The 114,572-nt window shown below is 70.6% G+C and carries 99 protein-coding genes, 3 tRNA genes and 2 pseudogenes (2 of these 104 running past the window's edge); 59 read left to right on the top strand and 45 right to left on the bottom strand.

Annotated elements, in window-relative coordinates; all coding sequences use genetic code 11:
• Positions 1-3,723, top strand: partial view of a CHAT domain-containing protein gene (locus AB0K35_RS11445; protein ID WP_363885009.1) — the 3' portion only. It extends 18 nt beyond the left edge of the window; 3,723 of the gene's 3,741 nt are visible here — the last part of the coding sequence; its start codon lies off the left edge, out of view; the stop codon is at positions 3,721-3,723.
• On the opposite strand, the gene AB0K35_RS11440 is transcribed toward AB0K35_RS11445, so the two are convergent.
• The 3 genes from AB0K35_RS11440 to AB0K35_RS11430 form a co-directional block, all read right to left on the bottom strand.
• Positions 3,720-6,380, bottom strand: coding sequence for a CHAT domain-containing protein (locus AB0K35_RS11440; protein ID WP_363885007.1), 2,661 nt, complete (start codon positions 6,378-6,380; stop codon positions 3,720-3,722). The genes AB0K35_RS11445 and AB0K35_RS11440 overlap by 4 nt on opposite strands.
• 70 nt (positions 6,381-6,450) lie before the next feature.
• Positions 6,451-7,131: a Crp/Fnr family transcriptional regulator gene (locus AB0K35_RS11435; RefSeq protein WP_238672825.1), complete on the bottom strand. Its 681-nt coding sequence runs from the start codon at positions 7,129-7,131 to the stop codon at positions 6,451-6,453.
• 163 nt (positions 7,132-7,294) lie between these two features.
• Positions 7,295-8,182, bottom strand: a complete 888-nt coding sequence (locus AB0K35_RS11430; protein ID WP_363885005.1) for a helix-turn-helix transcriptional regulator — start codon at positions 8,180-8,182, stop codon at positions 7,295-7,297.
• Positions 8,183-8,408: 226 nt separating this feature from the next.
• Between AB0K35_RS11430 and AB0K35_RS11425 the strand changes: the two genes are divergently transcribed.
• The 5 genes from AB0K35_RS11425 to AB0K35_RS11405 all read left to right on the top strand — a co-directional run bounded on the left by AB0K35_RS11425 (position 8,409) and on the right by AB0K35_RS11405 (position 14,307).
• Positions 8,409-9,146 (top strand): SDR family oxidoreductase, encoded by a 738-nt coding sequence (locus tag AB0K35_RS11425; protein WP_363885003.1) that lies wholly within the window; start codon positions 8,409-8,411, stop codon positions 9,144-9,146.
• Between the two features lie 24 nt (positions 9,147-9,170).
• Positions 9,171-9,473, top strand: a complete 303-nt coding sequence (locus tag AB0K35_RS11420) for a hypothetical protein (RefSeq protein WP_363885001.1) — start codon at positions 9,171-9,173, stop codon at positions 9,471-9,473.
• Between the two features lie 137 nt (positions 9,474-9,610).
• A complete protein-coding gene (locus tag AB0K35_RS11415; RefSeq protein ID WP_357364733.1) occupies positions 9,611-10,381 on the top strand; it encodes an IclR family transcriptional regulator in 771 nt (256 codons plus the stop codon).
• A gap of 462 nt (positions 10,382-10,843) precedes the next feature.
• Complete coding sequence (locus AB0K35_RS11410) at positions 10,844-12,274, top strand: extracellular solute-binding protein (protein WP_357364731.1); 1,431 nt, start codon at positions 10,844-10,846, stop codon at positions 12,272-12,274.
• A gap of 125 nt (positions 12,275-12,399) precedes the next feature.
• On the top strand, positions 12,400-14,307 hold the full coding sequence (locus tag AB0K35_RS11405; protein WP_363884998.1) for an ABC transporter permease subunit: 1,908 nt from the start codon (positions 12,400-12,402) through the stop codon (positions 14,305-14,307).
• A 23-nt stretch (positions 14,308-14,330) separates the two neighbouring features.
• Here AB0K35_RS11405 and AB0K35_RS11400 read toward each other — a convergent pair whose 3' ends face one another.
• Together AB0K35_RS11400 and AB0K35_RS11395 are read right to left on the bottom strand one after the other, a co-directional pair.
• A complete protein-coding gene (locus tag AB0K35_RS11400) occupies positions 14,331-15,275 on the bottom strand; it encodes a GNAT family N-acetyltransferase (RefSeq protein ID WP_363884996.1) in 945 nt (314 codons plus the stop codon).
• On the bottom strand, positions 15,272-15,883 hold the full coding sequence (locus AB0K35_RS11395; protein ID WP_238672817.1) for a dihydrofolate reductase family protein: 612 nt from the start codon (positions 15,881-15,883) through the stop codon (positions 15,272-15,274). The genes AB0K35_RS11400 and AB0K35_RS11395 overlap by 4 nt, the downstream gene beginning before the upstream one ends.
• Positions 15,884-16,020: 137 nt before the next feature.
• Between AB0K35_RS11395 and AB0K35_RS11390 the strand changes: the two genes are divergently transcribed.
• Positions 16,021-16,902 (top strand): LysR family transcriptional regulator, encoded by an 882-nt coding sequence (locus AB0K35_RS11390; protein WP_363884994.1) that lies wholly within the window; start codon positions 16,021-16,023, stop codon positions 16,900-16,902.
• A gap of 64 nt (positions 16,903-16,966) precedes the next feature.
• On the opposite strand, the gene AB0K35_RS11385 is transcribed toward AB0K35_RS11390, so the two are convergent.
• Entirely contained in the window at positions 16,967-17,611 is a 645-nt protein-coding gene (locus tag AB0K35_RS11385) for a TetR/AcrR family transcriptional regulator (RefSeq protein WP_363884992.1), read from the bottom strand.
• Positions 17,612-17,667: 56 nt separating this feature from the next.
• Between AB0K35_RS11385 and AB0K35_RS11380 the strand changes: the two genes are divergently transcribed.
• Genes AB0K35_RS11380 through AB0K35_RS11370 form a run of 3 tightly spaced genes read left to right on the top strand, consistent with a single transcriptional unit; the run spans position 17,668 to position 19,243 of the window.
• Positions 17,668-17,961 carry a hypothetical protein gene (locus AB0K35_RS11380; RefSeq protein WP_210784198.1) on the top strand — a complete coding sequence of 98 codons (294 nt, stop codon included), beginning with the start codon at positions 17,668-17,670 and terminating at the stop codon, positions 17,959-17,961.
• The gene (locus AB0K35_RS11375; RefSeq protein ID WP_363884989.1) at positions 17,961-18,863 is read left to right on the top strand and encodes a methyltransferase domain-containing protein; all 903 of its coding nucleotides are present in this window, start codon (positions 17,961-17,963) and stop codon (positions 18,861-18,863) included. Before AB0K35_RS11380 ends, AB0K35_RS11375 begins: the two co-directional genes overlap by 1 nt.
• Positions 18,860-19,243, top strand: coding sequence for a hypothetical protein (locus AB0K35_RS11370; RefSeq protein WP_238672813.1), 384 nt, complete (start codon positions 18,860-18,862; stop codon positions 19,241-19,243). The genes AB0K35_RS11375 and AB0K35_RS11370 overlap by 4 nt, the downstream gene beginning before the upstream one ends.
• A 24-nt stretch (positions 19,244-19,267) precedes the next feature.
• Here the strand turns inward: AB0K35_RS11370 and AB0K35_RS11365 are convergent, their stop codons facing one another.
• Genes AB0K35_RS11365 through AB0K35_RS11355 form a run of 3 tightly spaced genes read right to left on the bottom strand, consistent with a single transcriptional unit; the run spans position 19,268 to position 21,979 of the window.
• Positions 19,268-19,861, bottom strand: a complete 594-nt coding sequence (locus AB0K35_RS11365) for a hypothetical protein (RefSeq protein ID WP_363884987.1) — start codon at positions 19,859-19,861, stop codon at positions 19,268-19,270.
• A 33-nt stretch (positions 19,862-19,894) separates the two neighbouring features.
• Positions 19,895-20,791 (bottom strand): helix-turn-helix domain-containing GNAT family N-acetyltransferase, encoded by an 897-nt coding sequence (locus AB0K35_RS11360; protein WP_363884985.1) that lies wholly within the window; start codon positions 20,789-20,791, stop codon positions 19,895-19,897.
• A gap of 27 nt (positions 20,792-20,818) precedes the next feature.
• Complete coding sequence (locus AB0K35_RS11355) at positions 20,819-21,979, bottom strand: low temperature requirement protein A (RefSeq protein WP_238672811.1); 1,161 nt, start codon at positions 21,977-21,979, stop codon at positions 20,819-20,821.
• A 187-nt stretch (positions 21,980-22,166) separates the two neighbouring features.
• On the opposite strand from AB0K35_RS11355, the gene AB0K35_RS11350 reads away from it, so the two are divergent.
• Positions 22,167-22,631 (top strand): hypothetical protein, encoded by a 465-nt coding sequence (locus AB0K35_RS11350; protein ID WP_238672810.1) that lies wholly within the window; start codon positions 22,167-22,169, stop codon positions 22,629-22,631.
• A gap of 70 nt (positions 22,632-22,701) precedes the next feature.
• Here the strand turns inward: AB0K35_RS11350 and AB0K35_RS11345 are convergent, their stop codons facing one another.
• Positions 22,702-25,101, bottom strand: a complete 2,400-nt coding sequence (locus tag AB0K35_RS11345; RefSeq protein WP_363884982.1) for a glycosyl hydrolase family 65 protein — start codon at positions 25,099-25,101, stop codon at positions 22,702-22,704.
• A gap of 170 nt (positions 25,102-25,271) precedes the next feature.
• On the opposite strand from AB0K35_RS11345, the gene AB0K35_RS11340 reads away from it, so the two are divergent.
• On the top strand, positions 25,272-25,901 hold the full coding sequence (locus tag AB0K35_RS11340) for a phosphatase PAP2 family protein (protein WP_238672808.1): 630 nt from the start codon (positions 25,272-25,274) through the stop codon (positions 25,899-25,901).
• A gap of 16 nt (positions 25,902-25,917) precedes the next feature.
• On the opposite strand, the gene AB0K35_RS11335 is transcribed toward AB0K35_RS11340, so the two are convergent.
• Complete coding sequence (locus AB0K35_RS11335) at positions 25,918-26,595, bottom strand: A24 family peptidase (protein WP_238672886.1); 678 nt, start codon at positions 26,593-26,595, stop codon at positions 25,918-25,920.
• A 708-nt stretch (positions 26,596-27,303) separates the two neighbouring features.
• Between AB0K35_RS11335 and AB0K35_RS11330 the strand changes: the two genes are divergently transcribed.
• The 12 genes and pseudogenes from AB0K35_RS11330 to AB0K35_RS11275 all read left to right on the top strand — a co-directional run.
• Entirely contained in the window at positions 27,304-27,870 is a 567-nt protein-coding gene (locus AB0K35_RS11330) for a hypothetical protein (protein ID WP_238672807.1), read from the top strand.
• A gap of 53 nt (positions 27,871-27,923) precedes the next feature.
• A complete protein-coding gene (locus AB0K35_RS11325) occupies positions 27,924-28,799 on the top strand; it encodes a hypothetical protein (protein WP_238672885.1) in 876 nt (291 codons plus the stop codon).
• A complete protein-coding gene (locus tag AB0K35_RS11320) occupies positions 28,796-29,455 on the top strand; it encodes an SAF domain-containing protein (RefSeq protein ID WP_238672806.1) in 660 nt (219 codons plus the stop codon). The genes AB0K35_RS11325 and AB0K35_RS11320 overlap by 4 nt, the downstream gene beginning before the upstream one ends.
• A gap of 2 nt (positions 29,456-29,457) precedes the next feature.
• On the top strand, positions 29,458-30,258 hold the full coding sequence (locus AB0K35_RS11315; protein ID WP_363884979.1) for a ParA family protein: 801 nt from the start codon (positions 29,458-29,460) through the stop codon (positions 30,256-30,258).
• Complete coding sequence (locus AB0K35_RS11310) at positions 30,248-31,789, top strand: ATPase, T2SS/T4P/T4SS family (protein WP_238672804.1); 1,542 nt, start codon at positions 30,248-30,250, stop codon at positions 31,787-31,789. The genes AB0K35_RS11315 and AB0K35_RS11310 overlap by 11 nt, the downstream gene beginning before the upstream one ends.
• 4 nt (positions 31,790-31,793) lie before the next feature.
• The gene (locus AB0K35_RS11305; RefSeq protein ID WP_238672803.1) at positions 31,794-32,696 is read left to right on the top strand and encodes a type II secretion system F family protein; all 903 of its coding nucleotides are present in this window, start codon (positions 31,794-31,796) and stop codon (positions 32,694-32,696) included.
• Between the two features lie 55 nt (positions 32,697-32,751).
• The gene (locus tag AB0K35_RS11300) at positions 32,752-33,624 is read left to right on the top strand and encodes a type II secretion system F family protein (protein WP_238672802.1); all 873 of its coding nucleotides are present in this window, start codon (positions 32,752-32,754) and stop codon (positions 33,622-33,624) included.
• Positions 33,625-33,648: 24 nt separating this feature from the next.
• Positions 33,649-33,852: a hypothetical protein gene (locus AB0K35_RS11295; protein WP_238672801.1), complete on the top strand. Its 204-nt coding sequence runs from the start codon at positions 33,649-33,651 to the stop codon at positions 33,850-33,852.
• A 5-nt stretch (positions 33,853-33,857) separates the two neighbouring features.
• Positions 33,858-34,301 (top strand): TadE family protein, encoded by a 444-nt coding sequence (locus tag AB0K35_RS11290; protein WP_238672800.1) that lies wholly within the window; start codon positions 33,858-33,860, stop codon positions 34,299-34,301.
• A complete protein-coding gene (locus tag AB0K35_RS11285; protein WP_238672799.1) occupies positions 34,298-34,765 on the top strand; it encodes a TadE/TadG family type IV pilus assembly protein in 468 nt (155 codons plus the stop codon). Before AB0K35_RS11290 ends, AB0K35_RS11285 begins: the two co-directional genes overlap by 4 nt.
• Positions 34,762-35,211, top strand: coding sequence for a pilus assembly protein TadG-related protein (locus AB0K35_RS11280; RefSeq protein WP_238672798.1), 450 nt, complete (start codon positions 34,762-34,764; stop codon positions 35,209-35,211). The genes AB0K35_RS11285 and AB0K35_RS11280 overlap by 4 nt, the downstream gene beginning before the upstream one ends.
• A gap of 14 nt (positions 35,212-35,225) precedes the next feature.
• Positions 35,226-36,176, top strand: a pseudogene (locus AB0K35_RS11275) (LysM domain-containing protein); the annotation flags it as partial.
• Positions 36,177-36,791: 615 nt separating this feature from the next.
• On the opposite strand, the gene AB0K35_RS11270 reads toward AB0K35_RS11275, so the two are convergent.
• Complete coding sequence (locus AB0K35_RS11270) at positions 36,792-37,646, bottom strand: Rieske 2Fe-2S domain-containing protein (RefSeq protein WP_328651462.1); 855 nt, start codon at positions 37,644-37,646, stop codon at positions 36,792-36,794.
• A 185-nt stretch (positions 37,647-37,831) separates the two neighbouring features.
• Here AB0K35_RS11270 and AB0K35_RS11265 point away from each other — a divergent pair, with 185 nt between their 5' ends.
• The gene (locus tag AB0K35_RS11265) at positions 37,832-38,647 is read left to right on the top strand and encodes a crotonase/enoyl-CoA hydratase family protein (RefSeq protein WP_238672796.1); all 816 of its coding nucleotides are present in this window, start codon (positions 37,832-37,834) and stop codon (positions 38,645-38,647) included.
• Here AB0K35_RS11265 and AB0K35_RS11260 read toward each other — a convergent pair.
• From AB0K35_RS11260 to AB0K35_RS11220, 9 genes are all read right to left on the bottom strand, one after another.
• Complete coding sequence (locus AB0K35_RS11260; protein ID WP_363884974.1) at positions 38,634-42,329, bottom strand: discoidin domain-containing protein; 3,696 nt, start codon at positions 42,327-42,329, stop codon at positions 38,634-38,636. The genes AB0K35_RS11265 and AB0K35_RS11260 overlap by 14 nt on opposite strands.
• A 177-nt stretch (positions 42,330-42,506) precedes the next feature.
• Positions 42,507-45,359 (bottom strand): discoidin domain-containing protein, encoded by a 2,853-nt coding sequence (locus AB0K35_RS11255; protein WP_363884972.1) that lies wholly within the window; start codon positions 45,357-45,359, stop codon positions 42,507-42,509.
• 143 nt (positions 45,360-45,502) lie between these two features.
• Positions 45,503-47,164, bottom strand: a complete 1,662-nt coding sequence (locus tag AB0K35_RS11250; protein WP_363884970.1) for a glycoside hydrolase family 13 protein — start codon at positions 47,162-47,164, stop codon at positions 45,503-45,505.
• 101 nt (positions 47,165-47,265) lie between these two features.
• A complete protein-coding gene (locus AB0K35_RS11245) occupies positions 47,266-48,153 on the bottom strand; it encodes a carbohydrate ABC transporter permease (RefSeq protein WP_363884968.1) in 888 nt (295 codons plus the stop codon).
• A gap of 11 nt (positions 48,154-48,164) precedes the next feature.
• Complete coding sequence (locus AB0K35_RS11240) at positions 48,165-49,121, bottom strand: sugar ABC transporter permease (protein ID WP_124821582.1); 957 nt, start codon at positions 49,119-49,121, stop codon at positions 48,165-48,167.
• Between the two features lie 86 nt (positions 49,122-49,207).
• Positions 49,208-50,587: an extracellular solute-binding protein gene (locus tag AB0K35_RS11235; RefSeq protein WP_238672790.1), complete on the bottom strand. Its 1,380-nt coding sequence runs from the start codon at positions 50,585-50,587 to the stop codon at positions 49,208-49,210.
• A 333-nt stretch (positions 50,588-50,920) separates the two neighbouring features.
• Positions 50,921-51,925, bottom strand: coding sequence for a LacI family DNA-binding transcriptional regulator (locus tag AB0K35_RS11230; RefSeq protein WP_112677526.1), 1,005 nt, complete (start codon positions 51,923-51,925; stop codon positions 50,921-50,923).
• Positions 51,906-52,109, bottom strand: coding sequence for a hypothetical protein (locus tag AB0K35_RS11225; protein WP_363884965.1), 204 nt, complete (start codon positions 52,107-52,109; stop codon positions 51,906-51,908). Before AB0K35_RS11225 ends, AB0K35_RS11230 begins: the two co-directional genes overlap by 20 nt.
• A 100-nt stretch (positions 52,110-52,209) precedes the next feature.
• Positions 52,210-53,697 carry an NAD(P)/FAD-dependent oxidoreductase gene (locus AB0K35_RS11220; RefSeq protein ID WP_363884963.1) on the bottom strand — a complete coding sequence of 496 codons (1,488 nt, stop codon included), beginning with the start codon at positions 53,695-53,697 and terminating at the stop codon, positions 52,210-52,212.
• An 80-nt stretch (positions 53,698-53,777) separates the two neighbouring features.
• Here AB0K35_RS11220 and AB0K35_RS11215 point away from each other — a divergent pair, with 80 nt between their 5' ends.
• Entirely contained in the window at positions 53,778-54,854 is a 1,077-nt protein-coding gene (locus tag AB0K35_RS11215; protein WP_363884961.1) for a serine hydrolase domain-containing protein, read from the top strand.
• Here AB0K35_RS11215 and AB0K35_RS11210 read toward each other — a convergent pair whose 3' ends face one another.
• Positions 54,855-56,180, bottom strand: coding sequence for a deoxyribodipyrimidine photo-lyase (locus tag AB0K35_RS11210; protein WP_363884959.1), 1,326 nt, complete (start codon positions 56,178-56,180; stop codon positions 54,855-54,857).
• Positions 56,177-57,100, bottom strand: coding sequence for a phytoene/squalene synthase family protein (locus tag AB0K35_RS11205; RefSeq protein ID WP_238672784.1), 924 nt, complete (start codon positions 57,098-57,100; stop codon positions 56,177-56,179). Before AB0K35_RS11205 ends, AB0K35_RS11210 begins: the two co-directional genes overlap by 4 nt.
• Before the next feature lie 65 nt (positions 57,101-57,165).
• On the opposite strand from AB0K35_RS11205, the gene AB0K35_RS11200 reads away from it, so the two are divergent.
• The 8 genes from AB0K35_RS11200 to AB0K35_RS11165 all read left to right on the top strand — a co-directional run bounded on the left by AB0K35_RS11200 (position 57,166) and on the right by AB0K35_RS11165 (position 62,758).
• Positions 57,166-58,308 (top strand): polyprenyl synthetase family protein, encoded by a 1,143-nt coding sequence (locus tag AB0K35_RS11200; protein WP_238672783.1) that lies wholly within the window; start codon positions 57,166-57,168, stop codon positions 58,306-58,308.
• Positions 58,309-58,336: 28 nt separating this feature from the next.
• Positions 58,337-59,818 (top strand): phytoene desaturase family protein, encoded by a 1,482-nt coding sequence (gene crtI / locus AB0K35_RS11195; protein ID WP_238672782.1) that lies wholly within the window; start codon positions 58,337-58,339, stop codon positions 59,816-59,818.
• On the top strand, positions 59,815-60,435 hold the full coding sequence (gene idi / locus AB0K35_RS11190; protein WP_238672781.1) for an isopentenyl-diphosphate Delta-isomerase: 621 nt from the start codon (positions 59,815-59,817) through the stop codon (positions 60,433-60,435). The genes crtI and idi overlap by 4 nt, the downstream gene beginning before the upstream one ends.
• Positions 60,425-61,369 carry a MerR family transcriptional regulator gene (locus tag AB0K35_RS11185; RefSeq protein ID WP_357361144.1) on the top strand — a complete coding sequence of 315 codons (945 nt, stop codon included), beginning with the start codon at positions 60,425-60,427 and terminating at the stop codon, positions 61,367-61,369. Before idi ends, AB0K35_RS11185 begins: the two co-directional genes overlap by 11 nt.
• A 76-nt stretch (positions 61,370-61,445) precedes the next feature.
• Positions 61,446-62,228 (top strand): polysaccharide deacetylase family protein, encoded by a 783-nt coding sequence (locus tag AB0K35_RS11180; protein ID WP_363884956.1) that lies wholly within the window; start codon positions 61,446-61,448, stop codon positions 62,226-62,228.
• A 154-nt stretch (positions 62,229-62,382) separates the two neighbouring features.
• Positions 62,383-62,455 (top strand) — tRNA-Glu (locus AB0K35_RS11175).
• Positions 62,456-62,511: 56 nt separating this feature from the next.
• Positions 62,512-62,585 (top strand) — tRNA-Asp (locus AB0K35_RS11170).
• 99 nt (positions 62,586-62,684) lie between these two features.
• Positions 62,685-62,758: transfer RNA gene (locus tag AB0K35_RS11165), tRNA-Phe, on the top strand.
• A 428-nt stretch (positions 62,759-63,186) separates the two neighbouring features.
• Here AB0K35_RS11165 and AB0K35_RS11160 read toward each other — a convergent pair.
• A complete protein-coding gene (locus AB0K35_RS11160) occupies positions 63,187-64,506 on the bottom strand; it encodes a hypothetical protein (RefSeq protein WP_363884954.1) in 1,320 nt (439 codons plus the stop codon).
• Between the two features lie 46 nt (positions 64,507-64,552).
• Between AB0K35_RS11160 and AB0K35_RS11155 the strand changes: the two genes are divergently transcribed.
• Complete coding sequence (locus AB0K35_RS11155) at positions 64,553-65,080, top strand: SRPBCC family protein (RefSeq protein ID WP_238672778.1); 528 nt, start codon at positions 64,553-64,555, stop codon at positions 65,078-65,080.
• A 12-nt stretch (positions 65,081-65,092) separates the two neighbouring features.
• On the opposite strand, the gene AB0K35_RS11150 is transcribed toward AB0K35_RS11155, so the two are convergent.
• Positions 65,093-65,797, bottom strand: a complete 705-nt coding sequence (locus AB0K35_RS11150; protein WP_238672777.1) for a DUF2786 domain-containing protein — start codon at positions 65,795-65,797, stop codon at positions 65,093-65,095.
• Positions 65,798-65,926: 129 nt separating this feature from the next.
• Here AB0K35_RS11150 and AB0K35_RS11145 point away from each other — a divergent pair, with 129 nt between their 5' ends.
• Positions 65,927-66,367 carry a hypothetical protein gene (locus AB0K35_RS11145; RefSeq protein WP_238672776.1) on the top strand — a complete coding sequence of 147 codons (441 nt, stop codon included), beginning with the start codon at positions 65,927-65,929 and terminating at the stop codon, positions 66,365-66,367.
• Between the two features lie 58 nt (positions 66,368-66,425).
• Here AB0K35_RS11145 and AB0K35_RS11140 read toward each other — a convergent pair whose 3' ends face one another.
• Positions 66,426-66,815, bottom strand: coding sequence for a hypothetical protein (locus AB0K35_RS11140; protein ID WP_238672775.1), 390 nt, complete (start codon positions 66,813-66,815; stop codon positions 66,426-66,428).
• A 156-nt stretch (positions 66,816-66,971) separates the two neighbouring features.
• Here AB0K35_RS11140 and AB0K35_RS11135 point away from each other — a divergent pair, with 156 nt between their 5' ends.
• Positions 66,972-68,318 carry an ABC transporter substrate-binding protein gene (locus AB0K35_RS11135; protein ID WP_238672774.1) on the top strand — a complete coding sequence of 449 codons (1,347 nt, stop codon included), beginning with the start codon at positions 66,972-66,974 and terminating at the stop codon, positions 68,316-68,318.
• Between the two features lie 67 nt (positions 68,319-68,385).
• On the opposite strand, the gene AB0K35_RS11130 is transcribed toward AB0K35_RS11135, so the two are convergent.
• Positions 68,386-69,129 (bottom strand): enoyl-CoA hydratase/isomerase family protein, encoded by a 744-nt coding sequence (locus AB0K35_RS11130; protein WP_091396017.1) that lies wholly within the window; start codon positions 69,127-69,129, stop codon positions 68,386-68,388.
• Between the two features lie 52 nt (positions 69,130-69,181).
• Positions 69,182-70,039 carry a 3-hydroxyacyl-CoA dehydrogenase family protein gene (locus tag AB0K35_RS11125; RefSeq protein WP_363884950.1) on the bottom strand — a complete coding sequence of 286 codons (858 nt, stop codon included), beginning with the start codon at positions 70,037-70,039 and terminating at the stop codon, positions 69,182-69,184.
• Between the two features lie 177 nt (positions 70,040-70,216).
• Here AB0K35_RS11125 and AB0K35_RS11120 point away from each other — a divergent pair, with 177 nt between their 5' ends.
• Positions 70,217-70,504 (top strand): hypothetical protein, encoded by a 288-nt coding sequence (locus tag AB0K35_RS11120; protein WP_091396025.1) that lies wholly within the window; start codon positions 70,217-70,219, stop codon positions 70,502-70,504.
• 51 nt (positions 70,505-70,555) lie between these two features.
• On the opposite strand, the gene AB0K35_RS11115 is transcribed toward AB0K35_RS11120, so the two are convergent.
• The gene (locus tag AB0K35_RS11115; RefSeq protein ID WP_238672772.1) at positions 70,556-71,335 is read right to left on the bottom strand and encodes a class I SAM-dependent methyltransferase; all 780 of its coding nucleotides are present in this window, start codon (positions 71,333-71,335) and stop codon (positions 70,556-70,558) included.
• 54 nt (positions 71,336-71,389) lie between these two features.
• Here AB0K35_RS11115 and AB0K35_RS11110 point away from each other — a divergent pair, with 54 nt between their 5' ends.
• Positions 71,390-71,779 carry a PPOX class F420-dependent oxidoreductase gene (locus tag AB0K35_RS11110; RefSeq protein ID WP_357361083.1) on the top strand — a complete coding sequence of 130 codons (390 nt, stop codon included), beginning with the start codon at positions 71,390-71,392 and terminating at the stop codon, positions 71,777-71,779.
• An 89-nt stretch (positions 71,780-71,868) separates the two neighbouring features.
• Here AB0K35_RS11110 and AB0K35_RS11105 read toward each other — a convergent pair whose 3' ends face one another.
• The gene (locus tag AB0K35_RS11105; protein ID WP_007073996.1) at positions 71,869-72,078 is read right to left on the bottom strand and encodes a BldC family transcriptional regulator; all 210 of its coding nucleotides are present in this window, start codon (positions 72,076-72,078) and stop codon (positions 71,869-71,871) included.
• Between the two features lie 250 nt (positions 72,079-72,328).
• Positions 72,329-73,168 carry a hypothetical protein gene (locus tag AB0K35_RS11100; RefSeq protein ID WP_124853509.1) on the bottom strand — a complete coding sequence of 280 codons (840 nt, stop codon included), beginning with the start codon at positions 73,166-73,168 and terminating at the stop codon, positions 72,329-72,331.
• 193 nt (positions 73,169-73,361) lie between these two features.
• Here AB0K35_RS11100 and AB0K35_RS11095 point away from each other — a divergent pair, with 193 nt between their 5' ends.
• Together AB0K35_RS11095 and AB0K35_RS11090 are read left to right on the top strand one after the other, a co-directional pair.
• Positions 73,362-74,444, top strand: coding sequence for a Glu/Leu/Phe/Val dehydrogenase dimerization domain-containing protein (locus AB0K35_RS11095; RefSeq protein WP_112677510.1), 1,083 nt, complete (start codon positions 73,362-73,364; stop codon positions 74,442-74,444).
• Positions 74,445-74,746: 302 nt separating this feature from the next.
• Entirely contained in the window at positions 74,747-74,962 is a 216-nt protein-coding gene (locus tag AB0K35_RS11090) for a DUF3073 domain-containing protein (protein WP_030332207.1), read from the top strand.
• Between the two features lie 135 nt (positions 74,963-75,097).
• Here AB0K35_RS11090 and amcA read toward each other — a convergent pair whose 3' ends face one another.
• From amcA to AB0K35_RS11065, 5 genes and pseudogenes are all read right to left on the bottom strand, one after another.
• On the bottom strand, positions 75,098-75,325 hold the full coding sequence (amcA, locus tag AB0K35_RS11085) for a multiple cyclophane-containing RiPP AmcA (RefSeq protein ID WP_238672770.1): 228 nt from the start codon (positions 75,323-75,325) through the stop codon (positions 75,098-75,100).
• Positions 75,294-76,399 (bottom strand): annotated as a pseudogene (gene amcB, locus AB0K35_RS11080) (cyclophane-forming radical SAM peptide maturase AmcB). The gene amcA and the pseudogene amcB overlap by 32 nt, the downstream one beginning before the upstream one ends.
• Positions 76,400-76,529: 130 nt before the next feature.
• Positions 76,530-77,684 (bottom strand): phosphoribosylformylglycinamidine cyclo-ligase, encoded by a 1,155-nt coding sequence (gene purM / locus AB0K35_RS11075; protein WP_238672768.1) that lies wholly within the window; start codon positions 77,682-77,684, stop codon positions 76,530-76,532.
• Between the two features lie 57 nt (positions 77,685-77,741).
• Complete coding sequence (purF, locus tag AB0K35_RS11070; protein WP_091396045.1) at positions 77,742-79,280, bottom strand: amidophosphoribosyltransferase; 1,539 nt, start codon at positions 79,278-79,280, stop codon at positions 77,742-77,744.
• A gap of 168 nt (positions 79,281-79,448) precedes the next feature.
• The gene (locus AB0K35_RS11065) at positions 79,449-79,802 is read right to left on the bottom strand and encodes a sterol carrier family protein (protein ID WP_238672767.1); all 354 of its coding nucleotides are present in this window, start codon (positions 79,800-79,802) and stop codon (positions 79,449-79,451) included.
• Positions 79,803-80,125: 323 nt separating this feature from the next.
• On the opposite strand from AB0K35_RS11065, the gene AB0K35_RS11060 reads away from it, so the two are divergent.
• Positions 80,126-81,988, top strand: coding sequence for a hypothetical protein (locus AB0K35_RS11060; RefSeq protein WP_363884946.1), 1,863 nt, complete (start codon positions 80,126-80,128; stop codon positions 81,986-81,988).
• A 252-nt stretch (positions 81,989-82,240) separates the two neighbouring features.
• Here the strand turns inward: AB0K35_RS11060 and AB0K35_RS11055 are convergent, their stop codons facing one another.
• The 4 genes from AB0K35_RS11055 to purS form a co-directional block, all read right to left on the bottom strand.
• Positions 82,241-82,996, bottom strand: coding sequence for a 2-phosphosulfolactate phosphatase (locus tag AB0K35_RS11055; protein WP_363885271.1), 756 nt, complete (start codon positions 82,994-82,996; stop codon positions 82,241-82,243).
• Between the two features lie 4 nt (positions 82,997-83,000).
• Positions 83,001-85,670, bottom strand: coding sequence for a phosphoribosylformylglycinamidine synthase subunit PurL (purL, locus tag AB0K35_RS11050; protein WP_363884944.1), 2,670 nt, complete (start codon positions 85,668-85,670; stop codon positions 83,001-83,003).
• A 67-nt stretch (positions 85,671-85,737) separates the two neighbouring features.
• Positions 85,738-86,421 (bottom strand): phosphoribosylformylglycinamidine synthase subunit PurQ, encoded by a 684-nt coding sequence (gene purQ, locus AB0K35_RS11045; RefSeq protein WP_091396055.1) that lies wholly within the window; start codon positions 86,419-86,421, stop codon positions 85,738-85,740.
• Positions 86,418-86,681: a phosphoribosylformylglycinamidine synthase subunit PurS gene (gene purS / locus AB0K35_RS11040; RefSeq protein ID WP_030491392.1), complete on the bottom strand. Its 264-nt coding sequence runs from the start codon at positions 86,679-86,681 to the stop codon at positions 86,418-86,420. Before purS ends, purQ begins: the two co-directional genes overlap by 4 nt.
• Positions 86,682-87,039: 358 nt before the next feature.
• Between purS and AB0K35_RS11035 the strand changes: the two genes are divergently transcribed.
• Together AB0K35_RS11035 and AB0K35_RS11030 are read left to right on the top strand one after the other, a co-directional pair.
• Entirely contained in the window at positions 87,040-87,732 is a 693-nt protein-coding gene (locus AB0K35_RS11035; protein WP_363884942.1) for a trypsin-like serine protease, read from the top strand.
• 24 nt (positions 87,733-87,756) lie between these two features.
• On the top strand, positions 87,757-88,320 hold the full coding sequence (locus AB0K35_RS11030; RefSeq protein WP_363884940.1) for a YbjQ family protein: 564 nt from the start codon (positions 87,757-87,759) through the stop codon (positions 88,318-88,320).
• A 127-nt stretch (positions 88,321-88,447) separates the two neighbouring features.
• Here the strand turns inward: AB0K35_RS11030 and purB are convergent, their stop codons facing one another.
• Positions 88,448-89,872 (bottom strand): adenylosuccinate lyase, encoded by a 1,425-nt coding sequence (gene purB / locus AB0K35_RS11025; RefSeq protein ID WP_238672762.1) that lies wholly within the window; start codon positions 89,870-89,872, stop codon positions 88,448-88,450.
• Positions 89,873-90,044: 172 nt separating this feature from the next.
• Here purB and AB0K35_RS11020 point away from each other — a divergent pair, with 172 nt between their 5' ends.
• From AB0K35_RS11020 to AB0K35_RS11005, 4 genes are all read left to right on the top strand, one after another.
• Positions 90,045-92,363 (top strand): right-handed parallel beta-helix repeat-containing protein, encoded by a 2,319-nt coding sequence (locus AB0K35_RS11020; RefSeq protein ID WP_238672761.1) that lies wholly within the window; start codon positions 90,045-90,047, stop codon positions 92,361-92,363.
• A 268-nt stretch (positions 92,364-92,631) separates the two neighbouring features.
• Complete coding sequence (locus AB0K35_RS11015) at positions 92,632-94,959, top strand: PKD domain-containing protein (RefSeq protein ID WP_363884938.1); 2,328 nt, start codon at positions 92,632-92,634, stop codon at positions 94,957-94,959.
• Between the two features lie 204 nt (positions 94,960-95,163).
• A complete protein-coding gene (locus AB0K35_RS11010) occupies positions 95,164-97,488 on the top strand; it encodes a PKD domain-containing protein (protein ID WP_363884936.1) in 2,325 nt (774 codons plus the stop codon).
• Positions 97,489-97,667: 179 nt separating this feature from the next.
• Positions 97,668-99,995, top strand: coding sequence for a PKD domain-containing protein (locus AB0K35_RS11005; protein WP_238672757.1), 2,328 nt, complete (start codon positions 97,668-97,670; stop codon positions 99,993-99,995).
• A gap of 67 nt (positions 99,996-100,062) precedes the next feature.
• Here AB0K35_RS11005 and AB0K35_RS11000 read toward each other — a convergent pair whose 3' ends face one another.
• Positions 100,063-101,355, bottom strand: a complete 1,293-nt coding sequence (locus AB0K35_RS11000; protein WP_363884934.1) for an acetyl-CoA C-acetyltransferase — start codon at positions 101,353-101,355, stop codon at positions 100,063-100,065.
• A gap of 55 nt (positions 101,356-101,410) precedes the next feature.
• Here AB0K35_RS11000 and AB0K35_RS10995 point away from each other — a divergent pair, with 55 nt between their 5' ends.
• The 7 genes from AB0K35_RS10995 (at position 101,411) to AB0K35_RS10965 (ending at position 108,582) form a co-directional block, all read left to right on the top strand.
• Positions 101,411-102,781: a 3-oxoacyl-ACP reductase gene (locus AB0K35_RS10995; RefSeq protein ID WP_363884932.1), complete on the top strand. Its 1,371-nt coding sequence runs from the start codon at positions 101,411-101,413 to the stop codon at positions 102,779-102,781.
• Positions 102,781-103,647 carry a MaoC/PaaZ C-terminal domain-containing protein gene (locus tag AB0K35_RS10990; RefSeq protein ID WP_363884930.1) on the top strand — a complete coding sequence of 289 codons (867 nt, stop codon included), beginning with the start codon at positions 102,781-102,783 and terminating at the stop codon, positions 103,645-103,647. Before AB0K35_RS10995 ends, AB0K35_RS10990 begins: the two co-directional genes overlap by 1 nt.
• Before the next feature lie 133 nt (positions 103,648-103,780).
• Positions 103,781-104,533, top strand: coding sequence for an NUDIX domain-containing protein (locus tag AB0K35_RS10985; RefSeq protein WP_363884928.1), 753 nt, complete (start codon positions 103,781-103,783; stop codon positions 104,531-104,533).
• On the top strand, positions 104,530-105,498 hold the full coding sequence (locus AB0K35_RS10980) for a serine/threonine protein kinase (RefSeq protein WP_238672752.1): 969 nt from the start codon (positions 104,530-104,532) through the stop codon (positions 105,496-105,498). The genes AB0K35_RS10985 and AB0K35_RS10980 overlap by 4 nt, the downstream gene beginning before the upstream one ends.
• Positions 105,499-105,507: 9 nt before the next feature.
• Positions 105,508-106,467, top strand: a complete 960-nt coding sequence (locus AB0K35_RS10975) for a hypothetical protein (RefSeq protein WP_363884925.1) — start codon at positions 105,508-105,510, stop codon at positions 106,465-106,467.
• Positions 106,464-107,726, top strand: a complete 1,263-nt coding sequence (locus AB0K35_RS10970) for an adenylosuccinate synthetase (RefSeq protein ID WP_363884923.1) — start codon at positions 106,464-106,466, stop codon at positions 107,724-107,726. Before AB0K35_RS10975 ends, AB0K35_RS10970 begins: the two co-directional genes overlap by 4 nt.
• Before the next feature lie 220 nt (positions 107,727-107,946).
• Entirely contained in the window at positions 107,947-108,582 is a 636-nt protein-coding gene (locus tag AB0K35_RS10965) for a DedA family protein (RefSeq protein WP_238672749.1), read from the top strand.
• A 6-nt stretch (positions 108,583-108,588) separates the two neighbouring features.
• Here the strand turns inward: AB0K35_RS10965 and AB0K35_RS10960 are convergent, their stop codons facing one another.
• Complete coding sequence (locus AB0K35_RS10960; RefSeq protein WP_238672748.1) at positions 108,589-109,230, bottom strand: response regulator transcription factor; 642 nt, start codon at positions 109,228-109,230, stop codon at positions 108,589-108,591.
• Positions 109,227-110,378, bottom strand: coding sequence for a histidine kinase (locus tag AB0K35_RS10955; protein WP_363884920.1), 1,152 nt, complete (start codon positions 110,376-110,378; stop codon positions 109,227-109,229). The genes AB0K35_RS10960 and AB0K35_RS10955 overlap by 4 nt, the downstream gene beginning before the upstream one ends.
• A 167-nt stretch (positions 110,379-110,545) precedes the next feature.
• On the opposite strand from AB0K35_RS10955, the gene AB0K35_RS10950 reads away from it, so the two are divergent.
• Positions 110,546-111,193: a DedA family protein gene (locus AB0K35_RS10950; protein ID WP_363885269.1), complete on the top strand. Its 648-nt coding sequence runs from the start codon at positions 110,546-110,548 to the stop codon at positions 111,191-111,193.
• 40 nt (positions 111,194-111,233) lie between these two features.
• Here AB0K35_RS10950 and AB0K35_RS10945 read toward each other — a convergent pair whose 3' ends face one another.
• Positions 111,234-111,872, bottom strand: coding sequence for a TetR/AcrR family transcriptional regulator (locus tag AB0K35_RS10945; protein WP_238672746.1), 639 nt, complete (start codon positions 111,870-111,872; stop codon positions 111,234-111,236).
• A gap of 67 nt (positions 111,873-111,939) precedes the next feature.
• Here AB0K35_RS10945 and AB0K35_RS10940 point away from each other — a divergent pair, with 67 nt between their 5' ends.
• The 3 genes from AB0K35_RS10940 to AB0K35_RS10930 form a co-directional block, all read left to right on the top strand.
• On the top strand, positions 111,940-112,392 hold the full coding sequence (locus AB0K35_RS10940; protein WP_238672745.1) for an SCP2 sterol-binding domain-containing protein: 453 nt from the start codon (positions 111,940-111,942) through the stop codon (positions 112,390-112,392).
• A gap of 1 nt (position 112,393) precedes the next feature.
• On the top strand, positions 112,394-113,608 hold the full coding sequence (locus tag AB0K35_RS10935) for an acyl-CoA dehydrogenase family protein (RefSeq protein ID WP_210787407.1): 1,215 nt from the start codon (positions 112,394-112,396) through the stop codon (positions 113,606-113,608).
• A 252-nt stretch (positions 113,609-113,860) separates the two neighbouring features.
• Positions 113,861-114,572, top strand: partial view of an AMP-binding protein gene (locus AB0K35_RS10930; protein ID WP_238672744.1) — the 5' portion only. The gene runs 851 nt beyond the window's last position; the window shows 712 of its 1,563 coding nt (coding positions 1-712); it begins with the start codon at positions 113,861-113,863; its stop codon lies beyond the right edge, outside the window.

Genomic DNA, 114,572 nt, shown 5'->3' with positions numbered 1-114,572 from the left:
CTCGGCGAGGAGGCCCTCGACCGCTACGCCGAGAGCGGCGACCCAACCGAGCTCGACGCCGCCATCGGACACCTTCAGGCGGCGCTGGATTCGGATCCCGGCCACGAGTCCGCGCTGTGGTGGGCGCACTGCCTCGGCCTCGCGTATGCGGAACGCGGTGATCGTGCGGACGCGGTCGCCGACCACGACCGGGCCGACGCCCTCGCCGACTACGACCGCGCCGTCGCCCTGCTGACGGAGGTGGTGGCGTCGCTGGACCGGGGTTCGGATCGCGACGTGGACGTCGTGGTCCTGATCGATGCCTGGTGGGAGCGGACGCGGATATCCGGCCACGGCGCGGAACACGCGGCGGCAGTCATCGGAAGCCTCTCGGCTGAGTTGACCGACGAGACGCTCGCGGCGTATGCCCGGGTCGTTCAGGGCCTGGCTCTGCTGGCGGTCTATGACGAGACCGAGCATCGCCCCGACCTGAAGACCGCGGTCGGTGTCCTCTCGGCCGCGCTGGAATCACTCACGCCGGAGGCGCCGCGGTACATCGAGGCCTCGGCCTGGCTGTGCCTGGCCCTGCGGCAGCTCGACGACCTCAACAGGTCGATCGACGTGGGCCGACGAGCTGCGGACAGGGCCGCGCCCGACGATCCGAGTCTGCCGCTCCTGATCGAATTCCTTGCTGAGTCGTATCAGGATCGCTGGGACGACGGCGAGACCGATCCGGAGGACCTGGGTCAAGCGATCGTTTACTGGCAGCGCCTCATCGAGGTGGAGCCGACCGACAACGCCCTGACCGAGTGCGGACGCCTGATGAGGGAACGGGCCGAACGTGGCCAGGACATGGCGGACGCCCGCGAGGCGGTCCGGTTGCTCGAGCTCGCGGTGCGGATGGACGCGGACGACGTTCGCTGGTTTCAGCTTGCCAGGGCGTGCCATGCCGGCTGGAAGATCGGCCGGGATCGCAGCCTGCTGGAACGAGCGGTGCACGCCGCCGACCAGGCGGTGGCCGAGCACGACGCGACCGATGATCTGTCGCTCTGGCTGCACCTGCAGCGAATCACTGTGTGGAACGCCCAGGTCGAGGACGAGGCGGAGCGACTACCGACCCAGGCGCCGCCGAGCGCCGAAGGCATGGGCCGGTGCGTCGCCGAGGCCCGGGCCGCCTGGGAGGCGGCCGGTGACCGGGCCGATCCCGACACGAGCGCGATGCTGGCGACAATGCTCGCTCTCGGCGAGATGCAGGGCGGTCGCACCGACCTGGGATCGGTCGACATCGATCGCGTCGCTTTCCTCGCGGCGCTCGGTCGAACGGTGACCGATCCTCCCGCCGGGTGGACGGGAATTCTCGACAGCCTGGACGCCGGTGTGCAGTTCGTCTTGGATGCGCAGAGGGGCGGGCAGCGCGACGGCGGGTTGACACCGCTGATCGACGCCCTCAATGCCCCGGGCATCGACGCTGAAACACAGGCAATGGTCGACCAGCTGATGCCGGTCGTGCTTTTCGGCAACGCGAGCCGCAGCGGTGACCGGCGCGTGATGCAGGCCGCGCTGAACCGGATGCTCACCGCCGGCCTGGTCGACCCGGACAGCGCCGTGCTCGCTCGCGTGCTGGATCTGATGGACCGGACCCAACACGGCGAGAACGTGGCCGGCGAGGTGCGACGGCTGGCGGCCGAGCTGCGGGAGAGCCCTCCGTCCCACACCGCCCAGCAGGCGGTCGCGATACCGCTTCGGATGTTGCAGGGGGTCTACGACGGCATGTCCGGGCATGGTCGGGCGGTGGACCGCACCCCTCTCCCGCACGTCAGCGGCCTGGAAGCCGGCATGGTCATCGGCGGTGCGTTAGCGGAGGTCTTCGGTCCCTTCTCCGCCGCGGTGACCCGGCATGACCTGGCCGCGTTGCGCGAATGCGCCGCCCGGTTCGCCGAGATCGCCGCGGCCGCATCGGAGGACGACACGATGCAGTTCGTCGTCACGCTGCTGGCCGGTGTGGCCGAACTGGCCGTCGTGCGCAACGACCGTACCGATCAGGACGCCGCCACGCGGGCCACGGAGTGGCTCGCACGCGGCGAGGCGATCGCCGGCGGACCGCAGCACCCGAGTTGGGCGACCGCGGCGATGAGCCACGGCGAGGCGATGCGGAGCACGCCAAAGCCGGATCTGACCCGCTCGCGGGAGCTCGGCATGTCGGCGATGCGAGGTTTCGCCTGGCAGGTGCTGCTGCAGTCCGGCACCGACGACGCGGTCGCCGTGGCCGCGCAGGCCTCGGCTGAGGCGATGAAGGTCGCGGCATGGTGCCGGGCGGACGGCGCGTACGACGATCTGGTGACGGCCCTGGACGCCGGGCGTGGCCTCGTCCTGCACGCCGCCACGGCGTCTCGCACGGTCGCCGACCGCCTCGTCGACGCGGGCCGGGAGGACCTGGCGGAACGGTGGCGTGAGTCGGCCGGGTTCGGCCGGGACGCCCGCACCGGTGCCTCGCTCAACGCGCTGTCGGACGGGCCGGAAGTGCCGGACGATCTGCGGACCCTCGTGTTGCATGCGCTCGGCGCGCACGACCCGGTGCGCGGCGGACCGTTCACGCCGGTACGACCTCCGGAGATCCGACGAGCGCTGACCGAGGTGCGCGCGGACGCGTTGGTGTACCTCGTTCCGGCCGCCCTGGACCAGCCCGGAGCGGCGGTCTTCGTCCCGGTGTCCGGAGATGTCGCCACCGTGATCCTGCCCGACCTGGTGACCGGCCCATCCTCGATGGTGTCCCGGCTCGCTGCGGCCGCCCAACGCGACGCCGGTGAGGTCGGCGCGCAGGTCACGGCCTCGTCCGGCCCGTCCGTCGACGACGTGTGCCGCTGGGCATGGTCGGTGGCGATCGGACCGGTGTTACGGCATGCCGAACGCTGGCAGCTGGGTCGCCCGGTACGCCTGGTCCTGGTGCCGATGGGGCTGCTCGCCACGGTCCCGTGGCACGGCGCCTTCCGGCAGGACGGGCAGGGCCGGCACTGGGCGGTGGAACGCGCCGTTTTCTCCTACGCGGTCTCTGCGCGCTCCCTGTGCACCTCGTCGACGTTCCCGCAACGCCCGATGCGCAGCGTCCTGGTGATTGGTGACCCCGGAGGTGACCTCTCGTACGCAGGACTCGAGGCCCGGGCGATCCGCGACGCCTTCTACCCTGGCTGCACCTACCTTGGCCGTCCGGCCGGAACCGGAACACCGTCCGAGGTCCTGGACTGGATCGCCGCCGCGGCGCCTGGCCCGTCGCTGCTGCACTTCGCCTGTCACGGCCGCGTCGACCCGCGCAGCCCGGCGGACGCGCATCTGGTCCTGGCCGGCGGCATGCTCACCGCCCGGCGTCTGCTGGACGCCTCCAGGACTGCCGAACTGGTCATGGAACGGGTCTTCCTCGCCGCCTGCACGACGGGCGTGACCGGTGCCGATCACGACGAGGCCTTCAGCCTCTCCACGGCCTTCCTGGCGGCCGGCGCCCGTACCGTGTTCGGCTCTCTGTGGTCCGTACCCGACGCCGAGACCTCGATGCTGATGTTCCTGGTGCATCACTTCCTGAATGCGGAAGCCTGCGCACCGGCGGATGCACTGCACCGTGCGCAGCTGTGGATGCTGGACCCTTCGCGTCGGCCGCCACCGGGCATGCCAGCCGATCTAGCGGCACACTGCGAGAGCCCCGCCCTGGCCGACCCGGCGTCCTGGGCGGCGTTCCACCACATGGGTCGCTAACGGCCCTGGTGCGTGAAACCCGCCCAGGCCGCGACGTCGTCGCTGTCCAGTGCGGCGACCCGGGTGGCGAGGTGTGGCGGCATGGTGGGCGGCGGTGTGCGTTCGGGATTGAGCATCCAGAGCTGGGCGCGGTGCAGGGCATCCACCGGACGCAACCGGTCGACACGCAGATAGTGGTGCACGAGGAACATCATCAGCGAGGTGGCGCCGTCCGGCACCGGCCACAGAGAGCCGAACACGGTACGGGCGCCGGCCGCCAGGAAGGCCGTGGAAAGGCTGAACGACTCGTCGTACGCGCCGCTCGGGACGTTCGTGGTGCAGGCAGCCAACGCCACCACGCCGATCGTGCCGCTCCTACGGGTCTCCAGGACCTGCCGGGCCGGCAGCCGCCGGCCGCCGGCGAGCACGAGATAGGAGCCGTCGATCCCCTCGGTCACCTGGCCGTGGCAGGCCAGATGCAGCACGGAACGGGAGCCCTCGGTACGCCGCAGCCACTCCATCACCGCCGCCGGGGTGGCGTCGGTCTCGCCGAGCAGGTCGGCCTCCGGATAGAAGGCCGTGCGGATCGCCTCCGCCTCGGCGCGTGCGTCCGGCAGGTCCAGGGTCGGGTCACCGACCACGAGCCCACCCGCATCCACCGGCACGCTGGAGCGCCAGGCGTTCTGACACAGCAGGCGGGCGGACGGCGCGTACGAGAAGACCGCCTGCTCGACCGCCCGGGAGCCGTGCCGATCACGCGCGGCGTGCCAGGGCACGGCGGCCAGCCGGGCCATCGGGATCAGGACCACCCGCGCGGGCCGCCCCAGCCGCCACCGTCGTAACTCGATGAGCAGCGGACCGACGGCGGCGGTCCACGCCCAGTCGCAGAGGTCGTTGAGGGAGCTGCGCCAATCCTGGTCCTCCTCGGGATCCAGGCCCTCGACGCCGCCCGCGTCCCTGACGCCCAACCGCCTGACGTGTCGTTCGACGGCACCGGACACCTCGGTCAGCCGTGGCAGCGTCAGGTGGTAGGGCCGGTCGCCGGACGGCACCAGCAGCGCCCCGCCCAGGCCGGTCTCGCCGCCGGGTAGGAGGTAGACGAGCACGTCGACGTCGAGGGCGACCAGAGCCCGCCGGATTTCCTCGCCGGGCGGCGGGTCCAGCACCTCGGGCACCGATGCCTCGGACAGCGGTCCGCCGGTCAGCGCGGTCAGCACCTCCCGACGCAGGTCGGCGTCCTCCGGGTCACGTTTCCACCGGTGCAGCAGGTCGTGCCGATCCAGGCCCCGCAGACGGCTGGGAATGTCCATGGCGACCGTCGCCGCGTACAGCATCAAGCAGCGCCCGGAGTCGAGAGCGGCGGCCGCGCCGGCGTGGTCGCCGTCGACGATGCACCAGCGCGCCACCTCGACGGCATCGGTCGAGGCATCCCGGGCGGCGGTGGCGGCGTCGGCCGTGCCGGCCTGGAGCAGCACGCTCCAGGCGTGCCCGCGCAGAGCCCGCTGACCCCAGGCTCGGCCCTCGGCCCGCCGCCCGGCCAGCCGATAGGCGATACCTAACGCGGTCGCGGTCGGGGCCCACAGTGGGTGACCAGGATGCGCCGCGGACCGTTTGGCCTCCTCGAGCCGGAGCAGGGCCTCGTCCAGTGCGGCCCGGCCAGCGCCAAGCTGGAACTGTGCGCACAGCATCCGGCCCAGCGTGCTGAGGATCATCACGCGGTGCGGGTAGTCGGCGGGCGCGACGCTGGCCGCCTCGCGCAGGATCCGCACCCCACGCTCGATGCCGGCCGGATCCTGGTTGTCGAGCGCAGGGCCGAGCACCCGCATGGCCGAGGTGAGCAACCGGAACGCCCGCTCGGAGTCGGACAGTCCGACGGCCGAGGCGTCGGCGCCTGTCAGGTTGGCGATGAGGTTGCGCAGCGAGACGGCGGCCGGGTCATTGGCCGGCAGCCGATCGACGACCTCGGCCATCTGGTCCACCGTCTCGAAAGCCCTGGTCATGTTGCCGCTCTGTGCCTGCTGCATGCCCTCAGCCCCGAGCAGCATCGCCTCGGCCATCAGCTGTTGCTGCGGACCGAGGTCCCCGCGGGCGAGCATCTCGCGGGCGTACTCCGCCGCCTGCCTGGCGTCGTGGAGGTTGCCGTCCTGGCCGCGCTTGACGGCGAGGGCGATCCGCAGAGACGTCAGGAGGCTGCCGTACTGGCTGTCCGGGGGCACCAGGTCCTGCACCCCGTCGAGGCGCCGCAGGGCGTCAGCACGGTCGTACGCCGGGTCGTCGACCAGCGCTGCCACGGCATCCACCATCACCTGCAGCATGTCGGCGGTGTGCGGGAGGGCCGGATCATCGCCGGCCTCGTCGATCATGCGGCGGATCCGCGGCTGATCGAACGGCTGGCCAAGAACCGCCGCCTGCATCTGCCGTACGACAAGCGACCGGGCGACCAGCCCGCGGTAGGGGCCGTCGTAACGGCTCGCTGCCAGGTCGGCCAGCGCCCCCGTCAGGGTCGCCGGGTCGTGGTCCCGTTCGAACCGCAGGCCGCGAGCGTACGCACGGGTCAGCACGTGCGCATCGGTCGGCCGGTTGGCCGGATCGGTGAGCTGTTCGATCACCAGGTCGAGGTCCTCGGCGGTCAGGTTGGCGAGGAGCGGGATCGCGGCGAGAGGATCGGAGACGAGCACAAAGGCTGACGGTAGTGCCTCGATCACCGCAGGTGCACCTGCGGTTGGTTCAGGATGTCCGGACGAAGAGCTACTGCTGATGGTCCTCGTTGTCGTAGGCGCGCAGACCATCGACGTCCGTCACCGTGACCCGTTTGTAGCCGGTTCGAAGCAGCCCGGCGGACCGCAGCGTGCGCAGTGCCCTCTGCACCGTGTCCTCGGCGGCGCCGATCAGGGTGGCGAGCTCCGGCTGTGACATCGGCACGCCGATCAGGATCCCGTCGCCGTTGTCGGTCCCGCACGTCACGGCCAGCTCGGCCAGCACCCGGGCCAGACGCACATCGACGGGGTATGCGGTGAAGTCGGCCCGCCGCGTGTTGGCCCAGCGCAGCCGGCGCCCGACCGCCGCGGTGACCTCGTGGGCGACCGCCGGCCGCCGTTGCAGAAAGGCCAGGAACACCGCACGTGTCACCACCGTCGACACCACCTCACCGCAGGCCGTGACGGTGGCGGACCGGTCCGAGCCGGTTACCGCAGCCAATTCCCCGACCAGGTCACCCGGTAGGCGTACGGCAAGCAGTTGCTCCAGGCCGCTGACGGTGGTGGTGACCTTGACGAAGCCGCGCTGGATCAGCTCGACGTGGTCGTCCTGACCACCCTCGGTGAAGATCCGGCTATTGGCCGGGATGGTCCTGGTGGTGCCCAGACCCAGCAGTTCCTGGCGGGGCGCCGCGTCGAGCCGGTCCAGGAAAGAGCCCGCAGTCCATGCCATGACCCTCATTGGACACACGGCGGTGGCGGTAGGCAAACTGATCCCCCGCCGTGCTCCTCGTCGGTGTGGCGAACCAGATGCCCGGGGTCGCGGATGCGTCCATCGGAGTGTGCTGCGGCATGCGGTACGCGCCTCAGATCAGCTCGACCCCTACCGTGGCCCGTCATGGCTCCCGCCTGCCGGCCGGGTGGTCGGAGGCTCCATCGGATGGCTGACTGCCAGCCGGCGGCTGGGCTGCGATCACCCGATCTGCTGCCGCCAGGGCGGCCAGGGCCTCGGCGCTGCCCGGTTCAGGTGTGCCGACCAGAAGTTGCTGACCGGGAGCGTCGCGGACGTCGAATGTCTGGTAGGTCAGCTGGACCTGTCCCGCCTCGGGGTGGTTGATGACCTTGAACATGCGGGTCAGGCCCCGCACTGTCTGGTCCGCCCAGAGGGTGCGGAACGCTGGCGAGTCGCGTTGCAGGTCGGCCACGAGCGCCCGGATTTGGGGATCTTCCGGAAAGCGACCGGCGTTGAGTCGCAGGGCGTGTACGACGTTCTCGGTCAGGGACGGCCAGTCGGGGAAGACGGCGCGGGCCTGCGGATGCTGGAACAGCACCCGGACCATGTTGGTCGGGCCGGTGAACGGGGACAGCAGGGCAGCCGCCACGCTGTTGGTGGCCAGCACCTCGAATGCGGGACTGAGCACGTAGGCGGCGGCGGTGGGGAAGGCGTCCAGCAGCCGCAGCAGCGCCGGGTGCACGGAGTCCCGGGAGTTGTCCGGGCCGAGGCGAGGGTGGAGCCCGGCGAGCCGGAAGAGATGGCGGCGCGCGTCCGGGTCGAGGTGCAGGGCCCGACCGATCGCGTCGAGCAGCGGTGCGGAGGGGTTGCGCTCCCGGCCCTGTTCGAGGCGGGCGTAGTAGTCGGCGCTCACCCCGGCCAGGATTGCGAGCTCCTCGCGGCGCAGTCCGGGTACCCGGCGGTCGCCGCCGCTGGGCAGTCCGACTTCTTTGGGGTCGACTCGTCCGCGACTGGCCCGGAGGAATTCCCCGAGCCGGTTTGAATCGGGCATGCCGATCAGCCTAAGACGTCGGACCACCGTCGCCGGCCGGTCCGCCGGTTGGCGTGATCGGCACATCGAGGGCTTACGGGACAGAGCTTGCCTGAACCGAGTTAACCGGACACGGTGCCGGGGTGTGGCGCACCCCGGAAACCTCGCCCTTCCAGGGCCCGCGTACCGGCCGGATCGTTGAGCTGCGGCGCTCGGGCAGCGGGCCCGAAGTGCAACAGGAGGATCAATGGGAAACAGTGCCGGCTCGAAGATCATTCTCATCACCGGTTCGAGCAGTGGTATCGGTGCGGCGACCGCCCGCCGGCTGGCCGCCGATGGTCATCACGTCGTGCTCGGCGCCCGACGCGTCGACCGGCTCGCCGCGCTCGTCGACGAACTGCGCGACGCTGGCGGCACCGCCGACCACCATGAGCTGGACGTCACGAGCCGCGACAGCGTGCTCTCCTTCGTCGAGGGCGCCCACGAACGGCACGGTCGCATCGACGTGCTGGTGAACAATGCCGGCGTGATGGCCCTGTCGACCCTCGACACGCTGCGGGTGGACGAGTGGGACCAGATGATCGAGGTGAACCTGCGCGGCACCCTGTACGGCATCGCCGCCGCGTTGCCGTTGATGCGCGCCCGCGGCGCGGGGCACATCATCAACATCGGCTCCACCGCCGCGTACCGCGTCGACCCGACGGCTGCGGTCTACTGCGCCACCAAGTACGCGGTACGGGCACTGACCGAGGGATTGCGCCAGGAGAGCCAGGACATCCGGGTGACCCTGGTGAGCCCCGGCTACACCCACTCGGAACTCACCGAGCGGGGTGGCGACCCTCGGGTGCGGGCTGCCGTCCACGCGGCGGCCGAAGAGCTGGGAATGCCGGCCTCGGCGGTCGCTGACGCGATCGCCCATGCGATCGCCCAGCCGGGCAGCGTCGACGTCAACGAGATCATCATGCGGTCAACCGTGCAGGGCTGACCGCGCATCACGAGGAGTGCACCCATGAGCGAAGCGCTTGAGATGACGACGTTCCGGCTCGTCCCCGGCCTGACCGGCGCCGACTTCGTCAACGCCAACGAAGACATCAACGACTACCTGCGGCGTCAGCCCGGCTTCCGGTGGCGTCGGATCATGCAGGACGACGACGGCACCATCACCGACATCGTCGCGTGGGACTCCGCCGCGGACGGCCGGCGCAGCGCCTCGGGGATCATGACGGAGATGGCCGACTCCCCGGTGCACGCCACCATCGACCAGGCCACTGTCGACTTCCGGATCGTCCCGGTGTTGCAGCACACCAGTTGACCTCGATCTGCCGGGACCGCCCTGATGGACGACGAGTCCGCGACCTGGCGCCGGGAGCCGACGTAGATATCCTCTTCAAGTGCCGGCCCGTGTGGAGATCGTTGACACGGGGCCGGCACTGCGAAGGGACTATCGACATGCCCCGTGTGGTACCGGCACTCAACCGCGCACTCGACGTCCTCGAACTGTTCCTGGACTGCCCCCAACTGTCGGCCCGCCAGGTGATGGAGCGGCTCGACCTGCCCCGCACCACGGTCCACGAACTGCTCGTCACGCTTGAGGCTCGCTCGTACCTGATCTCCGTACCGGGTCAGCCGGTGCAGTATCGGCTCGGCATGCCGCTGTTCCAACTGGGCGCGGCGTTCGCGGGCCGGCTTGATCTGGTACGTGAGGCGCAGGGCGTCGCACGGGACGTGGCCGCCGCGTGCGACGAGGCGGTTCATGTGGCGGTACGCGACGGCGCCGATGTCATCTACCTGGTGAAGTTCGACAGCACCCACCCCGTTCGGATGGTTTCCGGGGTCGGGCTGCGGCTGCCCGCCCACTGCACGGCGGTCGGCAAGGTACTGCTGTCGGCCCTCGATCAGGCGGACCTGGACGCCGTCCTGCAAAAGGAACCCCTGCCGGGCATGACGCCGGACAGCATCACCGACCCGGACCTTCTTCGTGAGCAGCTTGAACGTGTCCGGGTGGAGGGCGTCGCTGTCGACGTTGGCGAGTCGGACAGCGCGATGCGCTGCGTCGCCGCGGCGATCCGGGACCATACCGGTGCCGTCATCGCTGGGATGAGCCTGTCCGCGCCGATCATTCGCTGGACGCCTCAGGTGCAGGTGGAGTGGACCGGGCTGGTTCGCGAGGGCGCGGCCGAGTTGTCGGCTCGGATGGGTCACCGGGCGCAGCCTCGTTAGTCAACCTCCCGCTTTCGGCTCGAAACAACATCGAAACATTGACATCGCTCTCCACGCTGCCTTAGCGTCGCGACCACTCGATCCGGTATATCGAACCTGGTTCGAAATCTCGAACGGCGGTGGTCCCGTGACCCGACCGAACTGGAACGTCAGCGCTGCTTCCTCGGCCCGGTCGTCGATCGCCTCGACCTCGTCGCGCTACCCGGCGAGCGACACGCGGATTCTCTCGCGCGGCCCACACGGACGCCAAGGCAGGACGACGGTGAACGGCGGCACGAACGAGCCCGCCGGCACCGTGGCAACCCGACGCATTTCGACAACGAGCACGCGAACGCGCTGATCGATGGGGGCGACGCGTCTCTGGTCGCCGTCATGGACACGCCTGGAGCACGAGCATCGCGGTGTTCGTCAGACAGGCCTTCGGCGTGCAGAGGTGCGGAGACTTCAAGGAGGCGAATGTTCATGGAGATCAAACCGGCATGGTCCCGGCGCGGCTTTCTGGGGATGGGAGTGGGGGTGCTCGGCGCGGCCGGTCTGGCCGCATGCGGGGGCGAGTCCGAATCGCCCAGCAAGGTGCAGCCGGAGGTTCCGCAGGAGCTGATCGACGCCGCGGCGGCGATGAAGGGCTCCTCGATGGGCATGCTGTCGCAGAAGCTGTACTCGACGGCGGCTAACGAAGCCCTCGACAGCTCGATCAAGAAGTTCGCCGACACCACCGGAACGAAGATCGAGAACAGTCTGGTCCAGGCCGACGCCGGTGACGTGGTGGCCAAGATCGACGCCGAGGTCAAGGGCGGGGTGGCCCGTGACCTGGCGTTCATGACCGACTCGCGGTTCGTCGCGCAGTTCCAGGCGCTGGGCGACCTGGAGGACGTGACGGACGTCGTCAAGGCGCTGACCGCCAAGTACGGCGAGCCCTGCGCCGAGGCCAAGAACTTCTGCGTCTTCGACGGCAAGTGGTTCGCCATCCCGTACCACTTCATCGGGATCGGGTCGTTCCTGCGCAAGGACTGGATGCAGGACAAGGGCATCACCCCGAAGGACATCTACAGCTGGGAGGAGCTGCGGGACCTGTGCCTGGAGATCTCCGATCCGGGCAAGCGCCGGTTCGGCTGGGGCATGACTGTGAACCGGTCCGGTGACGGCAACGGCATGATCGAGGCGCTGATCAACGCCTACGGCGGGTCGATCGCCGCCAACGACGGCCGGAAGGTCACCTTCAACAGCCCGGAGACGGTGCAGGCGGTGACGTTCCTGGGCGACATCTACACCAACCCCAAGTACAAGCCGATGCTGCCGCCGGGGATCGCGAGCTGGACCGACACCAGCAACAACGAGAACTGGCTCGCCGGGATCCTCGGTTACACCCGCAACCAGTTCAGCGTCTACGCGGACTCCAGGACCAAGAAGAACCCGGTGCACGAGAACACCCACGTGTTCTCCGACTGCATCGGGCCGGCGACCGACAACCCGCTGCTGCTCGGCCAGTCGCAGGGCTTCGTCGTCTTCAAGGGTGCCAAGAACCCGGCGCTCGCCAAGCTCCTGGCTCAGTACCTGGTCAGCGCACCAGCGCTGCTCGGTGTGGCGAAGGAGGCACCAGGCCTGGTGATGCCCGCCTGGGAGAAGGTCTGGGATGCCGACCCGTTCTTCACCAGCGGCGACCCGGCGTTCCCCATGCTGCGCAAGATCACTGAATTGAAGCTGCCGCTGAACACGAAGAACGGCCTGGCCTTCCCGCAGAAGGCCAGCGCGGGCCAGCAAGCGGTGGGGTCGGCCTACGTCCTCACCGACATGATGCAGCAGGTAGTGCAGGGAACGGCGCCGGCGCAGGCCGTGACGGCCGCCCACGCGAAGATGGTGCAGATCTTCAACCAGCAGGGGCTGCCGCAGTGAGGTCAGTCCGTCCTGCGCGGGTCCCGGCGGCGAGGAAATCCTCGCCGTCGGGGCCCGGCTCCCTCACCGCGGTTCAGCGGCGGCTGGGTCGCGATTGGCGACTCGCGGCGCTGTTCCTGGCGCCGATGGCAGTGCTGGTCGGCGGGCTCGTTCTCGTGCCGATCGCCCGGTCGATCATCACCAGCACCACGGAACGGCACGGGCAGGACAGCGTCTTCGTCGGCCTGGACAACTACCTCGCGCTCGTCGGCGACGACCAGTTCCACACCGGCGTGGTGAACTCGTTCGTCTTCACCGCGTACGCCGAGGTCTTCAAGGTCGTGCTGGGGTTGGCCGCGGCCCTGCTGCTGCACCATCGCCGTCGTGGCCGGGCCGTGCTGGCCGGGCTGCTCCTGGTGCCGTGGGTGGTGCCGACGGTGGTGACGGCGTTCAGCTGGCGCGCGCTGCTCGACCCGATCTTCGGCAGCGTCAACACGCTGCTCACCGCCACCGGGATCGGGCCGCTGCTGGCCAGCGCGCACCTCGTCGACAGTTGGCCCGCGGGCTGGCTGTCCGACCCGTCACTGGCCATGCCGTCGGTGATCCTCGTCAACGTCTGGAAGGGAGTGCCGTTCTTCACCGTGTGTTTCCTCGCGGGGTTGAAGGCCATCCCAGCGGACCTCTACGAGGCGGCGACAATCGACGGCGCCTCGTCGTGGCAGCGGTTCAAGAGCGTGACGCTGCCCGGACTGCGCCACGTGATCACCGTGACGGTGACCCTGTCGTCGATCTGGACGTTCAACAACTTCGACCTCGTCTGGTTGCTGACCCAGGGCGGCCCTGGCGACGTGACAGCGCCGTACGTGCTCATCGCCTACTCGAAGGCCATCCTGCAACTCCAGTACGGCGCGGGCGCGGCGGTCACGCTCGTCATGCTGCCGATCATCGGCGGGCTGGTGTTCGTCCTGGTCCGGTTGTTGCGCCAGGACACCAACATCAAACTGCCCCGGCGACGCCGGACAGCGCAGTGGATCGGCGCACGGCGGTGGGCCGCGACGGTGCGGAAGGCGCTTCCGTGGGCAGTCGCCGCACTGGTCACCGGTCTGCTGGCCTGGGCGTCACCGCAGATCTTCTGGAAGGCGGCGGTGGTCCTCGGTGTGATTCTGCTGATCGCGGCGGGGGTCGGCCGGGTGGTCTCGACCCTCCAGTCCCGAGGTGGTCGCCGGTCGTCGTCAGTGGTGTCGGGCCTGGGTTCCTGGGCCGCGCTGGCCGGCCTGCTCTTCTTCGTGCTCGGCCCGCTGTACTGGATCGCCGTCACGGCCTTCAAGTCCGAGGGCCAGGTCGTCATGCGTACCGACGACCTGTGGCCGACGCCATGGACGCTTGAGCAGTTTGGCGCCCTGTTCGACAACCAGCCGTTCGGCCGCTGGTATCTCAACACCCTGCTGGTGTCGGCGGCGTCGACCGCTGTGGCACTGGTCTGCGCCGCCCTGGCGGGCTACGCGCTGGCCCGGCTGCGGTTCCGTGGGGCGCAGGGCTTCACCGTCACTGTGCTGCTCACCTACGTGATGCCGGGCGCGCTGCTGTTCATCCCGCTGTACCAGATGCTCATCGGCGCCCGGCTCACCGACTCGTTGTGGTCCCTTGTGGTGACGTACCCGACCTTCACGCTGCCGTTCGCCACCTGGCTGCTGGTGGGGTACTTCTCGTCGATCCCCATCGAGTTGGAGGAGGCCGCGCTTGTCGACGGTTGCAGCCGCATCCAGGCGTTCGGCCGGGTGGTGCTGCCGCTGGCCAAGCCAGGGCTGCTGGCGGTTGCGCTCTTCACCCTGACCAACGCCTGGAACGAGTTCCTCTTCGCATTCGTGTTCATCACGAAGGACGAGTACAAGACGCTCCCGGTGGGGATGCAGTCGATGATCGCCGGGGACGTCGTGCCGCAGGGACAACTCGCCGCGGCGTCGCTGCTCGTCAGCATCCCTGTAGTGATCATGTACGCCCTCGGGCAGCGTTTCCTGACCGAAGGGCTCACCGCAGGCGCGGTGAAGGGCTGATTGGGGGCAGCCTGTCGCTCGCGCTACCAGGCCATGTTGATGGCCCGCTCGAAGTTGACGTAACCGGCGCGGGCGAACGCCCTTGCCATGGGTACGTTGCCCAGGTCGGTGGCCGCGCGGATGCGTGGGACCCCCTCGGCGGCCAGCGTTCGGGTGCCTTCGGCGAGAAGGCAGTCGACGTACCCGTGGCCCCGGTGCTCCGGAACGACGCCGAGGTAGGCGATCACCGGGTGGTAGGCGTTGCGGGCGGGAACGACGAACCCGACGGGCTCGCCGTTCTCGCCCAACGTGCCGACGCGCCACCACTCACGAGGGCTGGAGTACGTGGAGAGTTCCCGCTCGTAGTGCTTGAGCGCGGCCTCGTGGGGCGACATCTGTGCCAGGTCGGTACGGCTGTGCGCGTCCAGGGTCCCGTCCAGGGCACGGGTCATCAGCGCGACCAGTTCGTCGGCGTCAAGGGCCGGGCGGAAGGCCAGTCGCCGGTCGGGCGTGGGCAGGCCGGCCGCGGGGCGCCACTCCAGGCGTAGGCGTTCGACAGTCAGCCGGGCGCCGGTGCTCTCCAGGACGCCCATCCTGGTACGCACCGCCCGGTACGTGTCCGGGTTCTCGCGCCAGTCCGCCGGGATGAACCGGCCGTATTCGGGAGGGACCGCGCCGGGGGCCAGGACCTGCTTCGCGGCGGTCCGGTACAACGCCTGTGCCACCTCGGTCAGGTCCTCGGCGGTGTCGTCGACGTCGAGAATGTCCAGCAGTAGCGGGGTGTCGTCGCCGCTGCGGCCCCACCAGGCGACCCTGGCCAGCAGTCGGTCGCCGCGCACCGCCACCCACATCCACTCCGGTCGGCGGCGCTTGTCGGCAAGGTCGTCGTCGAGCTCGTGATTGATGGTGTACGGCAGGCGGTTGAACAGGGCGATCTCGTCCGGTCCGGTGATCGGACGGATCGTGACGGTGTCAGGGGACGTACTCATGCTGACTCGTTTCCGGTCGGTGTGCGCGTGTAGGTGAGGAAGAGAGCGCCACTGTCCAGGACTGTGTGGTCGGTCAGGCGCCAGGCGCGTGGTGCGAAGACGGCGTCGCGGCCGAAGAGCGGGATGCCGGCGCCAATCGTCAACGGGGCAAGCTTGATGATCAGCTGGTCGATCTCGGGGTAGAGGGCACCGGCCAGCGCGCCGCCGCCGATCACCCAGACGTCCCTGCCGTCGTGCCGCTTCAGCTCTCGTACCGTGGCGATGGGGTCCTGGCCGATGACCTCGACGGCCGGGTCCGGGCTGCTGCCCAGCGTGCGGGAGAACACCAGGTGGCGCAGGTGCGGGTACGCGTCGGTCACGCCGGCCTTCAGGCCCACCTCGTACGAGTGACGCCCTTCCAGCACGGTGTCGAACCGGCTGCCCTGGTCGGTGATGCCGAACGCCTGCCGGGCCGGACCGGGAAGGGTCTCCGGGTACTCGGCGACGAGGTGACGCAGGTAGTCGTCCGGGACGGGCCAGAACCCGCCGGGGCCGGTCGGGTCGGCGCCGTCGGGGCCGGCGATGAAGCCGTCCAGGGTGGCGGCGATGTAATACACGAGCTTGCGCACGACGATCTCCTCGTTCAGGCTGCCGGATGCTGTTCGGCGACGACGTCCGTCAGCCTGCCCGGCGAGGCACCGGGCTACAAGATCACAACTGGTAACGTGCCATAACCCTTCGCTAATGGGTGGATCGGGAACAGCACATGGAACTCCGCGACATCGAGATCTTTCTGGCCCTGGCGGAGGAACTGCACTTCACCCGCACCGCCGAGCGGCTGCACGTGACCCAGGCCCGGGTCAGCCAGGCGATCAAGAAGCAGGAACGCCGGATCGGCGCAGCGCTGTTCGAGCGGAACAACCGGCAGGTGAAACTCACGCCGATCGGCCAACGGCTCTTCGACGACATTCAGCCCATGTACCGAGGTCTGCACGAGGGCATGGACCGGGCCAGGCTCGCCGCCCGGGGCAAGACCGGGGTGCTGCGGGTCGGGTCGATCGCCGTCAACCTCCATGATTTCCGCGAGCTGTTCGACGGGTTCGCCAAGGAGCACAGTGAGTGCGAGGTGCAGATCCGGCATGTCGACTTCGGCGACCCCTTCGGTCGGCTGCGCGCCGGCGACATCGACGTGCAGATCGTGTGGCTGCCCGTCAAGGAACCGGACCTCACCGTCGGTCCGGTGATCTACACCGAACCCATAGTGCTCGCCGTCGGGGCGACCCACCGGCTGGCCGGCCGGAAATCGGTCTCCTACGAGGACCTGGCGGACGAGACGGTGATGGGCGGGGCCCGGCCGGACTACTGGCGGGAGATCCTGGTGCCAGTACGCACACCCAGCGGACGGTTGATCCCGATCGGCCCGTCGGTCTCCAACTTCCAGGAGATGATCCCGATCCTCGTCACTGGCGAAGCCGTCTCGCCCGTGCACGCCCAGGCTGCCCGCTACTACGCGCGGCCGGACATCGCCTACGTGCCCATCCACGACGCCCCGCCGGCCCGGTGGGGGCTGATCTGGCGTACCAGTGGCGAGACGGAACTCATCCGGTCGTTCGCCGGCATCGCGCAGGGTCGCCACTCCGTCGAATAGCCCGCCGCGTCGGCGGACCAAGTGACCAGAGCTTCGGCCTCACGTCCATGACCAGTGCCTTCCGCTACTCGGCGCTGGCCATGATCGCGCCGCTGACGGTGTCCACATACCACCGCTGGTACTGCTCAGTCGCCCATCCACGTTGCCGGACGAGCCAGTCGAAGTTGCGGACGTCCTGGGCCAACCAGAGGATGTCGGCCACCTGATCGGCGCCCAGATCGGGGCGTACGCCTCCCGTGCCGACGAGTTCGGCGGCGAACATGGCCATGCCCCGGCGGCGGTCGTCGACGTTCTTGCGCCAGATCTCGGCGACGTCCGGATCGGCCGTGGCCGCGCCGGCCAGCGCGAGCATCACCTGGGCCTGCCGGGCGTTGACCTCGGCCAGGTGGCGGGCGTAGCGGGCGAGCTTGGCCCGAGGGTCGGTGAGTGCGCGGATCTCGGCGACGAAGGGACGGTCCGGCAGGGCCACCGGTTCGTCGTCGCCGGCCAGGGTGACGTCGACCAGTTGGGAGAGCAGTTGCCGCTTGCTGCCGAACACCGCGTACAGGGTCTGGACCGCGACGCCGGCTTCCACAGCGACGGCGGTCAGCGGTGTGGCCGCGTAGCCCGGGTCGACGAACAGCCGACCAGCCGCTTCGAGGATGGCTCGCCGGGTCTGTCGGGCCTGCTCCTGCCGGCGGGAAGAGTCATAACGTCTCTTGACAACCACCTCTCAAGTGTAGTGCTCTATTGGATAGAGGCTAACTCTATCGAGAGGGGACGGCCATGCCGTTCGGTGTGTTGCAGGAGATGCCCGGCGTCAGCGAGGCGGAATACCGGCAGGTGGAACGACACCTCGGACCGGACCGACCGCCGGGCCTCCTCGCCCATGTCGCCGGGCCGACAGAGGACGGCTGGCGGATCATCAACGTCTGGCAGGACGAAGCGGCATTCCGCCGGTTCCAGTCCGAACGGCTGGTCCGGGCTGCCGGCTTGGCGGCACAGGAGGACGGCTTCGACCCGACGAAGGCGGCTCACTTCCGCTCAATGAGCGTCGACGGCACCGAGATGCCGTTCTGATGACCGACACCGCCAGCCTGCGGGCCCGCGGCGCCGCTTTCTGGGCGGGAGCGGCACCTGGCTGGATTCGCCACGCCGATCGGCAGGACGAGACCGGTCGACCGCTGGGCGCGGCGGCCATGGATCGATTGGCCGCACGACCCGCCGAACGAATCCTCGATGTGGGCTGCGGCTGCGGCGGCACCACGGCCGAGATCGCCGCCGCAGTCGGCGGGACCGGCGCGGCGATCGGTGTCGACATCGACGAGACGATGGTGACCGCCGCTCAACGCCGGTTCCCCACCGACGGATACCCGGGCATCCAGTTCCACGTGGCCGACATCGAGACTCTCGATGTCGTGCCTGGTGCCCCGTTCGACGCGGCGTTCTCACGAATGACCCTGATGTTGTTGGCGGACCCGGTTGCCGGCTGCCGCACGATCCGGCGATCACTGCGCCCGGGAGGGCGCCTCGCCGCGACTGTCTTCCGCGACAGCGGCGTCAACCCGTGGCTGTCCGCGGCGATGCTCGGCGCCGCACCGCATCTCGGACCGTTACCACCGTTGCCGGTCGGTGACGAGGCCGGTCCGTTCGCGTTCGCCGACCCGGCGCGGGTCGCCCGGATCCTCAGCACCGCCGGCTTCACCGCCGTCACGATCACACCGTGCGATGTCGCAGTGGAAACTCCGGACGACGCCGACGCGGTGGCCGAATGGCTTATCGAGGTCGGCCCGGCCGGTGCCGCGTACCGGACGGCTTCGCCGGCTGGTCAGGCTTCGGCCCGGGCGGGGGTCACCCGACTGCTCGGCCGGTTCCGGGAGCCTGGCGTCGGCTACCGGCTGCCCAGCGGTCTCTGGCTCGTCACCGCGAACGCCGCCGGAACCCCTACCCACCACGAACCCCGTGAGGACAAGATCCAATGAGTACGTTCCGACCGCTCGCACCGGCCCTCTGCCTCGTACTCGCCCTGACGGCGTGCACCGAGGCCGAGGCGCCCCAGCCCGCTGCGGCGCCAGACACGACAGGATCGACCAGCGCGGCCGGATCCGCTCCGGCCGGCGGCTCCCCGGTGTCGGCGAAGGAAGTGTGCAACTACCTGGACGGCCAGGTGCCGACGCTCAAGGGGATCGGGTCCGAAACGGGCGCAATGGCGAACCTGACAGTGAACCTCTATTCCTGGTACGAGAAGCAGGGCCCGGTGCCCAACGGCCGTGAGATCGACGACCAGACCCGCAAGGAATGCCCGGCGACCCGGACCGAGGTGCTGAAACTCGCCGGCATGGAGAGCTTCGAGCGGCTGTAGCCGCGAGGTGGGATCAGCCCGGGTCTACCGGTACGCGGCGCACGGCTGGCCGTCGACGTCGGGTGTCGTGACTTTGATGACGTGGCCGATCGGCACCCGTTGCTCGCGCGGCATGCCGAGAGCAGTGAAACGAACTGACTGCGTGTCGAACCAGAACGCCGCGCAGGGACCGCTCACCTGCGCCCCCTCGGGAAACCGCAGTGTCACCCAGAGGAAAACCTGGTCGTCCGGGCGTAGGTCGATCGGCTGGAACGGAACCGCATGGAAACCGGTGATGCCCTGGCGAGTGACATCTGGTTCCATTCGAACCCGATCAACGGAGTACTCAAGACCGCCTTGATCGACAACTCCTTCCAGCGTGACGGTCACCAGTCCTCGGTTGCCAATGCTGAAGCCATATTCGATGGTTCGGCCGGGCTGGGCGAGGTAGCGGTACTCCCTGATGTCCCCGGCGGAAGAATCCGAAAACGACTGCGGGTGTGCCCAGGAGTTCCCCGGCCCTAACTCGTATCGCAGGGTCACCGTGAGGTACGCAGCGGACAGCAGGAGCAGGACAACAACGACGACGACGGAGATCCTGCCCCGACGTCCGATGCGGCGGGCGGCGGGCGGCGGCATGGCTGGCAGCGTAGGGCGTGGCAGCCAAGGCCGTCACTGCCTGAGCTGCTTCTCGAACCAGTGGTGGGCGTAGCGCTCGGTGTTGTACGCCTCGATCTCCCGGTAACCGGTCGCCCGGTACAGGGCGATCGCCTCGGTGAGGTTGCGGTTGGTGTCCAACCGGACCGCTGTCGCGCCGCGCTCGGCGGCGTACCGTTCCAGCTCACCCAGCAGCCGCCGCCCGACGCCGAGCCCGCGTACGGTGTCGGCCACCCACACGCGTTTGATCTCGGCGGGCGCGTCGGGGTGGAGTTTGACAGCGCCGCAGCCGATCGGTTCGCCGTTCAGGGTGGCGAGCAGGAGCACCCCGTTGGGCGGGACGAGCGCGTCGTCGTGGACCGGGTTGCTCAGTGCGGGGTCGAAGCCGTCGTCGAATCGTCGAGCGATGTCGCGGGCGTAGGCCCGCAGGCACGCGCGGGCTCGCCTGTCACTCGGCGGGCACGGCTCGATGACGACCATCGAGCCGACGAGCAGCCGTTCGACATCGGCCATGGCGGTGACGAGTCGTTCGCGACCGTGTTCGGTGAGTGGTTCGAGGATCGAGGCGGCGAGATCGTCCGACCGCTGGTCGAGGTCGGCCCACTGGGTCCGGCCGGCGTCGGTGAGGGTGGCGACGCGGACCCGGCCGTCGCCGCCGGTCTGGTCGGCCGGTCCGACAGCGATGAGGCCGTCGTTCTCCAGGGCGCGCAGGAGCCGGCTGAGGTGTCCGGAGTCCAGGCCGAGCCGGGCCCGCAGCGCGGCGACCTCGGCACCGGCGGGGCCGATCTCCCAGAGCAGCCGCGCCTGCCCCAGGGGGCGTCCCTGGGCCATGTACTCGTCGTCGAGCGCACCCACCCGTTGGGTGACAGTCCTGTTGAACCGCCGCACGGCGGCGATGAGGGCCGAGTCCATATACCTGACTTTAGTCAGGCTTATTGGCTACGCACCAGATCGGTGGCGGTAGGAACCGATGCCGGCGTGATCCAGGACGACCACCGCGAGCGCCACCCCGGTGGCGACCGCGCTGACCGCCAACAGCGGCAACCGCAGCACGGCCGCCGCACCGGCCAGCACGAACAGGGCGGCGACCCGGGGCCAGGAGAGTCGCCGGTGGATCGCCGCCGAGAAGAGGATCCGCCCGACGAGGAACAGCGTCGGGCCGCTCAGAATGACCACGACGGCTGTCGTGTCACCGGTCCGCAGGGGGTGGGCGATGCTCAACTCGGCGCCGACGGCGGTGACCACCAACCCGGCGATCATCACCAGGTGCAGGTAGCCGGTGATCACGCCGAGCCGGGCCGGGTCGGCGCGCTCGATGGCCGGGCCGAGGCGCTGGCCGGCGGGCGTGACATAGAGCAGACCGATCAGCACAGCGATGGTGAAGACCAGCAGAAACGCGACGGTCTGTGGGAAGTGGAGGTCGGTGCCGGCGTACGACAGGCCGGCGACCAGAACGAGTTCGCCGAGCGCAATGATCATGATCTGCTGGTACCGCTCGGCGAAATGCTCACCGGCGAGGTGCAGCTCCTCCCGTCTGGTCCGGCCCATCCCCGGCGTGGGCCAGCCGAGCCGGGGACCGATGAGGTCGAGGGCGAGGGCGAGCAGCCACAGCGGCACCCGCCACTGCGGCAGCAACCCGCCGGCGAGCCACGGTACGGCCGAGACGCTGAACCAGCACAGGATCCGCAGCGTCCGGATCTGCCGCGGATGACCGCGCAGCCCGACGGCGGTGACCACGCCCCGGGCGATGTGCACCGAGACGTACGCGCCGGCGAAGAGCAGCCCCCGCCCGTCCAACGCCTGCGGGATCGCCACCCCGGCCAGCAGGGCGCCCAGCGCGGCGCCCACCAGCAGCCACCGCACCGCCGGGCTCTCCGGGTCGTACCAGTCGGCGAACCAGGTGGTGGGCACCCAGATCCACCAGACCCCCGCCAACAGCAGGGCGGTGTGCAGCGCGCCGACCATGCTGAGGTCGTGCAACAGGTGGGCGGCCAGCTGACTGAGCGCGAGCACGAACGCCAGATCGAAGAACAGCTCCAGGAACGACGCGCTCAGCGGCGAGTCGCCGCCCCGCAGCAGCCGCTCGGGTCTGTTCGCCATCGGCGCTCCTCCCGCTGGCGCACGCCCTGCGTCCGTCGTACCACCCGAGACCGTCCACCGGAGGCGAAAGCGCTGTCAGCGGCGGACCGCGGCGACGACCCGCTGACCCCTCGTGTCGTTGATCCGGCTGCGCCCATGGTCACCACTGGCCACGGTGGGGGCACCGACTCAACGAGGAGGGACGCCGATGACCGCTCAGCGCGAGACAGTGCAGGTCGACCACGACCTGTTCCGCGCCGTGTACGACTCGCCCGCATCACTGCCCGGCCGACACCGCTGGACCACCCCCGAGTCGGACGTCCGGCGGCTGGAGAAACTGCTCGGCATGCCGGCGCGCAGCATCGGCGCCCCGCTCTGGGTCAGCGGCGACGAACCCGACTGCCCGAAGTGCCGTCGGCGGATCACCTGGTACGACATCGTCTCGTCGGCGCTCTCCGGCCTGCACGACAAGGCCATGATCGCCACGGTCATCCTGGGCGAGCGCAAGTACGTCAACACCGAGATCCCGGATGCCATCGCCGGGGTGCGCTGCTCCGACTGTCACACAGCCATCGACGGTCTGCGCAGCTTCAAATGCCACAACTGGGCGTACGCCTTCGAGGCGCTGGAGGCCGTCCGCGAGCGGATGACCGGCGGTCCCGCCCCGACCTGAGCCAACGCCGCGCCGACCTGGGACGAAGCCGTGGCGGGCCGGAGCCGACGCTGCGGCCGGTCGGGGCGGCTCAGTCGGCTGAGCGGCGGGTGGGGCGGCGGCCGGGCGGGGAGGGCGGCTCCGGGCCGGGGTCGGGCACCGGCGGCATCGGCCGGCTGACCGGTTCGGCACCGGTGAGCCGCAGCGACTCGCCGTGGTGCCACAGCTCGACCTCGGCATCCGCGGCGGCGTCGGGCAGCTCGTAGCGGGCCTCGGCTGGAGTCAACGTGACCCGCAACCGGTGACCGCGCCAGCGCAGGCTGAACGCCAGCCGGTCGATCCGGCCCGGCAGCCGGGGGTCGAAGGAGAGCACCTCCCGGTCGTCGCGCAGCCCACCGAAGCCCTGCACCAGCGCCAGCCACGCGCCGGCCAGCGAGGCCAGGTGCAGCCCGTCGGCGGTCTTGTCGCCCAGGTCGGCCAGGTCCTGAAGGACCGACTCGGCGAACAGGTCGTACGCCAGATCCAGGTGCCCGACCTCGGCGGCCAGCACGGCCTGCGGGGCCGCCGACAGCGACGAGTCGCGGACCGTCCGAGCCTGGTAGTAGGCCAGGTTGCGGGCCTTCTCGTCGGCGGTGAACTCACCGGGGCAGAGCTGCATGGCCAGCACCAGATCGGCCTGCTTCACCACCTGCTTGCGGTACAGCTCCAGGTACGGGAAGTGCAGCAGCAGCGGGTAGTCGTCGTCACCGGTGTTCGCGAACTCCCACTCGGGCTGTTCGGTGAAGCCGGCGGCCTGCTGGTGCACCCCGCGCTCACTGTCGTAGGGGACGGCCATCGCGTTGGCGGCAGCCCGCCAGCCCGCCACCTCGTCACGGTCCACGCCGAGCCGGCCGGCCAGCTCGGGATGTCCCTCGGCGGCGTCCGCCGCGCCGCGCAGATTGCGCTTCGCCATCAGGTTGGTGAAAACGTTGTCGTCGACCAGTGCCGCGTACTCGTCCGGGCCGGTCACCCCGTGCAGGTGGAAGTCGCCCTCGTCCGACCAGTGGCCGAAGCCGTGCCAGAGCCGGGCGGTCTCCACCAGCAGTTCCAGACCCGCCTCGGCCAGGAACAGCTGGTCGTCGGTGGCCGCCACGTAGCGCAACACCGCGTCGGCGATGTCGGCGTTGACGTGCAGCGCCGCAGTGCCCGCCGGCCAGTAGCCGGAGCATTCCCGGCCGCCGATGGTGCGCCACGGGAAGGTCGCGCCGCTCAACCGCAGTTCGGCCGCCCGCTCCCGCGCCTCGGGCAGGTGAGCGTGCCGCCACCTCAACGCCGAGCGGGCCACCGCCGGGGCCAGGTAGGTGAGTACCGGAAGGACGTAACTCTCGGTGTCCCAGAGGACGTGCCCGTCGTAGCCGTTGCCGGTCAACCCCTTGGCCGAGATGGTCCGGTCGGAGTCCGGGCGACCGGCCTGGATCAGGTGGAACATCGCGAACCGGACTGCCTGCTGAAGCTCCGGATCGCCGTCGAGCCGCACGTCGGCGACCTGCCACGCCGCGTCCAGTGCGGCGCGCTGGTCGGTGAGCAGGGCGTCGAAGCCGTCCGCGCGCGCCGCGTCCGCCTCGGCGGCGACCAGGGCTGCCAACTCGTCGGCGGGCGTCGCGTCGAGAGTCGCCCACTCGTAGGCGGCGAACTTCGTCAGCCGCAACCGCTCCCCCGGGTGCAGGCGACCCGCCACGGTCAGCCGTACCCGGTCGGGCGTGCAGTCACCGCTGGTCGTCACAGTGCCCGGGCCCTCCAGCAGGTGACTGACCGCGACAGCGACGCGCTGGCCGCTGCGCTCGGTGCGGTGCACCAGCACGCCGTCGAGGCCTGTCGCACGGTACGTCTCGGCGGTCAGCGGGTCGGTGGGCACCGAGGCGGCCCGAGGGTCGTCCGAACGCTGCGGCACCTTCTCGTTGGCCAGCAGGTCCGAGCAGACCCGCAGCTCGACGGCGGTGTCCAACGGCTCGACCTCGTACCGGACGGCGGCCACCGGGCGACGCGGCAGGGACACCAACCGGGTGCTGCGGATGCGGACGCCCCGCCCGGCCGGTGAAATCCACTCGGTCTCCCGGCGCAGCACGCCGGTACGCAGGTCGAGCACCCGTTCATGGCTGCGCAGCGTCCCGGTCCGGAGATCCAGCGGCTCGTCGTCGACCCAGAGCCGGATCAGTGCGGCGTTCGGTGCGCTGATGACTGTGTCGCTGGCCTGCGGAAACGCGTACCCCTCCTCGGGATAGCTCAGCTCACGCCGCTCGTGGAAGCCACTGACGTAGCTGCCTGGCATTCCGCACGGGGCACCCTCGTCGAGCACCCCACGCCAGCCGATCCACCCGTTGCCCAACGCGAAGATCGACTCGGTCTCGCCGAGTCGGTCCACGTCGGCCGCCGTGCGCCGGATCCGCCAGGTCTCGTCATCCGCAGTGGGGGCGCTGGACCGCTGTTGATCGGTGGCCGAACCGGTCTGCACAAGGCCTCCTGTCGATGTCCACGTCCTGGGGCAGCCAATCAGAGCCCGCTGTGCGAATCCTGGACGAAGGTCTGACAGACCACCTGACCTTCGACAGCAGCGATGCCCTCTGGCGCGTTCCTAGGGTGTCCCCAAGGTGAACAGGGTATGAACGTGAAGTGAGGTGATGCATGGTCGACAACGGCAGCATTGACGTTCCGGAGATCAGCGCCGAGTGGTACAGCGACGTCGTCGACGCCGCCGCCGGCAGCCCAGAGCCGGTGCAGTGGTTCGTCGGACACGCCACCGAGGGGGTGATCCTGCTACTCGGCGCGCTGCTGGTGATGGCCGCGCTGAGCCGCCGGTCCGGCGGCCCGCACGACCGGGCACTCGCCCTGATCGCGCCGGTGCCGACCGTTCTGGCGTACGTGGGCAGCGAGTTCCTCAAGACCGTGGTGGACGAGGATCGCCCCTGCCGGACGATCGGTCGGGAGATCATCGCGGGCGTCTGCCCACCGCCGGGCGACTGGTCGTTCCCCAGCAACCACGCCACCATCGCCGGTGCGCTGGCGGTCACCACGTTGCTGCTCTCCCGCCGACTCGGCCTGGTCGCGCTCCCCCTGGCGGCGCTCGCCGCCTTCTCCCGGGTCTTCGTGGGCGTGCACTACCCGCACGACGTGATCGCTGGCGTGCTGCTCGGCGCGCTGGTCGCCGTGGTGCTCACCCCGTTGCTGGCCCGCCCGACCAGCGAGGTGCTCCGCCGCCGGGCCAACCGTCCCGACGGCCCGGTCCCCAAACTGGCCAGCCGCTCCCGCCCCTGATCAGCCGCGCGGCGGGTCAGGTCGTCAGCAGGAGGGCGGCCGTTGTGCCGAGCAGCAGGAACGGGCCGAACGGCAGGTGGGTGCTCCAGTTCGCGCGGCGGGTGGCCAGCAGGCCCAGACTCACCAGGGCGGAGAGCCCGAAGGTGAGCACCAGCCCGAACAGCAGCACCGGCCAGCCGTACCAGCCGAGCAGCGCGCCGACGCTGAGCGCCATCTTGGCGTCGCCCAGCCCGAAGCCGCGGCGGCCGAGCAGCACCGCGGTGCTGGCGAAGAAGAACGCCAGCCCGGCGCCGCCGATGACGGCTCGCAGCCAGTGCCCCGGGTCGGCGTCGAGCGCGGCCACGCCGAGCAGCAGCCAGGTCCCGGCCGCCGCAGGCACTGTGAGCCGGTCCGGCAAGCGGTGCACGGCCAGGTCGACGATGATCGCCGGGATGGTCCAGCCCAGCCACCAGATCAGCGCCGGCAGCGCCCCGCCCGGCGGGCCGGCGAGCGCCAGCAGCACCGCCGCCGCGAGCACCACCAGTTCGACGGTGGCCGGCGGTGGGCCGACCCGGGCGCCGCACTGACCGCACCGGGCTGCCGGGCCGAGCGCCGGCCAGGGGTGGGTCAGGCCGACCGGCGCGCCGCAGGCGTCGCAGCCGCTCCGGCTGGGCAGACCCGGGGGTACGGCGTAGCGCAGCGCGGCCAACCGCATCAGCGGGCTGATCGCGAGGATCGCGAACACTGTCGAGAGCCGGGTGCGTGCTGCCGGACTCCGATCGGGTGGGTCTTCCCGACCGGGGATGGCCTCCGGGGGGCCGGTCAGCGCCATGTCGCCTCCGTTGCGGCCAACTGGCCCCCCGCGATGATGAACACGGATCGTGATTGAACGCTCGCAGCGGTGTAGCGGATGGCGCAGAAAGCGACGTGCCGACCGGAGCCTGCGAGCCTGCTTTCAACCACTTCCGAGTCAGGCGTGCCGCTGGGCGAGGCGGCCCGCCGACACTGTGCCGACGTCGGTCGAATGCCGGGATGAGACCGCGATGTCCCACTCCCGCGACCGGTGGCGCGACTCCGGTTAACCCATTCGGCCCGGCGGTACCCCACAGATAACGACAGTTCGCTCGCCCATTGCCCGGGGCGCAGTGCGGACACCCGCCACCACCACCTGTCATCACGCTGAGTGTTCGCTTGAATTGCCTCTGTTGCATCGGCGAGCGTCAGCCTATGCTCGCCCCTTGGGTGTGACGCAAGCCTCACCTTCACCATCGGACGACAACAGGACCCCGAATTTGTAAAAGATCCGTAACGGTGAATGCAGAAGCGCAATGAACGGCTCCGGATGTGCTGATCCGGGCGCGCTTCCGCATGCCCGACGGCGGTGAACCGTCACCGCCCCGGGCGACCACGAGGAGGCTCGACGGTGCGCGGACGGCAGCTCAGAAGAGCGGCGATCTGCCTGCTGGTGGGCGTGGCGGCGATGCCGGTCACCGCCTGCGCCAGCGGACGGGAGGCTGTCGAACGGCCGACGGAAGTCCGCGACAACGGACCCCGGACCGATTCCGACGTCGACCGGCGCGCTGCCGAAAAGGCAGCACTTGACGCGTACTCCGGGTATCTCGCGGCCTCGCGCACGGCGGGCCTGCGCAGTGATCCGCGTTCGCCGGAACTGTCCCGGTTCCTTGGTGATCCACTTTTGACTCGGGTCCGGGTGTCCATTCGCGAGGCCAAGGAGCACGGCGCCATGCGTACCGGGACGATCAAGTCCGACCCGACCATTACCGCTGTCAGCCTGGACGCGAAGCCGGCAACGGTGGAGATCCAGGACTGCCTGGACACGACCGGCTACCGGCTGGTCTACGCCAAGGACAAACGCTCGGTCCCGGGCAGCGGTGGCGGCAGACACCTCTCCACCGCCACCGCCACCCGCTATCCCGACGGCCGCTGGCTGATCAACTACGGCGCGACCCACCGGGACCAGCCGTGTTGAGCGGGACCGCGACAATCCGACGGGCGCTCGCCGGGCTCGGCCTCACGCTCCTGCTGGTAGTCGGTGCGGCCCCGCTCGCCGCCGCCGCCCTACGGGCCGACCCGGGGGCGGGCTGCCCACCCGACCAACCCGACTGCAGCGTCTGGGACGACGAGCCCGGCAATCCCGGTGACCCTGGGGGCGGTGGAGACAACGGTGGAGGCGGGGACGACGGCGGCGGTGGCGGCGGTGGCGTCTGCCAGTGGAACGGGCGGACCATCCCCTGCTACGACGAGGACCTGGGCTGGTTCAACAACAGCGACGGGTGCTACTACAAGCTGACCGAGGGTTCGGTCACGCCCCCCGAGGGTCAGCAGTGGTACCTGCAAACCTGCAACGGCGGCGACCTGGGTGCCCAGGACACGGTGTTGCTGGCCGATCCGCCGGCCGGCTTCGGCGCACCACCGGACCCGGAGGAGCTGGCCCGTCGCGCCCTGGCGAAGATCAGCCTGCTGCCGGCCCGACTGAAGGTCGCCCCCCGCAAGGACATCGGTCCGGGCCTGGTCGGCCTGCCCGTGTGGATGTGGGCAACCGCAGGAAAGAACTACTTCGGCCCGCTGTACGCCGACGAGTCCGACAGAGGGTTGACCGTCTACATCGAAGCGAAGGTCGACCGGATCGTCTGGGACATGGGCAACGGCGAGAAGGAAACCTGCTACAGCGCCGGCACCGAGTACAAGGCCACTGGCACGCGGGCGGGTGCCACCTCGCCGGACTGCGGCTACGACGAGGGCTACCCGAAGGCAGACACCTACGACGTCACCGCCACCACGCACTGGAAGGTGAGCTGGTGGACCAACAGCGACGCCACAAGGCGGGTGATCCCGCAGACCCGGAGAAGCGGCATCGTGCAGATCAGGATCAACGAACTTCAGGTGGTCACCAGATGAGCCTCGCGACGCGCAACGGGACCCCGTCGGTGGACGCACCCGTCAACCCACCCACAGTGGTCCGCCAACGCCGGGTCCGTCCCGGGCTGCTCGGTCTCGCCGTCCTCCTGATCGCCCTGGGCGGGCTGGGCGCGGCCTTCGCGGTCACCTCGGTACGGGCTACCGGCAGCTATCTGGCGGTGGCCCGACCGGTGGAGGTGGGCCGGGAAATCAGCGCAGCGGACCTGGTCACAGTGCAGGTCGCTGGCGGCCAGGGGCTGCGCCCGGTGCCCGCCGCACGACTCGACGAGGTGGTCGGCAAACGAGCCGCCGTCGCGCTGCTTCCGGGCACGCTGCTCACCCTGGGACAGGTCACCGACGACCCGCTGCTCGGCCCCGGCCAGCAGCAGATCGCGCTCGGCCTGAAGACCGCCCAGGTGCCGGCCCGCGAACTGCACCCCGGCGACAAGGTTCTGCTGGTCAGCACTCCGGACAATGACGCCGACGGAGACAAGGCCGCCGCCGGCACCCGGTTCACGGCCACCGTCATCGACATGGTCAGCCCGGCCAACGACGACAAGGTCCTGTACCTGGCGCTGCTCACCCGTGACGTGCCGGCGGTGGTGGCGCTCGCCGCGCAGCAACGGCTCGCCGTCGTCCTGACCGAGGCGGCCTGAGCATGGCGATCATCGCGCTGGTGTCCGCGAAGGGTTCGCCCGGCGTCACCACCTCGGCGCTGGCCTGCGCGCTGGCCTGGCACCGGCGGCTGGTGGTCGCCGAATGTGACCCGGCCGGCGGCTCGATCCTCGCCGGATATCTCGGCGGCCAACTGGACGGCCCACGCGGCATCGGAGAGCTGGCCGTCGGGGAGTTGCGCGACGGCAACCTGGAAACCGCGTTCTGGTCCCAGTTGGTCGACCTGGACGCACCCCGTCGGGAACGGCTGCTGCTGCCCGGCCTCGTCGACCCGGCCCAGAGCGGCAGCGTCACCCCGCTCTGGCAGCGCTTCGCCGACTACTTCGACGCCCTCGACCGCGGCACCCCCGGCTACGACGTCCTTGTCGACTGTGGTCGGCTGCACGTGACCGGGCCTCCATGGCCGGTGCTGCGGGCCGCCTCAGTGGTGCTGTTGGTGACCCGGGCGAACCTGCCGGACCTCTCCGGCACCCGCGCGGTGGTCACCGCGATCGAACGGGACCTCGCCGAACACCGGGTGCCCCCGGGCACCCTGCGGCTGCTGCTGGTCGGTGACGGGCACGGGCGGGCCGAGATCAGCCGCGCCCTGAAACTGCCGGTCATCGCACGGCTGCCGCACGATCCGCGTACCGCAGGGGTGCTCGCCCTGGGCGGAACCGTGCGGGCCGGTCGGCCGCTGATGCGCGCGGCGGCCGCGCTGGAGGTCCCGATCGGGGCGCTGCTGGAACGGCGACGGGCCCGGTTGGCGTGGCCCGTGCAGCAGGTGGTGCCGGATGCGGTTTGAGCCGGTCTCCACCGACCCGCGTCAGCAGCCACCGGCAGTGACCTCCACCGCGCCGCCCCTGGCCGTCCCGAACGGCCGGCACCACCAGTCCGGGCCGCAGCCGCAGCCCACGCCCGCGGCGACCCCGCCGCCGGAGTCGCCGCCCCGGGCCCGGATGGACTTCCAGGTCGTCCGGGAGCTGCGCCGGGAACTCACCGAACGGCTCACCCTCTGGCAGCGCGGCCGGGAGTTCACCGTCGACGAGGAGGACACCGAGCGGGCCCGACTCGCCGTCACTGTGGTCGCCGCGTACGCGGACTCGGTGCGCCGGGCCGGCACACCGATGGCCGCCGGCGACGAACGCCTGCTGCTCGACCAGGTGACCGCCGAGCTGGTCGGGCTCGGCCGGCTACAGACGCTGCTTGTCGACGACACCATCGAGGAGGTGCACATCCTCGGCTGCGACCAGGTGCGCATCACCCGGCACGGCGGCGGGGTGGACTGGGCCGAGCCGATCGCCGACAGCGACGCCGAGCTGGTGGAGATCCTCCAGGCGGCGGCCCGTCGGGCCGGCGCTACCGAGCGGTCCCTCTCCACTGTGAAGCCCACCCTCGACCTGCAACTGCCCGACGGCAGCCGGCTGGCCGCTGTGTTCCTGGTCAGCCACCGCCCGTACGCGGTGATCCGCAAGCACAACACACTGGATGTGAGCCTCGACGACCTGGCGGGCGCCCGGGGCGACCTGGACGAGATGATCGATCCGCTGTTGCGCGACTTCCTGCGCGCGGCGATGCGCGCCGGTCTGAACATCATGGTCGCCGGGTTGGCCGGCGCCGGGAAGACCACCGTCATCCGGGCGCTGATGAACGAGATCCCGCAGGATGAGCCGTACGTGCTGCTGGAGGAGAGTCGGGAGCTGCTCCCGGCCCGCCGCCGGGAGCGGCACCGGGCGGTGATGAGCTTCGAGGCGCGGGAGGGTCACGGCGAGCGCGGCTTCGACGGCCGCCCAGCCGGCGAGGTGACCATCGCCGACCTGATCCCGCTGTCGCTGCGGATGGGCGTCCTGCGGATCATCGTGGGCGAGGTGCGGTCCCGGGAGATCGTGCCGATGCTCCAGGCGATGACCACCAGCCGGGGGTCGATGTGCACCATCCACGCCCGTACCGCCGCCGGTGTGGGTGAACGGATCGTCGAGCTGGCCCTGGCGCACGGCCGTGAGATGACAGTCGACCAGGCCCGTCGGATGGCCGGCAACGCGCTCGACCTGATCGTCTACGTCACCATCGAGGACGAGACCGCGATCGGTGGGCGGAAACACCGGTTCGTGTCGCACGTGGAGGAGGTGATCGGGGCCGGCGAAGCCGGTCGGATCACCACCACCACTGTCTTCGGGCCGGGCCCGGACGGTCGTGCGGTCCCCCGGCACCTGCCGGAGCGGGTCCGCGACCAGTTGCTGAGGGTGGGTTACGACGCGCGGCTGCTGACCCGGTGGGTTGAGGCCGGTGCCGGTGCCTGGCGGCGGCCTCGGCAGACCCGACTGGCCCGGCGGTGACCTGATGCTCGACAGCCTGGAGTTGATCGCGGTGGTCTCCGGCGCCGCCTGTGTGGCCGGGCTGCTGCTGGCAGTGGTCGCCCTGGTCGGCACCCGTCGACCCCCCGGGCCGCAGCCGGGCAGCGGGCCGGGGCTGAGCCGACTGTGGCGCGGGCCGGGCAGCACTCCGGCCGAGCAGCGCGGCTATCAGGCGCTGCTGGTCGCCGCGCTGGTCGCCGGCGCGTTGGCGTTCCTGCTGACCGGGCTGCCGGTGGTGGGCCTGCTGGTGGCGGTGGCGGTGCCCGGCACCCCGTGGCTGTTCGGGGTGGGCAAGGCCGAACAGCGGGCGATCGCCCGGATCGAGGCCGTCGGCGAGTGGACCCGCCGACTCAAGGACGTCTCCGGCACCGGGCAGGGCCTCCAGCAGTCGATCATCGGGACCATCGGCAGCGTGCCACCAGGCGTCGAGGACGAGGTACGGCTGCTCGCCGCCCGCCTCCAGGCCGGCTGGATGGCCCGCTCCGCACTGCTGGCGTTCGCCGACGAGATCGCCGACCCGGTCTGCGACCAGGTGGTCGCGGCGCTGATCCTGCACCTGTCGGACCGGGGTGAGCGGCTTGGTGACGTGCTCGGTTCGATCGCCGGCGCGGCGTCAGCGGAGGTGGCGACCCGTCGGGAGATCGAGGCCAAGCGCACCCAGCCCCGGTTCGCTGTCCGCTTCCTCACCGGGATGACGCTGGCAACCCTGGCGTACGGGCTGATCAACACCGAGTACATCAGGCCGTACGGCACACCTGTGGGTCAGCTGGTGATGGCCGCCCTCGGCGCCGCCTTCATCGGCCTGCTGGCCTGGGTGCGGTCGATGAGCCAGCCGCAGCGGCCGGCCCGGTTCCTGCCGGCGCCCAACCCCGCCGAGGTGATCGCGTGAGCGCGGGCAGCGCAGCGCCGCGGGGCCCCGCTGTCGCGAGCGAAAGGCGGCTCGCATGATCGTGAACTGGCAGTTCGCCCTCGCTGTCTGCGGTGGCGCCGGGATCGGTCTGGGTGTGTTCCTGGTGATCCGGGAGCTGGTGCCGGCGACACCGGCGCTCGGGCCGGCGCTGCGTCGACTGCATCAGCCGCCGGGCACTGGCCGGGTGTCCACGCCCGCATCCCGGCGACTCGACTGGCTGACCGGGATGTCCCGCTGGTTGCGGCCTCCACAGATGCAGCTCGCCCTGATCGATCAGACCTCCGAGCAGTACGCGCTGTCGGTGCTGCTCTCCGCGCTGATCGGGTTGGCCACGCCGACAGTGCTCGGGGCGGCGCTCTGGGTGCTCGGCGTCTCATTCCCGCTGGTCGTGCCGGTGCTGGGCAGCCTCGGCCTGGCGCTGCTGGGCGGCCTGCTGGCGCACCGCGCCGTGCTGACCAAGGCCGACGCCGCCCGGGACGAATTCCGCCAGGCCGTCTGCACCTACCTCGATCTGGTGGCGTTGCAGCTCTCGGCGGCGCACGGGCCGGTGCAGTCGCTGGAGCGGGCCGCGGCTGTCTGCGACGGCTGGGTGTTCGACCGGCTTCAGGAGTCGCTGCGGATCGCCCAGATGCAGATGCACGCGCCCTGGGACGAGCTGCGCGACCTCGCCGACAAGATCGGCATTCCGGAGCTGGGCGACGTCGGCGCGATCATGCGCTCCTCCGGCAGCGAGGGAGCGCAGGTGCACGAGACGCTGCGCAGCCGGGCCGACTCGCTGCGCGACCAGATCCGCACCGACAACCTTGGCCGCGCCGAGGCAGTGACCAGCAAGCTCGACATTCCGGGCGCGCTGCTCGTCTTCGTGCTGCTCGGATTCGTCCTCTATCCGTTCATCGCCCGTGTCTGACCCCGCCCCTTGAAGGAGAACGCCATGTCCATCCTCAGCTACCTGCACGTCGCGCTGACGACGCGCCTGGCCGAGCTGCGCCGCGACGGCGAGCGCGGCGACAGCCCGGTGCCCACCGCGGTGATCATCGCCGGTCTGGTCGCCGTCGCCATGGCCGTCACCGCGCTGGCCCTGGCCAAGGCCAACAACTGGATGACCGGCATCCCGGACCACACCAACCCGAAGTAGCCGGGATGCGTCGAGCCGCGTACCCGAGATGGTGTCGAGCGGTCAACGCCGCTCGGCACCGCCTCGCGGCCGGCGACCGCGAGCGGGGTGCCAACCCGGTGGAACTCGCCGTGATGATGCCGCTGATCCTGGTGCTGCTCTTCGCCTCGATCCAGGTCGCGGCGGTCTTCCTCGCCCGCTCCACGGCGTTGAACGCCGCGCAGAGTGGCGTCAACGCGCAGCGGACGTACCAGGCGAGTAACGGCGCCGGGGTGGACAGCGCCTCCCGCTTCCTGAGGGCCGCCGGCGGTTGGCTGGTGGGCTGGGACAGGGCCGGCCCGACCTGCGTGACCACCGCGACGGACGTGACCTGCACTGTCAGCGGCAGGTCCCTGTCAGTGGTGCCGGGCGTGGACTTCGCGATACAGCAGACCGCCCACGGAACGGTGGAGAGGGTGACCCCGCCATGACCCGTACCGCCGAGCGGGGCTCGGTCTCCATCGAGGTGGCTGTCCTCGCGCCCGCGTTCATCGCGCTGATGGTGCTGGCAGGTGTGGTCGGACGCACAGCGGTTGCCGCTGAGGCGCTCGACGCGGCAGCGCACGACGCCGCCCGGGCCGCCTCGATCTCCCGGGATTCCGGCACCGCCCGGAAGGAGGCGGTGGAGGCCGCCCAGGCCCAGCTGGACTGGCACGGCCTGGCCTGCGTCAACGACCTGGACCCGGCATTCACCGGCAGGTCGCCCGACAACCCGTCCAGCTTCGACAAGGCCTTCAGCAGCGAGGTCGGTACGAACGCCACTGTGACGGTGAGGCTCAAGTGCGTGGTGTCCTTCCGGGACATCACACTCGACATCCTGCCCGGGATGACGAGCGAGAAGGAGATCTCGGCGCAGTTCACCTCCCCGCTTGACCGTTACCGGAGCCGGCAATGACTGCCACCACGTCGGCTGCCGGTCCCTCGCGGGCAGGTGAGCACGGCCGGGTGAGCATCTTCCTCGCGGTGACGATGGTCGGCGTACTGGCCATCATCGGTCTCTCCTTCGACGCCGCCGGTCAGCTCCGCACCCTGCAACACGCCCAGAACCTGGCCTCCGAGGCGGCCCGGGCCGGTGGTCAGGCCATCGACAGGGCCACCGCCATCGAGGGCGGACCGAAGCGGATCAACGAGCCGGAGGCGCGCGATGCGGTAGCCAACTACCTGTCCGTCGTGAACACCGCCGGCCACACAGTGAACTTCCCCGAGGTCGACGGGGAGACCCTGATCCGGGTGACCGTTTCCATCACCTACCACCGCTCGATGATCGGACCGTTCATCCAGGAGAAGGCGGTCACCGTCACCGGCGAGGCCACAGCGCGTGCCATCACCGCAACACCGTAGGAAGGAAGGCAGCCATGCCCGTATCGGGTGGGTCCGTCGTACGGCGGACCGGACGGATCCTCACCGGCATCGGCGCACTGGCAGTGCTTCTGGCGCTGCTGGTCGGCGCGCCGATCGCGCTGCTCGCCTTCGCGGGTAACCCGCTGCCCGATCACCTCCCCACGATCAGCGAGGTGGGCACCGCGCTGACCAGCCGGGACGACGGTCAGCTCTTTTTGCGGGCGTTGGCGGTGGCCGGTTGGTTCGGCTGGGCCACGTTCGCCTTCTCCGTCCTCGTCGAACTGGGCGCCCAGACCCTGCGCCGGCCGGCACCGAAGCTGCCCGGGATGGGCCGCCAGCAGAAGGCCGCCGCCGCGCTGCTCGGCTCGATCGCGCTGATCCTGGTCGCCAGCCCGGCCGCCGCCAGCGCCGCGGCGGTCTACGGAACTCCGGTGTACGCGAGTCCGAGCACAACGGCCGCCACCACAGTGGCCGCGCCGCCCCGAGCCGCGACGACGCCGGACACGGCCGCGCCGGTGTACCGGGTGGCGCGGGGCGACTACCTCGGGGAGGTGGCCGAGCGGTACCTGGACGAGTTCGGCGACTACCGACAGCTCGCCAAGCTGAACAAGCTCGACGACCCGGACCGGATCCGCCCCGGCCAACTGCTCCGACTGCCCACGGAGGCCGCCGACCAGGGCGCCCGGCAGCACGCCACCGGTCGGATCGTCGACCGGCCCGCAGCGCCCAAGCCGCCCGCGCCCCGGCCGGCGCCCGAGCGGGCCGCACCGCCGCGGGTGGCACCGGCACCACCCAGCGGTACGGAGTCAGCGGGCCAACCACCAGCGATGACTGTCGGCGCAGCCCGGGTCGGTGCCGCCGATCGGGTGAACCGCCCGCTGGCGGTCTCCGCCGTACTGGCGGTGGCGAGCATCGTCGGCGCCCAGATCGGCGCAGTCCTGGGGCTGCGCCGCCGCCCAGCGACTGCCGGGGCGGCGCCCCGACTGGCCGCGTCCTCCCGCACATCCCGGGGCGGCGCGGGCCAGCGGGGCAGTCGTGGGGCGGCCGGAAGCGGTGCCGCCTGGGCTGCCAGCCGGGCGGCTGCGGCCATCGAAGCCCCGGCGGCGCGGCAAGGCGGCGCGGCACCGAGCGAGAACGGCTTTGGACCTCGCGGCGGCCGGATGACACCTACCGGCAGTGCTGTCGCACCTACCGGCGGTGCTGTCGCACCTACCGGCGGTGCTGTGCCGCCTGCCGGCAGCGGAATGGCGTTCCCCGGCAGCACGGCCTTCCCCGGCAGCGGGATGGCTCTCTCCGGCGGCACGGCACCCCACGGCGGCGGACTGACGGCCGCCGGCGCTGAGGGCTGGAGTGGTGACGAGGGCTGGGCCGGTGCTGGTGACGAGGGCGGGCTGTTCGGCGGCGGGCACGGCCTGGACTCCGTGCCCGACGGTCCGCCGGTCGGCCGACACCGACGCACCTGAGCGGCAGGGCAAGTGCGCCCGGGGCGAGGTGCCCGGAGAGCGTGATGCCGCTGAGGCATCTTGATGACTCAGCGGCATCATCGTCATGGGCAACATTGCCCCGGAGGAGGGAGAGGGTCAGGGCAGGCGGGTCTGGAGTACGCCGTTCTGGATCCGGGTGGGCAGGATCTGCTGGTCGTTGCCGGACGGCCCCTGCACGACCTCGCCGCCGTTGAGCCGGAAGGCGCTGCCGTGCCACGGGCAGACCACGCAGGCGTGGCCGTCGATCTCCTGCACCTCGCCCTCGCCGAGGGGCCCGCTCTGGTGCGGGCAGCGCTCCAACATCACGGTCACCTCGTCACCGTGCCGGTAGAGGATCACCGAGATGTCGTCGTCCACCTCTCGGGTGATCAGGGTGCGTTGCGGCAGCGTCGCCATGTCGGCTAGCGAGTGCCAGCCATCGGTCATCCGGTGCAGCTCGGAAACGCTCTGGTTGACCTGCGCCCCCTGCTTGTACGCCAGATGACCCCCGATGTACGCGCCGAGGCTCACCGTGGAGAGTCCGAGGAAGCCGAGGGCGCGACCCATTCCGTGCCGGCCGGACAGCCGGGCGGCCAACGAGCCGGCGTAGAGCGTCATGCCGACGGTGTTGGCAGCGGCGTGCACCAGGCCGACCCGGCGCTGGTCGCGGGCGAGTGCCGCCCAGTCGTTCAGACCGGCGACCGCCGCAGGCAGCGCGCTGACGGTGCCCAGACCGACCAGCACGGTGGCGGGCCGGCGCTGCCCGGGCATGAGGTCCAGCACCGCGGCGCTGATCCACGCGCCGACCGGCACCTGCACCATCGCCGGGTGCAGCGGATGCCCGAGGGTCACCCCGTGCAGCAGGTCACGCAGCCGGCGTGGACGCAGCGTCCCCAGGACGACCTTCTGCAACCGGTCACCCGCGCGGTCCAGCCGGGAGTCCTGCTCAACTTTCGTCAAAAGTGCTCGCACGCGTACCGACTTCCCGGCGTTCGCCGTCCCAAACCGGTCGTCGACGACAAACCTGCCGCACCACCCACGCCGCCGATCTTGCAGTTTCTGCTCACATAATCCGGGGCACAAGCCGCGAACCGGCAACCACAAGTGCAAGATCGACGGGGATTGTGGGGGTGGGGCCTGGCCGGCATGCTGGCGGGATGGGTGTGCGGGTGGAGCGGGTTGGGGCGGTCACCACAGTTGTGCTGGATCGGGTGGACGCTCGGAACGCCGTGGACGGTCCTACGGCTCGGGCGCTGGCGGACGCGTTTCGGGCCTTCGACGCCGACCCGGATGCGGCGGTGGCCGTGCTCTGGGGCGCGGGTGGGACGTTCTGCGCCGGCGCAGACCTCAAGGCGATCGGCACACCGAGCGGCAACCGGGTCGAGCCGGAGGGGGACGGTCCGATGGGTCCGACCCGGATGACGCTCAGCAAGCCCGTGATCGCGGCGATCTCCGGGTACGCGGTGGCGGGCGGGCTCGAACTGGCGCTCTGGTGTGACCTGCGGGTCGCCGAGTCCGACGCGACACTCGGGGTGTTCTGCCGCCGCTGGGGAGTGCCGCTGATCGACGGTGGGACCGTCCGGCTGCCCCGGTTGATCGGCGAGAGCCGGGCCATGGACCTGATCCTCACCGGCCGCCCGGTGCCGGCCGACGAGGCGTACACGATGGGGTTGGTCAATCGGTTGGTGCCACCTGGCCAGGCGCGGGCCGCAGCCGAGGAGTTGGCGGCGGCGATCGCCCGGCATCCGCAGACCTGCCTGCGCAACGACCGGGCGGCGCTGCTGGCCGGCGCGGGACGGCCCGAGCCGGAGGCGCTGGCGGCCGAGTTGGCGTACGGGATGGACTCGCTGGCCACGGACGCGGCTGCCGGCGCGGCCCGGTTCGCCGCGGGCGAGGGCAGACACGGCGCGACGCCGCCGGGAGGGGTGCACCCCCCGGCGGCGTCGGCTACCGGCCAGCTCAGTTGCGGTTGATGGTGAAGGTTGTCGTGGGGTTCTGGATGTCCACGGCGTTGTTGCTCAACCGGAGGTTGTTGAAGGTGACGGACCCGACGGCCGGCCCCTGCCCGGCCTCCGGCATCGGGTTCGCCCAGATGGCGAAGCCGGACTTCGCGTCGTAGGCGTCCCCGCTCTTGCGGGCACCGCTGATCGAGACGTTCGTGAAGACCGTGTCGGTGATCGGGTTCTGCGGCTGCCCACCGACGTAGTTGGTCTGGAACATGATGCCGCTGTAGGTCGGATCGATGATGTCGACGTCGCTGACCCGGATGCCCTGGAACACCTTCGAGGCGGAGAAGACCCAGATCGCCGGGAAGGTCTGCCCACCCCAGAAGTGACCACCGGCCCGCACGATCGAGATGTTCTCGAACCGGGTCGGCGGGTTGGCGCCGAAGCCGTTCATCGGGTAGCCGAAGTCGAGCGAGCTGATGGTGATGCCCGAGTAGACCAGGGTGTCCGCGATGTAGATGTTGCGGAACGTGTTGCCGTAGCCGCCGTACACGGCGACACCGGCGGCCCGCCAGGTAAGGGTTGAGGTCAGGTTCTCGTAGATGTTGTCCTTCATGTCGGCGCCGCCCGCATCGATGGCCGAGAACAGCGCGAAGCTGTCGTCACCGGTGGCCCGGGCGTCGTTGTTGCTGACCAGGTTGTTGGTGCTCCCGTTCGTCATGTTGATGCCGTCGGCGAACATGTTCCGGATTCGGGAGTTCTTGATCGTCATGTAGTCGGTGTTCGCGCCCCAGTAGAGGCACACCATGTGCTCGTTCCAGATGTTGTCGATCACGATGTTCGACACGTTGGCGAAGTCGAACACCTTGCCCGGACCGTCGATCCGTGAGGTGTAGTTGCCGAAGTAGGCGAAGTTCTTGAAGGAGGAGTTCGCCGCGGAGTTCTCAGCCCGGAAGCCGATGTCGGTGTTGTCCTGGCCCGACGGGGCGTTGAACCGGGTGTACCAGGGACCGGCGCCGGTCACCTGGACGGCCTTGCCGTACACCTGGAACTTCGACGAGGTGGAGTAGTTACCGGCCGGCAGGTACACCCCGATCAGGTTGCCGGTGGTGTCCATCCGCACCCGGTCCAGGGCGTTCTGCACGTCCTGGTGGGTGAAGCCGGTCGGCGTGGTGTAGCGCGCCGGGTCCGGGTTGGCGATCGGCGCCACCTGCTCGGTGTTGATGAAGTCGATGGCGTACGTGGTGCTGTTGGCCGGGTCCTTCTGCAGACGGATCTTGCTGCCGGCCGGGACCGTGGAGTTGAGCATGACGTTGGCTTCGTCGTAGATGTGCCGCGGTCCGCCAGCGCTCGGCGAGTTGCCCGGGCTGGCCTCGTTGCCGTAGAGCCAGGCGTACCGGGACGTCAGGTCGATGGCCTTGTGGAAGGTGCCGTTGACGTAGACGTTGATTGTCGAGTTGATCCCACCGCCGCCCGGTGCGTCCGGGATGGAGAAGCGGGTGACCAGCGTGTTGGTGCTGGCCCGGGTGGTGAACTCGACATAGCTGCCCGTCGAGTTGAGGGTCACCGCCCGCCGACCGGACGCCTCGCCGGCCAGGTCACCGATCTCCCGGTTCGGTCCGACGACGCTGGCGCCGCCGCCGATCACACCGTCCTCGGCCTCGTACATGTCGTACGGCATGTTGGCGCCGCGACCGACGAAGAGGGGCCGGTCACTGGTGTTGTTGGCCTGCTTCACCGGCAGCTCGTTGCCGTCCACGGCGAGCACCACCCGGACGGTGTACTTGCCGTTCGCGGCGGTCCAGGTGCCCAGGCTGATCGGGCCGACAGTGGCGCCTGCGTTGATCACGCCGGAGTACGAGCCGGTCAGGGTACGGACCGCGGTGCCGGACTCGTTGAGCACTGTCAGGGTGATGCCGTGCGCACCGGACGCGGAAGCCTGGTTGCCGGCGTTGCGGATGGACACGGAGAAGGTCACCGTGTTGCCCGCCGACGGGTTGCCCGGCGACCAGGCGACCGCCGAGGCGACCAGGTCGGAGCTGGCGACCGCAGCGACGACCAGCGGGCTGGGGTTGGTGTAGCTGTTGTTTGTGTCGTCCTGCTCGACGACGGTGTTCGACTCGTCGACCTTGGCGCTGAGCGGGTAGCTGCCCGAGTCCCGGGTGCCGATGCTGGCGCTGACAGTGGTCGAGGCGCCGGCCGCGAGACCGCCGACCGAAGCCGTGCCCACCCGGGTGGAGCCCAGGTAGAAGTTGACGTTCGTCGCGCCAGAAGCCGCCGAGCCCGCGTTACGAACCGTCGCGGAGAGCGTGATGGTGCTGGTCTCCACCGGTGCGGACGGGCTGAACGACATGCCGGTGACGGTCAGGTCCGGGTTCGGCGCCGGAGTTCCGAAGACCTGGAACTCGGCCACCTGACCGGCCGGAGCACCGGTGTTCGAGGCGATCGAGAGCCGTACGTCGGCCGCCGCGCCGGAGACCGGGATGGTCACCGTGTTGCCGCTGTTCGGGTTGAAGCTGTAGTTCGCCGCGCCGACCAGTGTGGTGAAGCTCGACGAGCCCTGGTCCCGGCCGAGCACCGTGATGTTCTGGGTACGCGCACCCCACGCCGAGTCCGGGTTGAGCTTCACGACGACCTGGCTGAGGCTGGCGTTCGCGCCGAGCTGCACTGTCAGGGTGCTCGGGTTGCCGTTGCCCTCCCAGTAGGTGGCCACGTTGTTGTCGTTGGCGTTGGTGGCCACGAACGTGTGCACGAACCCGGAGGCGCTGATCGGCTTGCCGATCGCCAGGTTGGAACCGGTCGGCGGGTTGCCGGTGCCGGTCCGGGTCACCGTGTTGCTGTTCGCCGACTGGTTGCCGGCCGCGTCCTTGGCCCGCACGTAGTACGAGACCGTGGCGCTGTCCGCCTGGCTGTCGGTGTAGGTGAGCGTCGAGCCGTTGACGCTGCCCCGCAGCGCGCCGTTGGCGTAGACGTCGTAGCCGGTCACCCCGACGTTGTCGGTGGACGCCGACCAGGTGAGCCGGATCTGTCCGCTGGCCGGCTGGGTGTAGGCCAGGTTGCCCGGCACGCTGGGTGCCTGGGTGTCGGTGCTGCCGGTGGCGCCGTACACCTCGACCTCGGAGAGCTGCGCGGCCGGCCAACCGGTGTTGCCGGTGACCTGCACGCGTACGTAGCGGGTGCTGGCGGCGGTGAAGCTGACGGTCGCGGTGTTGCCGCTGCTCGGGTTGAAGGTGTAGCCGGCGGACGCCTTCAGGGTGGTGAAGGACGAGCCGTTGGTCGAACCCAACACCGACAGCGTCTGCGTACGGGTCTGCCAGTCCGCCGCGGGTGGCAGCTTGAGCACCACCCGGTCCACGCTGACAGTGGCGCCCAGGTCCGCCTGGATCCACTGCGGGAACGCGTTGTTGGCGCTCTCCCAGTAGGTCGACGCGTTGCCGTCGTTGGCGTTGCCCGCCACGTAGTTCTGGTTGTAGCTGCTGGCGGTCATGGTGGCGGAGAGCCCGGCGAGCATCGCCGCGCGGGAGGCGACTGCGGACGGGTCGGCCGCCGGTGCCGCGCTCGCCATGGGGGTGACGACCGGGGCGGTGGCGAGGAGCATCCCGGCGAGCGCGCCGGCGAGCATGCGACGGCGGCCCGTGCGGGCGGTGCGGGGGACGGTGGTGGGCGCGCCGGTTTGCGGCGTGCCTCGTCTGGTGCCGGTCCTGGACATGGGGTCGCTACACCTCTTTCGGGGGTGGGTGTGGGTGCGTTGCCCGGTGACGGGTGCACTGGTACGCCCGTCGTTCCGCGACAGGTGGGGGACGGTGCGGGTTGGGGACGGGGTCGGACGGCCGGCGCGGCGCTGCGCCGGGGGTGCCCCCGCCCGGTCCGGGCGGGGGCACCCGACCTAGCTGGAGTAGACCTCGAACTCGCTGAGCTGGCCGGCCGGCCAGCCGCTGTTGCCGGTGACTGTCAGCCGCAGGTACCGCTGGGTGGTCGCCGTGAAGGTCACCGTGACCGTGTTGCCGCTGGCCGGGTTGAAGCTGTAGCCGGCCGACGCTTTCAGGGTGCTGAACGTCGAGCCGTTGGTGGAGCCGAGCACCGCCAGCGTCTGCGTACGCGTCTGCCAGGCCGACGAGGGCGGGAGCTTCAGCACGACCCGGGACACCGACCGGTCAGCGCCCAGGTCCACTGTCAACGACTGCGGGAAGGCGTTGTTGGCGCTCTCCCAGTAGGTGTTCGCGTTGCCGTCCACCGCGTTGGGGGCGGCGTACACGTCGGAGTGGCTGGTCTCGGTGATCGACCGTCCGGCCGCCAGGTTGCCGCTGGGGGGCGGGGTGGTCGGCGGTGGCGTGGTCGGGGGCGGGGTGGTCGGTGGTGGCGTCGTCTGGGTGCCGCCGTACACCTCGACCTCGGAGAGTTGCGCTGCCGGCCAGCCGGTGTTGCCGGTGACGGTGACCCGGATGTAGCGACGGTCACCGGAGGGCAGCCCGATCGACACCGTGTTGCCCGCACCGGGGGCGAAGACCCTACCGGCGGACGACGCCAGAGTGGTGTACGACGACCCGTCGGTGGAACCGAGCACCGACAGGGTCTGGGTGCGTTGCTCCCAACCGCCGGGCAGTTTGAGCGCCACCCGGTCGACCGACCGGGACGCACCCAGGTCGATGGTGACCGACTGGGGGAAGGCGTTGTTGGTGCTCTCCCAGTACGTCGACGCGTTGCCGTCCACCACGTTGGCGGCCGTGTAGCTCTGGTTGGTGCTGGTCGCCGTCGTGGACCGGCCCAGTGCCAGGTTGCCGCTGGTCGGGGGCGGGGTGGTCGGCGGCGGCGTGGTCGGCGGCGGCGAGGTGGGTCCACCGCCCCACTGGGGGTTCGGCCACGGGCCGCAGTACGGGGTCGGGGTGTACCAGCCGGAGTTGCCGGAACCCTGGGTGATCTGGAAGCCGGCACCCACGCAGTTGTGCATCGGGTTGCTCTGCGCGATGTTCGTGGCCCGCACGTTGGTGAACGACACCTGGCTGTTCGCCTGCACCTGGAGCGCGTACGTGCCGGCGCCGTCGATCCGTACGTTGTTGAGGTTGATCCCGTTGGTCTGGCCCTCGATCCAGTGCAGCGCCGCGTACGAGCTGTCCAGGATGTCGGTGTCGGTGATGTTGATGGTGGGGTTCTGGAACGCCTCGTTGAGCGCGGAGAACCAGATCGCCCCGACACCGAAGTTCCAGTTGTAGTCCGAGTTGCCGTTACGGATCAACGTGTTCCGGGCGATCGTCCAGGTGCCCTGGACTCCGGTGGCGCCCTGTACGCCGGGGTAGCGGTTAGCGACGTGGATGCCGCCGCCGTTGGTCAGCGAGTCGGCAGTCACGTTGTCGGTGATCTTGATGTCCCGACCGCCGTAGCTGACCAGGTGGTTCGCCAGCAGCGTCACGCCGATGGTGTTGTGGGTGAAGGAGTTGTTGACGTTCGGCACGCTCTGCGCCCACATCGCCAACGCGTCGTCGCCGGTGTTGCGGACGAACGTGTTCGTCACCGTCGAGTTGGTCACCCCGGTGTGGAAGTTCACCCCGTCCGCTGTCTGGTCCAGGATGCGGCTGTTGCGGATGGTGAAGTTGTCCATCGGGCCGTCCATCCACGCCCCGACCTTTGTGTTCTCCAGCCAGAGGTTGTCCACCACCGAGTTGGTCATCGCCCCGCCCAGGGCGTTCACCTGGTCGTCGTCGACCCGCTCGCGGATGTCGCCGATGATGGCGAAGTCCCGCAGCGTGACGTTGCGGCTGGGCCCGTTCGCCTCGTGTGGGCGGACCGGGCCGGTGTAGCCGCCACCGGGAACGTACTTGCCGTAGATGCCGACGGACCTGTTCCGCTCGGTGGGGTGCCGGCCGCCGAGCACCGAATACCAGGGGCCCGCGCCGCGCAGAGTCACCCCGTCGACCACCACGTGGTCCCAGAGGGTGAAGGTGCCGGTCGGGATCCAGACCGCCCGGCCCTGGGCCTTGCCGGCGTCGACCGCCGCCTGGAACTTCGCCGTCGAGTCGGTCGCGCCGCTCGGGTCGGCGCCGAAGTCGGTGACCACGTCGAGCACACCGGAGGGCTTCGTGATCGCCGGGGAGACCAGCTCGAAGTCGGCCAGGTCGATGGTGAACGTGGGCGACTGCGCGGTCGAGGAGACCTGGAGCCGGATCTTCGTGCCGGCCGGCTGGGTGCTGCCGAACAGCGCCCGGGTCTCGTCGTAGAAGTGGTGCGGGTTGGTGTCACCCGGGTTGTTGTTGAACGGGTATCCGCCGTAGTACCAGCCGTACCTCGACGTCACCGGGACCGCCTTCAGCAGCGCCCCGTTGGCCCGCAGGTCGATGGCGGCGTCCCGACCGGTGCCGGCCGGGCTGTCCGGCAGGCTGTAGCGGAAGGTCACCGCGTTGGCCGGGGCGGTGAGGGTGAACTCGACGTACTCGCCGACGGCGTCGAGGGTGACCGCCTCCCGGCCCGACGCCTCGGACGGCAGCGTGCCGTAACGCCGATCCGGGCCGATCTTCGTGCCGTTGTGGGCGGTCTCCTCCGCCTCCTGCTCGACGAACGGAACTGTCGCGCCCCGGTTGGGGATGTCGAAGGGGGACAACCCCGCCGCCGAGGCCGGGGTCGCGGTGCCGGTGACAGCGAGGGCGGTGACCGATGTGGCGGCGAGCACTGTGGCGGCGATGGCGGCCAACAGCGCCCGGGTCGGGTGTCGAAGGTGGTGCGGGGTGCCGGTGGTGTGGTTGGCCATGAGCTGCGCTCTCCCTTTCGTCAGGCAGGCCAGATCCCCCCGTGTCGGTGCGGTGTCGCGCGTCCCCCCTCGGTTCTCCCTTCTTGGTGGCGTGGTGCCGGCGGCCGGGACGGGCCGCCGGCACCACGGCGGGCAGAGTCAGGTCAGGCCGGGCCGTCCGCCCCGCGCGGCCCGTCGGTGACTTCGGCGGTACGCAGCCAGACCGCTGTGTCGGACGGCAGCAACCCGTCGTCGAGCGGCCCGCTGGCCAGCAGCAACTCCCCCTGAGCTGGCATCGGCACCGGCGCGGCGGACAGGTTGACCAGGCAGGTGAAGCCACCCCCGCCGCGGCTGAACGCCAGCACCCCGTCCGGGGCGGGCAACCAGGTCAGCTCACCGTCACCGAGCGCCGGGTCGGCCCTTCGGGCCTGGATCGCCGCCCGGTACAGCTCCAGCATCGAGGCCGAGTCGCCGGTCTGCGCGCTGGCCGTCCGGTCCTTCCAGTCGGCCGGCTGCGGCAGCCAGGGCGCTGCGGCACCAGTGGGACTGAACTCGAACGGCGGTTCGTCCCCGGCCCACGGCAGCGGTACGCGGCAGCCGTCCCGACCGGGGTCGATCCGGCCGGACCGCTCCCACATCGGGTCCTGTCGCATCGCGTACGGGATGTCCTCGACCTCGTAGAGGCCCAGTTCCTCGCCCTGGTAGACGTAGGCGGCACCGGGCAGCGACAGTGAGAGCAGCGCGGCGGCGCGGGCCCGGCGGGTGCCCAACTCCAGGTCGGTGGGGATGCCCTCGCGTTTGGCGGCGAAGCTGAACCGGGTGTCCGCGCGACCGTAGCGGGTGACGTGCCGGGTGACGTCGTGGTTCGAGAGCACCCAGGTGGCCGGCGCGTTGACCGGTGCGTGCGCGCTCAGCGTCCCGTCGATGCTCTCCCGCAGCGCCGCGGCGTCCCACGCGCAGCCGAGGAAGTCGAAGTTGAACGCCGCGTGCAGCTCGTCCGGGCGCAGGTAGTTGGCGAACCGCTGCCGGTCCGGCAGCCACACCTCACCGATCAGCGCCCGGTCGGCGTACTCGTCGGCGACCCGACGCCAGCCCCGGTAGATGTCGTGTACCCCGTCGAGGTCGTGGAACGGGTGCGGCTGGTCCGGCTGCACCTCGGGCAGTGTCGCGTCCTTGACCAGGAGCCCGGCCGAGTCGATCCGGATGCCGTCCACCCCCCGGTCGAACCAGAACCGCAGGATGTCCTCGAACTCCTCCCGCACCCGGGGGTGGTCCCAGTTGAGGTCCGGCTGCTGCGGGGCGAACAGGTGCAGGTACCAGTCGCCGGGGGTGCCGTCCGGGTTGGTGGTGCGCGTCCAGGTCGGCCCGCCGAACTCGCCGATCCAGTCGGTGGGCCGCTCGTCGCCCTTGGGGCCTCGGCCGGGCCGGAACCAGAACAGGTCCCGTTCGGGCGCGTCGGGCCCGCCGGCGAGGGCGGCCTGGAACCAGGGGTGCGCGTCGGAGCAGTGGTTGGGCACCACGTCGACGATGGTCCGGATGCCCAGCTCGTGCGCCTCGGCGATCAGCGCCTCCGCGTCGGCCAGCGTGCCGAAGACCGGGTCGATGTCGCGGTAGTCGGAGACGTCGTAGCCGGCGTCCGCCATCGGGGACGGGTACCAGGGACTGAACCAGATCGCGTCGATGCCGAGCGCGGACAGGTGGTTCAGCCGGGACCGGATGCCGGCGATGTCGCCGATGCCGTCGCCGTTGCCGTCGGCGAAGCTCCGGGGATACACCTGGTAGATCACCGCTCCCCGCCACCACGGACTTCTGTCAGCTGTGGACACGAGCACCTGCTTTCTGCGTCAGTACGTCGGCGGACTCGCCGGACCTGGTCATGTGTCGGGCGAACTGTCGTTGTTCGCCGCGCGGACGGATGCGGTGGTGGTCAGCCCTTGATGCTGCCCGTGGTCAGACCGGACATGATGTTCCGTTGGAAGATCAGGAAGATGATGACTGTCGGGATCGCGGCGATGACCGACGCGGCGATCACCACGTTCATCGGTGTGCCACCGGCGAAGGCGTAGATGCCGACGCTCACCGTCCGGGTCTCGGGCGAGGGCATGACCAGCTTCGGCCAGAGGAAGTCCTTCCAGACCGCCGTCACCGCGAAGATCGACACTACGCCGAGGATGGGACGCGACAGCGGCAGGATGATCGACCAGAGCGTGCGCAGCGACGTCGCCCCGTCCATCAGGGCCGCCGCCATCAACTCCTCCGGAATCGAGTCGAAGAACCGCTTCAGCAGGAAGATGTTGAACGCGTTGGCGACCAGGGGCAGCCAGATGGCGAACGGTGAGTCCAGCAGGTTGATGTGCACGATCGGCAGGTCGATCACCGTCACGTACTGCGGAACGATGAGGACCATCGCCGGGATCATCAGCGTCCCCAGCATCAGGGCGAGGATCACGTTGCCGAAGATCGGTCGAAGCTTGGACAGCGAGTACGCGGCTGCGGTGTCGAAGACCAGTTGGAACAGCACCGCGCCGATCGCGTAGTAGAAGGTGTTGAAGAGCAGCTTGGCGAGGGCCAGGTTGTTCCACGCGTCGATGTAGTTCTGCGGCTGTGGGTCCTTCGGGAACAGCGACGGCGGGGTCTGCGCGATCTCCTGACCGGACTTGAGCGCCCCGGTGACCATCCAGTAGAGCGGTCCGAGGAAGACCAGCGTGAACCCCGCCACCACGACGACCAGCAGCGTCCAGTAGATGACCTTGCCGCGCCCCCGGCTCAACTGGGAGTGGGAGATGAGGGTCCGGGTTCCGGAATCCTGTGCCATTCCTCGCCGTCCTAGTCCTGTTTCGCAGTCAGCCGCACGTACACGGCGGAGAAGCCGGCCAGCACCACGAGCATGATCACGCCCAGCGCGGCGGCGCCGTTGAGGTCGTTCTGGAAGAACCCGTGCTGATAGATGAGGTACGCCACCGAGGTCGCCGAGTCCTCAGCGCCCGCTCCGTTGGCGAGGATCAGTGGCTCGATGAAGAGCTGCATGGTGGCGACGATCTGGAGCATCGCCAGGAGCGCGAGGATGAGCCGGGTCTGCGGGATCGTCACGTGCACGATCCGGCGCCAGATCCCGGCGCCGTCCAGCTCGGCGGCCTCGTAGAGCTCACCGGGGATGTTCTGCAACGACGCCAGGTAGATGAGCACCGCGCCGCCCATGTTCATCCAGGTCGACGCGACCACCATGGCCGGCATCGTCATCTCCGGCGACTGCATCCACTGCGAGGTGGGCAGGTGCAGCGCCTTGAGGATCGCGTTGAACAGCCCTGCCTCGCTCGGGTCGTACGCGTAGAACTTGAAGAGGAACAGCGCCGAGGCCGGCGGCAGCATCACCGGCAGGTAGACCAGGATCCGCAGGTACCCCTTGGCGTGACGGAACTCGTTGAGCAGGATCGCCACGAAGAACGGCACCACGTACCCGAGGGCCAGCGCCAGGACCGTGAAGTAGAAGGTGTTCTGCCAGGCCGTCCAGAAGCTGGGGTCGGCGATGATGCGGGAGTAGTTGTCCCAGCCCACCCAGGTGGTCTCGCCGCGCCGGGTGCGCTGGAAGCTCATCACGATGCCGCGGATCATCGGGTACCAGGAGAAGACGACGAAGCAGAGCACCGCCCCGATCAGGAACGCGTGACCGGTGAGGTTGTCCCGTACCTTGCGGCCGAGGCTGGTGCGCTGCGGCCTCGCCGAGTACGGCGACGGCGGGCGGCCCGGTTTCCTGGGGGTCTCCGGGACGGTGGTGATCGCCAAGGCAACTCCTGGGTGAGTCGGTGACGTCGAGATGTGGTGCAGGTGGCGTGGGGGTCGGGTCGGCGTCCCGACCCCCACACGATCGGTCAGCTCTCGGCGGCGAGGAGCTGGTTGACCTTCTCCTCGGCGGTCTTGAGCAGCGCGTCGATGTTCGAGTTCGGGTTGGTCAGCACACCCGACATCGCCGCGTCGAGCACCGCGTAGACCGCCTGGGCGTTGCGCGGCTCACCCTTGATCGGGACCGGGGTCGCCTCGAAGAGCGCGAAGTTCGTAGTGTCGACGTTCGCGTTCGCCTTGCGCAGCTCCAACTCCTGCTTCTGCGCGTCACTGCCGTTGGCGAAGAGCAGCGGCTGGGGCAGACCGACCGGGTAGTTCTGCGGCTTGGCCCGGACGTAGTCGAACTGGCCCTTACCCGGGGTGAGCTTCTGGTACGCGATCCACTTCAGACCGGCCTTGACCTGCTCGGGGGTGAGGTCCTTCTTGAAGAAGTAGCCCTCGCCACCACCAAGCGTGCCCTTCGCCGCGCCGTCCTGGCCGGGCAGCGGAGCCATCGCCCAGTCCTGGAACTTGCCCTGGAACTGGCTGACGATCGCCTGGGTGGCGTCCGGCGCGCCGATGAACATGCCGACCTTGCCCGCGCCGGCGTTCGTCAGCAGGTCACCCCACTGGAGCAGCTGACGGGCGCCCATGCTGTTGTCGCCGTACCGCATGTCCTTGAGGTTCTGCAGGACCTGCTTGCCCATTGGGTTGTTGAAGTCGGCCTTCTTGCCGTCCTCGGTGAGCACCCGGCCACCCTGCGAGTAGAGCAGGGAGGTGAAGTGCCAGCCGCCGGTGTTTCCGGCGCTGTACTCCGAGTAGCCGGCGATGCCGTTGCCGAGCGCGGAGATCTTCTTGGCGGCGGTCCGAACGTCGGCCCAGGTCTTCGGCGGGTTGTTCACGTCCAGCCCGGCCTGCTGGAACAGCACCTTGTTGTAGACCAGGCCCATCGAGTAGTTCTTCACCGGAACGGCGTAGAGCTTGCCTCCGTCGGTGAAGACCTCCTTGAGCGCCGGGTCGACGCTCTCCCAGGTCGGGATCGCGTCCTTGTTGACGTGCTGGCTGATGTCCATCGCCTGACCGGAGTCGAGCACCTGCTGGAGATCGGTCATGTACCCGTAGAAGACGTCGGTAACGGTGCCACCGGCGAGGCGGGCGGTGAAGTCCGGCGGGTTGTTGCACTGCTCGCCGACGCTGACGCTCTTGATGGTGATGTCCGGGTTCTGCTTCTGGAACTCGGCGACGTCGTCGTTCCAGTTCTTCAACAGCTCTTTCTGGGCGCCGACCGGCTGGCAGTCGACAGTGATGGTGACCTTGCCAGCTGCGTTCGAGCCCTTGTCGTCACTCTTCGTGGAGCACGCCGTGAGGCTGAGCCCCAGGCCGGCCACGAGCGCAACCGCCGCAGCCTTTCGGTATTGCGGTACGGACATCTGTCCATCCCTTCGGGAACGGGTGTCTCCAATGACCTTCGCTGATCTGCGGTGATACGACCTGACGCCCAGTAGCTGCGTCGGAGCCAGGTGTGAGTGGAGTCACTGTAGCGAGGCCGACTCATTTCGGCAAGGTATCGACCCTATGGCGAAAGGACACGACGTGATGACGACAGATGTTGGCAAGCTGCTGAAAGCAGCCCTGTTTGCCGGCTATTGATCCCTTATGGCCGATCATTCGGCCCTGTCGATGGCGACCGGGTCCAGCAACGACGAAAACGGCCGCCGACCGCGAGAGGCGGTCGACGGCCGAAGCGTCGTTCGGTGTGGTGCCTAGCGGCCGGGGGCGGGTGCGGTGGAGCCCCGCACCACCAACTCCGGCTCGAACAGCAGCTCGTCCTGAAGGACGCCGGCACCCTCGATCTGGGTGACCAGCAGATCCACCGCGGCCTGCCCCATCGTCTCGATCGGCTGCCGCACAGTGGTCAACGGCGGATCGGTGCACGTCATGAAGGCGGAGTCGTCGAAACCCACCACCGACACGTCGGCCGGCACTGACCGCCCCAACCGTCGGGCCGCCCGGATCGTGCCCAACGCGAGCACGTCGCTGGCGCAGATGATGCCTGTCACGCCCCGCTCGACCAACTTCGTGGCGGCGACCCGCGCCCCCTCCATCGAAAAGCTGGAACGCTCGACGCACTCGGCGTCGCCCTCGTCCCAGCCGGCAGCCTGGACCATCGCGTCGAGCTTGCGCCGCGACGGCACGTGCCCCTCCGGGCCGAGCACCATGCCGATCCGTTCGTGCCCGAGCGAGCGCAGGTGCCCGTACGCCTGCTCGACCGCCACCGCGTCGTCAGTGGAGACCCGGGGGAACCCCAGCTCGTCCACACCGGCGTTGACCAGCACGACCGGAAGCCCTCGGTCGGTCAGTCGACGGTAGTGGTCGTGTCGGGCGTCGGCGAGCGCGTACGAGCCACCGGCGAAGATCACCCCGGAGACCTGGTGGTCGAGGAGCATCTCCACATAGTCCATTTCGGAGACCCCGCCGATGGTCCGGGCACAGAGCGCCGGGGTGTAGCCGCGCTGAGCGAGAGTGCCGGTGACCACCTCGGCCAGCGCCGGGAAGATCGGGTTCTGCAACTCGGGCAGCACCAGCCCGACCAGCCGGGCGCGTTCGCCGCGCAGCTTTGTCGGCCGCTCGTAACCGAGCACGTCCAGCGCCGTGAGCACGGCGGTGCGGGTCGCCTCGGAGACCCCGTCGCGGCCGTTGAGCACCCGGCTGACGGTGGCCTCGCTGACGCCCGCCTTCTTGGCAACTTCAGTCAACCGCTTGGTCACGGTCGCAATCGTACGTCACCTGAATGAAAGAAATGAACAGCAATTTGCCCGTCGTTTGCTGGCCGGCTGCCGCATTATTCCCACCGCCGACCATTCCGACCTCCGCCACCTGCCACACCACAACGCAGGCGGCCATGATCGACTCGGTTTCAGTGAAATCGCGGGGTTCCAATGCCCCGGACACCCCGACTTCCTGAAACGCGAGTGGATCATGCCCAGCCGCAGCGCGCGCGGGGCGTCGCGGGGCGCACGGCATTGCCAGGGGCCTTGGGGGCGGGCTGGGGTCAGGACAGGTCGTGCAACGCGGACTCGATGGCCCGGTGGAAGGTCGGGTACGCGTAGATCATGTGCCGGAGCTGACTCAACGGAACCGCCGCGTGCACCGCCACCACCAGCGCGGACAGCACCTCACCGCCGGCCGGGCCGACCGAGGTGGCGCCGATCAGCACGCCCTGGTCGGCGTCCGCCACGAGCTTGATGAACCCGTCGTCGCCGACACGGTGGATCCAGCCGCGGGTCGAGCTGCCGAGCTTGGTGAAACCCACCTGCACGTTGATGCCGCGTTCGCGGGCCTGCTGTTCGGTGAGCCCGACCGCGCCGATCTCGGGATCGGTGAAGGTCACCCGGGGCAGCGCGCGGTAGTCGGCTCGCGGGATAGTGCCGGCTGAGCCGCTCGATCCGCTGGCGGCCAGCGAGCTGGACGCGCCCATCGCTCCGCCGACCACGCTGGAGGTGCCGCTGGCGTCCGCCCCCGCCTTCGCCTGCCGGGCGCGGGCCAGGATGTCGGCGATCACGATCCCCGCCTGGTACATGGCGATGTGCGTGAAGGCACCCTCGCCGGTGATGTCGCCGACCGCCCAGACGTGGTCGGTGACGTGCAGACGGTCGTCGACCGGGAGGTAACGCTGGCTGGCGTCCAGGCCGATCGTGTCCAGGCCCAGCTCGGCCAGGTGGGCCTTGCGCCCGGTCACCACCAGCAGCCGGTCGGCGGTGAACTCCGCGCCGCCGCCACCGTGCAGTGTGAACCTGGTCCCGTCGTGTTCGACCCGTTCCGCGCGTACCCCGGTGTGGATCTCCACGCCGTCGGCGCGCAGCGCCGCGGCGGCGACCTCGGACGCCTCGGGTTCCTCGATGGCCAGCACCCGGTCGAGCGCCTCGACCACCGTGACCCGGACCCCGAAGCGGGCGAAGACCTGCGCCAACTCCAGGCCGATCGCGCCGCCACCCAGCACGAGCAGCGACTGCGGCAGCTCCTCGACCTCGATCGCCTGGTGGTTGGTCCAGTACGGCGTGTCGGCCAGGCCGTCGATCGGCGGCACCGACGGTCGGGTGCCGGTGCCCAGCACCACCCCGTGTCGGGCCTCGAACATCTGGTCGCCGACGCGGACCCGGCGCGGACCGTCGAGCCGGCCGCTGCCCCGCACGAGCCGGCCACCCTTGCCGACGAACCGCTCCGCCGCGACCGTGTCGTCCCAGGTGTCGGTGGCTTCCTCGCGGATCCGCTTCGCCACCGGCGCCCAGTCGGGTTGGACCTGCGCCGTCCCGGCGAGCCCGTCGACCCGGCGAGCCTCGGCGAGCGCGTTGGCCGCTCTGATCATCATCTTGCTCGGGATGCAGCCCCAGTACGGGCACTCCCCGCCGACGAGATCCCGTTCGACGCCGACGACGCTCAGGCCGGCCTCGGCAAGCCGCTCGGCCACCTCCTCGCCGCCGACCCCGAGCCCGACCACCACCACGTCCACCAACTCCGGCTCCGCCACACCGAACAGCATCCCCCAGCGACACCACCCCAACCACCGGGGTCGGCGGAAAAGTCGGCACGCGCACCGGCCCGGACGCCTACCGTGGCCGGATGCACGCACGCTTCGCTCCGGTCCGGGACTGCTTCCACGACATGCTTACCTCCGGTCGGGAAACCGGTGCCGCCCTGACCGTCTGGTACGACGGGCAGCCGGTCGTGGACCTGACCGGCGGCTCCCGCCGCGGCCACGGGTCGGGCGGCGAGCCGTGGCTGCCGGACACGCTGGTGAACGTCTACTCGGTCGGCAAGCCGGTGGCAGCGCTCTGCCTGTTGCTGCTCGTCGACCGGGGAGCTGTCGATCTCGACGCGCCGGTGGACCGGTACTGGCCGGAGTTCCGCACTCCCGCCACGGTGCGTCAGGTGTTGTCGCACACCGCCGGGCTGCCGGCCTTTCCGGTGCCGCGGCCGGCCGCCGCGATCGCCGACTGGGCGCTGCTCACCGGCGATCTGGCCGCCGCCGACCCCGAGTGGTCGCCGGGCTCGGTCGCCGGGGAACACGCCTGGACGTACGGGCATCTGGTGGGCGAGGTGGTCCGCCGCGTCGACGGGAGGTCGGTGGGCCGGTTCCTGGCCGAGGAGGTCGCCGACCGGTGGCAGCTCGACCTCGGGTTCGGGTTGACCGAGGCGGACCAGTTGCGCTGCGCGGACCTGCGGTACGGCGACCCGGGATGGCCGACCCGGAAGCTCGGCGAGCCGGGGTCACTGCGGGCGCGAGCGCTGGGCAACCCGGCCGGCGGGCTGGACGTGGCCGTGCTGAACAGTCCGCTGTGGCGGGGCGCCGAGATGCCGGCCGTCAACCTGCACGCCACCGCGCCCAGCCTGGCCCGGCTCTACGCCGGCCTGCTGGCCGGTGGTGTCCTGGACGGGGTCCGGCTGTTCAGCCCCGACCTGGTGGCGGAGGCGACAGGGGTCCAGTACGACGGACCGGACCTGGTCTTGGATCGCGACGCCCGCTGGACGTTGGGTATGCAGCGGGAGCCGGACGGCAGTTGGGGCATGGGCGGCATCGGCGGCAGCAGCGCGTGGGCCGACCCCGAGCGCGGCTACACCTTCGCGTACGCCACCGCGCACCTCGCCGAGCACGACCGGGTGGACGAGCTGGTCGAGGCGTTGCACTCGGTGCTCTGATCAGCGCAGCCAGACGGGGTCGGTGCCGGGTACCGAGAGGGGCGGTGGGTAGTCGAGCGTCTGGCGCAGGGCCTCGGGCAGCCGCCAGGGTTGGTGCACCGCCCTGCCCTGCACCGTCGCCAGCTCCGGCACCCACCGGCGCACGTAGTCGCCGTCCGGGTCGTACCGTTCGGCCTGCCGGACCGGGTTGAACCCCCGGTAGGGCTTCGTGTCGTTGCCGGTGCCGGCGACCCACTGCCAGTTGCCGGAGTTGTTCGCCACGTCCCCGTCGAGCAGCCAGCGGAAGAACACCCCAACCCCGGACCGCCAGTCCTGCCCGAGGTGCTTGGTCAGGTAGCCGGCGGTGATCAGCCGGGCCCGGTTGTGCATCCAGCCCTGTGCCAGCATCTGCCGCATCCCGGCGTCGACGATCGGCATCCCGGTGCGTCCCTCGGCCCAGGCCGCCAACGCGTCGTCGTCGTAGCGCCACTGCTCGGTGGCACCCCGCCGGTACGCCGCAGTTGAGATCTTCGGGAAGGCGGCGGTGACCTGGTAGTAGAAGTCCCGCCAGCAGAGCTGCCTGACGAACGGGCCGGACCGGTCGCCGGCACGGTTCGCCACCGCCAGCGGAGACACACAGCCGAAGCGCAGGTACGGGCTGAGCCGGGACGTGTCGTCGCCGGCCATGTCGTCGTGCTGATCGCCGTACCGGGTCAGGTCGGGCAGCCAGTCGGTGAGCCGCTGCCCGGCGATCCGCTCACCACCGATGGCCGCGTCGGGCGAGTCTCCGGTCGGCAGCGCCGGCAGCCGGCCCACGCGCACCCGATCGGGCAGTGCGATCCGGCGCGGCGCGGCCAGCTCCTCGCGCCACCGGTTGGCCGCCCAGGCCCTGTGGTACGGGCTGAAAACCCGGTAGTGGTCCCCGCCGCCACCGGGCCGCAACGCGCCCGGCTCGACCACCGTCAACCCGGGAAACAGTCGCAGGTGCAGCCGGTGCCGCTCACACTCGGCGCGTAGTCGCCGCTCCCGGCGGACGGCGTAGTGGCTGACGTCGGCCGAGAGCGCGACGGCGGTGGCCCCGACCTCGTCGGCCAGCCGGATCGTCTCGGCCACCGGGTCGCCGTGCCGGACCACCAGGTCGCCACCACGCTCACGAAGTTGGTCGCGCAGGTCGGCAAGGGCCTGGTGCAGGAAGCGGGTGCGGTTGGCGGAGAGGTCGGCCAGCGCCGGGTCGAGCACGTACAGCGGGACCACCTGGTCGAAGGCCGCAGAGGTGGTGGCCAGCGCCGGGTGGTCGTGCACCCGCAGGTCGCGGGTGAGGAGCACGATCGCCGTGCTCGCGGTCACCGGTTCTCCGGCTGGATCGTCGGCCCGGGAATGACTACCGGCGTACCGGTCGAGCTGAGCAGGGCCCGCGCGGCCACCGCCATCCGTCGGCGCTGCGGCACCAGGGCCCGCCGGACGAAGACGTCGTAGTCCTGCGCGGCCACCTCGTCGAGGATGCCGCCGTAGAGGGCGTACGCGGTGCGCATGCAGGCCTGTGAGGCGGGCGCCAGCATGGTGATGCCCGGTGCGGCGGCGGCGTAGTGCGCCTGGGCTCGGGTCACCTCGTACTCGATCAGCTCGCGGATCCGGGGGGTGACGCGGCCCCGGGCGCGGGCCTCGGCCAACTCCTCGCGGGTGACCCCGAACTTCGCCATGTCCTCGTCGGGCAGGTAGGTGCGGCCCCGGTCGAGGTCCTCGGCGACGTCCCGGATGAAGTTGGTGAGCTGGAAGGCGAAGCCGAGCTGTCGGGCCGGTTCCCGGGCCGCCACCGGGTCGGAGCTGCCCAGGATCGGCAGCATCATGGTGCCGATGACCGCCGCCGAGCCCTCCATGTAGTCGAGCAGGTGGTCGTAGGTCGGGTACGCGGTGACGGTCAGGTCCATCGCCATGCTCTTCAGAAACGACGCAAAGTCGTCCCGGTCGAGATCGAAGACGGCGATCGTGTGCAGCACGGCCGGCAACAGTGGGTCGTCTACCGGCGCACCGTGCAGACCGGCCACGAACTGGCTGGCCCAGCGGTCCAGCAGGGCGGCCCGCTCGGCCGGCGGCAGGTCCTCGGTGCGGTCGACGATCTCGTCCGCGTACCGCGTGAACCCGTAGAGGGCGTGCACATGTCGTCGTTTCCAAGCGGGGAGCAGGCGGGTGGCGAGATAGTAGGTGCGGCCGTGGCGTTTGTGCAGCTCACGGCACCGGTCATAGGCAGCGGTGAGATCAGTTTCCACCGGCCCTCCTCCATTTATCGACGCACCAATCGACGCAACCCGTAGCCTAGGGTACGCTCAGCCGCATGGCCAACGACGCAGTTGCGGGCAACGTGACCCGCGTGGCGCCGACAGGGCCAGGGGACGGGGACGATCCGGTCCGCGCCGTTCTGGCTGCTTATACCCACGATCTGGTCACGGCGGTCGACGAGACGCTGGACACCTTCCTCACCTCCGAGGTCGACAACCTCAACGACATCGACGCGTCGATGGGCCGCTTCGCCGCCACCGCGCGGGAGGCCGTCCTCACCGGCGGCAAGCGGATCCGCTCCACGTTCGCCTACTGGGGATGGCGTGGGGCCGTCGGTGGCACCGCGGCGCTGCCACCCGTGCTGCCCGCGCTGGCCGCGCTGGAGTTGCTGCATACCTTCGCGCTGGTGCACGACGACGTGATGGACGCGTCCACCACCCGCCGCGGCCGGCCCACCGCGCACGTCGCGCTCGCCGAACAGCACGTCGCCGCCGGCCACCGAGGTGATCCCGGCCGGTTCGGTGAAGCAGTCGCCGTGCTCATCGGCGACCTCTGCATGGTCTGGGCCGACCAGTTGCTGGCCCATGCCTCGGTGCCGTCGACGCGACTCTTCGAGGTGCGCCGCTGCTACGACCAGATGCGGGTCGAGACGGTCGCCGGGCAGTATCTGGACGTGCTCGGCGAGAACGACCCGGGCAACTGGTCGGTCGACCGGGCGCTACGGGTGGCCCGCTACAAGACCGCCAGCTACACCGTCCAGCGACCACTGCTCTTCGGTGCCTGCCTGGCCGGGGTGCCCGCCGACGACCCGCTGGTCTCCGCGTACACCCGCTATGGCCTGGCTGTCGGCGAAGCGTTCCAGCTCCGCGACGACCTGCTCGGCGTCTACGGCGACCCGGTCGCCACCGGCAAGCCGGCCGGGGACGACCTCCGCACCGGCAAACCGACCACGCTGCTGATGCTGGCCCGTGAGCTGGCCACACCGGCACAGCTCACGGCGTTGCAGCGGGCCGCCGACGGACCGGTCGACACGCTCGCCGAGCTGGTCGCCGAGACCGGCGCGGTGACCCGGGTGGAGCAGATGATCGCCGAGCGGGTCAGCGACGCGCTGGCCGCGCTCGACGCCGCACCCGTGGACCAGACGGCGCGGACCGCGTTGACCGGGCTGGCCACCGCCGCTGCCAACCGGCGGGCCTGATGAGCGAACTGAGCGAGGAGGTGGTCACGTGCGGACTGTGACAGGACGGACGGACCGGGTGGTGGTCGTCGGGGCCGGGCTGGGCGGGCTCGCCTGCGCGCTGCACCTGGCCGGCAGCGGTCGACAGGTGACAGTGCTGGAGCGCGAGCCGGTGCCCGGCGGGCGGGCCGGACGCCTCGGCGTGGACGGCTACGAGTTCGACACCGGCCCGACGGTGCTCACCATGCCCGACCTGATCGCCGAGGCGCTCGGCGCTGTCGGCGAGGAGCTGCACGACTGGCTGGACCTGACCCCGCTCGACCCCGCCTACCGGGCGTACTACCCGGACGGCTCGACTCTCGACGTGCTCACCGACACCACCCGGATGGCTGCCGAGATCTCCCGGGTCTGCGGGCCCCGGGAGGCCGACGGCTACCTGCGGTTCGTCGAGTACGCACGGGAGCTGTGGCGGCTGGAGCGCACCGACTTCATCGAGCGCAACCTGGACGCGCCGAGCGACCTGATCACCGGCAACCTGCTCAAGCTGCTCAGTGGCGGGGCCTTCCGGCGACTCCAGACGAAGATCAACCAGTTCTTCCGGGATCCGCGTACCCAGCGGATCTTCTCCTTCCAGGCGATGTACGCCGGCCTCGCGCCGCACGACGCGCTGGCCATCTACGCGGTCATCGCGTACCTCGACTCGGTGGCCGGGGTCTACTTCCCACGCGGCGGCATCCACGCGGTCTCCAGGGCGATGGCCGGCGCGGCCGAGAAGCACGGCGTGCAGATCCGGTACGACACCACCGTCACCCGGGTGGAGACAGTGAACGGCCGCGCCACCGGCGTGCTCACCGCCGACGGCGACCTGGTCCCGGCGGACGTGGTGGTGCTCAACCCCGACCTGCCTGTCGCCTACCGGGACCTGCTCCCCGCCGCGCCGCAGCGCCGGCTCACCTACTCGCCGTCCTGCGTCGTTCTGCACGTCGGCTCCCGACAGGCCTATGCGAAGATCGCCCATCACAACATCCATTTCGGGCGCGCGTGGAAGGGCACCTTCGATGAGGTCATCCGACGGGGTGAGCTGATGACCGATCCGTCGCTGCTGGTGACCAACCCGAGCCGGACCGACCCCGCGGTCGCACCTCCGGACCGACACACCTACTACGTGCTCGCCCCGGTACCCAACCTGCACCGGGCGCCGTTCGAGTGGCGCGGCGACCTGACCCAGCGCTACACCGACCAGCTGATCGGCACCCTGGAGGGGCGCGGCTACGTCGGCTTCGGCGACGGGGTCGAGGTGCTCCGGGCGATCACCCCCGCCGAGTGGGAGGAGCAGGGGATGGCCGCCGGCACCCCGTTCGCCGCCGCGCACACCCTCTTCCAGACCGGCCCGTTCCGCCCGTCCAACCTGCACCGCGACCTGTCGAACGTGGTCTTCGTCGGCTCCGGGACCCAACCCGGCGTCGGCGTACCGATGGTGCTCATCTCCGGCAAGCTCGCCGCCGGCCGGATCACCGGAGAGGGCCGATGAGCGGTCGTGAGAAGCACCTCGTCGAACTCGTCGACGAGACCGGCAAGGCCCACGGCGAGACGACAGTCGCGGCAGCGCACCAACCACCGGGGCAGTTGCACCGGGCCTTCTCGGTGTTGCTAGTGGACCCGGACGGCCAGGTGCTGCTCCAGCGCCGAGCCGGCGTGAAGACCCGGTTCCCGCTGCGCTGGGCCAACTCCTGCTGCGGCCATCCCCAGCCTGGCGAGTCGCTCGCCGAGGCGGCCAACCGACGGCTGAGCGAGGAGTTGGGCGCGGGCCCGGTCGAGCTGACCGAGGTCGGCATCTACGTCTACTACGCCGAGGACCCGGCGACCGGTCGGGTCGAGTTCGAGTACGACCACGTACTGCGAGGCGAGTTCCTGCCCAACGCTCCGCTACTGCCCGACCCGGACGAGGTGGCCGAGCTGCGGTGGGCCGACCCCGCCGCACTGGAGGTCGAGTTGAAGCGCGACCCCCGGTCGTACGCGCCCTGGCTGGGCGGGGTGGTGAGCCGGCTGCTCCGCCCCGCGGAGTCCCGGTCGGGCGCAACCGGCCCGGCCATGACGCCACCCGGATCGTCGGCGGATGACACGGCGGAGCGGTCGGGTGGTCGATGAGGCGCTGAGCGCGGGCGCTGTCGCACGTCGGTTGGGGGTCGCGGTGACGACCCTCCGCACCTGGCACCAGCGCTACGGGCTCGGGCCCAGCGAACACATCCCCGGTCACCACCGCCGGTACACACCCACCGATCTGGCCCGTCTCGAGATCATGCGACGACTCACCGCCGAGGGGGTGAGCCCCGCCGAGGCGGCCCAGTGGGCCCGCCAGGCACCGGACCCGACGCCAAACGGCACCGTCGCTCCCGCCCGGATCCACCCCACCGGCCGTGACGGCGGCAGCTCCATCCCGGTCGGCCGCGCCGGTCCGGCGGCCCGCGGCCTGGCCCGGGCGGCCATGCGACTGGACGCGGCGGCGATCAGCGAGACCATCGCGCACACCCTTGCCGCCAGCGGGGTCGTCGCCACCTGGGAGGGCCTGCTGCGCCCGGTGCTCGTCGGCATCGGCGAACGGCACGCCGCCACCGCCGGCCTGATCGAGGTGGAACACCTGGTGTCCCGCTGCGTCTCGGAGGCGCTCGCGGCGGCCAGCCGGGCCAACGTCCCCACCGGGCCGGCCCGGATCCTGCTCTCCTGCGCCGACGAGGAACAGCACACCCTGCCGCTGGAGGCGTTGGCGGCGGCTCTCGCGGAGGCCGGTGTCAGTTACCGGATGCTCGGCGCCCGGGTGCCGGTGGCCGCCCTCGTCGAGGCGGTCAACCGGACCGGCCCGGCCGCCGTGGTGCTCTGGTCGCACACTCGGGCCACTGCCGATCCGACCCAACTCAGCGCGCTACTCGCCGCTCCCCGACGCCCGTTGCTGGTGCTCGCCGCCGGCCCCGGCTGGCGAGCCGACACGCTGCCCGCCGGAGTGGTGCGGCCGGTCGACCTGGCCGAGGCGGTCTCGCTCTCCGCCGCCGTCCGCGACTCCCTGGACCAGTCGAGGCGTGACTGATCGCACTGTCGCCGGACCGCGTCGTGAACTACCGTCGGGCGGGTCCGCCTACCCCGACCCCTCCGGGAGCGAGCAGATGCAAGCCCGCGCCATCCTGGCGTCCGTCCTCGCCGTGGCGCTGCTCCTTTCCGGCTGTGCCCAGCCGAAGCGCACCATCGCACCCGTCGGCGCCCCACGGCCGGTGGAATCAACCACGCCGCCCACCCCGAAACCACGCCCCAGCGTCACCAAGCCGGCCAAGCCGCCGCTGCGGCCGCTGCCGGCCAAGCTCCCCACCGGCCTGGGACGCAACACCGGCGTACGTCCGGTGGCCCTGACGTTCGACGACGGGCCCAGCCCGGCCTGGACACCCAAGGTGCTCGACCAACTGAAGGCCGCCAAGGTGACGGCGACCTTCTGCGTCGTCGGCCGCGAGGTGCAGCGCCACCCGGAGCTGGTCCGGCGGATCGTCCGGGAGGGACACCAGCTCTGCAACCACAGCTGGCGACACGACCTCGAACTTGCCCGTCGACCTGTCGGCGAGATCCGGGCCGACCTGGACCGCACCAACAAGACCATCCAGAAGGCCGCTCCCGGCGCGAAGGTGTCGTTCTACCGGCAGCCCGGCGGCCGGTGGACGTCGGAGGTCGTCGGGGTGGCCAAGGACCTCGGCATGCGTCCGCTGCACTGGTCGGTCGACCCGCAGGACTGGGACAAGCCGACCGCCGCCACGATCGGCAAGCGTGTCCACTCCGCCACCCGGCCCGGTGCGATAGTTCTTCTGCACGACGGGGGCGGTAATCGGGCCGCGACACTCGCCGCATGCCCGAAGTTGATCGCCGACCTGAAGCACCGCTTCGGCATCACCCCACTCCGATAGAACCGCTCTGACCTGCGGTTATGACCCGCCCGAAGCCCTTGCCCATACCGATTTTGTCGACCGACGGAGCATCACGTATGCTTTCCAAGCCTCCGGCGGGGCCGGATGGGAGCAAGTCCGCTTGAAGTTGCGAATGTGCAATGATGGCGGGGCCGCCCTCATCGTCTAGCGGCCCAGGACGCCGCCCTTTCAAGGCGGTAGCACGGGTTCGAATCCCGTTGGGGGCACGACCGGCGCAAGCCGGAGCAAGGCAAGACCGGCGCAAGCCGGGCAACACAAGCTAGGTCCTGTGGAGCAGTTGGAGTGCTCGCCGCCCTGTCAAGGCGGAGGTCGCGGGTTCAAGTCCCGTCAGGACCGCAGCGCTGACGCCGCGCCCCGCGCGGCGTTCTGCGTATCGGAGCAGGTCGCCTTGCCGCCGGTTCGTCCGGTTGGCGGGTAACATGAGCCGAGCGACACGGCCAGGTAGCTCAGTTGGTACGAGCGTCCGACTGAAAATCGGAAGGTCGGCGGTTCGACCCCGCCCCTGGCCACATAGCCTTTCGCCGGGCTACAGAGGTCCCCGCCAGCGGAAACGCAGGTGGGGATCTTGCTTTTGGCGGGTCGCTTCCAGTGACGGCCACACCCACCACCCTCCGCGTGGGCGACTTCCTGGGCTATCGCCGACACCTCCCGCCGGCCTAGTCTGACCAGCCCTCGCCGGCCTGCGCGACCAACCCCGCCGGCCTGCATGACCAACCCCCGCCGGCCCGCGCGACCAACCCCCGTCGGCCCGCGTGATGAACCCCCGCCGGCCTGCGTGATCAACACGACTTTCTTGAAGTCGCGGTGTCCCAGCGGGCGCAACACCGCGACTTCAAGGAAACCGAGTCGATCATGCCCGGGGGAGCCGCCGCGTCGGGGCGGTGGGCCAGGACGTGACGCACCAGGCGGTGGGCGTGACGCACGACCCCGCGCGGCGTCAGTGGTCACGGCGACCCTGCGGGCGATGCTGGGCCACGCTGCCCTGGATCGCCTCCCACACGCTGCGTCCGGCCTCTCGCAGCGTCTCCCCCGCCTGCTCGGCGAACTGGGCGGCGCTCTGCGCGGCAGCCTGCGCCGCACCCGGAAGACCACCGTCGCCACCTCCGGACGGGCTTGGACCGGACGCAGCCGACTGGCCGGACTTGTTGCCGGTCTCCCCGGCGGTCGGCCCCGCCGACCCCTCGGGGCGCCGCTGGTCCTGGCCCGCCGCCGGGTGCTCTCCGTCACCCGCGCCTTCGGGCCGCTCTCCAGCGGGGTGACGCGCCCCCTCGTGCCGCCGGCCTTCCGGGCGGTCGCCACCTGGCGCGCCGCCTTCCGGCTGCCGTCCATCTGGCTGCTGACCCTGCGGCTGCTGACCCTCAGGCCGCCGCCCCTCAGGCTGCTGACCCTGCGCATGCGGGCCCTCGGGCCGCCGCACCTCCGGATGCTGGCCCTCCGGATGCTGGCCCTGCGGATGCGCCTGGTCGGTGAGCCCCGGGCCGCCAGCTCGCGGCCCAGGTCCGCCGGCACCGGGTCCCGAGCCAACCGGACCCGCCCCGGGTCGACCCGCATCCGGCCGATCAGAACCCGGACGACCTGGGCCGGACTGATTGAGACCCGGGCGATCCGGACCCGGGCCAGCACCCAATGGCCGAGCTGGACCCGGTCGGTCGGATCCCAGTCGGTGGCGGTCGGCCACCGGGCTGGCCGCGCCGACCTGCTGGCCCGGCTCGTCGCGTACGGCGTCCGAGCGTCGACTCGACGCCTTGATCTCCGCTGCGCCCGCGGCCACCTGTTGGGCGCTGCGGTTCACGTCGTCGACGGCCGTGCGCGCGAGCGCCTCGATGATGTGCGGGTTGTGGTCGAGCGTGTCGAGGGCGCGGCCCAGGATTCTGGTCAGCTGCTCCAGCCGCACCCGTAGTTGCGCCTCGGCGTTCACCCCGTCGATGTTCAACTCGCCGCTGTTGAGGTGCACCCGTACGCCGGCGTCGACCTGGAGCAGGTTGGCCACCCGGGCCCGCAGCGACAGATCGGCCTCCAGACCGTCGACCGCCAGTCGGATGGAGTCGACGGAGACCTTCGGAATGTCGAGCAGGACGTCCGGGTTCCCGCTGTCGACGTTCCGGTCCGGTTCCCGCTGCTGCCCGCTCTCGCTCATGCTCTCCCGCCCCACCTGCACACCGGCCGGGTCGTCCGGGCCGTTGGGCGCGGTTACCCGCTTTCCGGCGGGCCATCCCGTCAGTGACGGCTCGACGACCCTCTGTCTGGAACCGGGCACCGCGCGAAGCTGCACACCGAGGCATCAGCCGGTATGGTCCGGGCCTATGGGACAGGAATTGACTGATCCGGCCGACATCCGGCAGGACGTCGGCCAGTTCTCTCTCCGGTGCAGCCTGCTCGTCCCGGGCTCCGCCGAGCACGCGTTCGCGGTCTTCACCGACGAGCTGACCGACTGGTGGGTCACCGAATACACCTGGTCCGGCCCGGACGCGCTGGCCGAGCTGGGCATGGAGCCTCGGGCCGGCGGCATGCTCTACGAGATCGGCCCGTACGGTTTCCGCGCCGACTGGGGCCGGGTGCTCACCTGGGATCCGCCTCGCCGGCTGGTCTTCGTGTGGCAGATCGGCCCCGACCGGGCGCCCGTGCCGGACCCGGCCCGCGCGAGCGAGGTCGAGGTGCTGTTCCATGCCGAGGGGCCGGAACACACCCGGGTCGAGCTGGAGCACCGGCACTTCGACCGGCACGGCGAAGCTGCCGAGGGTTACCGCAAGGCGCTCACGGCCGGCTGGCACGAGCTGCTCACCCGGTACGTCGCCACTGTGTCGCGTCACCGCCCCAGCACGGCGGCCTGACGACCTACCGGGTCACCGGCCGAGCCGCCGACCGGCTGCGGCGCCGCCGAGGTCCCGACCGCCAAGGTTCGCGCGTTGGCCGGCCTCCGCCCCTGAACCGAAGCCGGTGCCGCCCAACCGGCGTGGCGGTGCGGTACGCAGCCGTGGGTACTCCTCGGTGAGCCGGCGCTGCACCCGGTCGGACCGGTCGGCCAGCACCAGCGCCATCGACTGTGTGCCCGACTCGCTGGCCGCCGCCGACTCCGCCGCCCAGAGTCGCCCTCCGACGACCTCCGCGAAGCCGGCCAGCCAGGAGCGGCGGAAGGCGGCGGGGTGGTCGTCCGCTGGCACCTCGGTGGCAGCCAGGCCGTGGGCCGCCTGCACGAGCAGCGAGGTGAAGAGCAGGTCGACCCGTTCCAGGTCACTGGAGAAGCCGAAGAGGTGCAGGGCGAAGCCGTTGCCTCGCCGACGGCGTACGCAGCGGCAGCGCAGCGGCTCGGCCACCGCGGCGAGCAGGCCCACCTTGTCGCGGGCGTACGGGGCGACGACGTCCAGCACTCGGTCGCCGACCGGGTCGGTGGTCGGGTCCCGGGCGGCGAGCAGGGCCCTGTCGACGCCGTAGCGGGCGATCAGCTCGGTCGCCTTGGCGGTGAACGCGGCGGCCTCGGCCGGCGTGCAGGCCGGGTCCTCGGCCTGGGCCAGCAGCTTGCGCACCTTGCTGAGCATGGCCTCGGACATGCCTACAGAGCTACCACACGGGCCGGACATCATCGGGGCCGCGCGGCAATCGATCGATACGTATCATCGTCACGGCCAGATGATCAGTCCGATACGGACGGTCAACCAACTGTTTGGAGGAACGAACGGATGCCATCCCCGACCGCTCGTCTGCTCGCCGTCGCCACGGCCACCGCGCTGCTCTCCGTCGGCACGCCCGCGCAGGCGGAGCCGACGACACCGACCACGCCGGTCAGCTCCGGGCCGAACGTGTTCGCCCCGCTCGCCACCTGTTACGGCGGGGCGGTCCGGTCGTACTTCGAGACCGGCCGCTACGGCGGCTCGGCCGGCCAGTACCGCACCACGACACGCTGTCGCGACATCAACGTGCGCAATGCGAGCGTGTACGCCACCGACGCGTGCGTGATCTTCGTTGACAAGACGAGCGCCTGCAACTACTGGACCTACCTGCCGGCCAACTCGGGCTGGATCACGGTGGCGACCAACGTCCGGGACGGCGTCAACTTCCGGGTCCGCTTCGAGAACCTGCGGTACGAGTACGAACCGCTGATCGCGTACCACGCGTTCTGACCGACCCGCACCGTCGCGGCGTCCGCCCCCCCGACGGACGCCGCGACCCGGCGGCGGTTCACCCGGCGCGGCTGCGCAGGGTGGCGATCGTCGAGCCGGCGAGTGTGAGCAGGCAGTCGGGGAGCAGACCGTCGGCGGCCGCAGCGCCGAACAGCGCCTCCCCGGTCGGCTCGTCCCGGTTCGCGTACGCGCTGACGAAGCGGGCCACCCAGCGGGTGTCGTACCCGGCCTGATCGATGCCCGGAAAGTCGAGCGCCGCCCCGCTGGCCGCCGGCGCGTCGCCGAGCATGGTCGCCGCCAGGCACCAGGCGACGTCGTACGCGCCGTCCAGGCCGTCCCGGTCGACGACCGCGTCGAACGCTCCCACCACCGCGTCTCCATCGCCGGTGAGCGCCGAACGGAGCACGGCGGCCGCGTCATCGAACGTCTGCTGTGGTAGGTCCGTCACGCAGCGCACAGTAGGACGGGTGGTCAAGCGCCCCCCGCGACCGTCACTGTCCGTGTTCAACGCGAGCTACCTGCGCATTACGCCACCTCCACGGTCCCGCCGCCGGCCTCGGCACGCTAATGTGCGCAGCGGACCTTCGCCGGAGGAAGGACGACCATGTTCGTATCACGCCGCTCGCGGGTAGCCACACTGGCTGCCTGCGCGACGATCCTGCTCGCCACAAGCGCTTGCGGGGATGACAAGCCCGAAGAGGCCAGCGCTCAACAGGTGCGCCTCTACGGCACGGACGGCAACATGCTCAACTCCTATCCTGCGGAGTTGAAGGAACGGGCGAGTCTCGTCGACGGGATGAAGGGCACCACGCCCCTCGTACCGCTGCCAGACGACTTCAAGGGCCGGCTACGGGCCGTCAATCCGGCGCTGACGGACTACGTGTACTCGGCCGAGACGTACGACGCGGTGGTGATCGCCGTGCTCGCCGCCCAGTTGGCCGGGAGCACCGACCCGGCCGCCATCACCAAGCAGATCGTCGCCGTAACCAACGACGGGCAGCGCTGCGAGGACCCGGCCAGTTGTCTCGCGTTGGCCCGCAACGGGCAGGACATCGAGTACCGCGGCGTGTCGTTGACCCGGGCGGGCTTCACCGACAAGGGTGAGCCGGCCACCGCGAGCTATGCCACGCTGACCTTCGACGGGCAGCAGATCAACGACGGCAAGACCGAGTTCGTCGGCGCGGGCATCGAGTCGGCGGCGAGCACCAAGACGCCGCCGAAGCCGAAGAAGCAGCGCCCGGGTGGCGCCTCCGCCGACCAGGAGCCGCTGATCCTGGGCGGCCTGCTGCCGAAGACCGGTGACCTCTCGATCGCCTACCCGCCGATGGCCGCCGGCGCCGCGCTGGCGATCAAGGAGATCAACGCCGCTGGCGGCGCACTGGGCAAGCCGGTGACGTGGCTCGACGGCGACGACGGCACCAACCCGGCGGTGGCCAAGGCGACGGTTGCCAAGCACGTGGCGGACGGCGTCAGCGTGATCATCGGTGCCGGCGGTTCGGGCATCTCCCGGGCGGTGCTGCCGGACGTGGTGCAGGCCGGGAAGATCCTCTTCTCCCCGTCCAACACCGACAGCAGCCTGACCGACGTCGACGACCAGGGCCTCTACTTCCGTACCGCCCCGCCGGACAGCCTCCAGGGCCGGGCGCTGGCCGACGTGATCCTCCGCGACGGGTCGCAGAAGATCGTCATCGTCGCCCGTAAGGACTCCTACGGTGAGGGCCTGCAGGGCACCGTCCGCGACGAGCTGGAGAAGGCCGGTATCGCCAACGACCGGCTCAAGCTGTTGACGTACGAGCCGCCGGCCGACGCGAAGGCCGCTCCGGTCGACTTCAGCGGCGGCGCGAAGCAGATCAAGGAATTCGGCGCGGACGCCGTACTGATCATCGGTTTCGGTGAGTCCGCCCAGGTGATCCGTGGCCTGGCCGACGCCGGGGTGCAGATCCGGCAGTAGGCGGTACCCGAAACCCACGACGGCCGCACCGGCTTCCCGCCGGTGCGGCCGTTTCTGGTACGCGGGTTCAGCGCGGCCGGCGACGCTCCAGAAACTCGGTCATCCGGCGGTGCTTCTCGTCGTCCTCGAAGAGCACCGCCTGGCTGACCAGGTCGAGATGCGGGTGCGCGGCGGCCGGCGCGTCCACCGCCAGCTTGGTCAGTCGCACCGCCAACGGTGAGCCCAGGGCGATCTCGTCCAGCAACGCGTGCGCCACCGTCAGCAGCTCGCCGGGCTCGTCCACCACCCGGTTGACCAGGCCGATCCGCAGTGCCTCCGCGGCGTCCACCCGCCGGCCGGTGAAGAGCAGCTCCTTGGCCCGGCCCTCGCCGATCAACGCGGGCAGCCGGTGGGTCGCGCCGGCGCCAGCCAGGATGCCCAACCGCACCTCCGGTTGCCCGAAGACCGCCCGCGCAGTGCACACCCGAAGGTCGCACGCGTACGCCAGCTCCGCGCCACCGCCCAACGCCGGGCCGTCGACGGCCGCCACTGTCGGCATCGGCAGTGCCCGGATGCGGGCGAACGCGGCCGAGTTGATCGCGGCGAGGGCGTCAGTGCGACCCCGTTCGCGGAGCTGGCCGATGTCGGCGCCACCGGCGAAGATGCCCGCCGCCCCACCGGTGAGCAACAGCAGGCGCGGGCGCGCCTCCAACTCGGCGCAGACCTGGTGCAGCTCGGCGATCAGGTCGGCGTCGATGGCGTTGCGCTTCTCCGGCCGGTCGAGGGTGACCACCAGCCGGTCCGGCCGCTCCTCGATCCGCAACCCGCTCACTGGGCCCGCCTTCCGTTCGCGACCGCGGGGCCCGCAAGCTCACTCCTGGCGCTCACTGCTTGACCCCGCCGCTCCAGCGGTAGAAGCCCTGCCCGGACTTCTTACCCAGCCGCCCCGCGGTCACCATCTCCACCAGCAGCGGGGGTGGCGCGAAACGGTCCCCGTACGCGGCCTGGAGGGTGCGGGCGATGTCCAGCCGCACGTCGAGGCCGACCAGGTCGGTGAGTTCCAGCGGCCCGATCGGGTGCCGGTAGCCGAGCACCATGGCCTTGTCGATGTCCGCCGGGCTGGCCACCTCGTCGGCGACCATCCGGATCGCCTCCAGCCCGAGGGTGACCCCGAGCCGGGAGGTGGCGAAGCCGGGCATGTCGCGTACGACGACGGGGTCCTTGCCGAGCCGGCCGGCGAGCGCGACGGCAGCGGCGGTGGTCTCCTCGGCGGTGGCCGGGCCGACCACGATTTCCAGCAGCGCCATCGCCCAGACCGGGTTGAAGAAGTGCAGGCCGAGGAAGCGCTCGGGCGCGTCCAGCCCGGCGGCCAGATCACCGATGGCGATGCTTGAGGTGTTGCTGCCCAGCAGAGCCGGTCGCAGGGCAGCGGCGTCACGCAGCACCGCCCGCTTGAGGTCGAGGCGCTCCGGCACCGCCTCCACGATCACCTCGGGGGTGGGAGCTACCTCGGCGAGGGTCGGGCGCAGCGTCACCCGCTGCCGGTTCGTGGCGGCCTGGTCGGCGCTCAGCTTTCCGCGCTGCACCGCCCGCTCCCACAGCTCGGCGAGCCGGTTCAGCGCGGCCGCACCCCGCTCGGGGTCCACCTCGACCAACTCGACGGCGTGCCCGGCGCCGGCCGCCACGTACGCGATGCCAAGCCCCATCGTGCCGGCACCGACGACCACGAAACGATCGCTCATCACGCCTCCCTGTCCCGCCCGCCGACGCGCGGGGTCCCCGCTACGCCGGCCCGGGTGTCCCGCCCGCTCCGCTCGCTCATGGTGCGACAGTAGACAGCGCGGCGGCCCGGCCCATGCGTGGGGGAGCGCCGGATCGGGTAATGACGGCCAGTCAACCGAGGGAAGGACCGCATCGACATGAGCCAGGCACCGGAGAGCGTCACCGACGGGGAGATCGTGGAGACCCGAGGCGACGAGCGGGTCGAACTGCTGCGCGCCGACACCAACAACGACGGCAAGACCGACGTGTGGGTGGTGGACACCGACGGTGACGGCAAGGCGGACCTGTTCCAGTTCGACACCGACGGTGACGGCAAGGTGGACATCACCATGGTCGACATCGACGAGGACGGCCAACCGGACGAGGTGGTCGACGGCGACGGCGGCCTTCCGCCCGAGCAGCTCCCCCCGACCGTCCAGGTCTGAGACGTACGGACGGCCCCGCTCTCCGCCGGGCGGAGAGCGGGGCCGTCCCGCTCAGTCGACGAGGCGCAGGGTGGCCAGGTAGTAGGGGGCGTCGCTGTCGTCCACATCGGTGAGCCGCCAACCGGTGCCGTGCACCAGGCTGGCGAACTCGTCCGCCGAGCAGACCAGGTAGTCGAACCAGTCGGTGCTCAACTCGCGGTAGCGCAGCCGCAGCCGCAGCTGGCCACCGAGTCGGCCGCGCCGACGGTTGCGCTCGTGGTAGCCGGTGTGCAGCGGATCGCGGGTGCCGTACGGGTCGGTGCCCTGCGCGATGATCTGCGCCCCCGGTCGGGCCAGCGCGGCGAGCGCGGCCAGGAACTCGGGAGCGCGCTCCCGCCCCTCGAACAGCCCGAGGTTGTTGCCGAGCAGCAGGAACGTGTCGTACCGCGACCCGTCGGCGACGTGCGTGTCGACGGTGCCGTGCACCAGCCGCCGGACACCGCGACGCCTGCTCACCTCCAGCGCGCCCGCTGAGGTGTCCAGCCCGGTGACCGGTACGCCGCGCTCCTGGAGCCGCAGCGCGATCCGGCCGGCTCCGGTGCCGATGTCCAGCGTCTCGCCGTGCGCCCGGTCCACCGCGCGGTGGTCGTACGGCTGCCACTCGGCCGGCCCGTCCAGGTAGTGCGCGGACGGGGCGCCGTTGATCAGACCGTCGTCCCGTTCGATGATCTCGATGACCGGTCGGGGCAGTCGACCACCGACCAGGGGTCGGGGGCCCACCCCGGTGGCCACGGCGAGCGTGTCCCGCAGTAGTTCGCCGACCACGTCACCGATTAGAGGCTCAACAGTCACGACGTTCACGCTATCCGGCCACTCAGTGGCCCGCGCCGGCCGTATCCTGGCGGCGTGACCACGCTGGACCGGCTGTCGGCCGAGAAGTACATCCTGCTCACGACCTTTCGCAAGGACGGTCGGGCGGTGCCGACCCCGGTCTGGGCGGTGCGCGACGGGGAGGCGCTTGCGGTCTGGACGCGGGCCGACTCGGGCAAGGTGAAACGGATCCGCCGCAACGGTGAGGTGACAGTGGCGCCGTGCGACGTGCGGGGTCGGCCACATGGGGCGGAGGTGCCAGCTCACGCGACGATCTACGGGGGCGGTGACACCGGTCGGGTCCGCGACCTGCTCAAGCACAAGTACCGCCTGATCGGCCGGCTGAGTCTGCTGGGTAGCCGGTTGCGTCGCGGCGAGGGCGGCACTGTCGGCATCCGGGTGACGTTGGCCGAGCCACGGCGCTGACTGACCCGCTGCCGGGTCGTGCCCGGCGGGGCATACGAAAGGGGCGGCGGATCGAGATCCACCGCCCCTGACGAAGAACTGTTGCCTGCTCAGTCGCCCTGCCGCTGCTGCGGGATCTGGCCCTGCAAGAGCGCCCTGACCTCCGACTCACGGTACCGACGGTGGCCACCCAGGGTGCGAATGGCACTGAGCTTGCCAGCCTTGGCCCACCGGGTCACCGTCTTCGGGTCGACCCGGAACATCGACGCCACCTCGGCCGGCGTGAGTAGCGGCTCTGGTTCGTGCGTTCGCGATGCCATCGGTCACTCCTCCACATGTATAGACATCGGCCGGGGTCCCGCCGGCCGACGCGTCTCCCATGGTCCGGCTAGTCCCCGATGTCCGACATGGGCCGAACGGATGAAGGTCCCTAGACGGACGGATGAACCATGCCCGATTTTTACGACTTTTACACGGCAGAAAGTACCTTATTCGGACTCATGATCACGGTTCGTGATGCGTCAACTACGAGCACAACTCACCTTGGGAGCGCTCCTAGGGTGATATGCCCTAGTTGCACCGCTCCAACAGCTGCACCGCGCGCCACCGAGCCACCAACTTGTCGTACGCGGCCGACGCCTCCTCGGCCTCGCCGCGTGACAGCCCCGCGAGGCCGCTGGCGACCAGCTCGGGCGAGTCGTCAGCGGCGAGCGTCTCGTCGGAGAGCAGGTCGACCAGACCGCCGTAGTCCAGCTCGACCACCGACCGCGGATGGAACTCCTCCAGCCAGCGGGCCGCCTCCTCCACCGCCTCCGTGATCGGCGCCTCGCCCACCGACTTGCGCAGCACCGACAGCGCCCGCGACGAGCGACGTCGAGCCTTGGAGATCTCGGTGCGGTAGCGCAACGCCCGCCGGCCCGGCTGGGTGACCAGGTCCCGCTCCGCCGGGTCGAAGAGCACGAACCACCGCAGCGGTACGCCCCAGGTGGCGATCTGCTCGTGCACCCGGGGCACCCCGTGCTCCAGCACCCGGGCGCCACTGCGCCAGTCGTCCACCACCGCCCTGGCCTGCCCGGCGAGCACCGGCGGCACGAAGGCGTCGGCGAGCACCGAGGGCACCCCGTCCCGGGCGCTGAGCGCCGCCTCAGCGACCCGGATGCGCAGGTTCCACGGGCAGACCAGCAGGCCGTCGTCCGTCTCCAGGACGTACGCCTCCTCCGGCAGGTCCGGCAGCCGGGTCCAGCCAGCACCCAGCGCCTCGATCACCGCCGTCCGCTGCCGACCGGGCCCCTCGACCGGGGCGATCGCGCGCCCCTCCGAGACATAGCGGCGCCAGTAGCTCTGCCGGTCTCGATCGAAGGCGGCCAGCGGTTCGTACACGCGCAGGTAAGAAGCGAAGAGCGACGGCACCGCGCGATCCTCCCACGAACCACGCCCGTACGCGGTCAGCGGCCGGAGCACGCGCGCCGCACCGTGGGACGGCGGCGGCGCGTCGAGCGCCCGCCCGGCCGCCGATACTAGGCTCGATCACACCGGCAGCATCCCCGCCGGGGTCCACCAGGTCCGCGTCCCACAAGGACGCACACCACAGTAGGAGCCAACAATGGGCGTATTCGCGAGCACCGACGACCCGGTATCGACCGGTCACGAACAGGTCGTGTTCTGCCAGGACAAGCAGAGCGGCCTGAAGGCGATCATCGGGATCTACTCCACCGCGCTGGGCCCGGCGCTCGGCGGCACCCGCTTCTACCCGTACGCGAGTGAGGACGACGCCCTCGCCGACGTGCTGGACCTGTCCCGCGGGATGGCGTACAAGAACGCGCTCGCCGGGCTGGACCTGGGCGGCGGCAAGGCCGTCATCTGGGGCGACCCGGAGCAGATCAAGAGCGAGGCGCTGCTGCGCGCGTACGGCCGCTTCGTGGAGTCGCTGGGCGGCCGCTACTACACCGCCTGTGACGTCGGCACGTACGTGGCGGACATGGACGTCGTGGCCCGGGAGACCCGCTACGTGACCGGGCGCAGCGTGGAGCACGGCGGGGCCGGCGACTCGTCGATCCTCACCGCCTGGGGCGTCTTCCAGGGGATGCGGGCCGCGGCCGAGCACGTGTGGGGCACTCCGAGCCTGCGGGGCCGGCGGATCGGCGTGGCCGGGCTGGGCAAGGTCGGCAAGTACCTCACCGGGCACCTGCTGGAGGATGGCGCCGAGGTGGTCGCCACCGACGTGAACCCGAAGGCGCTGACGTGGGTCCGCAGCAACCACCCGCAGGTCACCCTCGTCGACGACGCCAGCGCGCTGGTCGCCGCGGACATCGACGTGTACGCGCCGTGCGCGCTGGGCGGCGCCCTGAACGACGACACGGTGCCGGCGTTGCGCGCCAAGGTGGTCACCGGGGCGGCGAACAACCAGCTCGCCCACCCGGGCATCGAGAAGCTGCTGGCCGACCGGGGCATCCTCTACACCCCTGACTACGTGGTCAACGCGGGCGGCGTCATCCAGGTGGCCGACGAGATCGAGGGCTTCAACTTCGACAGGGCGAAGCTGCGGGCGACCCGGATCTACGACACCACCCGCGAGATCCTGCACCTGGCTGACGCTGAGGGCGTGCCGCCGGCGGTGGCCGCCGACCGGCTGGCGGAGCGGCGGATGGCGGACGTCGGCCGGCTGCGCGCGATCCACCTGCGCTGAACGTCCCCCCGGAGGCGGATCGACGAGATCCGCCTCCGGGCCCCGCTGCCGGGCGTCGCTGGGTAAGCTGAGCCGGGGTCAAATTTGATGCGGTTTGTCCGGTGTCACGGGTGCTAACCGTTCCGCTCCTTACCCGGTACACTGGGTGACGGCCGGATCGACGCGACGCGCAGAGCCGGCTGACGGTAACCCGAGGTGCCGAACGATGGCATCCCCATGTACCGTAAGAGCCACGAGAGATGCCTGACGTCATCGGGGCCCGCCTTCGGGCTGCCCCGCATTCTGTGCGAGGGGGTCGAGCCATGGGGCGCGGCCGTGCTAAGGCCAAGCAGACTAAGGTGGCGCGGGAGTTGAAGTACCACTCCCCGAACACCGACCTCACCGCTTTGCAGCGCGAACTGGCGGGTGCTGGTAAGTCTGAGCACCACTTCGACGACGACTCTAAAGAGTTCGTCGACGACGATGATGAGGATCACGCGGACGACGATCCGGATCCCTGGGTCCGTCCGACCCGCTGACCTCTCGACGCAGCTGAGCACGCGGTAACCCCCGCGTGCTCACGCACGTCCCGTGCGGTGCAACCGCCGACGATCAGGGGCCTGGCCCGACCGGATCCACTCCGGCCGCTCGACAGGCCCCTGACAACGGCTCCCTCAGCGCGGGCGATTGTTCCAGTTGTAGAACGTCGGGATGTTCTCGAAGTGGTTCCAGGCGCAGACCGCGCTGGAGCCCTCCGCGCCCGACACCTCCGAACGCAGCCGCCGTGCGTCCTCGGCCTCCTGGAGCAGCGCGACGAGCGCAGGAGCCGCGCCCCGCACCCGTTCGGTGACTCCGTCGTCCGCTTCGCGCTCAGGACGCCGGTGACTGGTGGTCTCGGGCATGCTCCAACACTCCCTCCAATAGGCGGATCTTGCTGTTGCGGCAGTGCTCGGTCTCCGTACCGTCAAAACGCCCCAGTTCGAAGTAACGGTTGGCGGCATGGCCGCCACCGCAGAACCCGAAGTACGGGCAGGACGCCCGACACGCCTCCACCCCGGCCAGGAACTCCCCCACCCACGGCGTCGCCGCCGCGTTGCCGAGGATCTGCGCCAACGGGGTGGTCAGCACGTTGCCGCTGCTGAAGTCGCCGTAGCGGGGGTCGGTGAAACCGGCCAACTCCGGGGAGAGCACGATCACCGATCCGTCGTGACCGATCGTCGGGATCGGGTCCAGGTGGCGGGGCAGCACCCCGTCCGCCGTGTTGTCGAGCACCGCCGCTGCGTAGCGCAACGACCACTCGATCTCGCGCAGGTGAATCCGAGGCTCCCGGCGCCACGCCCCGACCAACTCCGCCCAGAACGCGGAAACCGCCGACGGGTCGTGGCGGTTGTCGCGTGTGTTGACCCCCTCGGTCTCCTCGATGTTGATGCCCAGCACGTCGCAGCCCAGCTCGAGGAAGTAGTCGTACAGCTCGGTGGCGAGCCCCGGCTCAGGTCGGGACACCACGGCCAGTGCGGAGAAGGGCAGACCGCGCCGGCGCAGCACCGATATGCCACGCAGGATCCGCTCGTACGCCGGCTGACCGCCCCGGTTGACCCGGTCGCCGTTGCGCGCCCGGGGCCCGTCGACGCTCACGCTCACCCGCATCTCGTGCCGGGTGAAGAAATCACACCAGTCGTCGTCGATGAGGGTGTGGCGTTGGTCTGCACATGGTGCTCGACCTCTGGCCCGAACGGGGCGATCAGATCGGCCAGGTGCTCCCGACCGGCGGCCAGGGGCTCGCCGCCATGCCACACCACGGAGAACCGACCGTTCACCGCCCACTGGTTGACAGCGGCCGCGACCGCCTCGGCCACCGCCACCGGCATCCGGCGATCCGCAGCCCGAAACGGCAGGTAGCAGTACGCGCAGTCGAGGTTGCAGAGGGTGGTGGGCTGCATCACGACGTACGACGGGACGGCGGCCAGACCGCGCATCCCGCTGAACGACTGTCCCCGAGCAGCCATCGCCCTCCTCCGCCTAGCCTGAGGGTGCCCTTCAGGCTAGGCGGCATTGGCCACTCGGGTGAAGCCCTGATCAGGTGCCCGTACGATCACCGGAGGGTGATCAGCCTCGGGTGTGCTGACCAACCATCTGCACGTTTCCGGTGCCCTCGATGATCTCGCCGGCCTGCCAGGCCTCGACGCCACGGCCGGTCAGGGTGGCCAGCGCCCGGTCGGCGTCCTCGGCCGAGACGATCGCGAACATGCCGACGCCCATGTTGAAGGTCGACTCCATGTCGTGGTCGTCGATCCGACCCTTCGTCTGGATCAGGTCGAAGATCGGCTGCGGCTTCCAGGTGGACCGGTTGACAACCGCGTCGACGTTCTCGGGCAGCACCCGGACCAGGTTCCCGGGGATGCCGCCACCGGTGATGTGGGACAGCGCCCGCACCTCGGCCTCGGCGATCAGCTTGAGGCAGTCCTTGGCGTAGATCTTGGTCGGCGTGAGCAGCTCCTCGCCGAGGGTCCGCTGCCGACCGAAGTCGTCGATCACGATGTCCAGACGCATCCGGGCCGCGCCCAGCAGCACGTGCCGGACCAGCGAGTACCCGTTGGAGTGCAGGCCCGAGGAGCGCATGGCGATCACCACGTCGCCCACCTCGACCCGCTCGGGGCTCAGGATGTCGGCTTCCTCGACCACGCCCACGCCGGTCGCGGAGATGTCGTACTCGTCCGGACGCAGGACGCCGGGGTGCTCGGCGGTCTCCCCGCCCAGCAGCGCGCAGCCGGCGTAGCGGCAGCCGTCGGCGATGCCCGCGCCGATCTCGGCGACCTTGTCCGGCACGACCTCGCCGGTGGCGATGTAGTCGAGCAGGAACAGCGGCTCGGCGCCGCACGCCACCAGGTCGTCGACGACCATCGCGACGAGGTCGATGCCGACCGTGTCGTGAATGTCCATCTGCTGGGCGATCACCAGCTTGGTGCCCACCCCGTCCGTGGAGGACGCCAGGATCGGGCTCTTGTACTTCTTCGTGTCCAGCCGGAACAGGCCCGCGAAGCCACCGAGGTCACCGAGCACCTCGGGACGGCGGGTCTGCCGCACCTTCGACTTGAGCAGCTCCACAGCGCGGTCACCCGCGTCGATGGAGACACCGGCGTCGGCGTACGAGACCGAGCGTTTGCGCGCCTGGCGGCCAGCACCGCCCGTCCACGGCTGCCGGTCACCGCCGGCGCCGGTCGGGCTGCTTCCTGCGCCGCTGCGCTCGGACACGTGCGTCACGGTTCTCCCCTTTGGTTCTCGGTGCCGCCGGCGGTAGCCGGGCCGCGCCGGTTGGTGCTACGGGCGGTTTGCGGTAACGCCACCCGGAGTGGCGACGGACGAGCCGTTGGTGTGCGGGGCCTCCGGCGCCGAGTTGGCGACGCGTCGACCCACCCCTTCGAGCACGTGCTTGCCGATCAGGTTGCCAGCTGGCAACTCGATCGGGTACTCCCCATCGAAACACGCCCGACACAACCTGGTCTTCGGCTGCTCGGTCGCGGCGATCAGGCCGGGAAGGGAAACGAAGCCCAGCGTGTCGGCGCCGATGGAGCGCCGGATGCCGTCGTTGTCCAACCCGTTGGCCAGCAGCTCCGCCCGGGTGGCGAAGTCGATGCCGTAGAAGCACGGCCAGCTGACCGGTGGGGAGGAGATCCGGACGTGCACCTCCAGCGCCCCCGCCTCGCGCAGCATCCGCACGATGGCGCGCTGGGTGTTGCCGCGCACGATCGAATCGTCGACCACCACCAACCGCTTGCCGCGGACGTTCTCCCGCAGCGGGTTGAGCTTGAGCCGGATGCCGAGCTGACGCAGGGTCTGCGACGGCTGGATGAAGGTGCGACCCACGTACGGGTTCTTCATCAGGCCGGCGCCGTACGTGATGCCGGACGCCTCCGCGTACCCGATGGCGGCTGGCGTGCCCGACTCGGGCACCGGGATCACCAGGTCGGCCTCGACCGGGTGCTCCTTGGCCAACTGCCTGCCGATCTGCACCCGCGCCGAGTGGACGTTGCGCCCGGCGATGGTGGCATCCGGGCGGGCGATGTAGACGTACTCGAAAAGGCAGCCCTTCGGCTCCGGCGCGGCGAACCGGGTGGAGCGCAGCCCGTTCTCGTCGATGGCGATCAGCTCGCCCGGCTCAACCTCGCGCACCACGCTGGCGCCGACGATGTCCAGGGCCGCCGTCTCGCTGGCCACCACCCAGCCGCGCTCCAGGCGGCCGAGCACCAGCGGGCGGACACCGTGCGGATCGCGGGCCGCGTACAGCGTCGACTCGTCCATGAAGACGAAGCTGAACGCGCCGCGCAGCTGCGGCAGCACCTCCAGCGCGGCGGCCTCGACCGACAGATCCGGTCGGCTGGCCAGCAGCATCGTCACCAGGGAGGTGTCGTTTGTCGAACCGTCCGCGATGAGGCCGCGCTCGGCGACCTCCTTCTCCAGCTCGGCAGTGTTGACCAGGTTGCCGTTGTGGGCCAACGCGATGGTCGTGCCGGAGGTGGTCGACCGGATCGTCGGCTGGGCGTTCTCCCAGTTGGACGCGCCGGTGGTGGAGTATCGGGCGTGCCCGATCGCCAGGTGACCGCGCAGGCTCGCCAGGGTGGGCTCGTCGAAGACCTGCGCCACCAGGCCGAGGTCCTTGTAGACCACCACGCCGGAGCCATCGCTCACCGCGATGCCCGCCGCCTCCTGGCCGCGGTGCTGCAGGGCGTAGAGACCGAAGTAGGTCAGATTGGCAACCTCTTCGCCGGGGGCCCAGACGCCGAAGACGCCGCAGGCATCCTGGGGGCCAGGTCGTTGGGGGTCAAGGTCGTGGCTCAGCCGGCCGTCGCCTCGGGGCACCTACCGCTCCCTCATGCTGGTCTGGACCGGCCGGGCGGGGATCACGGGCGGATCCACTCTCCTCTGCCGGGACCACTGTCATCGCCTGACAGTGTACGCGAATCGGCGTCAATACAGAAAGTCACGATTACCCTGCTCAGCGTCACGGCGAGTGGGACAACGGGACGACTAGAGGGGCAGATACGCCGAGAGGTCCGCGCGGTTGCCACTCATCTGGACGCGACCGTCGGTGACCGCCTCCGCCCAGGCAACCCTGCCGGTTGCCAGCTCCAACCAGGTGTTCGGGGCCATCTCGACCACGTTTGGTGGATTTCCCCTGGTGTGTCGAGGCCCCGGTACGCACTGGATAGCCCCGTATGGTGGAACGCGCACCTCCACCGATCGGCCGGGGGCGCGCTCCGCGAGGACGGCCAACAACGACCGGACCGCCTCTCGGAACACCGGCCGTTCGGGTGTACGCCCCTCGTCGAGCGCCGACAACGCGGCCGCAACGGCAGCGGACTTACTGTGCGGAGAGGACACGACGGGACGATACGACCCCCAGGCCAGACACGCGACGCTGGCCCTGGGTCGCGCTCATGCAGTCGGACAAGGCATAGTTGCCGACGGCGTATTCGTACCGTGATGATCCCCGGCCCGGCGCCCCGCCGGTCAGAGGGAAGTCAGCCCGGAAGGCGGTGGACGTGTCAACACACCGACGTGCCTGGAAGCAGCGGGCCGGTGTGGTCGTAGCGCTGGTTGCCGGCGCTCTGCTCGCCGTCCCCGCCACACCAGCTATGGCCGCAGATGTCAGCGTTTCCCCCGGCTCGGTCACAGTAAACGCCGGCAGCGACGCCACAATCACCGTGCGCGTCACTGGGGGTAACAACGACGAGTCGGCGAAGGTCAGCCTCGCCGGCCTGCCGTCCGGCGTCAGCTGCGCCAGTGGTTGCGGCGATGTCAAACTCTCCGGTGGCGGCCTGGGCAACCCGACAGGGTCGGCGCTGGTCAGGATCGCGGCGAACGACAACGCCGGCGACGCGACCGCGACCATCACGGTGGCCGTCGAGGCCGAGTCGGGCCCGGACACCGCCACCGTCTCGCTGACGGTGAAGGGCAAGGCCGCTCCGCCGCCGCCGCAGAACCAGACCGTGCGGTCGGTCTCCGGCAAGGTGGTCGGGCAGTCGGACGGCAAGGCCGTACCGAATGCTTTCGTGGTTCTCCAGGACACCGCCGGTCACCGCTACGACGCCACCAGCAACGGCAGCGGCGACTTCCGCTTCACCGGCACCACCGAGAAGCCGATCGCACCCGGCCGGATCGACCTGGGAGCGTCGTTCGACAACATCAAGGCGTTCAAGTCCTTGAACGCCAGCGCAGGACAGGCGATCACCGGGCAGCGGCTCAGCCTCGCGATCAAGGCCGAGGCGACCCCCAGCGCCACCCCGTCCCCCACTCCCGAGGCCACCGCGACCGAGGAGGCGACCGAGGAGGGCACCGAGGAGGAGCCCACCGAGGAGGCCAGCCAGGGCGCTCCGGCGAACGCCGCGAACACCGACGACGGCGGCGGCATGAGCTCGTACATCATCATCCTGCTCGGTGGTCTCCTGGTCGCCGCCGGAGTCGGCACGATCGTGCTGCTCTGGATGAAGCGCAGGGAGAACGGCGACGACGACGACGCTCCGGCAGGTGCCGGTGGCGGCGGAGTGGTGCCGCCCTCGCGCGGCGGGTTCCGCGGTCCCGACGACCAGACCCGGGTGGTCGGCGGTCGTCCCGGCGGTGGAGCGGACCCGACGATGGTCGGCGGCGCGGCGCTGAGCGAGGCCCCGACGATGATGCACCGACCGGTGGTCGACGACGTTCCGCCGGACCCGTACGGCGCGCCTGCCCAGGCGTACGGCGGCGCAGGTCAGCAGGGCTGGGGCGGCGCCGGCTACGGCGAGGAGCCAGCGCCGGGTGGATACGGTGCCGGCGGTTACGGCAACGCCCCCGCTTCCGGTGGCGGCTACGGCGCTCCGGCCGGCCCTGAGGGCGGGTACGGCGCGGCCGGTGACGGCTACGGTGCCGCGCCTGGTTCCGGTGCCGGCTACGGCGGCGCACCAGCGCCCGCTGGTGGCTACGGCAACGCTCCGGCCTCCGGTGGCGGCTACGGCGGTCGTGATTACGACGCCCCGGGCGGCACCGCCGCCTACCCGCCGGCTCCCGCTGGCGGAGCGGCCTACGGCGAGCGGTTCGACGAGCCCACCGGCCGGTACACCGGCGACAGCACCCAGTACCCGGCCCCGGCCGACCCGTATGCCACAGGCGTCTACCAGCCGGAGCAGGGGCAGGGGTACGGCCAGCCCGATGCCGCCCCGTACGGCGGCCGCGCCGCCGAGCCGACCGCCGGGTACGGCGCTCCGGAGGCTGGCGGGTACGACCAGGGCGGCTATGGTCAACCGGCCGGCGGCTACGACCAGGGCGGCAACTACGGCCAGGAGCCTCCGCAGCAGCGCGGCGGCTACGACGACCGGGGCTACGACCAGGGCGGCTACGGCCAGCCCGCCGGCGGCTACGACCAGGGCGGCAACTACGGCCAGGAGCCTCCGCAGCAGCGCGGCGGCTACGACGACCGGGCCTACGACCAGGGCGGCTACGGCCAGCCCGCCGGGCGGAACCGACCGGACACCCCACCGCCGCCGCCACCGACGGAGCGCGGCGGTCGCCGCCTCGACTGGTTGGACGACTGACCCCACCACAGCACAGGAAACGGCCACCCGGAGATTCGGGTGGCCGTTTCGTCGTGGCAGGACAGACGCCGTCCTGGGAGCGCCCCTGCTCAGCGTCCAACCTGCGGCAAGATCGACTCGCGTTTCAGGGAGTCGGGGTATCCCACGGACCCGGACACCCCGATTTCCTGAAACGCGAGTGAATCATGGCCGGCAGCAGGCAAGGGCGGGCGGCAGGCGTAGCTGGTGTGGACGGGCGACGGGGCCCCTCGGTCAGGCGGCGGAGAAGATGCCCTGGTGGAGCACCGGCACAACGTCCGACACGCCGATCCGGACGGCGACGTCCACGTCTGCGGCGAAGCCGCTCTCGGTCAACTCCCGTCCGGAGACGCTGCCGCGCACCGCGGCGGGCAGATCCGGGGTGCTGGCCAGCGCGGCGAGCGCCATGGCCGCCTCCACCGACAGCCCACCCGGCACACCGGAGAGGGCGTCCAGCACCGAGGCGGCGCCGAGTTGGTCCTCCACCGACGGGCGCAGTGACCCGTCCGGCCACCGCTCCCCCGAGGCGATCACGCCGATCGGGGCGTCCAGCGTGCCGTACCCCTGGCGGCGCAGCCAACGCCCGACGGCGCGTGCGTTGCGCAGGCACGCCGCGACCACCGGCAGACCGGTGGCGCTGGCGGCGGCGCTGATGGCTGAGCCGTTCGGGGAGGGCAGCACGAGGTCCGCCACCACTGGTGCGTTGCTCAGCGCGGCGGGCGACAGCGACCACGGATGTTCAGCTGTCGTCTGCCGCCGCCCGACCGCAGCTGTCGCACCGACCCGGACGGCGTACTCGGCGGCCTGCTCACCCCAGGGGAACGGGTGCACCCGCATGCCCCGGGCGACAGCCACCTCCACGGCGGTGGTGAACGAGAGAACGTCCACCACCACCAGCACCGCGCAGACCCGGCCGAGCTCGGCCGCCCCGGTCAGCCCCCAGTCGAACCGGGCACCCGATCCGGGTTGGCCGTAGACGGCGGCCGTCAACGCCTCAGCGCTCGTCGGGCGAAGGCTCGGTGACACCGGAGTCAGACTCGGACGCCTCGCCGGGCTGCTCCGACCCGATCGGCTCGACAGCGCCGGTCTCCGGGGAAGGGCCCGAAGAAGCGATCGGCTCGGAGACCACCGCCGCCGCGTCGACCGGCTCAGCCTGCGCGACCGGCAGCGGAACGGCCTCGACCGCACCCGCCACACCGGCAGCCGGCGCGGGCACCTCGACGGCCGCCGAGCCTCCGAAGAGGCGCGGCAACGTCTCGGTGTGCGCGGTGCGCAGCTCGTCCAGGCCGATCCGGAACTGGCCGTGCACCTCGAGCGCCCCACCGGACGGGTCGGTGACGCCGATCAGCTCGAATGGCACGCCCCGCTCGGCGCAGAGCGCCGCGAACGCCTTGTCGTGACCGCGCGGCACCGAGACCAGCGCCCGGGTGGCGGACTCGCTGAACAGGTAGACGAACGGCATTGAGCCCTCGGTGAACTGCTCCGGCACGGCGACCCGCGCACCGACGCCGCGACGCAGGCAGGCCTCGACCAGGCTCTGGGCGAGGCCGCCGTCGGAGAGGTCGTGTGCCGAGCTGAGGTGACCGACGCGGGCCGCCTCGGCCAGCAGTTCGGCGAGTGCCTTCTCCCGGAGAAGGTCGACCTGCGGCGGAATGCCACCGAGGTGCTCGTGCGTCACCCAGGCCCACTCCGAGCCGGACAGCTCAACGTTCGTCTCGCCGAGCAGGTAGAGCTGGTCGTGGTCGCCACCGGCGCGCGGCACGAAGCCCATCGGCACCCGGTCGGCGACGTTGTCCAGCACGCCCAGCACACCGACCACCGGGGTCGGGTGGATCGCCGCGGCACCGGTCTGGTTGTAGAAGCTGACGTTGCCGCCGGTCACCGGGATGCCCAGCTCCAGGCAGCCGTCCGCCAGGCCACGCACGGCCTCGGCGAACTGCCACATCACGCCCGGGTCCTCCGGCGAGCCGAAGTTGAGGCAGTTGGTCACGGCGATCGGCTTCGCGCCGGTCACCGCGACGTTCCGGTACGCCTCGGCCAGGGCCAGCTTGGTGCCGTTGTACGGGTCGAGCCTGGCGTACCGGCCGTTGCCGTCCACCGACAGCGCCACACCGAGACCGGTCCGCTCGTCGATCCGGATCACACCGCCGTCCTCCGGCTGGGCGAGCACCGTGTTGCCCAGCACGTAGCGGTCGTACTGCTCGGTGACCCAGGTCTTGTCGGCCAGGTTGGGCGACGCGATCATGCGCAGCACGGTCTCCCGCAGCGCCTCCGGGTCGGCCGGGCGGGGCAGCGTCTCGGCCCGGTCGGCCTGGAGCAGGATCAGGTCGGCCGGCTCACGCATCGGCCGGGCGTAGACCGGACCGTCGTCGACGAGCGACCCCGGTGGCACGTCGACGACCAGGTGGTCCTGCCAGGTGATCAGCAGTCGACCCGGGCTGCCGTCCGGCTCCGGTGCGGTGACCTCACCGATCGCGGTGGCGAGGACGCCCCACTTCTCACAGGTCTTGAGCACCGCGTCGAGCTTGTCCGGCTCGACGACCAGCAGCATCCGTTCCTGCGACTCGCTGGCCAGGATCTCGTGCGGGTCCATCGAGGGCTCCCGCAGTGGCACCCGCTCCAGCCAGACCCGCATGCCGGTGCTGGCAGCGGCGGCGGTCTCGGTGAGCGCGCAGGTCAGACCGGCACCACCGAGGTCCTGGATGCCGACCACCAGTTGGCCGTCGTACAGCTCCAGGCACGCCTCGATCAGCAGCTTCTCGGTGAACGGGTCGCCGACCTGCACGGCGGGTCGGCGCGCCTCGCTGCCCTCGTCGAAGGTGGCGCTGGCCAACACCGACACGCCACCGATGCCGTCCCGGCCGGTCTTGGCGCCCATCAGGACGACAACGTTGCCCGGGCCGGCGGCGGCCTTGTTCTGCAACCGGTTGACCGGCAGCACGCCCAGGCAGAGCGCGTTGAGCAGCGGGTTGCCCTGGTAGGAGGGGTCGAAGACCAACTCTCCACCGATGTTGGGCAGGCCGAGGCAGTTGCCGTAGCCGCCCACGCCGGCGACCACGCCGGTGAGCACCCGGGCGGTGTCCGGGTGGTCCGCAGCACCGAAGCGCAGCGGGTCCATCACCGCGACCGGGCGGGCACCCATGGCGAGGATGTCCCGGACGATGCCGCCGACGCCGGTCGCCGCGCCCTGGTACGGCTCGACGAAGCTCGGGTGGTTGTGCGACTCGACCTTGAAGGTCACCGCCAGCTCGTCGGAGACCTGCACGACACCGGCGTTCTCACCGATGCCGGCAAGCAGCCGGTCGCTGTGCGGGGCCTTCTCGCCGAACTGGCGCAGGTGCACCTTGCTCGACTTGTAGGAGCAGTGCTCGCTCCACATGATCGAATACATGGCCAGCTCGGACTGCGTGGGCCGGCGGCCGAGGATCTGCCGGATCCTGTCGTACTCGTCGTCGCGCAGGCCCAGCTCGGTGTACGGCTGAAGCTCGCCCGGGGTGCCACCGGCGCGCGGCACCGTGTCCACACCCTCGGTCCAGACGGCGGCGGCCGGCTGGGCGGGAGCGGTTGCCGGTGCGACCGGCTGCGCCGCGCTCGGCTCGGCCGGCTGCGCCGGGGCGGAGTACGCCTCCGGTGTGTCCCGTACCGGGTCCGGATGGGTGGTCATGACCTCTCCTCGCTGCGCTCGTGCCCGCCAGGCCGGCGGTTGAGCTGACCGATGATCGTGCCGCCGGTCATGCCGGCGCCCCCACCAGGTGCTTGAGGACCGACGTGAAGAAGCCGAGGCCGTCCAGCGAAGGGCCGGTGAGCGCCTCCACCGCGTGCTCGGGGTGCGGCATGATGCCGACCACGTTGCCGGCGGCGTTGGTGATCGCGGCGATGTCGCGCTGGGACCCGTTGGGGTTGCCGCCGACGTAGCGCGCGACCACCCGACCTTCGGCTTCGAGCTGGTCCAGCGTCGCGGTGTCCGCGACGTAGCAGCCCTCGCCGTTCTTGACCGGGATGAGCACCTCCTGGCCGGGCTGGAACGCGTTGGTCCACGCCGTCCCGGCCGACTCGATGCGCAGGACCTGGTCCCGGTTGCGGAAGTGCAGGTGCTGGTTGCGGGTGAGCGCGCCGGGCAGCAGGTGCGCCTCGCAGAGGATCTGGAAGCCGTTGCAGATGCCGAGCACCGGCAGACCACCCCGGGCGGCGTCCACGATCGTCTCCATCACCGGGGCGAACCGGGCGATGGCACCGCACCGCAGGTAGTCACCGTAGGAGAAGCCGCCGGGCAGGACGACCGCGTCGACACCGTGCAGCTCCGGGTCGCCGTGCCAGAGCCGGACCGGCTCAGCGCCGGCGATCCGGACGGCCCGGGCCGCATCCCCGTCGTCGAGCGAGCCGGGGAAGGTGACAACACCGACCCGGGCGGTCACGAGCGGGCGTCCGCGGTCTCGTCGGCCTCGACCAGGCGGACGGTGAAGTCCTCGATGACCGGGTTGGCGAGCAGTTTGTCGGCAATCTCCCGAGCGCGGTCCAGGTCCGGTTCACCGGTGAACTCGATCTCGATCCGCCTGCCGATCCGAACCGAGGCGACGTCACCGACGCCGAGCCGGGGCAGCGCGTTTGCGACGGCCTGGCCCTGCGGATCAAGGATCTCGGGCTTGAGCATGACGTCGACGACGACGCGAGGCACTGGGCACTCCTGACTGTGTACGCAGTTGGGTGCCGACCCACAATGGGCGAGCGCAGCCAGCGTACCTGGCAGATATCGCCGCGGACGCACCGGCCGGGTGCAGTTCAGGCAGTGATCGACATTACTGACGCTCAGTCGGACCTGTCAGGCGCGACAGGTGGCCCTAGCAGGACATATACGGCGCAGCGGGTGGCCGAATCGTTACATTGGGCAACCTCGATGACCTCCTTGATAACGATCGCGTCGCGCCCTACTCTACATCGACGTAGGTCGATACTGCCGGCTTCGGGAACCCCCGCCGCCCGGCCCCATCCGCACCCGGCGACCCCGGGCCCGCCCCGTCCAAGGAGTCCACCCGATGCGCATCCGCCCCCTGCTCGCCGTCCTCAGCACCGCGCTGGTCGGCGCCCTCGGCGTCACGTCCGCCGCGTCCGCCGCCCCCGCCGCCCCCGCCGGACCGCAACCCATCATCGGCGGCGGCACCGTCTCGTCCGCGCCCTGGACCGCCGCGGTGCTCAGCAACGGCTCGTTCACCTGCTCCGGCAGCGTCATCGCCGCGCAGTGGGTGCTCACCGCCCGGCACTGCATCAGCGGCACCATGTCGGTGCGCGTCGGAAGCGTGAACCGCACCTCCGGCGGGGTGACCCGCACGGTCAGCGCCACCTACACCCGCAACGACCTCGCGCTCATGCGGCTCTCCAGCACCGTCAGCACCTCCGCGGTGAGCCTGGCCAGCAGCAACCCGCCGATCAACTCGACGAACTCGATCTACGGCTGGGGCATGACCTGCTACAGCGGCTGCTCGGCGTCCACCCAACTGAAGACCGCCACCGTCCGGGTGACCAGCAACAGCGCCACCGACGCGTACGGCGGCCAGGCGATCCGCAGCAGCCGGATCAACGGCAACGCCTGGCGCGGTGACTCCGGCGGCCCGCAGTTCTACAACGGTCAGCAGGTCGGCGTCGCCTCCACCGCCGACGGGTCGAGCATCCAGAACTACGGCAGCGTTGCGTACAACCGGGCCTGGATCACCTCGGTGGCCGGTGTCTGACGGTTAGCGCCCCGCTCGGCGCGGATGGTCGGCCACGTGCCGGCCGTCCGCGCCGCGTCGTTTTGCAGCATCCGATCAGGTGAACAATGCACACGATCGGGTTGCGCCACTCCTGACAGCATCGGAAACGTGCTGGTCGTGACGACAGAGCAACTGCCCGGCTACGAGATCCGCCAGATTCTCGGTGAGGTGGTGTCATCGATGGCCAGGACGCGCAACCCGTACCGCGAGGGTGTGAAGAACCTGCGCGGTGGCGCGTACGACCCGATGGCCCCGGACAACCTGACCCGCTGGCGCACCGACTCGGTGGCCCGCCTCGGCGAGGAGGCCCTGCGGCTCGGCGCGAACGCGGTGATCGGCATGCGGTTCGACAGCCGGGACTGTGGCGAGATGTGGATGGAGATCTGCGCGTACGGGACGGCAGTGGTCGCCGTACCCAAGATGCCCGAGGTCATGCCAGCCGACCAGCCGGCTGTCGCAGCGGGAACCGCGGAACCCGCAGGCTTCGCCGAGTCGCTCGGCGGCATCGCCGAACCCGCCAGCGCCCCCAACCTGAGAACCGCCGCCGAAACCCCAACCGGCGAATAGCCCGGCCCCTGCCCCGGCCCCTCTCACCCCGTTGATCATGAAGTTATTGCCCTACGCGCCGGCGTGTCGTGGCAATAACGTCATGATCAACGCGGAGGGGTGGGGGGTGGGGGGCGGGAACGGGGGGTTAGAGGATGGGGGGTGGGCTGTAGGTGGCGGCGTAGGGGTGGGCTTCCACCACTGCCGTGATGCGGCGGGTCACCGCTGCCACCTGAGCTTGGGCGGCGCCCACGAAGGCGTTGCGGTCGGCGACCAGGGTGTCGATGTCGGCGCGGGACAGGCCGAGTCGGCCGTCCGCCGCCAGGCGGTCGAAGAGGTCGTTCTCCGGTGAGCCCTTCTCGCGCATCGCCAGGGCCACAGCCACCGCGTGCTCCTTGATCACCTCGTGGGCGACCTCCCGGCCGACGCCCCGCCGGACCGCCGCGACCAGGATCTTCGTGGTGGCCAGGAACGGCAGGAAGCGCTCCAGCTCCCGGTTGATCACTGCCGGGTACGCGCCGAACTCGTCGAGCACTGTGAGGAACGTCTGGAACAGCCCGTCGGCGGCGAAGAACGCGTCCGGCAGTGCCACCCGGCGGACCACCGAGCAGGACACGTCCCCCTCGTTCCACTGGTCACCGGCCAACTCGCCAACCATCGACAGGTAACCCCGGATGATCACGGCGAAGCCGTTGACCCGCTCCGAGGAACGGGTGTTCATCTTGTGCGGCATCGCGCTGGAACCCACCTGGCCCGGCTTGAAGCCCTCGGTCGCCAACTCCTGACCGACCATCAACCGGATCGTGGTGGCCAGCGACGACGGCGCGGCGGCGGTCTGGGCCAGCGCGGCCAGCACGTCGAAGTCGAGCGAGCGCGGGTAGACCTGCCCGACGCTGTCCAGCACCCGGGAGAAGCCCAGGTGCTCGGCGACCCGTCGCTCCAACTCGGCCACCTTGTCGGCGTCGCCGTCGAAGAGGTCGAGCTGGTCGGCGGCCGTGCCGACCGGTCCCTTGATCCCCCGCAGCGGGTAGCGGGCGATCAGCTCCTCCAGCCGCTCGTACGCGATCAGCAGCTCCTCCGCCGCTGACGCGAAGCGCTTGCCCAGCGTGGTGGCCTGCGCCGCCACGTTGTGTGAACGGCCGGTCATGACCAGCTCGGAGTGCTCGTGGGCCAGCCAGGCCAACCGGGCCAGGGTGGCCACCACCCGGTCGCGGATCAGCTCCAGCGAGGCGCGCACCTGGAGCTGCTCGACGTTCTCGGTCAGGTCCCGGGAGGTCATCCCCTTATGCACGTGCTCGTGCCCGGCGAGCGCGCTGAACTCCTCGATCCGGGCCTTCACGTCGTGCCGGGTGACCCGCTCCCGCTCGGCGATCGAGGCGAGGTCGACCTGGTCGAGCACCCGCTCGTACGCCTCGACCACGCCGTCCGGCACCGGCACGCCCAGGTCGCGCTGAGCGCGGAGAACGGCGAGCCAGAGCCGCCGCTCCATCCGGACCTTCTCCTCCGGGGACCAGAGGGCGACCAGTTCGGGCGAGGCGTACCGGTTGGCCAGCACGTTGGGGATCGTCGTCACGTGCCTCATTCTCTCCTACCCGGCGGCCCGTGCGGCCGGCAGGCCAGGGCGGGTGCCGGTGGGGCCGAATGGCCGTTTTGTCGCCCGGGGCGGCACAGCTACCAGCCGGTATCGGATCATGGTCTCCATCTGATCTCCGGCGAAGCCGAATCCCATTTCACAAAGGGCTTGCATGCGTAGAAGATCCCTCGCCGGCCTCACCGCGATCGCGGTGACCAGCGGCACCCTCCTGGCCACCGGCGCACCCGCCCAGGCAGACGACCCTGTGATGCTTCTGTACGTCAAGCAGGCCGACCCGAACTGCTCCGACCAGGGGCCCGGCTCCGACGACACGCCGTTCTGCACGATCGGTGCCGCAGCCGCCGTGGTGACCGCCCCCGGGGCGGTTTATATCGAAGGCGGCACCTACGCCGAGCGCGTCACCGTCACCAGCTCCGGCGTACCAGAGGCGCGGATCGCCTTCAGCGCCTGGAACACCCGCACACCGGTGACGCTCGTCGGCCCGAACGCGGGCCTGGTCATCGACGGCCAGCACGACATCCAGATTGAGAACATCAATGTCAGCGGGTCAACCGACGTGCCCGCCCTCGATCTGCGTAACGCCTCGAACATCCTGATCTCGGGCGGCACATTCACGATGGCGAACGTCGCGACCGCGCCCGCCATCCGACTCGCCAATGTGCGGGTGGCGGCGCTGGAACAACTCATCGCCAGCGGGACGGCGCTTGCCGGCGGCCTGGCCATGGATGCGGCCACCAGCGAGGTGCTCGTCGAGGACTCACTGGTGTCGACCGACCCGAAACACGTCGCAGCCGATGGCGGCGTGGGCATTCGAGTCGACGGGCCACAGAACACGATCATCGACGGCGACGTCGCCGGCTTCTCCGAAGCTGCCATCTCGGTGGGCCCTGCCGCCGCCGGGACGGTGATCGCCAACAACCGGATCAAGGGCGGGATCGGATACGGCATCCACAACCGCGGCGCCGTGGGCACTGCCATCGCCAACAACGAGATCCAGGACCGCTGCCTGGGCGGCATCCGGGTCGACGGCGCATCGTCGCAGGTCTCGGTGCAGAACAGCGTGCTCCGCAACAACGCCGCCTTCAACCAGGGCTACTGCGACCCGCAGGCTCCCGAGGGAGCCGAGATCGGGGTCTACGACGCCGCGCTGAGCGGCACCGTGATCGATTACAACAACACCTGGCACCAGTCCGCGTCCGCGACCGGCTACTCGTGGAACGGAACCAGGATGGGCCTCGCCCAGTTCCGCACCGTCTCCGGGCAGGCCGCACACGACCGGTACACGTCGGATGTCCGGGAGAATGTCGACTCGGCGAACTCGACGGCGCCCGGCTACCAGGATCTCGACACCGAGGGCAAGCCACGCCGTGACGATCCGGCTGTGGCGAACACCGGCGCCGGCCCGATCGCGTACGCCGACCGTGGCGCTGCCGAATCCATCAAACACCCGGTGTCCTCCTTCGACGCCACAGTGGACCTCGCCACGAGCACGGTCAGGGTGGACGCCTCCGCCTCGACGCCGGGCTTCGTCCCGATCCGTGATTACGACGTCAGCTGGGGCGACGGAATCTCCACCCGCCACTCCAGTCCGATCGCCACGCACAAGTACGCCACGCCGGGCACCTACAACGTCACCGTCAGCCCCATCGGAACCGACGGCCTGAGCGGCAGCAGCACCGAGCAGGTCAGCGTGTTGCGGCGGACCGCGTCCGTGGGCCTGCTCGCGATGTCGAACCGTCGCTACGTGGGTACGTCCGCGCCGGTTCTGCTGCCGAACCAGGCCGGGCTTACCGCCGCCGCGCAGTACGACCTGGCAGACGCCGGCAACGGCCAGGTGGCCCTCGTCGCGCGGGCCAACGGCCGCTACGTCACCCAGTCGGCCAACGAGTCCCTGAACGCCGCGGGCCAGGTGGTCGGCACCACCGAGAAGTTCACAGTCGTCCGCAACAGCGACGGCACCGTCAGCCTCAAGGCGAGCAACAACCTGTACGTCACCGCCGACGCCAGCGGCACCGTCTCGATGAGCGCCAGCCGGTCCACCATCGGTGCCTCGGAGAAGTTCGCCCAGGTCCCGGTCGCCGACGCGAACAGGTCGTTGAAGGCCAGCGTGAACGGTCGTTTCGTGATAGCCGACGGTGCCGGTGTGAAGCCGCTGATCGCGAGCGCGGCGACCGCCGGTAGCTGGGAGCGGTTCGACTTCGCCGACCTCGGCAACGGCCAGGTTGCTCTCTTCGCCCGCGCCAACAGCCGTTTCGTGTCCGCCGACGGCGCAGGCGCCAAGCCGCTGATCGCGAACGGCCCGGCCGTCAGCACCTGGGAGCGGTTCACCCTGGTCCGCAACAGCGACGGCACTGTCAGCTTCAAGGCCGGCATCAACAACAAGTACGTCAGCGCCGACGGCGCGGGCAGCAAGCCACTGATCGCCAACGGCCCGGTCGTCAGCACCTGGGAGAAGTTCACCCTCGGCTGAGCCGAATCACCACCTCGACGCCCGCCAGGCCGCACGGTCTGGCGGGCGTCGTCGCGTACGAGTCAGCGCGGCTTGTCAGACGGTGACGGAGGCGATCGGGCGGCCTTGCCAGCAACGGGCCACCCGATGAACAGATCACGAACTTCTTGTTGCATCTCACGACGGGTGGCCGTTTTGTCACCCAGGTCAGCACCTCACTTGTCGATCATGCAGAATCGCCTTATCTGACCTCCGGCGTCGCCGGATCCTCCTCCTTTCCGAGGCCAGCATGCGCAAATCCTTCTTCGCCGGTCTCGCGACCGCAGTACTGACCAGTGGCACCCTGGTGGGCGCCGCGCTGCCCGCCCAGGCGGCCGCTCCGACGACGCTCTACGTCCGGCAGAATGCCGCCACCGGCTGCTCGGACCAGTACCCGGGCACCTTGGAGCAGCCGTTCTGCACCATCGGAGCCGCAGCGGCGATCGTCACCGGCGGGCAGACCGTCGACATCGGCGGCGGCAACTACCCGGAGCGCGTCACGATCGGCACGTCCGGCACGCCTGAGCAGCCGGTAACCTTCCTCACCACCTCCAGTTCCGCGGCGACCCTGACCGGCGCGACGGCGGGCTTCGTGATCGACGGCCAGCACGACGTGGTGCTCCAGAACCTCCGCGTCGACGGGTCGGGCGACGTGCCGGCCCTGGACGCGCGCAACTCCTCGGGCCTCACCATCCGGGGCGGCACCTACGGCCTGAAAATAACCGCGACGTCACCGGTGATCCGGTTCGCCGGCGTGACCAGCTCGAGCCTGTCGAAGATCACCGTCAGTGGGTTGACCGCCAGCGTCGGCATCAGCATGGACGCCGCCAGCAGTGACGTGGCCATCCAGGACACGAGCGTGCAGGGCTATGCCAACTACCTCCTCTCCGACAACACGATCGGCGTCCGGATCGACGGGCCGCGCAACTCGTACATCGGTGGCAGCATCGCCGGCTTCACCAACGCGGCGATCGTGCTCGGGCCCACCGCGGCCGGCACCGTGGTGGCCAACAACGTGATTTCCGGGGGCGCCGGCCACGGTGTGCACAACAACGGGGCCACCGGCACGGCCATCGCCAACAACACCATCAATAACCGCTGCCAGGACGGCATCCGCGTCGACGGAGCCTCGTCCGGCGTCTCCGTACAGAACAACGTGCTCGCTCTGAACGGTTACTTCGATCTGGCTTACTGCTACAGCAAGGTGCTGGACGGGGTCGAGATCGGCGTCTACGGCGGTGCCGTCGGAAAGACGGTGGTCGACTACAACAACGCGGACCACTACAACAAGGACTCACCGGAGATCTACGCCTGGAACACCCGAATGTCGCTGGCCGCGTTCCGGGCCGCCTCCGGCCAGGCCGCCCACGACCGCGAGACGGGGCAGGCCCGGGACAACATCGACTCGGCGAACTCGGCCGCCCCCGGTTACCCGACCCTCGCCCGCGGCGGCGCGCCGCGCATCGACGACCCGGGCGTGCCGAACACCGGCGCCGGCCCGGTCACGTACGCCGACCGGGGCACCACCGAAGCCATCCGCAGCCCGGAGGTGCGGGTCGACGTCGCCATGAATCTCCAGGCGCGCTCGGTGACTGTGGACGCGTCCGCCTCCCTCCCCGGCCTCAACCCGATCGAGTCCTACCGGTTCACATTCGGCGACGGCAGCACCGTCACCCAGACGAGCCCGATCGCCTCGCACACCTACGCGAACCCGGGCGGCTACCAGATCACCGTCACCGTCACTGGCACCGACGGTCGGTCGGGGACTTACAGCAGGCGGATCAGCATGCTCCGGCCGACCGGGACCGTTGGTCTGCGGGCCCTGTCGAACCGCCGCTACGTGAGTTACGAGACCGGCTTCGGGCTTCGACCGAACCAGGCCGAACCGACTACGATCGCGCAGTTCGACCTGGCAGACGCCGGCAACGGCAAGGTCGCCCTCTTCTCCCGGACGGCCGGGCGCTACGTCGCCATCTCCCAATTTGACCTCGCCACGTTGACAGCGGACAGCGTGCTCGTGGACGTACGCGAGATGTTCAAGCTGGTGCGAAACAGCGACGGCACCATCAGCCTCCAGGCCCCCATGACCAGCAAGTACGTGTCCGCCGACGTCAACAGCGCCGTTCCGCTGAGCGCCAGCCAGTCCACCATCGGCACCTGGGAGAAGTTCCTCCAGGTGGTCGTACCGGACGCGAACCGGTCCCTGAAGGCGCAGGTCAACGGTCGCTTCGTCAGTGCCGACGGCGCGGGAACCAAGCCGCTGATCGCGAGCGCGCCGACCGCCAGCACCTGGGAGCGGTTCGACGTGGTGGATCTCGGCAACGGGCAGGTCGGCCTCCTCGCCCGTGTCAACAACCGTTACGTGTCCGCCGACGGCGCTGGCGCCAAGCCGCTGATCGCGGGCGCGGCGACCGCCAGCACCTGGGAGCGGTTCACAATGGTCCGCAGCAGCGACGGCACTGTCAGCTTCAAGGCCGCCGTCAACAACAAGTACGTGAGCGCGGACGGCGCGGGCAGCAAGCCACTGATCGCCAGCGGCCCGGTCATCAGCTCCTGGGAGAGGTTCACCCTCGGCTGAGCCCCTACCGCACTGTCGACGCCCGCCAGACCCTCGGGTCCGGCGGGCGTCGCTGTGCGGGGGCACAGTCAACGCCGCGACCAAGACCACAACGAGGCAGGTGGCCGTTTTGTCACCCGGGTCAGCGCCTCGCCTGTCGATCATGGAAGATCACCCGTATCTGACTCCCGGCGTCGCCGGATCCTCCTCATCTTCGAGGCCAGCATGCGTAAATCCTTCTTCGCCGCCTTGGCGACCGTCGTACTGACCGGTGGTGCTCTGGTGGGCACCGCGCTGCCCGCCCAGGCGGACGCTCCGACGACGCTCTACGTCCGGCAGAACTCCGCCACCGGCTGCTCCGACCAGTTCCCGGGGACCTTGGCGCAGCCGTTCTGCACCATCAGCGCCGCCGCCGCAGTGGTCACGGCCGGCCAGTCGGTGGACGTCGGCGGCGGTAACTACCGAGAGCGCGTCACGATCCCCACGTCCGGCACTCCTGAGCAGCCGGTCACCTTCTTCGCCAGTTCCGGGGCGACCCTGATCGGCGCGACGGCCGGCTTCGTGATCGACGGTCAGCACGATGTCGTACTCCAGAATCTCCGCGCCAACGGGTCGGCAAGCGCGCTTCCCGGCCTCGACCTGCGCAACTCCTCGCGGATCACCATCGAGGGCGGCACCTTCGCGATGGACACCTCCTCGACCGCACCCGCGGTCCAGTTGGTCGGCGTCACCACGTCCACACTGAGACGGTTCACCGTCAGCGGGTCGACGCTGACCGCCGGGGTCACCATCGACGCCGCGAGCAGCGACGTGCTGATCAAATCCGCGAACGTGTCCAGCAGCACCGCGTACCAGACACCCACCGGCAGCGTCGGCGTTCAGGTCGACGGCCCGCGAGTCAGCATCCTCGACAGCAGGGTCAGCGGCTTCACCGGAGCGGCAGTCGCCATCGGGGTGGGCGCGGTCGACACGGTGGTGGCCAACAACCAGATCGATGGTGGTCGCGGTCACGGGGTGCACAACAACGGTGGCACCGGCACGGCGATCGTCAACAACACCATCAAGGACCGCTGCCGCGACGGAATTCGGGTCGACGGAGCTTCGTCCGGCGTTTCAGTGCAGAACAACGTGCTGTTCACGAACGGCTTCTTCAGTCAGGGCTACTGCGACCCGGCGTTCCTCGACGGTGTCGAGATCGGCGTCTACGGCGGGGCCGTCGGGAAGACTGTGGTCGACTACAACAACGCCCACCACTACTACGGCAACTCCCCGCAGATCTACGCCTGGAACACCCGGATGAGCCTCGCCGCGTTCCGGGCCGCATCCGGCCAGGCCGCTCACGACCGCGAGACGGGGCAGGCCGGGTACAACATCGACTCGGCAAACTCGGCCGCCCCCGGCTACCCGACCCTCGACCGCGCCGGCTCGCCGCGCATCGACGACCCGAGCATGCCGAACACCGGTGCCGGTCCGGTCCCCTACGCCGACCGTGGTGCCGTGGAGACCGTCCGCGCCCCGGTGGTGTCGTTCGACGTCGTCCTGAATCTCCAGGCGCAGTCGGTGACCGTGGACGCGTCCGCCTCCACCCCCGGCCTCAACCCGATCGCGTCCTACTCGTTCTCGTTCGGCGACGGCAGCGTCGTCACCCAGACGAGCCCGATCGCCTCGCACACCTACGCGAACCCGGACCGCTACCAGATCACCGTCACCGTCACTGGCACCGACGGTCGGTCGGCGGCCCACAACAGGCAGATCAGCGTGCTGCGGCCGACCGGGACCGTGGGTCTGCGGGCCCTGTCGAACCGCCGCTACGTGAGTTACGAGACCGGCTTCGGGCTTCGACCGAACCAGGCCGAACCGACTACGATCGCGCAGTTCGACCTGGCGGACGCCGGCAACGGCAAGGTCGCCCTCTTCTCCCGGACGGCCGGGCGCTACGTCGCCATCTCCCAATTTGACCTCGCCACGTTGACAGCGGACAGCATGGTCGTGGACGTACGCGAGACGTTCACGCTGGTGCGCAACGCCGACGGCACCATCAGCCTCCAGGCCCCCATCACCAGCCAGTACGTGACCGCGGACGTCAACAGCGCCGCTCCGCTGAGTGCCAGCCGGCCCTCCATCGGCACCTGGGAGAAGTTCCTCCTGGTCGTCGTACCGGACGCGAACCGGTCCCTGAAGGCCCTGGTCAACGGTCGCTTCGTCAGCGCCGACGGCGCGGGAACCAAGCCGCTGATCGCGAGCGCGCCGACCGCTAGCAGTTGGGAGCGGTTCGACGTGGTGGATCTCGGCAACGGGCAGGTTGGGCTCCTCACCCGCGTCAACAACCACTTCGTGTCCGCCGACGGCGCAGGCAGCAAGCCGCTGATCGCGAACGCACCGACGGCCAGCACCTGGGAGCGGTTCACCCTGGTCCGCAACAGCGACGGCACCGTCAGCTTCAAGGCCGGCATCAACAACAAGTACGTCAGCGCGGACGGCGCGGGCAGCAAGCCACTGATCGCCAACGGCCCGGTCGTCAGCACCTGGGAGAAGTTCACCCTCGGCTGAGCCCAACCGCACTGTCGACGCCCGCCGGGGACCTTCGGGTCCGGCGGGCGTCGCCTTGCACACACCGGCGGAGTGGCCGTTTTGTCACTGCGGTCAGCGCCTCAATCGGCCGGTGATGCATGATCACCTTTATCTGACTCCCGGCGACCGCCGGCTCCTCCTCATCCCCGAGGCAAAGCATGGGCAAATCCCTCCTTTCCGGTCTCGCGACCGTCGTGCTGACCGGTGGTGCCCTGGTGGGCACCATCGTGCCGGCCCAGGCGGGCGCTCCGACGACGCTCTACGTCCGGCAGAACCCCGCCACCGGCTGCTCCGACCAGTTCCCGGGCACGTTGACGCAGCCGTTCTGCACCATCGGTGCCGCGGCTGCGGTGGTCACGGCCGGCCAGTCGGTGGACGTCGGCAGCGGCAACTACCGGGAACGCGTCACGATCCCCACGTCCGGCACGCCCGAGCAACCGGTCACCTTCTTCGCCAGTGGCGTGGCAACTCTGATCGGCGCGACCGCTGGCTTCGTGATCGACGGCCAGCACGATGTCGTACTCAAGAATCTGCGCACCATTGGGTCGACAAGCGTGCTGCCCGGCCTCGACCTGCGCAACTCCTCGCGGATCACCATCCAGGGCGGCAACTTCGCGATGGACACCTCCTCGACCGCGCCCGCCGTCCGGTTGGCCGGTGTCACCAGGTCGACATTGAAGCAGATCAACGCCAGCGGGCCGACCCTGAACGCTGGAATCATCATCGACGCCGCGAGCAGCGACGTGCTGGTCAGATCCGTGAACGTATTGAGCAGCGCCGGGTACCGGACACCCTCCGACGGCGTCGGCGTTCGGGTCGACGGGCCGAGAGTCAGCATCCTCGACAGCAAGGTCAGCGGTTTCACCGCAGCGGCAGTCGCCATCGGGGTGGGCGCGGTCGACACTGTGGTGGCCAACAACCAGATCGACGGTGGCCCCGGCCACGGCGTGCACAACAACGGTGCCGCCAACACGGCGATCACCAACAACACGATCCGCAACCGCTGCCGCGACGGGATCCGGGTCGACGGAACTTCGCCCGGCGTCTCCGTGCAGAACAACGTTCTCACCACGAACGGCTTCTTCAGCCAGGGCTACTGCGACCCGGCCTTTCTCGACGGTGTCGAGATCGGGGTTTACGGCGGGGCCGTCGGAAAGACCAAGGTCGACTACAACAACGCCCACCACTACTACAGCGACTCCCCGCAGATTTACGCCTTGAACACCCGGATGAGCCTCGCCGGTTTCCGGGCCGCGTCCGGGCAGGCCGCACACGACCGGGAGACGGGACAACCACGAGACGACATCGACTCGGCGAACTCCGCGGCCCCCGGGTTCCCGGCACTCGACCGCATCGGCACCCCGCGCATGGACGACCCGGCCGTGGCGAACACCGGTGCCGGCCCGACCACCTACGCCGACCGTGGCGCGGTGGAGACCATCAGGCCGCCGGCAGCGTCGTTCGGCGTCAGCATCGATCTCGGAGCGCTCTCGGTGAAGCTGGACGCCTCCGCGTCGAAGCCAGGCTTCCATCCGATCAAGTCCTACCGGTTCGAGTTCGGTGACGGGTCCGGGGTCACCCAGAGCACGCCGGTGGCCTCGCACACGTACGCCAAACCGGGCACCTACAGCCTCAGCGTCGAGGTGACCGGAACCGACGGTCGGACGAACACCAGCACCCAGCGGGTCAGCGTCCTGCGACGGACCGCGACGGTGGGTCTCCTCGCTCTCGCCAACCGCCGCTACGTCGACGGGTACGGCACGCCTACCGGTCTCGTGCCGAGCAGGCCCGAGTTCGGCCTCGCCACGCAGTTCGACCTCACCGACGCAGGCGGTGGCCAGGTCGCACTCTTCTCTTACGTCACGGGGCGGTACGTCAGCCGGACCTACAGCGGCGGCCCGGACTCGCTGCACGCCATGAGCCAGGTCGTGGACGCTCCGGAGCGGTTCAACATCAACCGGAACAGCGACGGCAGCGTCAGCCTCAAGGCCGACAACGGCCTGTACGTCACCGCCGATCCCAGCGGCGCCGTGCCGCTGGCCGCCACCCGACCGACGATCGGCACCTGGGAGAAGTTCCACCAGGTCAAGGCCACCGACGCCAACCGGACGTTGAAGGCGCGGGTCAACGGCCGCTACGTCAGCGCCGACGGCGCGGGCAGCAAGCCACTGATCGCCAACGGCCCGGCGGTCAGCCTCTGGGAGCGGTTCGACGTGGTGGATCTCGGCAACGGGCAGGTCACCCTCTTCGCCCACATCAACAGCCGCTTCGTGTCCGCCGACGGCGCAGGCGCCAAGCCGCTGATCGCGGGCGCGGCGACCGCCAGCACCTGGGAGCGGTTCACAATGGTCCGCAGCAGCGACGGCACAGTCAGCTTCAAGGCCGCTGTCAACAGCAAGTACGTCAGCGCCGACGGCGCAGGATCCAAGCCGCTGATCGCCAACGGCCCAACCATCAGCACCTGGGAGAAGTTCACCCTCGGCTGAGCCCCACCGCACGATCGACGCCCGCCGGGACCCTCGGGTCCGGCGGGCGTCGCCGTGCACGCTCCGCTCAGCGCTCCAGGATGGCGGTCACGCCCTGCCCACCGGCGGCGCAGATGGAGATCAGCCCACGCCCGCTGCCCCGCTCGGCCAGCAGCTTGGCCAGGGTCGCCACGATCCGGCCGCCGGTGGCGGCGAACGGGTGCCCGGCGGCCAGCGACGAACCGTTGACGTTGAGCCGGTCGGTGTCGATCGCGCCCAGCGGGGCGTCCAGGCCGAGCCGGTCCTTGGCGAACTCCGGCGACTCCCAGGCGGCGAGGGTGGCCAGCACCTGCGACGCGAACGCCTCGTGAATTTCGTAGTAGTCGAAGTCCTGCAACGTCAGCCCGGCGCGGGCCAGCATCCGGGGAACCGCGTACGCGGGTGCCATCAGCAACCCCTCGTCGCCGTGCACGAAGTCCACCGCCGCCGTCTCCGACCAGCTGAACCAGGCGAGCACGGGCAGGTGGTGCGCCGCCGCCCACTCCTCGCTGGCCAGCAGCACAGTGGACGCGCCGTCGGTGAGGGGTGACGAGTTGCCGGCCGTCATGGTGGCGTGCTCGGCGTCCGGGCCACGGGTGCCGAAGACCGGTTTCAGCGAGGCGAGCTTCTCCAGGCTGCTGTCCGGGCGCAGGTTCGCATCCCGGGTGAGCCCCAGGTACGGCGTCATCAGGTCGTCGAAGAAGCCCCTGTCGTACGCGGCGGCGAGGCGCTGGTGTGAGCGCAGCGCCAACTCGTCCTGGGAGCGCCGGTCGATCTGCCAGCGCACTGCGGTCCGGGCGGCGTGGTCGCCCATGGACAGGCCGGTACGCGGCTCGGCGTTGCGCGGGATCTCCGGCTTGAACGGCTGGGACGGGCGCAGCTTCGCCGCGATCTTGAGCCGTTCGCCCAGCGTACGGGCCGAGTTGAGCTTGAGCAGCGTGCGGCGCATCTCCTCGTTGACGGCGAGCGGGGCGTCGGAGGTGGTGTCGACACCGCCGGCGATGCCCACGTCGAGCTGGCCGAGGGCGATCTTGTTGGCGACCAGGATGGTCGCCTCCAGGCCGGTGCCGCAGGCCTGCTGGATGTCGTACGCCGGGGTGTGTGGGTCGAGTCGGGAGCCGAGGACCACCTCGCGGGTGAGGTTGAAGTCGCGGGAGTGCTTGAGCACCGCACCGGTGACCACCTCGCCGATGCGCTGCCCGGCCAGCCCGTAGCGGGCGATCAGGCCGTCGAGCGCCGCGCCGAGCAGGTCCGCGTTCGACGCGTCCGCGTAGCGGGAATTGGAGCGGGCGAAGGGGATGCGGTTGCCCCCGATGACCGCGACCCGCCGGATGCTCTGCACGATCCGCCTCCTCGACATGTGTTGCTCAAACCCTACTCGCCAGTAGGCTACGCCCATGACCGACAGGTACGCGAGCTTCGTCCAATCGGCCGCCGGCCGCGCGCTGGTCAAGCGCCTCGGGCTGCCCGACCCGCCCCGACTGCGCCGGCACCACCCCGGCGACCCGCTGCTGGCCGGCCCGGCCCTGCTCGGCGCGGCCACCGGCGGCCGGCTCGCCGAGCCGGTTGCCAAGATCCTCACCAGCGCCGGGGTCGAGCTGGTCGACCCTGCCGGGGCCAACCCGCAGCGGTACGGGGCACTGCTCTTCGACGCCACCGGGCTCATCGACTCGACCGACCTGCGCCAGCTCTACGACTTCTTTCACCCGCAGGCCCGGGCCGTGCTGCCCAGCGGTCGGGTGATCGTGCTGGGCACCTCGCCACAGGAGTGCCCGACACCCCGCGAGGCGACCGCCCAACGCGCCCTCGAAGGGCTGGTCCGCAGCATCGGCAAGGAGTTCGGCCGGGGTACCACCGCGCAACTCGTCTACGTGAGCGGTGACGCGTCGGACGACCCGGTCCACTCGGCTGGCACCATCACGAGCCTCGAGTCGACTCTCCGGTTCCTGCTGTCCGGCCGGTCCGCGTACGTGTCGGGGCAGGTCATCCGGGTCGGCCCCGGCGCGGCGAGCGGCCCCGCCGACTGGGACCGCCCGCTGGACGGGCAGGTCGTGCTGGTCACCGGCGCCGCACGGGGCATCGGCGCAGCGCTGGCGAGGGTGCTCTCCCGCGACGGCGCGAAGGTGGTGGCCCTGGACATCCCGGCCGCCGGTGACGCGCTCGCCGCGGTGGCGAACGACATCGGTGGCACCGCCGTCCAACTCGACCTGACCGCGCCGGACGCGCCGACCCGACTCGCCGAGCACCTGGCCAGCCGGCACGGCCGGGTCGACGTGGTGGTGCACAACGCCGGGATCACCCGGGACAAGACGCTCGGCAGGATGGACGCCGACCGGTGGGACCAGGTGATCGACGTCAACCTCTCCAGCCAGGAGCGGATCAACGACGTACTGCTGGCGCGGGAGCTGATCCCGGCCGGCGGGCGGATCATCTCGGTCTCGTCGATCGCTGGGATCGCCGGCAACCGGGGGCAGACGAACTACGCCACCAGCAAGGCCGGCGTGATCGGGCTGGTCGACTCACTCGCGCCGGCCCTGCGGCAGCACGGGATCAGCGTCAACGCGGTGGCCCCCGGCTTCATCGAGACCCGGCTGACCGCGCGCATCCCGCTGGTGGTCCGCGAGGCGGGGCGGCGGATGAACAGCCTGGCCCAGGGCGGGTTGCCGGTGGACGTGGCCGAGACGATCGGCTGGCTGGCCTGGCCAGCCAGCGGCGCGGTCAGCGGAAACGTGGTCCGGGTCTGCGGCCAGAGCCTGCTGGGGGCGTGATGGGCGCGGGGCCGGAGAGGGGCGGCCGCAGCCTGGTCGAGCTGCCCAGGATGCCGGCGGTCGGGGCGCTGCACCGACGGGCGTTGCTCGGCGCGCTACCGGGCCTCGGGGGTGGGCGGCGCGGGCCCGACCTGCCGGCTGTCGAGTTGACAGTGGGCGGGGTGAGCGTCGACCGGGCGCGGCTGGCCGACTACGACCGGGTCTGCGGGTTCCGGCTCACCGATCGGCTGCCCGCGACGTTTCCCCACGTCATGGGCTTTCCACTGGCCCTGCGCCTGATGACCGCGCCGGACTTCCCCCTCCCGCTGATCGGCCTGGTGCACGTCGGCAACCGGATCACCACGCACCGCCCGATCACCGCCGACGAGACCCTCGACTTCACCACGTACGCGGAGAACCTGCGCCCCCACGACCGGGGGCGGCAGGTGGACATGGTGCTGGTCGGCTCCGTCGACGGGACCGAGGTGTGGCGCGGCGTCTCGACGTACCTCGGTCGGGAGCGCAAGCCGGGCGGACGTGAGCCCGGCGAGCGGCCTGCCGCGCCGACGGCCACCGCCCGCTGGCGGGTCGAACCGCGCATCGGTATGGAGTACGCGCGGGTCTCCGGCGACCACAACCCGATCCACACCTCCCGGCTCGGGGCGCGGCTGTTCGGCTTCCACCGGCCGATCGCGCACGGCATGTGGAGCAAGGCGCGCTGCCTGGCCGCGCTGGAGGCCCGGCTGCCGGACGCGTACACGGTCGAGGTCGCCTTCAAGCTGCCCGTGCCGCTGCCGAGCACCGTGAGCTTCGCGCTCCTGCCGGACGGCGGGTTCGCCCTGCACGACTCCCGGGGCCGACCCCACCTGACGGGCTTCGTGCGCTGAGCGCACAGCACCGCACCGCGCGCTGAGCGCACCGCACCGTCTCGTGCGCTGAGTTGGTCCGGCCCTTGGCAGGCGCGCACTTCTGCGCTAAGTTGTTCTCACAGCGAGATGTTCTCAGAGTGAGAGAGACGCGATGAACGAGCAGGAGTTCCTGGCCGCGTACGACCCCCGGGCCTATCCGTCGGTCGCGGTGACAGTCGACGTGGTGGCGCTGACCATCCGCGACGGCGCACTGCACCTGCTGCTGATCCGGCGGGGCGAGGCACCCTTCGCGGGGCACTGGGCGCTGCCCGGAGGCTTCGTCCTCCCCGACGAGGACCTGACCGCTGGCGCCCGACGGGAGCTGGCCGAGGAGACCGGGCTCGGCGGCGAGGCGCTGCGCCGCGTACACCTGGAGCAGTTGGGCAGCTACGGCGCTCCCGACCGTGACCCGCGCATGCGGGTCGTCTCGATCGCCCACCTCGCGTTCGCCCCCGACCTGCCGGACCCGGCCGCCGGCAGCGACGCCGACGATGCGATCTGGCTCCCGGTGACCGCGTTGACCAGCCGACAGCTCGCCTTCGACCACGGCCGGATCATCGACGACGCGTTGGAACGGGCCCGCTCCAAGCTGGAGTACACCCCGCTCGCCACCCGCTTCCTCGCCGCCGAGTTCACGATCAGCGAACTGCGCGCCGTCTACGAGACGGTCTGGGGGCACCCGCTGCACGCCGGCAACTTCCACCGCAAGGTGCTCTCCGTGCCAGGCTTCGTGGAGAGCACCGGTGCCAGCACCGAGCGCGGCGGTGCCCGCGGCGGCCCGCGCGCCCGCCTCTACCGGGCCGGCGACGCCCGCCTGCTGCACCCGGCGCTGCTGCGCCCCGCGCGCGAGGAGACGGTGCGGTGAGGGCCACGGAGGCCATCCGCCTGGTCGCGGCCGCCCGCACCGACGCGGACCTGTTCGGCGCCGACCAGCCGGCCCACCGCTACCGCGAGCTGGTAGCGGCCCTGCACCCCGACCGCCTGCCGACCAACCCGGCGGTACGCGCCGAAGCCCTCGACGCGTTCATCCACGTCACCACCCGGTGGCAGGCACGGCAGACCACAGTCCTCGGCGACTACCGGCTCGGCGCGCCGGCCCACTCGGGTGACCTGGCCGACCTCTACGACGTCGGCGACGACCGGCTGCTGAAGCTCCCCCGACGGCCGACCGACAACGACCTGATGGCCCGCGAGGCGCACGCCCTGCGCACCATCGCCGAGCGCGGCGACCCGCGCTACCTGCCGTACGTGCCCCGGCTGGTCGACGAGTTCCGGCACCGCGACGCCAGCACCGGAGCGGAACGGCGGATCAACGTGCTCGCCACCGCACCCGGCCTGCACGACCTTGAGGAGGTGCGGCGCGCGTACCCCGACGGGCTGGACGCCAGGGATGTCGCCTGGATGTGGCGGCGTCTGCTGGTGGTGCTCGGCCTGGCCCACCGGGCGGGCGTGGTGCACGGCGCGGTAGTGCCCCGACACGTGCTGATCGAGCCGGACGCCCACGGCGTGGTGCTGATCGACTGGTGCTTTTCCGCGGCTGTCGGCAGCACCATCCCGGCGGTCGTACCCGGCCACGGCTGGGACCCGGAGGAAGTCATCAAGAAGCAGCGGTGCGGCCCAGGCACCGACATCGCGATGGCCAGCCACTGCATGAGCTGGCTGATGGGGCCGCGCGCACCCCGCGAGCTGCACACCTTCGCGCAGGGCTGCCGGCAGCGGTCCCTGGACGCCCGGCCCGACGACGCCTGGCGCCTGCTGCGCGAGCTCGACCAGGTGCTGGACCGGCTCTACGGGCCACGCACCTTCCGACCCTTCACCCTCACCCCCTAAGGAGCTGTCATGGGCAGTGGAATCTGGTCCACCGACGTGTACGACGCCGCCGACCGCTACCGCCGGTCCACCGGCAGGAGCGCCTTCTCCTACAGCGACAGCGGGGCGCGCACTGTGCACCCCGCGCTCGACCCCAGGGACACGACCCGGGAGAGCCGCGACTCCGACGAGCACCCCCGGTCGACGCCCGTCGCGGTGCTCTTCGACGTGACCGGCTCGATGCGCACCGTGCCGCGGGTCCTGCAGACCAAGCTGCCGCAACTGCTCGGGCTGCTGCAACGGCAGGGCTACGCCAGCGACCCGCAGATCATGTTCGGTGCCATCGGCGACGCCACCTGCGACCGGGTGCCGTTGCAGGTGGGCCAGTTCGAGTCGGACAACCGGATGGACGACGACCTCGGCCGGATCGTCCTCGAAGGCGGTGGCGGCGGGCAGATGAGCGAGTCGTACGAACTGGCCATGTACTTCATGGCCCGGCACACCGTCACCGACAACTGGGAGAAGCGCGGCCGACGCGGTTACCTGTTCATCATCGGCGACGAGCTGGCGTACCAGCGGGTGAAGGCCCGGGAGGTGGCCGGCCTGATCGGGGACGACCTCTCCGAGGACGTGCCGCTGCGGCAGGTGGTCGACGAGGTGACCCGCCGCTGGGACACCTACTACCTGCTCCCCACCGGCAGCCACTACGCCGGCAACGCGAAGGTGCTCGACTTCTGGCGGGACCTGTTCGGGCAGAACGCCGTGGTGCTCGACGACCTCGACGCGGTCTGCGAGACCATCGCGCTCACCATCGGCCTCGGCGAACAGGCCATCAACCTGGACGAGGGCCTACGCGACCTGGACCGTGCCGGCTCCGGCGCCACCGGGACCGTGTCGAAGGCGCTGGCCCGCCTCGGCCGGGAACGGCGGGCCGAGGTGTCGACGCTGCCGACGTTCACCGACACGGCCAGCGGGGTGACCCGGCTGTGAACCACGTGGCGGTGGTCGACCTCGGCTACGGCGACGCCGGCAAGGGCACTGTCGTGGACTGGCTCTGCGCCACCCGTACCGTGCACACCGTGGTCCGCTTCAACGGGGGCGCGCAGGCGGCACACAACGTCGTGCTGCGCGACGGGCGGCACCACACGTTCGCACAGTTCGGCGCCGGCACCTTCCATCCCGGTGTGCGTACGCACCTGTCCCGGCACGTGGTGGTGGACCCGCTGGCGATGGCCGCCGAGGCCGACCACCTCGCCACTGTCGGGGTGCCCGACGCGCTCGACCGGCTGACAGTCGACGGGGACGCACTGCTCGCCACCCCGTACCACCGGGCCGCCAACCGGGCCCGCGAGATCGCCCGGGGAGCCGACCGGCACGGCTCCTGCGGGCTGGGGGTGGGCGAGGCCGTCGCGTACGGTCTCGCCCACCCCGACGACGCGCCCCGGGTCGCCGACTGCCACCACCCGGCACTGCTGCGCCGCAGGCTGACCACACTGCGGGACCGGCTGACAGCCGAGCTGGGCCCGCTGGACGCGCCACCGGTCGAGGACTGCCTGCCCGCGTTCACCGGCTTCGCCGGGCGGGTCGCGATCGTGGACGGGAGCTGGCTGGCCCTGGCGCTGCGCACCGGGGCCTGCGTCTTCGAGGGTGCGCAGGGGGTGCTGCTCGACGAGTGGCACGGCTTCCACCCGTACACGACGTGGAGCACCACCACGTTCGCCAACGTCGACAGCCTCCTCGCCGAGGCGGGCCGGCCCGGCGACGTGACCCGGATCGGGGTGCTCCGGGTGGTCACCACCCGGCACGGGCACGGTCCGTTGGTGACCGAGGACCCGAGCCTGCCGTTCGTCGACGCGCACAACGCCACGAACCCGTGGCAGGGCCGGTTCCGGTTCGGCCACTTCGACGCGGTCGCCCACCGGTACGCCCTCGCCGCGGCCGGCGGCGTCGACGGCCTGGCAGTGACCCACCTCGACCTGGCCGGCCCCGACCTGCGGATCTGCCGCCGCTACGACACCACCGACCGGCTCACCCCGGGCCCGCCCGGCGACCTGGACCGGCAGGCCGCGCTCACCGCCCGCCTGCTGCGCTCCCGCCCGGTGTACGACGACCCGCCAACGGACTGGGCACAGGCGGTGAGCACAGAATTGGACGTACCTGTGGTGCTGACCTCGCAAGGCCCCACCGCCGACGACAAGACCCCACACGGCCCGCTGCTCACCCCGCCAGCCCTGACCCACTCAGCCTGACCCACCCCACCCCGCCCCGCCCCACCCCGCCCGGCCCCACCCCGCCCCGCCCCACCCCGCCGCAACCCGCCGCAACCCGCCGATCTTGCAGTTTCGGTTGTTGTTCTGCGGCTTTTGCAGGGATTGGCGCGGACCCAAAGTGCAAGATCGGCACGGGGAGAGGTGGGGTTATCCCGCGGCTTCGGCCACCGGGCGGGTCGCACCCGGCGAGCATGGGGGCATGGATTCCGCGCTCGACCTGCTCCGACAGCTGGTCACCTCACCGTGGGTGTACCTGCTGATCTTCGGGCTCACGGCGGTCGACGCGTTCTTCCCGGCCGTACCCGGCGAGGCGGCCGTCATCACCGCCGCCGTGCTCTCCACCAGCGGAAATCCCAAGCTGGCGGCGGTTGTCGCCGCCGCTGCGGTGGGCGCCTGCGCCGGTGACCACGTCTCGTACGCCATCGGGCGCGGTGGCGGCGCGAGACGCCTCGCCGGGTTTCCCGACGGCAGCCGCCGACGAGCCAGCTCGGAGTGGGCCCGGCGCGCGCTGAACCGGCGCGGCGGGCTGATCCTGACCACCTCCCGGTATCTGCCGGGCGGGCGGACCGCCGTCACCCTCACCATGGGCGCGGTGCGCTATCCCCGCCGGTCGTTCCTGCTGTACGACGCGATAGCGGCGGTCACCTGGGCCCTGTACTGCGGGCTGCTCGGCTACTTCGGTGGGCTGGCCTTCGAACGGCACCCCGTCAAGGGTGTCCTCGCCGGGATCGGCCTGTCGGTGATCGTCACGCTGGGCATCGAGGGCGTCCGTTGGCTGCGCCACCGGGCCCGCCGCCGCGCCGCCGCCACCACCGACCGGGCCGGCTCGACCTGACACCCGTCACAGCAGGTCGGCGTCGTACACCAGGATGGCCAACTGCACCCGGTTGCCCGCGTGGAGTTTCGCCAGCGCCCGGCTGACGTGTGCCTTGACGGTGGCCTCGCTCATCGTCAGCCGCCGGGCGATCTCCGCGTTGCCGTGCCCGCGCGCCACCTCCCGGACGATCGCCAACTCCCGCCCGGTCAGCGGTGCGAGCCGCTCACGGGCCGCGTCCCGGCGGGCCGGACCACGCTCGGCGAACGAGCTGATCAGGCGCCGGGTCACCGTCGGGGCGAGCATCGCGTTGCCGGCGGCCACCGTCCGAACGGCGGCGGCCAACTCGCGGGGCGGGGTGTCCTTGAGCAGGAAGCCGACAGCGCCGGCCCGCAGCGCCCGGTGCACGTACTCGTCGAGGTCGAAGGTGGTCAACATGATCACCTTCGGGCCGACGGCGACCACCGCGGGCGCGACGGTCAGCCCGTCAACGCCCGGCATCCGCACGTCGAGCAGTACCACGTCGGGGCGTAACCGCTGGGCCTGATCCAGCGCGCCAGCGCCGTCAGCTGCCTCACCGACGACAGTGATGTCCTCCGCCGCCTCAAGGATCAGCCGCAGCCCGGCCCGAACAAGCTGCTCGTCGTCGACCACCACCACCCGGATCACGCCGCACCCGCCAGCGGGATCAGGGCCCGGACCAGGAAGCCGCCGTCCACGGGAGCTGCCTCCAACCGGCCGCCGAGCAGCTCCACCCGCTCACGCAGCCCGAGCAGACCCTGCCCGGCACCCGGCAGCCCCGACCCGCCCTCGGACGGGCCGTTGCGGATCAGCACCTCCAGCCCGTCGGGCAGGTAGCGCAGGCAGACAGTCGTCTCGGCGTCGGCCGCGTGCTTACGCACGTTGGTCAACGCCTCACGGACAACCCGGTACGCGGTACGGCCCAGCGTCGCCGGAAGTGCCGTCGGCACACCTTCGTCCTGCCGGGACACCCGCAGACCGGCGGCGCGGGACTCCCCGATCAACTCGTCCAACGTGTCGAGCCCCCGCTCCGGCGTCACGGCCGGGTCGGCCTGGCGCAGCACACCCAGCACCTCGCGCAGGTCGGTGAGCGCCTGCCGGCCGGTGGTCCGGATCAGCGCGGCGGCCTCGACGGTCGCCGGGTCGACGGCTGTCACCTCCAGCGCCCCGGCATGCACCACCATCAACGAGACCCGGTGTGCCACCACGTCGTGCATCTCCCGGGCGATCCGGGTCCGTTCCTCGGCCCGGACCCGGTCGGCGCGGGCCTCCTGCTCGCGTTCCAGCCGCTCGGCCCGGTCCCGCAGAGCGGCGAGCGTGTCCTGACGGGCCCGCACCCAGAGACCGAAGACCAACGGAAGCCCCACCAGGCAGGCGGCGAGGAGCAGCACGTTGCCGGTGCTGGCGGTGGTGATCCGGCGTACGCCACCCACTGCCAGCCCGACCAGCACCCCGCCGGTCAGCACCACTGCCACACCGGCGAGGTAGCCGGCGAGTTGGCGACCGCGCAACCGCAGACCCGCCTGGTACGAGGCCAGCACCCCGGCCGCCGCCGCGGCGAGCACCAACCAGCCGACCGCCGCGGCCAGGAACAACGGCCAGCGGCGGGACCGGATCGTGGCGGCGGCCCACGCCGAGCCCAGTGCGATCAGCAGCACGACAGCGCTCGGCAGCGGCGAGCGGACCCCGATGTCACCGGTCGCGCTGGCCCACACGGCCACGGCGACCAGGACGGCGAGCAGCAGCGGGGCGTACCGATGGACGACCCGCCGGGGGGCGACGGCGCTGGAGGCCACGCAGCGAGCCTAGAGCGCAGCCGACGGATCGGGTCGCCCCGCAACGCCGTACCCGGGTGAGGTGGGGGATGACCCCTATGCGCAGTCCGGGCCGGCCGCTACCTAAGTAGTGCCGCCCACCTGACCACTGGCCGATGTCGGGAGCCGCCGCCCCGACCAGCATCAGGATCATGGATCTGCTCGACCTGCTGCACGACACGATGTCCTCGCCCTGGGTGTACCTGGCGATCTTCGCGATCGCGGTGCTCGACGGCTTCTTCCCGGTGGTACCGAGCGAGACGGCGGTGATCACCGCAGGGGTGTTCGCGGCCTCCGGTGCGCCGTACCTTCCTGCGGTGATCCTGGTGGCCGCGAGCGGGGCGCTGATCGGCGATCACATCTCGTACGCCATCGGTCGGGGCGGTGGCACCCGCCTACTCGACCGGCTGCCAGCCGAGGGCCGGCGCAGGGCCGCCATCGAGTGGGCCCGTCGAGGGATCGCCACCCGGGGCGGCCTCATCCTCACCGTGGCCCGTTATGTGCCGGGCGGCCGGACGGCGGTCACCCTCACCATGGGCGCTGTGCGCTATCCCCGACGGCGGTTCCTGGCCTTCGACGCCCTCGCCGCCGGCTCGTGGGGTCTCTACTCCGGGCTGGTGGGCTACCTCGGCGGAATGGCCTTCGAGCAGGACCCGCTGCGCGGTCTCCTGCTTGGTCTGGGCCTCGCCCTGGGCGTGACCACCATCGTCGAGGTGGTTCGCTGGCTGGGCCGGCGTCGCCGATCCGCGGGGTCGGCGTCGGCGACCGAACCTGTGCGCCGGGTGCCGGTGCGCTGACCTCGGGGGCTGCCGGGGCCGGGCGCTGACCTCGGGGCGGTCAGTCGGCGGCCGGGCGCCAGACGACGCCGTGCAGCAGTTGGGCGGCACCGAGCCAGGCCACGTTCATCATCCGGGTGGCGGTCTTCTCCGGGTCGGCCTCCGGGTGGTCCGCGAGCCAGTCGGCAAGCGACTCGGTCGCGCCGACCAGGGCGTACGCGACGACCTCCAGGTCGACGGCGGCGATCTCCCGGCCCTCGGCGCGCAGGGCGTGGTCGAGCATCCCGGCGACCACCTCGACCAGCCGGGCCCGCATGGTGGCCAACTCGCCAGCGAACGGCTGCTCACCCCGGGCCTGCCGGTAGAGCACCGCCCAGCCGTCGCGGTGCGCGCCCACGAAGCCGAAGAACGCCCGCAGCCCGCGCCAGAGCCGCTCGTCGGCCGGCAGGTCGGGAGCCGCCGCCCCGGCGATGGCCTGCATCATCCGGGTGCCCTCCCGGTGCAGACAGGCGACGAAGAGCTCCTCCTTGGTGCCGAGGTACGCGTACACCATGGGTTTGGAGATGCCGGCGTCCTCGGCGATCTCGTCCATGCTGGCGGCGTGGAAGCCACGTCGGGAGAAGACCTTGACGGCCGCGTCGAGCATCTGCTGCTCGCGGACGGCGCGAGGCAGGCGCTTGAAGGCGGGGACGCTGGACACCTTGCGAGCATACCTACTCGTGCGTAGGGTTACGCGCGAGTAGCCAATCTTCCGGAAGGCGCACCTGATGACTGACTTCGACCCGGCCACCTTCGCGAATGTCGGCCCCAAGGAGTTCGCCCAGCTGGTCAAGTCCACCCCGGACGACAAGATCGCCCAGGTGATGTCCGGTGACATGCGGGACAAGGTCCTCGGCGAGGTGTTCGGTCGGATGCCGTCGCTGTTCCGCGCGGACCGGGCCGGTTCCACCAACGCGGTCATCCACTGGATCATCACCGGTCGTCCCGACGGCGGCAGCGACACCTACGAGGTGGCCATCGCCGACGGCACCTGCGTCGTGAACCAGACCCCGCAGCACGACCCGAAGCTGAGCCTCACCATGGGCCCGGTCGAGTTCCTGAAGATCGTCTCCGGTGGCGCCAACCCGGTGATGATGTTCATGACCGGCAAGTTGAAGGCGAAGGGCGACCTGGGCCTCGCCGCCAACATCGCCAACCTGTTCGACATCCCCAAGGCCTGACATGGCTGAGTTCTCGCTCGACCTGAACGAGGAACAGCGGGATCTACGCGACTGGGTGCACGGCTTCGCCGCCGAGGTCGTGCGCCCGGCCGCCGCCGAGTGGGACGAGCGCGAGGACACCCCGTGGCCGGTGATCCAGGAAGCCGCCAAGGTCGGCCTCTACGGCTTCGAGTTCCTCGCCACCTGCTGGGCCGACCCGACCGGGCTCTCCCTGCCGATCGCCAGCGAGGAACTCTTCTGGGGTGACGCCGGCATCGGCATGAGCATCTTCGGCACCTCACTCGCCGTCGCCGCCATCTACGGCGCCGGCACCCCGGACCAGATGGTCGAATGGGTGCCGCAGTGCTTCGGCGACGTCGACTCGCCGGCCGTCGCCGCCTTCTGCACCAGCGAGCCGGAAGCCGGCTCCGACGTCGGCGCGATGCGCACCCGGGCCGTCTACGACGAGGCCACCGACGAGTGGGTGCTCACCGGTCAGAAGGCGTACGCCACGAACGGCGGAATCGCCGGAGTGCACGTGGTCACCGCCTCCGTCGACCCCGCGCTCGGCTCCCGGGGTCAGGCGGCGTTCGTCGTACCGCCGGGCACCCCCGGCCTGGCCGCCACCCGCAAGCTGCGCAAACTCGGCCTCCGCGCGTCGCACACCGCCGACGTCTTCCTCGACGGGGTACGCGTACCCGGCCGCTGCCTGCTCGGCGGACGGGACGCCCTGCTGGAACGCCTGGACCGGGCTCGCTCCGGTCAGCGGGCCACCGGGCAGGCCGCGATGCGCACCTTCGAGCTGTCCCGACCCACAGTCGGCGCCCAGGCGCTCGGCGTGGCCCGGGCCGCCTACGAGTACGCGCTCGACTACGCGAAGGACCGGGTCCAGTTCGGACGCCCGATCATCGAGAACCAGGCGGTCGCGTTCGCGCTGGCCGACATGCGGATGGAGATCGACGCGGCGCGGCTGCTGGTCTGGCGGGCCTCGTGGATGGGCCGCAACAACCGCCCGTTCACAGCTGGCGAAGGATCGATGTCCAAGCTCAAGGCCGGCGAGGTGGCCGTGTCGGTCACCGAGAAGGCCGTGCAACTGCTCGGCGGAGCCGGCTTCCTGCGTGACCACCCGGTCGAGCGTTGGTACCGGGACGCCAAGATCTACACCATCTTCGAGGGCACCTCGGAAATCCAACGACTGGTCATCTCCCGGGCGATCTCCGGGATGCAGATCCGCTGACCGACCGGCGCCCTGCGGCTCGGGGGTGCCCAACGGCCGGCCGGCCCGGGGGCGGGCGGTCCCTGCTCCGGCCGGCCGCGCCGCACGCCGCCGCGCACCGCAGCCGGAATCCACGATCTGTGCCGTCTTCGTCACCCCACGCCGACGCGGACTGGGCCTTCCGCAGCGCCCAGTGCATGATCAAGGAAAGAAGCCCTGATGGACGGGGGAACCAGTCGCCCGTCCGCGCACCGCCCGTAGGAGGTCTGCGGCATGGACCTGCCGTTCTTCGTCGCCACGCTGACTCGTCGCGGGCTGCTCATGCCGGGCAGCCCGATCCGGATCACCTCTCAGCTCAACGCGTTGCGCACCTGGGGGTGGAGCCTGGCCGGCGAACTACGCCAGGCAGCCGCCCGCGACCCCGGCCGGCTGGCGGTCATCGACGAGGACGGCACCGAGCTGACCTACCAGGACCTCCTCGACCGGGCCGAACGGATGGCCCGGTCGATGCGGGCCGGGCTCGGCGTACAGGCCGGCGACCGGATCGGCGTGCTCTGCCGCAACCACCACGGGCTGATCGAGACGATCGTCGCAGCCAACCTGCTGGGTGTGGACGCGGTCCTGGTCAACACCGGGCTCTCCACCGCCCAACTGGTCACCGTCGCCGAGGAGCAGCAACTCCGGCTGCTGGTCCACGACGACGAGTTCGCCGAGCGGGTCCTCGGCCTCCCCGCCGAACTGCCCCGCCTCGACGAACGCGCCCGCGAGGAGTTGGTCGCCGGGGCCCTCCCGGGCGAGCTGCACCCTCCGGAGCGCGACGGCAGGATCATCGTGCTCACCTCGGGCACCACCGGGGCACCCAAGGGCGCCCGACGACCCACGCCCAGCGGTTTCGGCCCGCTGGTGTCCATCATCGATCGCATCCCGCTGCACACCCGCGACCGGGTAATGATCACGGCGCCGATCTTCCACACCTGGGGCTTCG

This window comes from Micromonospora sp. NPDC053740 (assembly GCF_040677775.1).
GTDB lineage: Bacteria > Actinomycetota > Actinomycetes > Mycobacteriales > Micromonosporaceae > Micromonospora > Micromonospora alfalfae.
Note: the sequence above shows the minus strand (reverse complement) of the source record. Positions and strands in the feature narration are given on the sequence as shown.

Bases quoted from the DNA above. Each gene is read 5' to 3' on its own strand.
- AB0K35_RS11020 (WP_238672761.1), top strand. From the start codon at position 90,045: ATGCGTAGAAGATCCCTCGCCGGCCTCACCGCGATCGCGGTGACCAGC.
- AB0K35_RS11285 (WP_238672799.1), top strand. From the start codon at position 34,298: ATGACCCGTACCGCCGAGCGGGGCTCGGTCTCCATCGAGGTGGCTGTC.
- AB0K35_RS11265 (WP_238672796.1), top strand. From the start codon at position 37,832: ATGGGTGTGCGGGTGGAGCGGGTTGGGGCGGTCACCACAGTTGTGCTG.
- AB0K35_RS11360 (WP_363884985.1), bottom strand. From the start codon at position 20,791: ATGGACTCGGCCCTCATCGCCGCCGTGCGGCGGTTCAACAGGACTGTC.
- AB0K35_RS11035 (WP_363884942.1), top strand. From the start codon at position 87,040: ATGCGCATCCGCCCCCTGCTCGCCGTCCTCAGCACCGCGCTGGTCGGC.
- amcA (WP_238672770.1), bottom strand. From the start codon at position 75,325: ATGCCCGAGACCACCAGTCACCGGCGTCCTGAGCGCGAAGCGGACGAC.
- AB0K35_RS11290 (WP_238672800.1), top strand. From the start codon at position 33,858: ATGCGTCGAGCCGCGTACCCGAGATGGTGTCGAGCGGTCAACGCCGCT.
- AB0K35_RS11355 (WP_238672811.1), bottom strand. From the start codon at position 21,979: ATGGCGAACAGACCCGAGCGGCTGCTGCGGGGCGGCGACTCGCCGCTG.
- AB0K35_RS11135 (WP_238672774.1), top strand. From the start codon at position 66,972: ATGTTCGTATCACGCCGCTCGCGGGTAGCCACACTGGCTGCCTGCGCG.
- AB0K35_RS10995 (WP_363884932.1), top strand. From the start codon at position 101,411: ATGACCGACAGGTACGCGAGCTTCGTCCAATCGGCCGCCGGCCGCGCG.
- AB0K35_RS11415 (WP_357364733.1), top strand. From the start codon at position 9,611: ATGCCCCGTGTGGTACCGGCACTCAACCGCGCACTCGACGTCCTCGAA.
- AB0K35_RS11350 (WP_238672810.1), top strand. From the start codon at position 22,167: ATGACCGCTCAGCGCGAGACAGTGCAGGTCGACCACGACCTGTTCCGC.
- AB0K35_RS11315 (WP_363884979.1), top strand. From the start codon at position 29,458: ATGGCGATCATCGCGCTGGTGTCCGCGAAGGGTTCGCCCGGCGTCACC.
- AB0K35_RS11260 (WP_363884974.1), bottom strand. From the start codon at position 42,329: ATGTCCAGGACCGGCACCAGACGAGGCACGCCGCAAACCGGCGCGCCC.
- AB0K35_RS10965 (WP_238672749.1), top strand. From the start codon at position 107,947: ATGGATTCCGCGCTCGACCTGCTCCGACAGCTGGTCACCTCACCGTGG.
- AB0K35_RS11155 (WP_238672778.1), top strand. From the start codon at position 64,553: ATGGGACAGGAATTGACTGATCCGGCCGACATCCGGCAGGACGTCGGC.
- purL (WP_363884944.1), bottom strand. From the start codon at position 85,670: ATGACCACCCATCCGGACCCGGTACGGGACACACCGGAGGCGTACTCC.
- AB0K35_RS11390 (WP_363884994.1), top strand. From the start codon at position 16,021: ATGGAACTCCGCGACATCGAGATCTTTCTGGCCCTGGCGGAGGAACTG.
- AB0K35_RS11320 (WP_238672806.1), top strand. From the start codon at position 28,796: ATGAGCCTCGCGACGCGCAACGGGACCCCGTCGGTGGACGCACCCGTC.
- AB0K35_RS11280 (WP_238672798.1), top strand. From the start codon at position 34,762: ATGACTGCCACCACGTCGGCTGCCGGTCCCTCGCGGGCAGGTGAGCAC.
- AB0K35_RS11005 (WP_238672757.1), top strand. From the start codon at position 97,668: ATGGGCAAATCCCTCCTTTCCGGTCTCGCGACCGTCGTGCTGACCGGT.
- AB0K35_RS11375 (WP_363884989.1), top strand. From the start codon at position 17,961: ATGACCGACACCGCCAGCCTGCGGGCCCGCGGCGCCGCTTTCTGGGCG.
- idi (WP_238672781.1), top strand. From the start codon at position 59,815: ATGAGCGGTCGTGAGAAGCACCTCGTCGAACTCGTCGACGAGACCGGC.
- AB0K35_RS11435 (WP_238672825.1), bottom strand. From the start codon at position 7,131: ATGGCATGGACTGCGGGCTCTTTCCTGGACCGGCTCGACGCGGCGCCC.
- AB0K35_RS11180 (WP_363884956.1), top strand. From the start codon at position 61,446: ATGCAAGCCCGCGCCATCCTGGCGTCCGTCCTCGCCGTGGCGCTGCTC.
- AB0K35_RS11125 (WP_363884950.1), bottom strand. From the start codon at position 70,039: ATGAGCGATCGTTTCGTGGTCGTCGGTGCCGGCACGATGGGGCTTGGC.
- AB0K35_RS11215 (WP_363884961.1), top strand. From the start codon at position 53,778: ATGCACGCACGCTTCGCTCCGGTCCGGGACTGCTTCCACGACATGCTT.
- AB0K35_RS11245 (WP_363884968.1), bottom strand. From the start codon at position 48,153: ATGGCACAGGATTCCGGAACCCGGACCCTCATCTCCCACTCCCAGTTG.
- AB0K35_RS11015 (WP_363884938.1), top strand. From the start codon at position 92,632: ATGCGCAAATCCTTCTTCGCCGGTCTCGCGACCGCAGTACTGACCAGT.
- AB0K35_RS11365 (WP_363884987.1), bottom strand. From the start codon at position 19,861: ATGCCGCCGCCCGCCGCCCGCCGCATCGGACGTCGGGGCAGGATCTCC.
- AB0K35_RS11310 (WP_238672804.1), top strand. From the start codon at position 30,248: ATGCGGTTTGAGCCGGTCTCCACCGACCCGCGTCAGCAGCCACCGGCA.
- AB0K35_RS11220 (WP_363884963.1), bottom strand. From the start codon at position 53,697: ATGCTGTTCGGTGTGGCGGAGCCGGAGTTGGTGGACGTGGTGGTGGTC.
- AB0K35_RS11410 (WP_357364731.1), top strand. From the start codon at position 10,844: ATGGAGATCAAACCGGCATGGTCCCGGCGCGGCTTTCTGGGGATGGGA.
- AB0K35_RS11300 (WP_238672802.1), top strand. From the start codon at position 32,752: ATGATCGTGAACTGGCAGTTCGCCCTCGCTGTCTGCGGTGGCGCCGGG.
- AB0K35_RS11420 (WP_363885001.1), top strand. From the start codon at position 9,171: ATGAGCGAAGCGCTTGAGATGACGACGTTCCGGCTCGTCCCCGGCCTG.
- AB0K35_RS11380 (WP_210784198.1), top strand. From the start codon at position 17,668: ATGCCGTTCGGTGTGTTGCAGGAGATGCCCGGCGTCAGCGAGGCGGAA.
- AB0K35_RS11105 (WP_007073996.1), bottom strand. From the start codon at position 72,078: ATGGCATCGCGAACGCACGAACCAGAGCCGCTACTCACGCCGGCCGAG.
- AB0K35_RS11400 (WP_363884996.1), bottom strand. From the start codon at position 15,275: ATGAGTACGTCCCCTGACACCGTCACGATCCGTCCGATCACCGGACCG.
- AB0K35_RS11340 (WP_238672808.1), top strand. From the start codon at position 25,272: ATGGTCGACAACGGCAGCATTGACGTTCCGGAGATCAGCGCCGAGTGG.
- AB0K35_RS11145 (WP_238672776.1), top strand. From the start codon at position 65,927: ATGCCATCCCCGACCGCTCGTCTGCTCGCCGTCGCCACGGCCACCGCG.
- AB0K35_RS10935 (WP_210787407.1), top strand. From the start codon at position 112,394: ATGGCTGAGTTCTCGCTCGACCTGAACGAGGAACAGCGGGATCTACGC.
- AB0K35_RS11090 (WP_030332207.1), top strand. From the start codon at position 74,747: ATGGGGCGCGGCCGTGCTAAGGCCAAGCAGACTAAGGTGGCGCGGGAG.
- AB0K35_RS10985 (WP_363884928.1), top strand. From the start codon at position 103,781: ATGAACGAGCAGGAGTTCCTGGCCGCGTACGACCCCCGGGCCTATCCG.
- AB0K35_RS10940 (WP_238672745.1), top strand. From the start codon at position 111,940: ATGACTGACTTCGACCCGGCCACCTTCGCGAATGTCGGCCCCAAGGAG.
- AB0K35_RS11430 (WP_363885005.1), bottom strand. From the start codon at position 8,182: ATGCCCGATTCAAACCGGCTCGGGGAATTCCTCCGGGCCAGTCGCGGA.
- AB0K35_RS11255 (WP_363884972.1), bottom strand. From the start codon at position 45,359: ATGGCCAACCACACCACCGGCACCCCGCACCACCTTCGACACCCGACC.
- AB0K35_RS11095 (WP_112677510.1), top strand. From the start codon at position 73,362: ATGGGCGTATTCGCGAGCACCGACGACCCGGTATCGACCGGTCACGAA.
- AB0K35_RS11150 (WP_238672777.1), bottom strand. From the start codon at position 65,797: ATGTCCGAGGCCATGCTCAGCAAGGTGCGCAAGCTGCTGGCCCAGGCC.
- AB0K35_RS10990 (WP_363884930.1), top strand. From the start codon at position 102,781: ATGGGCGCGGGGCCGGAGAGGGGCGGCCGCAGCCTGGTCGAGCTGCCC.
- AB0K35_RS10975 (WP_363884925.1), top strand. From the start codon at position 105,508: ATGGGCAGTGGAATCTGGTCCACCGACGTGTACGACGCCGCCGACCGC.
- AB0K35_RS11295 (WP_238672801.1), top strand. From the start codon at position 33,649: ATGTCCATCCTCAGCTACCTGCACGTCGCGCTGACGACGCGCCTGGCC.
- AB0K35_RS11030 (WP_363884940.1), top strand. From the start codon at position 87,757: ATGGTCGGCCACGTGCCGGCCGTCCGCGCCGCGTCGTTTTGCAGCATC.
- AB0K35_RS11305 (WP_238672803.1), top strand. From the start codon at position 31,794: ATGCTCGACAGCCTGGAGTTGATCGCGGTGGTCTCCGGCGCCGCCTGT.
- AB0K35_RS11405 (WP_363884998.1), top strand. From the start codon at position 12,400: ATGGCAGTGCTGGTCGGCGGGCTCGTTCTCGTGCCGATCGCCCGGTCG.
- AB0K35_RS11120 (WP_091396025.1), top strand. From the start codon at position 70,217: ATGAGCCAGGCACCGGAGAGCGTCACCGACGGGGAGATCGTGGAGACC.
- AB0K35_RS11425 (WP_363885003.1), top strand. From the start codon at position 8,409: ATGGGAAACAGTGCCGGCTCGAAGATCATTCTCATCACCGGTTCGAGC.
- AB0K35_RS11200 (WP_238672783.1), top strand. From the start codon at position 57,166: ATGGCCAACGACGCAGTTGCGGGCAACGTGACCCGCGTGGCGCCGACA.
- AB0K35_RS11335 (WP_238672886.1), bottom strand. From the start codon at position 26,595: ATGCGGTTGGCCGCGCTGCGCTACGCCGTACCCCCGGGTCTGCCCAGC.
- AB0K35_RS11235 (WP_238672790.1), bottom strand. From the start codon at position 50,587: ATGTCCGTACCGCAATACCGAAAGGCTGCGGCGGTTGCGCTCGTGGCC.
- AB0K35_RS11370 (WP_238672813.1), top strand. From the start codon at position 18,860: ATGAGTACGTTCCGACCGCTCGCACCGGCCCTCTGCCTCGTACTCGCC.
- AB0K35_RS11010 (WP_363884936.1), top strand. From the start codon at position 95,164: ATGCGTAAATCCTTCTTCGCCGCCTTGGCGACCGTCGTACTGACCGGT.